Origin of the sequence: Luteimonas sp. TWI596 (assembly GCF_039674105.1) — a bacterium.
Lineage (GTDB): Bacteria > Pseudomonadota > Gammaproteobacteria > Xanthomonadales > Xanthomonadaceae > Luteimonas.
In genome coordinates this window covers 1-104,496 of record NZ_JBDJMU010000016.1, presented here as the reverse complement: position 1 = coordinate 104,496, position 104,496 = coordinate 1, and the positions used below count along the sequence as shown (strand labels likewise).

Here is a 104,496-nt window from a genome sequence, read left to right as displayed (position 1 = left end):
TGATGAACGGGCGACCGCGCAAGACGCTCGGCTGGGCAACACCAGCCCAGGTGATGGAGAGGGAAATCATCGACTTCAAATCACGTGTTGCACTTGATTCTTGAGACCGCCCTTGGGATTCCCCGGGCAGTACTACGATGCGGAGACCGGCTTCTGGTACAACGGCTTCCGCGACTACGACGGGCGTGCCGGGACATACTTGCAGAGCGATCCGATTGGCTTAAAGGGGGGGTTGAATACGTACACTTATGTCAGTGGGAACCCGCTATCGCTGATTGATCCTGATGGGTTGAAGCAGTCATTCGCAGACTGCGTCGGCGAGAACAAATGGGACTGGGGGAAGCTTGGCCCTGCGGGTAAAGAAGGCACTTCTACGTTGGGAGATGTTGCTTCTGGTGCTCAGGTAGCTAATGCCGCCGGGAATGCAGTAGTTGGATATACCGGGTCAGGAATGAGCACGGCATCGCATGCAACATCTTGGCAGCACTCAGTGGGCTCGAAAATTGGCCAAGCAGGGCAGCGTGCTTTCAATGGACGGAACTTCGGTCCCCAGGTTCAGGTTCCTGTGAGCAATGTGGGTAGGCTCCTTGGTCGCGCCGCTGTAGTGACAACAGTTTGGGAGGGATTTTACGACGTTGGCACTATGGCCTACTGCGGTTGTTCGGCTTTGGTAGGAGAGTAGCTGTGTCAGATATGGTTAATGCGCGGGAAGAGTTGTCGCCAGATGATTTTTTTAATATCTACTACAAAGAGAGTGGATTGGAAAAAGTTTTAGTGATTGAGCTTTTGGAGCACGCTGCCCATGAGCTCGGCTTGCCAGCTGGAAAATTGAGGCCTCAGGATCGTTTTTCGGTTGAGCTAGCGGCTCGCCGCGGAAATGAGTGGGATTCTGGTTACGGAATCATATTGTATGAGCTCGGCCATCTTGCAAGGAAAAGAGGGAAAACTATTAAAGGAAAAATCGATTCAATTGACGACTATTTTAAGGCGATGTCTCTGGTCTATTATGATTGACCGGAGGGGCGGATAGGTTGGGCTATTTAACTGCTGTTTGATTCGGTGTGGTGGTTTTGCTATTGCTGTTATTGGAAATGCTATCGATTCGACAATCATTTCTTAATTTGGATTTTGATCTCAATTGCTTTTTCTGCTTATTATTGCGTGTTAATTAATTGTTGTAAAGCTGCATAGAATAAAATCTGTTTTATTTTCAATTAGTTTAGTGGCAAGGGTTTTCAATTTCTATCTGGGCATTGATCGTTCCCCGGTCCTCGTCCTTTTGCTGATGCGGGCTCTTGGCACGTGGCCTTACGGCTCTAGCACCCAATCGTTATGCCCCGGGTGATAGGTCGGGTGCTCCTTCATGTAGGCCTTGACCTCGTCCATGGCGTCGGCTTCGCGCTTGAAGTCCGCCTTGCGCTTGTCAGGGTCGAGGAACGTGACGTAAGTGGGCGCGCCACGGTTCTTCTCCCACTCCTGCTTGAAGTGCGCGAACTCGTCGCGGTGGAAGTCGAAGATGCTTCGGTCTTCCGGCGCCTGGCGGCCGCCCCAGTCAGAGCTCTTGAGTGCCCGGGCGTTCTTGACGTGGTCGTTGTGCAGGTTGTCGAACTCGCCCAGCGTGGTGCGTGCGTAGTCGTATTTGACGTTCCAGTCGGACTGTATGACGCCGTCGTCGGCCAGTGCGTTGAACCAGTCGTGCTGTTCGTTGGCGGTCTTCTTGGCCTTGGCGTTGCCTGTGAACACCGAGATCAGCTCGGAGACGGCGGTGAGCACGAAGCCCACCGGGCCTGCACCGCGTGCGATGGCGCCGGCGATCCGCTGGCCGGCCACCGCGGCGCCTTCGCCGCCGGCGGCGGCCAGGAACCGGTTCACGCCCGGACGCAGTTGGCCGTCCTTGGTCAGTTCGCCGACGATGCCGGTGAGCGCATCGGTCGAGCCGGAAATGACGCCGAGTACGCCGGCGGCCCGGTCGGCATCGGAGTCGGCATCGCCCAGGCCCATGCCGCCGGTGACGACACCGAGCATGCCGGTCGCGTGGCCGTTCAGCTTGGAGGCCACCTTCATCGTCGCGTCCACGCGCCGGTCGAACTTGCTGTCGCTGGCATCGCCCAGTCGGTCCTTGAGGCCGTCAGCGATCTTGTCCTGGTCCGGGACGGCGAGCTTGCCGGGGCCGTGGGGCGCGTCGGCGACTGCGTTGCGATAGGTGCGGGTAGCGTGATTGGTGTGGACGCTCTCCAGCCCCAGGCGCTTGGTGTCCTCGTTGCGCATGCCCAGTAGATCGGTCGCCGAGCCGTCGAGGGTCGATGCCACGTTCTTGAGCAGGGTGGGCCCGCTTTCGAGCGATGCGGCCATGCCCAGCACGCCACCCACGGTGCCGAGGATTTCCTCGGGCGTTTCGCCCAGGCCGTCGCGCACCAGCGAGCGGATCGTCTGGGTCATGCCGATCGCACCGGTGACGGCCGGCAGCAGGCCGTTCGAGGACAGGTCGCTGACCAGGCTGCGCATGTCGGACTGGGCGCGCTTGTCGCTGGCGAACATGGTGTCGGAGAAGACCTGGTCGATGTCGTCGTGCCCACCGTTGCGCATGCCGTCGAGCAGCTTGGAGAAGTCCTGTTTGACGGTGTCGTCGGCCTTCAGCACGCTGTCGAGCTTGCCTGCCATGTCAAAGGGCAGTTCCGCCTTGCCGATGCCGTTCTTGATCGCACCCAGGCCCGCGTCCACCGCATCCACGCGCGCCTCCGAGCTCACGAGCTCGGGATCGGCGAAGACCGTGTCGATCTCGCCGGCCAGCGCATTGAGCGCGAAGGTCTGGCCGGCCTCGCCGGCGCGTTCGGGGTCGATCAGCGCCAGTTGCGAGAGTGCGTCCTCGACGTCGGCTTTCGCCAGTGGGCGTTCGCTTGCGTCGAGCTGGTTGGCTTCCTTCACGTAGTCGGCGCTGCCGACGACCTTTTCCAGGCGATCGGCCAGCTTGTTGCGCTCGTCTTCCGGCACCTTGCCGACGGCCTCGGTGAGCTTGGATTGGTAGAGTTCGGCGACCTGTTCGTTGCGCATCGCCGAATCGAGTTCGCGATTGACCGCGCGCTCGTCGAAGATCTCCTGCATGTCCGCTTGCTCGAGTCGGACAAGGTTCTCGGTGCGAGTCCGGGTGCTCTTGAACGCACCGCTGATGCGGTCCTCGTAGACCGGATGGATCGGGCGTCCGTTGGTGACCGCGCTGCGGGCCTCGACCAGGCGCAGGAATTGGGCTTGGGCGCTGCCGTCGTAGAGGTCGCTGCGCCCTTTGATCTCGTCGATCGTCAGCTTCATCGCGGCCTCGCCGACGCTGAGCTTCTCGCCGTCCTGTTCGACGTCGGTCTTCAGGGCGAACAGGTCGGTGTCCTTGCTCGCGGGCAGGCGCGCGTTCTCGCGGGTCTGGTCGACAGTGCCTTGGCCGTCATCGAGATACTTGCGCTCGGCCAGCGCGTGCAGGTCCGGGGCGTCCGAGGGGCTGACCGCCAGCTTGTCCCCTCCCTTGGTGTCCACGCGCAGCCAGCCGTCGTCGAACTCGCCGGGGTAGGACACTTGCTTGATGTCGTCGTAGACCACGTCCTCCTTGGCCCCGGCCACCTTGTAGCCGTCCTCGGTCACAGACTTCGGGGCGGCCTTGTCTTTGTCCTTGTCGTCGCCGGAGGCCGGCTTGCGTGCGCGTTCGTCGGCCTTGTCGGTATCGATGAACTCCGATGCGCGGCTCTCGTCGATGTGGCCATCGGCATAGCCGCGCTCGACACTGTCGACGACGCGCTTGCGATCGCTGTCGTCGATGCGGCCCTGGTCGACCAGCTTGTCGAGGCGGTCGCTCTGCAGCCAGGAGCCGAGCGCGCCCTTGTCGCGTTCGAACACCACGCCCATGAACCGGCCGCGATCGTTGTCGTCCAGGCCACTGAGGAACCGGTCGTCGGTGGCCAGGGCCGCAAGCCGCTTGTCGTAGTCGTCCTTGCGCGCGCGGCGTTCGCCGACGTCGTGCAGCGACTTGTGCAGGTCGACGAGGTCGTCCTTGCTCGGTGCGTCCGATGGCCGGTCGCTCGCCTTGTCCACCTTGGCGGTGTCGATGAACTCCGACGCCTTGTCCGGCTCCACATGCTGGTCGGCGTAGCCGCGCTCGACGGCATCGACCACCCGCTGCCGGTCGTTCTCGCCGAGCCGGCCGTCGTCGACCAGCTTGTCGAGACGATCGCTCTGCAGCCAGGATTTCAGCGCGCCCTTGTCGCGGTCCAGGATCGCGCCCAGGAAGCGCCCGCGGTCCTCCTGGCTCAGCGTGGGCAGGAATTCGGAGGCCAGCGCCTGCAGGCGGCGGTCGTAGTCGTCCTTCTTGCCGCTGCGCTCGCCGACATCGTGCAGCGCTTTTGCCAGTTCGGTGAGTTCGGCACGGCTGGGTGAGGTGTAGTCGGCCGGTACGCTGGAGGTGTCGGAGACGCGGGCTGCGTTGATACCATCGATCGCCATCGGTTTGCTCCCTGGCAGGAATGGGCAACGCGCCCATCAGGGCGCGTCCTCCATTGTCCAGAGACATGTGGGGCGCGCGAGCTAGGGACACCCCCTAACCCAGACGTCGTAGTTCGCCAAACGCGTCACATTCAGTCTCCGGAACGCGGGCGCAAGTCGGAGGTCCGTCGCAGCAGTGCGAGCCCGGCGAGGCTTGCCGTCGACATGGCCAGGGCATACGCCACGAGCGGCCAGGGGGTCGCGCCATTGAACGTCAGCACCGACAAGGTCCCCAATCCGCTGACGATCAGGCTCTGGATGGCGTAGTACAGGGCGACGGCGGTGCCGGCCGCATCCGCGAAATCGCCGAGGGCGCCATTTGCGGTCACGGACACGACCAGCACGATGCCCACGCACATCACCCACATCGGCATGACGAAGCTGACGAAGCCGGGCTCGATCGATGCCGCACACGCGGCCAGGACGATCGCGCCGAAGGCGATGGTGCAACTTCCTCGTACAAAGCAGCCCTGGATGCCCCAGCGTCGCACGCATGCCGGGATGGCGCGCGTGGTGAGGATCATCGCCAGCGCTGCCGTGGAGAAGGCCAGGCTGAATTTGATCTGGCTCCAACCCGCGCCGGCCATCAGGACCCGGGGCGCGATGGAGAAGAACACGAAGAAGCTGCCCATGGCGGTGCCGAATCCGAGCGTATAGACCCAGAAGGCCCGGTTGCGCAGGATCGATGCAAGGCGCGGGCCTTGGGTCGACGTGGTCACGGGCCGGGTTTCGTGCCAGCGCGGCCAGGCGCGCACCAGTGCGAGGACCGCCATTGCACCGAGCAGGACGAAGATCGCCCGCCAGCCCAAGGCCAGCGCCACCACGGCGCCCAGAATCGGGCCCAACGCGGGCACGAACGCCAGGATCGCGCTGAACACGCCGTAGAGGGTCGTGCTTTCGGGCTTGTCGGCATACACGTCGCGCACCGTGGCGAACGTGCCCACGAGGGCGGCGGATGCGCCCAGGGCCTGGATCACACGCAGCAGCAGGAATTGGCTCCCGCTACTGGCTACGGCCAGCAACAAGGACGCGAGCGCATAGGCAACGGCCCCGCCGAGCACGACGGGGCGGCGCCCGATCCGGTCCGAGAGTGGGCCGAAGAGGAGTTGGCCCACGCCCAGAATCAGGATGTAGGCGCTGAGCGTGAGTTGGATGATCCCAGGCGATGTGGCCAGCGCGGCGGGCATCTGCGGCACCACCGGCAGGTAGACATCCATCGCCAGCGAGGCGAGCAGATCGAACGGGACCATCAACAGCAACGTCGATGGCACGGAGTAGGCCCAGGTGGGCGAGTTGTTGTCGGACATGGCAAAGCCCCCGCGCAGAGTGGAATCTGGCGGCGATCTGCCTGCTCGTGAATGCGAGATCGAGGAAAGACCGCCGCAACGACTGGTCGAACACGTCGCTGCGGCTTAGCGCTCTGTGGAAGGGCCTGCTGCCATGCCGGGGATGCCTGAAGGCGCGATTGAACTGCAGACTCTAGTCAACATCGGTTGCGAACTCCAGGCAGGTGCAAGCTGGGTCCTCAGCCGCATGTGAAAGATGGCGGCGGAGCAGCGGCTATCGCGGACCATCGTGGTCGGCGTGAGGCTATTCAAATACAGTGAGCGTCGGGTATCGCGCGACGCGGTGGAAAGAGTGAAGGCGACATATAGGTGGATTCCGCTGCTGCCAGTGTTACTACTGATGCAATCCTGCTCGGAGGTCGCGCTTGAAGACGTCAGTGACGAACCTGCGTACAGCGTTCTGGTCGGCAGGCGGTACGAAATCGTGGGCGCCATCGATGCCTACGGGATCAGGGCGCACTCCGGCGCTGCTACGAGTTACGTCGCTCTGATTCCCCCGCCCGGCGTCGGCGGGTCGGAGGTGGCGTATCGGCGGCGGCTGACGCTTGGCTCGCAGATCCAAGTTGAAAAGGTCTTCGAGACGAATCGCTGGTTCGATTGCGGAGTTGCTCTGCGTGTGCGTCTCGAGGATGGGTCAGAATTTAGCGAATTGGTCAGGGTTGAGTTGAACCGGGGCAATGAAAGCGAATCGTGCCGAGACCTCAATCCTGCGATCTACAGAGCGCTGGGTTGACGCAACCTAGTTGCGAGTGGCCCATTAGTCAGCAGATCTCGATCCACGTCTGGCGGCAGACAAGCGGCACCGGCGCCGTGTCCCGCGCGAGATCGAACAGGCGACTGGCACCGTCGGCTGGCCCCAACGCGCATGCTGCTGATGCAGCATGCGACATTGGAGGATGCATGCGTCGAGTAGTGCCAGCTCGCCATCCCTGAGCCAGGCAGCGATCTTCGTTAGCCGGACTTCAGTGGGTTGCGTCTCGCCAGCTGATGTCCGGCCATGTCTGCGACGGGCATTGCGCTTGGACATCGTTCACGCCCTTGTATCGGCAGGCCGGCGCTCGCGCCGATGCGCCCAGCGGTACAGCACGGGCAGCACCAGCAGGGTCAGCAGGGTCGAGGACACGATGCCGCCGATGACGACGGTGGCCAGCGGGCGTTGCACTTCCGCGCCGGCGCCGACGTTGAAGGCCATCGGCACGAAGCCGAGCGAGGCGACGAGGGCGGTCATCAGCACCGGGCGCAGGCGGGTCAGGGCGCCGTCGCGGATCGCCGTCGCGAGCGGCAGGCCGTCGGCGCGCAGGCGGCGGATGAAGCCCACCAGCACCAGGCCGTTGAGGACGGCCACGCCCGACAGCGCGATGAAGCCCACGCCGGCAGAAATCGACAGCGGGATGCCGCGCGCCGCGAGCGCCAGCACGCCGCCGGTCAGTGCCAGCGGCACGCCGCTGAACACCACCAGTGCATCGCGCAGCGATCCGAACGCCAGGAACAGCAGGACCAGGATCGCAGCCAGCGTCGCCGGCACCACCAGGCGCAGGCGCTGGCCGGCCGAGACCAGTTGCTCGAAGGTGCCGCCGTAGTCGATCCAGGTGCCGGTCGGCAATGGCACGCGCGCGCGTACCTGCGTCTGCAGGTCTTCGACGAAGCCGCCAAGGTCGCGGCCGCGCACGTTGGCGGTGACCACGATGCGGCGCTTGCCGTTTTCGCGAGTGATCTGGTTCGGGGCCAGCCGGGTTTCGATGTCGGCGACCTCGCGCAGCGGCACGGTGCGTGGTGCGCCCGAGGCCCAGGCCTCGTCGCGGCCGGCTTCGTCGGGCGACGGGGCGGTGCCCAGCGGGATCGGCAGATCGGCGAGCGCGGCCGGGTCCGTGCGTCGGCCCTCGGGCAGGCGCACGACGATGTCGAAGCGGCGGTCGCCTTCGAACAACTGGCCGGCGGTCTGGCCGCCGATGGCGGCGGCGACCACGCGCTGGACGTCGCCGGGATTGAGGCCGTAGCGGGCCATTGCGCGCGGGTCGGGAGCGATCTCCAGCAGTGGCAGGCCGTCGACGGCTTCGGTGCGTACGTCGGCGGCGCCGTCGATGCTGCGCAGCACGGTTTCGACCTGGCCGGCCAGGCGTTGCAGCACTTCGAGATCGTCGCCCTGGATGCGCACCGCCACGTCGCTGCGCACGCCGGAGATCAACTCGTTGAAGCGCATCTGGATCGGCTGGGTGAACTCGTAGTTGCTGCCGGGCATCGCCTGCGCCAGCGCTTCGATCTCGGCCACCAGCGTGGCGCGTGACTTGCGCGGCTGTGACCAGTCGCTACGCGGATGCAGGATGACGAAGGTGTCGGCGACCGACGGCGGCATCGGATCGTTGGCGACCTCGGCGGTGCCGATGCGCGAGAACACGTGCGCGACCTCGGGTGCTTGCAACAGGCGCCGTTCGAGCGCGCGCTGCATCGCCACCGATTGCTCGATGCCGGTGCCGGGAATGCGCATCGCATGCAGGGCGATGTCGCCTTCGTCCAGGCTCGGCACGAACTCGCTGCCCAGGCGTGTGGCCAGCCAGCCGCACCCCAGCACCAGCACTGCGGCGCCGGCGACCAGCCAGCGGCCATGGCGGAGCGCACCGTCGAGCAGCGGCGCATAGCCGCGTCGGGCGGCACGCATCGCGCGGTTCTCGTGCTCGGCCACGCGGCCGCGCAGCAGCAGGGCGATCGACGCCGGCACGAAGGTCAGCGACAGCAGCATCGCGCCGGTCAGCGCCAGCACCACGGTGATCGCCATCGGGTGGAACATCTTGCCTTCGACGCCGTCGAGTGCGAACACCGGCACGTAGACCGCGGCGATGATGCCCAGGCCGAACAGACTGGGGCGGATGACCTCGGCGGTGGCGCTGGCTGCCAGCGCATGGCGCTCGTCGGTGTCGAGCAGCCGGCCCAGCCGTTGTTGTGCCTGGCCGAAGCGGCGCAGGCAGTTTTCGACGATGATCACCGCGCCGTCGACGATCAGTCCGAAGTCCAGTGCGCCCAGGCTCATCAGGTTGCCCGAGACGCCGCCCTGGCGCATGCCGATGATGGTGAACAGCATCGTCAGCGGGATCACCAGCGCGGTGAGCAGCGCGGCGCGCGCGTTGCCCAGCAGCAGGAACAGCACCACGACCACCAGCAGCGCGCCTTCGATCAGGTTGCGGGCCACGGTGCGGACGGTGCGGTCGACCAGGGCCGTGCGGTCGTACACCGCGGTCGCGTGTACGCCGGCCGGCAGGCTGGCATTGGCGGCCTCCAGCCGCGCGGCCGCGGCGCGTGCGACGGTGCGGCTGTTCTCGCCGACCAGCATGAACACCGTGCCCAGCACGACCTCGCCGCCGTCCTTGGTCGCGGCCCCGGTGCGCAGTTCGCGGCCTTCGCCGACGTCCGCGACATCGCGCACGCGCAGCGGCACGCCGTCGCGCCGGACCAGCACGATGTTGCCGATCGCCGCGATGTCGGCGACCTGCCCAGGCACGCGTACCAGCAGTTGCTGGCCGTTGCGCTCGATGTAGCCGGCGCCGACGTTGCGGGTATTGGCCTCGATCGCGGCGACGATGTCGTCGAAGCGCACGTCGAGCGCGACCAGCCGCGCCGGGTCGGGCGTGACGTGGATCTGCCGTGCGAAGCCGCCCACGGTGTCGACTTCGGTGATGCCCGGCACGGTGCGCAGCTGCGGGCGGATCACCCAGTCCTGCAGCGTGCGCAGGTCGGTCGCGGTGTAGGCGCTGCCATCGGGCTTGCGCGCGCCCGCTTCGGCCTCGACGGTGTACATGAAGATCTCGCCCAGGCCCGTGGCCGCGGGGCCGAGCGTGGGCTCGATCCCGTCGGGCACCTGGCCGCGGACCTGCTGCAGCCGTTCGGCCACCTGCTGGCGTGCGAAGTACAGGTCGGTGCCGTCCTCGAAGACCACGGTCACCTGCGACAGGCCGTAGGCCGACAGCGACCGGGTGTGGTCGAGGCGCGGCAGGCCGGCGAGTGCGGTTTCGATCGGGAAGGTGATGCGTTGCTCGGTCTCCAGCGGGGCGTAGCCGGGGGCGGCGGTGGTGACCTGCACCTGCACATTGGTGATGTCGGGCGTGGCGTCGATCGGCAATCGCAGGAAGCTCCAGACGCCGGCGGCGATCAGCGCAAGCGTGGCCAGCAGGACCAGCCAGCGATGGCGAATGGCCAGGTGGATCATCGACTCAAGCATCCGGGCGCGCTCCGTGCAGGGCCGATGCGGCGGCGGGCGCGGTCGCTCGCTGCGCGTGTCCGCGAGTGCGGCGCAGCGTGGGATGCATCGTGTCAGTGCGCATGGGTCGCCCCCGCTTTTTCGAGGTCGGCCTTGAGCGTGTAGCTCTGCGCGACCACCACATCGTCACCTGCGGCGATGCCGTCGAGAATCTCGACCTGCTGTGCATCGCGGCGGCCCAGCGACACCGGTCGCGCTTCGTAGCGCTCGCCTTCGCGCACGAACACCACATCGCGCGCGTCCATGCGTTGCAGTGCGCTCAGTGGGACCACGAGCGCGGCCTGCTGCAGGGAGACGGTGACCTGCGCGCGGACCGCGGCGCCTGGGCGCCATTGGCCGTCGGCGTTGTCCAGGCGCGCGCGCGACACCGTGCTCTGGCTGGCGGTCGCGGTGGCGGGCAGGACGCGCTCGATGCGGGTCTGCGCGGTCGCACCGTCGCCGAGCCGGGTGATCGTGACCGGCGAGCCGGGCGCGAGGTGTTCTGCATCGCGGCCGTAGACGTGCAGGTCCACCCACAGCGTCGACAGGTCGGCGATCTGGTAGAGCACCGCGCCTTCGCTGGCGACCTGTCCGACCGCGGCGTCGCGCGCGAGCACGGTGCCTCCGATCGGCGCGGTCACGGTGTAGGACGACAGGCTGAGGTTGCTGTCGATGGTCGCCAGCGGCTGGCCGGCACGCACGACATCGCCCAGTTCGGCATGCAGGCGGCGGATCGGCCCGGGAAAGCGGGCGGTGACGCGGGCATTGCCGGTCTCGAGCGTGGTCAGCAGGCCCTGCACTTCGTGCTGGTCGGCGATCGTGCCGGGCCCGGCGGGTGCGGTGCGCAGGCCGATGTCGCGTGCGATCGCGTCGGGCACGACGAGGGCGGTGTCGTGGCCGTGCGCGTCTTCGTCGGCTCCAGCGTGCGGGTCGTCGTGGTCGGCAGCGCTCGCGGTGGGGGCGCTGTCGGGCGCGCCGCAACCGGCCAGCGCCATCAACAGCAGCAGGGCCAGTGCGCGGGCGGGCAATCGGGTCGTCATCGAGTGTCTCCGGTGGTGGCAGGCCGCGCGAGCGGCTCGCCGGTCAGGCGCTGGAGTTCGATCAGCGCACGTTGGGCGGCTTCGGCGGCGTCGAGTTGTTGGCGCAGCGCGTCGCGGCGGGCGTCGAGCAGCTGCGCCCATTCGAGGTAGGTGGCAGCGCCCGCGGCCCAGGCGCGTTCGGTCTGGGCCAGGGCGCGCGCCAGCTGCGGCAGCACGTCGGCCTGCAGCCGTTGCACCTGCGTACGCTCGACGAGGTAACGGCCGTGCGCCTCGGCCAGCGTGGCCTGCAGTGCGCGATCGCCGGCCTCGCGTTCGACCGAGAGCAGCGCCAGTTCGGCTTGGGCGGCGCGGATCTCCGGCTGCGCGCGTGCGCCGCTGCCCAGCGGCACCGTGAGGCTGCCCAGCAGCGAGACGTCGCGGGTGTCCTGGCTGCGGCGCACGCCCAACTGCCAGCCGACATCGGGCGTGCGCGCGCTGCGCGCCAGTTGCAGCCGGGCCTCTGCGATGCGGCGTTGGTCGCCGAATCGGCGCAGTTCGGGCGTGCGCTCGAGCAGGGCGCGCAGGTCGGCGAACGTGGCGATCTCCGGCAGCGCCAGGGGATCGGTGTCGGTCACGGCGAAATCCGCCTCGGGCGTGCCCCAGAGCATCGCCAGGCTGCGGCGTGCGGCGTCGCCTTCGGCTTGCGCGCGCGCGCGGCGCAGCTCGGCCTGGGCTTGCATCGCCTGCGCGGCGAGCGCGACCGCCTCGGGGGCGGCGCCGGCTTCGAAGCGACGGCGTGCGGCCGCGACCACGCGGGCCTGCTCGGCGATCTCGTCGTCGGCCAGGCGGCGTTGTCGCGCCGCGACCACGGCGGTCAGATAGCGGCGCGCGGTCTCGGCGAGCAGGTCCACCCGCGCCGCTTCGCGCTGGAGCGCGAGCGCATCGATCCGGGTTTGCGCCAACGCGCGGCGCGCGTCCGGCTTGCCGCCGCGCTCGAACACGCCAGCCAGCGTCAAGGTCGCTTCCAGGGTGCTTGTGGGCGCGTCGGGCACCAGGTTCTCGATCTCGATGCCCGCTTCCAGCGGTGGACGCTGCGCGGCGAGATCGCGCTCGGCGGCGAGCACCGCGCCGCGGCCATCGACCAGGCGCAGGTCGGGATGGGCCTCGGCGACGCGCACGAACGCCGCGTCCAGGGTCAGGACCTGCACCGCCGCGGGGGCGGGCGTCATCGGGACAGCGAGTGCAGCAGAAGGCGCCGCCTGCGCCGGCACAAGGCACGGCGCGACGGCGAGGGCGGCGCAGGCCGCCAGTCGCAACAGCATGGGACACACTCCGATCGTGAGCGCCGGCCGTGATGGACCGACGGCAACGTAGGGGGCGGGCAGGCCACATAGACGCGCCTGCCCGGGCCTCAGGACCGCTGGCAGGGACCTCGGGCGAGGTGTCGAGGCAGGGGCGGGTGCGGACGTGCGCTCAGGTCGGCGCCGCACTCGTGTGCGCGGCGGCCTGCGGTGGCGCGTCTTGGCGGGAGACGTGACGTGGCCTGTCGGCCCGCGTCACGGCGCCGGACGGCGACGTGCGTCGGGCACCCGATACCGCCCGGCACGTAATGCGCGCGGACGCCAGCGGGCTCAGGCGGCGATCGGGGGACGCAGCAGGCGTTCGTGGCGGCGGGTCGGGGCGTCGCCGGGGTGCGGATAGGCAGGTCGGACCACGACCAGCGGGGCCAGGGCGGGCAGTACCGGCGGCAGCGCCGGGGTATGCGCGCCGCAACCGGCGCAGTGGGCGACCGCATGCAGCAGGTCGCCATCGTCGGCGTGGGCGTGTGCGGTCGCGTCGTGCTCGGTGGCGGTCTCGCCGCGGACGAGCTCGTAGGTGTTGCCCATCGCCACCATCACCGGCGCGATCGCCAGGCCCAGCACCAGCAGCGCCAGCAGCAGCCGGCGCGACCAGGACAGGCGGTTTCGGGACAGGGGCATCCGCGCAGCCTAGAGGCAAGGCGCGGCGTTACACAATTCCAGGCTCAGTCGCGCGGACCGCGCAGTCGTTCGAGCACGCCGTCGAGCGCTTCGAGGTTGCCGTAGTGGATCACCAGCCGGCCCTTGTTGCCGCGGCCGTTGGCGATCGAGACCCGCGTGCCCAGGGTCTCCGACAGTTCGTTCTCCAGCGAGACGATGTCGGCCTGCGGGCGGGCCTTGCTGCGTGCGGCGCTGCGGCCGTTGCCGCCCGGCACCCGGCCGGCGGCGAACTGCTGCGCGCGGTGCTCGACCTCGCGCACCGACCAGCCGTGCTCGACCGCCTCGCTGGCGAGCTTGCTGGCCAGCTCCGGCGAGAGCGTGAGCAGTGCGCGCGCATGCCCCATCTCCAACTGCTTGGACTCGACCAGGATGCGGATCGCCGGCGGCAGTTCGAGCAGGCGCAGCAGGTTGGACACCGCCGCGCGCGAGCGACCGACGGCCTCGGCGGCCTGGGCGTGGGTGAGGTCGAACTCGTCGATCAGTCGCTGCAGCGCCTGGGCTTCCTCCAGTGGGTTGAGGTCCTCGCGCTGGATGTTCTCGATCAGCGCCATCGCCACGACCGTGCGGTCTTCGACGTTGCGCACGACCACCGGCACGTCGGCCAGGCCGGCCTGCTTGGAGGCGCGCCAGCGGCGTTCGCCGGCGATGATCTCGTAGGTGCGGTCGGGCAGCTCGCGCACGACGATGGGCTGGATCACGCCCTGGGCGCGGATCGATTCGGCCAGTTCGGTGAGCTTGTCCGGGTCCCAGTGCTTGCGCGGCTGGTAGCGGCCTGCGGTCAGCGCATCGATCGGCAGCGTGCGCAGGGTGTCGGTCTCGGTGGCCTCCAGGCTCGGCGCCTCGGCGGCGGCCTTGGGACCGAGCAGCGCTTCGAGGCCGCGTCCCAGGCCGCGCTTCTTGGCGGGCGTCTTGGCGGTACTCATGCCGGCGTATCCATGGCGGTGGATTCCTTGTGCGTCTGGGTCCGCTCGCGTTCGCGGCGGAGGATCTCGCCGGCCAGGCCGAGGTAGGCGATGGCGCCGCGCGATGACCGGTCGTAGCCGACGATACTCTGGCCGTGGCTCGGCGCCTCGGCAACGCGCACGTTGCGCGGCACGATGGTCCGGAACACCTGATCGCCGAAATGCCCGGTCAGCTCGGCGGAGACCGCATTGGCCAGGTTGTTGCGCACGTCGAACATTGTGCGCAGCACGCCTTCGATCTCGAGCGAGGGGTTGAGGTTCTGCTTGAGGGCGTCGATCGTCTGCAGCAGCGCCGACAGGCCCTCGAGCGCGTAGTACTCGCACTGCATCGGCACCAGCACCGAATCGGCTGCGGTCAGCGCATTGAGCGTGAGCAGCGACAGTGCTGGCGGGCAGTCGATGATGATGAAGTCGTAGCGCGGGCGCAGCGGCGCCAGCGCGCGCTTGAGGCGCTGCTCGCGGTCCCCGGCGTCCATCAGCTCGACCTCGGCCGCGGTCAGGTCGGTGTTGCCGGGAATCAGGTCGACCTCTTCCTCGGTCTGCACGATCGCGTCCATCGCCTCGACCTCGCCCAGCAGCACGTCGCAGGTGGAGACCGGCACGATCGACTTGTCGATGCCGCAGCCCATCGTTGCGTTGCCCTGCGAGTCGAGGTCGACCAGCAGCACGCGCTTGGGCGTGCGGGCCAGCGCTGCGGCCAGGTTGACCGCCGTGGTCGTCTTTCCGACGCCGCCTTTCTGGTTGGCGATGGCGATGATGCGGGCCATGGGCTCCGGGCGCGGTTGAGGACGGGAGCCGGGCGCCGCGGGCGGCGTCCGGAGGGGGATTATGCCCTAAGGCGGGCAGGGGGTCGGGCGCGCCGGCCGGCGCGGACGCGGTTCAGGCGGCAGCGGCGCCGGGTGCGCGGGCGACCACGACAAGGTGCCGGTCGGCGTCCAGGCCGGGCACCCGCAACGGGTGCACCGCCTCGAGTTGCCAGCCGGCGGGCAGTGCGGCGATCTCGTCGTCGGGCCGTTGGCCCTTCATCGCCAGCAGCCGGCCGGCGTCGGCCAGCAGGTGGCCGCCGGCGGCGAGGATGTCGGGCAGTGTGGCGAGCGCGCGTGCGGTGATCGCGGCGAATGCGCCAGGCCGGTCGACCGCCTCGATCCGGGACTCGGCCACCTCGGCGTTGCCCAGCCCGAGTTGGCGCACCGCCTCGCGCAGGAAGCGCGCCTTCTTGCCATTGGATTCGACCAGGGTCACCCGCAGCGCGGGCAGCGCGATCGCCAGCGGGATGCCGGGCAGGCCGGGACCGGTGCCCAGGTCGGCGAGCGTCGGCAGCTCGGCCGCGTAGGGCGTCATCGCCAGCGAGTCGAGCAGGTGGCGCACGACCATCTCGCGTGGCTCGCGGATCGCCGTGAGGTTGTAGGTGCGGTTCCAGCGCGCGAGCAGCGCGAGGTAGTCGAGCAGCGGCCCGGCCAGGGTCGGGTCCAGGGCGAGGGCGCGCAGGCCGGCGTCGAGTTCGGCGCGCAGCGCGGGGTCGTGGGCGGTGGTCATGGCCGGCATTGTAGAAGCCGCGGCCGCCAGGCCAGCGTCGCCAGGTAGCCGGGCAGCGGCGAGAACGCCTGGAGGCGCCAGTCGCCCGGACGGCCGAGTGCGGGATCGCAGGCCACCAACGACCAGTACCCCTCGACGGCCGCGAACGTCAGCCGGTCCAGGCCGAACGACAGCCCGTGGCCGTGGGCCTTGAGCACGGCTTCCTTCGCGCACCACAGGCGCACGAAGGCGGTTTCGGCGTCGTCAGGCGGCAGACGGGCGAGTGCGTCGGCCTCTTCGCGGGCGAAGAACCGCCGCGCCAGCGCCATCGCCTGTGGCCGCGGACGCAGCCATTCGATATCGATGCCGACATCGACGCCATCGCCGAGCGCGACCGCGAGCGCCTCCCCGCTGTGGCTCCAATTGATGTCGAATCGGGTCGGGGGGTCGCCAGACGCGTCGGTGGCGACCCGCAGCTGCGGCCGGCCGCGGGCGTCGCGGCTCAGGTCGATCCGGGCAGCGTCGATCGCCAGCTCGGTGGCCAGCCACGGGCGGAGCAGAGTTTCGGCCGATTGGCCGCGGCGGTAGTCGCGCCAGGCGCAGCGGACGGGGCCTGTACGCAGGCTGCTATATGGGCTGAACATCCGCACTTGGCATGCCGCGGGGCGTCCAGCGTAAGCTAAAACGTCGGATACGCGATGCCGCCGGGGCGCGCGGGCCAGGTCACGAGGAGCGCAGCGCGGATGTCGGCAGTCGTTTGGGAACAGGGGGGCGTGGGGGAGGCGCAGGATGCCGGGCAGCTGCCGCTGGCCCTCGGCGAGGGCGCGCGCGCGGTCGCGTTCGGCGGACAAGGCCCGGTGCCGCTGGCGACGTTCCTGGCGCACGTGCGCGGCGTGGCCGCGATGCTGCCCGACGCGCCATGCGCGCTGAACCTGTGCGAGGACCGCTACCGCTTCCTGGTCGCATTCTGCGCGGTCGCACTGCGCGGGCAGACGACGCTGCTGCCGCCTTCGCGCACGCGCGGGGCGATCGACGACGTGCGGGCACGTCATCCCGACAGCTACTGCGTCGGCGATCGCGGCGACTGCGGCTGCGAGGCCGACGGCGCCACCTCGGGCGCGATGCCGCCGCATTACCTGCGCCTGCCCGAGGTCCTGCCCCTGGCGTTCGCCGACGACATGCCCACACTCGTTGCCGATGCGGTGGTCGCGATCGGTTTCACCTCCGGCAGCACCGGCGTGCCGACCGCCAATGCCAAGACCTGGGGCAGCTTTTACGCCAGCACCACGCAGAACCTGGCGGCGCTGGCCGACCTGCACGACACCACGCTCCCCGTTGTCGCGACGGTGCCGCCGCAGCACATGTACGGCATGGAGATGTCGGTGCTGCTCCCGTTGCTGGGCGACGTGGCGGTGCATGGCGCGCGGCCGTTCTTCCCCGAGGACATCGCCGCGGCGCTGCGCGATGCGCCGGCGCCGGCGCTGCTGGTGACCACACCGGTCCACCTGCGCACGCTGGTCGACTCGGGCGTGGCGCTACCGCCGCTGGCCGCGATCGCCACTGCGACCGCGCCGCTGCCGCAGGCGCTGGCCGCGCAGGCCGAGGCGCGCTTCGGCTGCGAGGTGCGCGAACTGTTCGGCTCGACCGAGACCTGCATCTTCGCCCGCCGCCGGACCGCCTGCGAGACCGCCTGGACGCCGTTCGCCGGCGTGCGCCTGCAGCCGGTGCCCGACGGCACGCTGGTGACCGCGCCGCACCTGCCCGAGCCGCGGATGCTGGCCGACATCGTCGAGCTCGACGCGCAGGGGCGGTTCGTGTTGCGCGGGCGTCAGGCCGACATGATCGAAATCGCCGGTAAGCGCGCGTCGCTGGCCGACCTCACCCGCCGGCTGCTGGCGATCGAGGGCGTGCGCGATGGCGTGATCTGCCAGGCGACGACCGCCGATGCCTATGGGGTGCGGCGGATCGCGGCGGTCGTGGTCGCCGATCCTGGGCTCGACGACGCGACGCTGCTGGCCGCGCTGCGCGAGAGCACCGATCCGGTGTTCCTGCCGCGGCGCTTGCGCCGGGTGGATGCGCTGCCGCGCAACGAGACCGGCAAGCTGCCGCGCGCCGCGCTGGACGCTCTGCTCGGCGACGCAGTGGCCTAAGCGCGTCGTCTGTGTGCTGACGGCCGCCGGCGAGCCCGGCGGTTCCCTTTCGCAGTTGGAGGTTGGCTGGCATGGAACCGACGTCGTTCTGGTCCTGGGTGTTCTATCTGTTCGTCGGCGGCATCGCCGGCTGGCTGGCGAGCCTGCTGATGCGCAGCCGCGGTCAGGGCATCGTGCTCAATGTGGTCGTCGGCATCGTCGGCGGCTTCATCGGCGGCTGGCTGTTGCCCAGGATCGGGCTGAACGTCGGCGGCGGCTGGCTCGGCTTCCTGGTCACCGCCTTCCTCGGCGCGGTGATTTTGCTGGCGATCGTCAACCTGTTCCGCCGCTGACCCCACAACCAGGGTCAGAGTCAATTTTTAAAACCGGGGTCAGAGTGCAATTCTGCGAGGCGAAATTGCACTCTGACCCCGGTTTTGGAGCCGGGTCGGTGCGGCGCGTGTTGTCTGCGTCTTCGCGCGGCTACGGATCCAGCCGCAGCTCGACCCAGGCCGGTGCGTGATCGCTGGGCCGGTCCCAGGTGCGCGGCTCGCGGTCGATCCCGGAGGCCAGCGCGCGGTCGCGCAGGGCGTCGGAGACCAGGGTCAGGTCGATGCGCAGGCCGAGGTCGCGGCGGAACGCGGCCTGGCGGTAGTCCCACCAGCTGAAGATCCCGCCCTGCGCGTGGTGCAGCCGGAACGCGTCGTGCAGGCCCAGTGCCTGCAGCCGGCCCAGGGCCTCGCGCTCGGCGCTCGAGGTGAGGATGTGGCTGTCGTTCCAGACCTCGGGGTCGTGCACGTCGCGCGCATCGGGCGCGATGTTGAAGTCGCCCAGCACCACCAGCTGCGGATGGGCTGTCAGTTCGCGCGCGACCCAGTCGTGCACCGCCTCGAGCCAGCGCAGCTTGTAGGCGTATTTTTCGGTGCCCACGTCCTGGCCGTTGACGACATAGAGGTCGATCACGCGCACGCCGTCGATCGTCGCCGCGATCGCACGCTTCTGGTCGTCCTCGAAGCCAGGGATGCCGATCTGGACGTCGACGATCGCGCGCTCGCGCGCCAGCAGCGCGACGCCGTTGTAGGTCTTCTGGCCGGAAAACACGCTGCGGTAGCCGAGCGCGGCAAGCGCCGAGTCGGGGAACTTCGCATCCTCGAGCTTGGTTTCCTGCAACCCGACGATGTCCGGCTGCGCGTCCCGCAACCATTGCTCGAGGTGCGGCAGGCGGACATTGAGCGAATTGACGTTCCAGCTGGCGATCTTCATTCAGTGGGTCACTTGTTGATGTCTTGGAGAGGCCGGGGGCCTGGTGCGACAACGCGAGCGCGACATCCTATGCGCCAAGCACCATAAAGCATAATTATCGGGATTGGCTAATAATTTCTAAATATGCGCTGATTCCGATATTGCCAAGTTATCGCGATTGGCGCATAGTCTTGAGCCAAGGAGACCGCGATGCACGACCTGGCCCGTACCCCCAAGCAGATCGGCGCCACCATCCGCCGTCACCGCAAGCGCCTTGCCATGAGCCAGCGCGCGCTGGGTGAGCGCGTCGGCCTGCGACAGGAGACGATCTCGTTGATCGAGACCGGCAATCCGGCGACCCGGCTCGACACGGTGCTCGCCGTGCTGGCGGCACTCGATCTGGAACTGCGGATCGCCGCCCGCAGCCGTGGGGCCAACCCCCTGGACCTGGTCTGAGCATGGCCCGGGCACGCCGACATCCGCCGCTACGCGTCTACCAGAACGACCGGCTGGTCGGACATCTGCAAAAAGAGCCCAGCGGCGCGATCGAGTTCCGTTACGACCGCGCGTGGCTGGACCGCGGCAGCAAGGCCTTCCCGGTCTCGCTGTCGCTACCTTTGCGCGAGGACCCCTGGCGGGGTGAGCCGGTCGTCGCGGTGTTCGAGAACCTGTTGCCGGACTCGGACGAGCTACGAAAGCGCGTGGCCGAGAAGGTCGGTGCTGCCGGCATCGATGCCTACAGCCTGCTGGCCGAGATCGGCCGGGACTGCATCGGCGCCCTGCAGTTCATCGCCGGTGATGCGGCGCCGATCGATACGTCGCGGCTTTCGGGCGAAGCGGTCGACGAGGCGGCCATCGAACAACTGCTCAAATCGCTGGCGCAGGCCCCGTTGGGGCTGCGCCGGGATGACGACTTCCGGATCTCGGTTGCCGGCGCGCAGGAGAAGACCGCGCTGCTGCAGTTGGACGGACAATGGCTGAAGCCGCATGGCACCACGCCGACCACGCATCTGATCAAGCCGCAGATCGGCCAATTGCCCAATGGCATCGATCTGTCCAACAGCGTCGAGAACGAGTTCTACTGCCTCCGCTTGCTCGGCCACCTCGGTTTGCCGGTCGCCCATGCGGAGATCGTGACGTTCGGTCAGACCAAGGCATTGGTCGTCCAGCGTTTCGACCGCGTCTGGAGCCAAGGCCGCCTGGTTCGTCTGCCGCAGGAGGATTGTTGCCAGGCGTTGTCCGTTCCGCCGGCGCGCAAGTATCAGAGTCACGGCGGTCCTGGCTTCGTGGCAATCGCGGACCTATTGAAGGGCGCCGACGCGCCCGCCGACGATCACCGCACATTGCTCCAGGCGCAATTGATCTTCTGGCTGATGGGTGCAACCGACGGCCACGCCAAGAACTTCAGCATCTTCCTGCACCCGGGCGGCGGCTATGCGTTGACCCCGATGTACGACGTGCTCACGGCGCAGCTCAGCCTCGATGCGAGGCAGATCGAACGCAAGCAGATGAAGCTCGCCATGTCGGTCGGCCACCACAATCATTACCGCATCGACGAGATCCAAACCCGGCATTTCTTCCAGACGGGCGACGCGGCGGGACTGGCGCCCTCGCTGGTGCGCCATGCGATCGAAGACATCGCCGCCCGAGTGGATGCTGCGCTGGCGTCGCTCGAACGCGCACTGCCCGCGGACTTTCCGGCGGCGCTGCACGCGTCCGTCAGCGGAGGCGTCGGGCGCCGGATGCGTGTGCTACTGGCGGGTCTGAACAGCTAGGACACGCGTAGGGGCGTGGCACTGCCGCATCAGGCCGTGCCGTGGCGCCGTGCATCGCCCACCGCTGGTTCGCACCGTGCGGTTCAGCGGACCGTCCGAATGCCGCTCAACGCGCGCTGTCGGACGCGTGCATGCGCAGCGTTGCGGTGGTGCCACCGCCCGGCGCCGAGTCGATCTCCAGCGCCCAGCCCAGGTGTTCGCAGACCCGGGCGATCAGTTCCAGGCCGATGCCGTCGCCCACGGGGGCCGCGCTGCGCGCCATGCGCGAGTAGATCGTGCTGATCTGCTCGGGCGACATGCCGTGGCCCGGGTCGCGGATGACGACGGTCGCATCGGCATGCAGGACGATTTCGATGCGGCCGTCGTCGCTGTGTTCGATCGCGTTGCGCAGCAGGTTGCCTACCGTCGCGCGAACCACGCCGGGCGGGGCGAGGATCGTGCACGGTTGCGGCACGTGCACGACGATCTCCAGGGCCTTGTCGCGGGTGAGGTGGCGGTGGTCGTCGACGATCGCCGGCAGCAAGGCCGACAGCTCGATCGGTTGCCCGGCCTGCAGCAGGCGCGCCGGATCCTTCGCCAAGGCCAGCAGCAGTGCGATCAGGCGGTCCATGTCGTGGGCCGTGTGCCGGATGCGCCGCAGTTGGTGCGCAGTCGTGGCGGGCACGTCGGGGACATCGAGTGCCAGTTCGGCGGCCCCCGACATCACCGCCACCGGCGTGCGCAACTCGTGGCTGGCGGTACGGATGAACGCCCGCTCGCGCTCGACGAAGCGCTCGTTGCGCTGCAGGTAGTCGTTGAGCGCGGCGGCGATGACCTCCAGTTCCGAGCTGGCCTGCGGCCCGGGCACGACGCGTTGTCCGGCGCGGTCGGGCGATAGTTCGGCGATGTCGCGCGCCAGCGTCGTCAGCGGGCGCAGAGCGCGTCCCAGTCCGACGGCCGTCACTGCGCCCATCACCAACACCATGAGCACCGATGAGCCGAGGATCAACAACGTCAGCCGGTCCTCTTCGCGTTCCATCTCGGTGATGTCCAGCGTCAGCACATGGCGCACGCCATCGACATGCTCCACCAGTGCCAGCATTTCGGCGCCGTCCGCGAACTTGATCTCGTGGATCCCATCGGGCAGCCCACGTGTTTCTGGCAGCGCGTCGGCCTCGTCCACGTACAGCCGCAGGCTGTCGGAGTCGCTCCACCGATAGTCCGGGTCGCTGCTGCGTCGCTTCAGGTGCTGGGTGAACTCGGTGCGCAGCATCGAATCCCAGAGCAGGCTCTCGGCGTACTCGTTGACCAGCAGGCCGTGCAGCGACACGGCGGCGGCCAGCAGCAGCGCATAGGCCGCCAGCCAGTAGAGGATGCGGGTGCGCAGGCTGCGGGTCCGGCTCATCCGGGCACGCACGCATCCGTCGGTGCGACGAGCCGGTAGCCGTAGCGCGGGAGCGTGCGGATCAGCTTGACTGCGAATGGGCCGTCGACGCTGCGGCGCAGGTCGTAGACGTGCGAACGGAGCATGTCGCCATCGGGCGGTGCGTCCCCCCACAGCGCGTGCTCCAGGAGCCGGCGCTCGACCGCCGCGGGGCTGGCCTGCATCAGCATCTCGAGCAGTTTGCGCCCGGCCGGGTACAGGTGCAGGACCTGGCCGGCACGTGTGGCCTCCAGGGTATCCAGGTCCAGGCGCAGGTCGTGGATCTGCAGCGCACGCGGACTGCGCCGGCCGCCTGCGCGCGCGAGCACGGCATCGAGCCGGACCTCGAGCTCGGGCAGCGCGAAGGGCTTGGTCAGGTAGTCGTCGGCGCCAGCGCGAAAGCCGACGAGCTTGTCGTGCAGGTCGTCGCGCGCGGTGAGCATGATCACCGGCGTGTCGATCGCATGCTCGCGCAGCCGCTGCAGCAGCGTGCAGCCATCCAGTCGCGGCAGCATCCAGTCCAGGATGATCGCGTCGTAGCGCTGGGTCACCGCCAGATGCAGGCCGACGATGCCGTCCGGCGCGGCGTCCATCTCATGGCCGCGCGGCTCGAAATACTCGAACAGATTGCCGACGAGGTTGCGGTTGTCCTCGACCACGAGCAGTCGCATCGGTTATTCCTAAGGCAGCGAGTCCGGCATCCGCGTCCGATGATACGATCGGCGGCTGACGGGTTACGACATATTTCCGACATCTTTCCCATGCGCTTCCGACAAGTAGGTGGCGATCCTAGATCGACCGCCTCTCCCTTTGGCGGATGGAGTCGTTATGACAAGGCTGCGCGGGACGCTGACCCGGCTCCGCCCCGTGCTGGGGATCTGCGCGCTCGGCATGCTGGTGTTGAGCGTATCGCGCCTCGGCCTGGCGGGCTGGCACCACGCCAGGGTCTCCGATGTCGACGGTTGGGGGCCCGTGCTGCTGCAGGGCGTGCGCGTGGACATCGCCAGCATCTGCCTGCTGTTCGGCCCGCTCGCCGCGCTGCTGGTGCTGCTGCCCGCGCGCGTCCTTGCCTGGCGCGCGCTGCGCTGGGCGGCGATCGCTTGGCTGGTCGCAGGGGCCACGCTGCTGGCCGGTCTGGAGTTGGCGACACCGGGCTTCATGCAGGAGTACGGGCTGCGTCCCAACCGATTGTTCGTCGAGTACCTGGTGTATCCGCGCGAAGTATTGTCGATGCTGGTCGGCGGCCGCCTGATGGAATCCATCGCGGTGCTGGTGCTGACCGGCCTGGCGGCCTGGGGCAGTACCCGCCTCGCGCGCCGTTGGTGGCTGCGGGACGAAGTGCCGTCGGCCGGTCTGCCGGCACGTGCGCTGCTGGCGCTGCTGGTGCTCGTGCTCGCGGCTTTGGGGGTGCGCTCGACGCTGGGCCATCGGCCGATGAATCCGTCGATGCTGGCCTTCAGCAGCGATCCCACGGTCAACACATTGCCTCTGAACTCGTTCTACTCGCTGGGCGACGCCGTGCGCGGGTGGCTGCGCCACGAGGACAGCGCACAGGCGCTGTATGGCGACCTGCCCGATGCGGAGGTGCTCGCAGCCGTGCGCCGCGGCACCGGCCTGCCGGCGGACGCGTTCACCGATCCGGCGATTCCCACGCTCGCCGCGCGCACGCCCAGCTGGCAGGGCCGCCCGAAGAACCTCGTCATCGTGCTCGAGGAGAGCCTCGGCGCGCAGTTCATCGGCAGCCTGGGCGGGCGTCCTCTGTCGCCCCACTACGACCGGCTCAGCGGGCAGGGCTGGGCCTTCACCCGACTCTACGCCACCGGTACCCGCTCAGTGCGCGGCATCGAGGCGGTTGTCGCCGGGTTCCCGCCAACCCCGGCGCAGGCCGTGGTCAAGCGTCAACGCAGCCAGCATGGCTTCTTCACCCTGGCCGATGTGCTGCGCCGGCACGGCTACGACACCACGTTCTACTACGGCGGCGAGAGCCACTTCGACAACATGCGCGGGTTCTTCCTGGGCAATGGCTTCGGTCGGGTGATCGAGCAGCGCGACTACCGCGCGCCGACCTTCGTCGGCGCCTGGGGCGTCTCCGACGAAGACCTGTTCGCGCGCGCCGACAGCGAGTTCGCCCGTCTGCATGCCCAGGGCTCGCCATTCTTCGGCTTGGTGTTCACCTCGAGCAATCACGACCCCTTCGAGTTTCCGGAAGGACGCATCACGCCGTACTCCCAACCGGTGCACTCCCGCGACAACGCGGCCAAGTATGCCGACCATGCACTGGGCGGCTTCTTCGCGCGGGCAATGGCGAGCGACTACTGGCAGGACACGGTGTTCCTGGTGGTGGCCGACCACGACTCGCGCGTATTCGGGCGCGACCTGGTGCCGATCGACAACTTCCACATCCCCGGCCTGATCCTGGGCCAAGGCATCGCGCCGCGCCGCGACGACCGCATCGCCAGCCAGATCGACCTGGGGCCGACGCTGCTGTCGCTGATCGGGATCGGCGATGCCACACCGATGACCGGCCGCGACCTTTCCGATCCCGACATGACCCTGCCTGGACGGGCGCTGATGCAGTACGACCGCAACTTCGCCTGGCTGCAGGGCGAGGATGTGGTCGTGTTCCAGCCGGACAAGCCGCCGAGCCAGTACCACTACAAGCCCGGTGCGGGCGTGCTGCGTCCGGCCGCGCTGTCGCCGACGCTGGCCCGCGAGGCGAAAGCGCAGGCGCTATGGGGCTCGCTCGCCTACGATCGCGGCTGGTACCGGCTGCCGCCGGCGCGCTGAGCCCTCGCGCGCGCGGCCCCGGGATCGGGTCGCGATGAGCGTATCGCCGCGTCGGGGCTCTGGCGCGATGGGGCAAAGCCGCGGCCGGGCAGGCATACTCGCGCGATGAACCTGCGCCCTTATCGCACCATCGCGCCGCAGCTCGGCGCCCGCGTCTATGTCGATCCGGCCGCGACCGTGATCGGCGACGTGCACCTGGGCGACGACGTCTCGGTCTGGCCCGGCACGGTGATCCGCGGCGACGTCAACCATGTGCGCATCGGCGCGCGTACCAGCGTGCAGGACGGCACGGTGATCCACGTCAGCCACGCCGGCCCGCATGCCAAGCTCGGCGGCTTTGCGACGATCGTCGGCAGCGACGTCACCGTCGGCCACAAGGCGATCCTGCATGCCTGCACGATCGGCGATGCGGTCCTGGTGGGCATGGGGGCGATCGTGCTCGACGGCGTCGTCGTCGGCCGCCACGCGATGATCGGCGCCGGCGCGGTGGTGCCGCCGGGGCGGAAGATCGGCGAGGGCGAGCTGTGGGTCGGCAACCCGGCGCGCTGCGTGCGTCGGCTGACCGAGGCGCAGATCGAAGGGCTGCGCTACAGCGCGGCGCACTACGTCCGCCTCAAGGACGAGTATCTGGCCGCGATGGCGGCCTGAGCGGGACGACGTACGCGGCATGGCCGGCACGGAGCAGGGGCGCACGGAGGCAGCGGCAGCAGCGCGCGCGCAGGCGCCCGTGGCCCTGCTCGACACCGTGCGCGAGGTGCACACCCCCGAAGGGGTGGCGCTGCAACTGCCGGCCGCCGGCCCGGTGCCGCGTGCAGTCGCCTGGCTGATCGATCTGGGCATCCGCGGCGTCCTGCTGCTGGCCGCAGCGATCGTGCTCGGGCTGCTGGGCCGGGTCGGCTCCGGCGTCTACATGGTGACGCTGTTCATGATCTTCTGGGGCTACCCGGTGCTGTTCGAGGCCCTCGCCGGCGGCCGGACGCCTGGCAAGCGCGCGTTGTCGCTGCGCGTGGTCTCGGCCGACGGCGCGCCGATCGGCTGGATGGCCAGCTTCGTGCGCAATCTGATGCGCACCGTCGACATGCTGCCGATGGGCTACGGCGCCGGGCTGGTGGCCTGTCTGGCCGATCCCTGGAGCCGACGGCTGGGCGACATGGTGGCCGGCACGCTGGTGATCCATGCGCCGCGCGAGCGCACCCTGCCGACTGCGCTGGAACTGCAGCCGCAGGCCCCGGCCGTGCCGCTGCAGGCGCACGAGCAGATCGCGGTGATCGCGTTCGCCGAGCGCGCGCGCGCGCTCACGCCCGGGCGCCAGCAGGAGTTGGCCGACGTGGTCGTGCCGGTGACCGGTGCGCGCGGCGAGGTGGGCGTGCTGCGCCTGCTGGGCATCGCGAATTGGCTGCTGGGGCGCCGCGCATGAGGCAGGACAGCTTCGTGGCCCGGCATGCGGCCGAGTGGGACGCCTTCGAGCGCTGGCTCGATGCCCGCGCGGCCAGCCCCTGGCGCGCGCGTCGCCACCGCAGCGGCTGGGACGGCCTGAGCGATGAGGAGATCCCCTCGCGCTACCGCCGGCTGTGCCAGCAACAGGCGCTTGCGCGCCGGCGCGGCTACAGCCCGCAGCTCACCGCCCGGCTCCAGGCGCTGATGCAGCGCGGCCATGCGGTGATGTACCGACCGCCGCCGCCGCCGTGGCGGCGCGCGCTGCTGTTCCTGCTGGCCGAGTTCCCGCGCCTGGTGCGCGCCCAGCGTGGCTGCCTGTGGGCGTCGTTGGCGCTGTTCGCCTTGCCGATGGGGCTGCTGTTCGGGCTGGTGCTGCAGTGGCCGGAGCTGGCCTATACGGTGCTTTCGCCCGGGCAACTGGCGCAGATGGAATCGATGTACGACCCGGCGGGGGCGGACATGGCCTTCCAGCGCTCGGGGCAGACCGACGTGCAGATGTTCGGTTACTACATCTGGAACAACGTCAGCATCGGGTTCCGCACCTTCGCCAGCGGGCTGCTGGCGGGCGTGGGCACGATCTTCGTGCTGCTGTTCAACGGCGTGTTCTTCGGCGTCGTGGCCGGCCACTTGCAGGCGATCGGGCATGGCGGCCCGTTCTGGCGCTTCGTGGTCGGCCATTCGGCGCCCGAGCTCACCGCGATCGTGATCGCCGGTGCCGGTGGCCTGCGGCTTGGCCTGGCGCTCGTCGCGCCTGGACAGCTGCGGCGCGTCGACGCGCTGGTGCAGGCCGGGCGCGATGGCGGGAAGCTGTGCATCGGCATCCTGGTGATGCTGGTGTTCGCCGCGTTCGTCGAGGCGTTCTGGTCGTCGACCGGGACGATTCCCGACCCGGTGCGGTTCGGGGTCGGTGGCGGGCTGTGGCTGCTGGTGCTGCTGTGGCTGTGGCGCGGTGGGCGCGGGGGCGTGGATGCACGTTGAGTCCGTCCAGGTCGAGTTGCGGCCTCGCACCGCCTGGGAAGCGATGGAACTGGGCAATGCGCTGGTGCGTCGGCACGCGGCCGCGATCTGGGGGCCGTGGCTGGCGTGCGCGCTGCCGCTGTTTCTCGCGGTCAATGCCGCGGCCTGGGCCCTCGATCGGCTGTGGCTGGCGGCGCTGGCGCTGTGGTGGCTGGCGCCGCTGCTCGACCGGATCCCGTTGTTCGTGCTCTCGCGCGCGGTGTTCGGCGCCGCGCCGCGGATGCAGCAGACGCTCGCCGCGCAGCTGCGCTGGGGCTGGCGCCCGATGCTCGGCGTCCTGACCTGGCGTCGGTTCAGTCCGTGGCGGGCGGTGGCGCTGCCGGTCGCGTTGCTGGAAGGCCTGACCGGGCCGGCGCTGGCGCAGCGCCGGCGGCTGTTGGTCGACGGCGTCGGTGGGCATGCGCTGTTGCTGGCCCTCGTCGGCCTGATGTTCGTCGGCGTGCTGGTGTTGTCGCTGGTCTCGCTGGTGCTGCTGTTCGTGCCGGCCGAGCTGCTGTCGGAGTCGGCGCGCGCGATGTGGGCGCTGATCACCCAGCACCCCCCGCGCTGGGCGCAGGTGCTGGGCAACCTGGCGCTGTGGCTGGCGATCGGTCTGGTTGCGCCATTCCAGGTGGGCGCCGGGTTCGGGCTGTACCTCAACCGGCGTACGCAGCTCGAGGCCTGGGACCTGGAGATCGCGTTCCGGCGGCTGCGCGCGCGGATCGTGCCGGCGGCCTCGACCTTCGCGGTCGCGCTGTTGGCGGGCCTGCTGCTGGCCGCCGGGCCGTCGCAGGCGCAACAGGCTCCGGCCGACGACCCGCTGGCGCCGACCAAGACCTGGACGCCCGAGGACCGGGACCGCAAAACGGACGCGGCGGCGGTCTCGTTGCAGGACGTGTTCGACGACCAGCTCGCGCCGGAGGGGGACTTCGGCGAAGCGCTCGAGCGCGCCTATGCCGATCCCTTGCTCGACCACCGGCGGATCGAGCGTCGCTGGAAGCCCAAGGCGCGCGACGAGGCGGCGCGCGACCGCAGCGCGCTCGACCCCGGCGCATTCGCGGCGATTGCGCAGGCGATCGCGCTGATCGCCGAGTACGGGCTGTGGATCGTGTTCGGCCTGATCGTGCTGGCCTTGGCACTGACCGCACGCCGCTGGTGGCCGTGGATGCGCGACGGGCTCGCCGCGCCGGACGAGGCCAGCGAGATCGTCGTCGATGCGGCGCCGCCGCTGCCCGAAGCCTTGCCCGACGATCTGGTGACGACCGCACGGACGTTGTGGCGCGCGGGCCAGCGGCGGCGCGCGCTCGCGCTGCTCTACCGGGGCAGCGTCGAGGCGATGGCCGAACGGGCCGGCGTGACCCTGGTGCCGGGCGCGACCGAGGCGCAGTGCCTGCGGGCGTCGCGCCGGCTGCCCGACGTTGGCGACCGTGATGCGTTCGCCGGCATGGTGCGGGTCTGGCAGCGCGCCGCGTACGGCGGGCGGCTGCCCGACGACGCCGGCTTCGAGGCGCTGGTCGCCGAGTTGGCGCCGCGCTTCGGGTGGGCGTGCTGATGGGCTGGCCGGCGCGCATCGGTCTGGGGTTGCTGGCGGCGCTCGCGCTGGCGCTGGGCGTGGCGTGGTTTCTGCACACCCACGAGCGCGTGGACGAGGAGCGGACGCTGCCGCCGCGCGGCGAGGCGGCCTACAACCCGCTGTACGCGTTGCGCCAGGCGCTGCACGAGGCCGGGGTGCCGGCGCAGTCGCGCCAGCGCCTGCGCCTGGACACGATCGCGCTGGGGCCGCGTGACACGTTGCTGGTCTACGGCGATCCGGGGGCGATGACCCCAGCGGAGATCGAGACCGTGGTCGGCTGGGTCGACGGTGGCGGTCACCTGGTGGTGCGCACGCCGCCACCGCGGCTGCGCGACGGCGCGACCCGGCCGCGGACCTTGCTCGGCGCGTTGGGCGTACGGCTGATCGACGGCCCCGGGGTCTGCGAGCACCTGCGGATCGAAGGCCAGCCGCCACATACCGAGTTCTGCGGGGGGCGCCGCTTCGAGCTCGACGCGGCCGAGCCGTGGCTGGCCTGGGGCGACCCGGACGGCCATCTCGCCTATGCCCGCTTCGCCGTCGGCGAGGGGTGGGTGGATGTGCTTGCCGACATGGATTTTCTCGCCAATGGCGCGTTGCGCGAGGGCCCGCACTGGATGCTCGCGCGCCAGGTGCTGGTGCCGAACTGGGGCGAAGGGGCCGTGCACCTGATCTACGCGGCCAGCGTGCCGCCGCTGTGGTACCTGCTGCTGACGCGTGGCTGGATGGCCTGGGGCCCGCTGTTGCTGGCGCTGGCGGCCTGGCTGTGGATGCGCACCCAGCGGCTGGGGCCCTTGCGGCCATCGCCGCCTGCGGCGCGTCGTGCGCTGCTCGAGCACGTGCGCGCCAGCGGCGAGCACCTGGTGCGCTACGGCCGTGCGCCGCTGCTCTACGAGGCGGTTCGCGAGGCGTTCCTGGCGCGCCTGCGACGACGCGATCCGCTCGCTGCCTCGCTCGAGGGCGAGGCCCGCGACGAGGCGATCGCCGCGCGTACCGGCCTGTCCCCGCGCGAGGTCCGCCAGGCCCTGCTCGCGCCCCGTCCCGACGATGCCAAGGCGCTGCGCCAGCGCATCGCCCGCCTGATCCAGATGCGATCGAACCTCACGAGACCCCGACCATGAGCGAACTGCCCGTGTCCCCGCCCGCGCCGATCACCGGCGATGCCCTCGCCGAACGCGTCGCTGCCGTCCGCGACGAGGTCGCCAAGGCCTTCATCGGCCAACCGGAGGTGCTCGACCAGATCCTGGTCGCTCTGCTGGCCGGCGGCCACGTGCTGCTCGAAGGTGTGCCCGGCCTGGGTAAAACCTTGCTGGTGCGTGCGCTGGCGGCCGCACTGGGCTGCAACTTCGCGCGCGTGCAGTTCACCCCCGACCTGATGCCCAGCGATGTCAGCGGCCATGCGGTCTGGGACACCAAGAGCGAGACCTTCGTCGTGCGCCGCGGCCCGATCTTCACCAACCTGCTGTTGGCCGACGAGATCAACCGTGCGCCGGCCAAGACCCAGTCCGCGCTGCTGGAGGCGATGCAGGAGCAGCAGGTCACGATCGAGGGCCACAGCTTCGAGCTGCCGCCGCCGTTCATGACCCTCGCTACGCAGAACCCGGTGGAGCAGGAGGGCACTTATCCGCTGCCCGAGGCACAGCTCGACCGGTTCCTGCTCAAGGTGCTGATCGACTACCCCGAGCACGAGGACGAGGTCGCGATGGTGACCGCGATCAGCGGCGGCAAGGTCGCCGCCGATTTCGACCTTTCGCAACTGGCGACGGTACTGGCACCAGGCGAAATCGTCGCGCTGCAGCAGGGCACGGCGGCGACCGTCGTCGATGCCGCGGTCGTCGATTATGCGGTGCGCATCGCCGGCGCGACCCGGCGCTGGCCGGGCATCGCGCTGGGCGCCGGTCCCCGCGGCAGCCTGGCGCTGATCCGCGCCGGGCGCGCGCAGGCGGTATTGGCCGGGCGCGATTTCGTCACGCCCGACGACATCCGCGAGATCGCCACGCCCGCGCTGCGCCACCGCATCGCGCTTGCGCCGGAGCTGCAGATCGAAGGCCAGGATGCCGACCAGGTCCTGCAGGCGGTGCTGGCCAAGGTCGACGCGCCGCGCCGATGACGTCCGGCGTTCGCCCACGCGGAGTGCGGCCATGAGGCCGACGCCGGTCCTGATCGGGCTGCTGGTGGTCTGGGGGCTGGCCGGTGTGGCGGCCTCGCTCTGGCCGCCGGCGGTGCTGCCGTGGCAGGCGATCGGTGCGCTGGCGTTGGCGTTGTCGATCGGCGACCTGGCGATGCTGGCGCGCCGGCCCACGCCCGATGTCGTGCGCACGGTGCCCGAGGCCTGGCCGATCGGCGTCGCCCGCCCGGCGGTGCTGCAGATCGAGGGCGGCGCGCGCGCGCAGTACCTGGACGTGCACGACCTGCATCCGCCGGACTGGGAGGCGACAGGCCTGCCACGGCGGCTGCGGCTCGCGCCGGGCACGGTCGCCCGGGTCGAATACCGGTTGCGTCCGACCCGGCGCGGCGAGGCCGCATTCGACGGTGTACAGCTGCGCCTGCGCTCGCCGCTGGCGCTGTGGCGGCAGCGGCGCAGCGCCGGCGCGCGGCAACGCGTGCGGGTGTTCCCGAATTTCGCACCGCTGACCCGGCTCGCGCTGCTCAGTGCCGATCAGGCCTCGCGGCTGGTCGGTGCGCATATCAAGCGCCGGCGCGGCGAGGGCACCGATTTCCATCAGATGCGCGAGTACCGCGTCGGCGACAGCCTGCGCCAGATCGACTGGAAGGCCAGTTCGCGCGCGCGCAAGCTGATCTCGCGCGAGTACCAGGACGAGAAGAACCAGCAGTTGATCGTCGTGCTCGACACCGGGCGGCGGATGCTCGCCCAGGATGGGGCGCTGTCGCACTTCGACCATGCCCTCGATGCGGCGCTCGTGGTGTCCTATCTCGCGTTGCGCCAGGGCGATGCAGTCGGATTGCTGGCGACCGGCGGCGATGCGCGCTGGATGGCGCCGCAGCGCGGCATGGGGGCGGTCGACACGCTGCTGCGCGTGAGCTACGACCTGCAACCGCAGGCGGTGGCGACCGATTACCTCGCCGCGGCGACCGAACTGTCGCTGCGCCAGCGCCGGCGCGGTCTGCTGATGCTGGTGACCAACCTGCGCGACGAGGACATCGAGGACGTGCTGGCTGCAGTGCGCATGCTGCAGAAGCGGCACTTGGTCGTCGTCGCCTCGCTGCGCGAGCGCGCGCTCGACGAGGTACTCGATGCGCAGGTGCGCGATCACGACGACGCCGTGCGCGCTGGTGCCACCGCGCGCTATCTGGCTCAGCGCAAGGCCGCGCACGATGCGCTGCGCAACCACCGCGTGACCGTGCTCGACGTCACCGGCGAGCAGCTGCCGTCCGCGCTCGTCGAACGCTACCTGGCGGTCAAGCGCGACGGGATGCTGTGAGGCGGGCGCCAGTTCACGCGATGCGCATGCGATCGCGCTACGCTGCCCGCGCGCGCCAGGACGCCGCGCAGGGGGAGGGTCCGGCCGCGATGCCCGCCATCGGAGGAATCGCCATGCTGACCGTTTGTCCCCAAATCCCATCCGCGGTCGCTCGCCGCCCGCGTGCGCTGCGTCTTGTCGCGGCCACTGCGCTGCTCGCCCTGTTGTCGGCCTGTGCGGCCACGGTGCAGCGGCCGGCCGGCGTGCCAGAGGAACCGGTCGTGTTCGGGGGCGACGTGCGCCAGGTCGTGCTGGTGGTCGAGGGCAGCGATACCGCGCGCGCGTCGGACGACTGGTCGCGGTTCCGCGCGCTGTGGGACGAGGCGATTCGCAACGCGACGTCGGCCGCCGGGATGCAGGGCAGCGTGCGCGACAGCCAGCCGGCCACGCTCGATCCGCCTGGGGTCGTGGTGGTACTGCGGGTGGACAGCTACCGCTATGTGTCGACCGGCGCCCGCATCGGCCTGGGCGTGATGACCGGCAACGCGTATATCAAGGCCAGCGCGCAGTTCGTCAAGCAACCCGGGGGCCGGGTCGTTGCCACGCGCAGCTACGACACGACGTCGAGCGCCTGGCAGGGTGTCTTCGCGCCGATGACCCCCAAGCAGGTGCAGGCGATCGCTGACCGCATCGTGGCCGAGGTCCGCGCCGGCAGTTGATCCGCCGGTGCGGTGCCCAGTCGGGTCAGGCGTCGAGGTGGAAGTAGGGCTCGACCGCGCCCTTGAGCTTGACCGTCAGCGGCTGGCCGCGGCGGTCAAGCGCACGGCCGGCGGCGACCCGGATCCAGCCTTCGCTGACGCAGTATTCCTCGACGTCGCGGCGCTCGTTGCCGTTGAACCGGATGCCGATACCGCGGTTCATCGCGTCCGCATCGTAGTGCGGGCTGCGCGGGTCGTTGGACAGGCGGTCGGGCGGTGTATCGGTCATGGCGGTCGAAAATCGCGATCGGAAAGGGCCAAAGGATACCGCCGGCGAACGTCGGCTTCATCTGCGGTGCCGCGCTCAGGGCGCCAGGCCGCGTCCCTGGCGCCGCGCGTTGTCGATGACCGCGCGCACCAATGCGCGGTCGTGGTGACGGGAGATCGGCGTTGCCCCCAACGCGATCGCGCGATCGCGCAACGCGGCGGTGACGTCGTAATGGGCGCCGCTGGTGCGGTTCTGAAACGCGCGGCGCGGGATGCCGAGCTGCGCGGCGAAGGCGTGCAGCTCGTCGAGCGTGTCCGCCAGCAGGTGCGCCCAGCGTTCGCCGCGCCACAGGTGCACCGCATCGTCGACGTAGACGGTCATGGCAGGCCTGCACATCGGCGTCATTGCCGGTTGTTCATGATAGCGCCCGGATGCGGCCGCGCGCTTGTGCGGTCTGCATTTTTCCAGCAGCGGAATCGATCGCAACGCGCACGCGTTGCATATCGTTTCGTGCGGCGAAACCCCTCGTTTTTCCCGGCATTTGTGCGCAGTCGCGACATGCAGGATTTGGGGTCGCGCCCGCGAATCGTTAAAATGGCCGATTCGTGTCGATTAAACGAGTGATTCGAGGAGGGCAGACCCGTTGTGATGATGCGTGGTTCCAGATGGTTGTTATGTGGTGTCCTGGCAGGTGCGGTACCTGCGGTGTCGGCCGATGACGGGGCCGACCAGGGGCGCAGTCTCGATCTTGGCGGCGCGGTCCGCTTCAACTACGGATGGCTCGATTACGGGCCGACCAGCGGCCTGCAGACCGAACTGGTCCGGGTCGACGCCAAGGGCCATGCCGGCCCGGCGTTCTTCTCCCTGCAATACCGCTGGTACGACGGCTTCGATGCCGTGCATCACGCCTATGCGGGCTGGCGCCTGGAGGATGGACACGACGGCGGGGCCGTCTCCGACATTCGCGCCGGTGTCCAGCAGGTGCCGTTCGGCCTGCTGCCGACCGCCTCGCACAGTTTCTGGTTCGGCTCCGGGTATTACCTGGGCATCGAGGACGATTACGACCTGGGTGTGGTCTGGCAGCGCCAGCACGGCGCGCACCAGTGGCATGCGGGTGTGCTCTCGGGCGACGAGTACGGCACCGGCGCCAATTTCGACCGCTATTCCTTCGATGTCGCGACGACCGAGGACCTGCCTTATCGCGAGCGCGAGCGCGCGATCGTGCGCTACGAGCGCAGCGGCACGAGCGGCGGCTGGGAGACGGCCTATGGCGCGTCGGCATTCGCCGGCCGCATCGAGAATCGCGTCGACGGCCGCAAGCACGATCACACCGGTGCGGCGCTGCACGGACAGTGGCGCCGCGGTCCGTTGACGCTGCAGGCGCAGTGGGCGCGCTACCGCTACGACAACCCCGAGTCGCGGATCGCGATGTCGGCCTTCATGTTCCCGTTCGAGATCGCCTCGCAGGCCGACGTGCCGACGTTCAATGTCGCCTGGGACGTGCAGCGTACGGGCTGGTTCGACAGCATCACCTGCTACAACAATGCCAGCGCGACGCTGCCGGTGGGCGGCGATCCGGGCCTGCGCGACTCGATTCAGAACGTCACCGGCTGCAGCTTCGGCAAGGGCGTGATGCTGACCTACGTCGACTGGATCGCCGGCAAGAACATGTGGTTCGCTGGCGGCCCGGGCATCGGCGTGCGCGACCCGGCCAACGACGGCTGGCATTCCCGGCTCAACATCAACGTCGGCTTCTACTTCTGACATCTGGCCCGGACGCTTGGTCCGGGCCGATCCGTCGTACCGCCGGGTCCGCCCGGCGCTTTCACCCGGCCGCTACGGTCCGTGGCGCAGTCCTGTCACGTTCCGCCGTCGCGTCCAGCTATGAGGACTCAATATGAACGATCCCACCGTGCGCCCGGAGACCGATCCGGCCGCACCGCCGGAATACTGGCACTCGCGCATTCTCGGTCCCGTTTTTTTCCCGTCTGCACTGATCGTGCTGGGGTTGGTGGCGATGTCGTTCATCGCGCCCGAGGCATCGGAGACCATTTTCAGTCGTGCCAAGAGCTGGGTCGCCGAGGACGCCGGTTGGTTTACGATCCTCGCTGTTGCCGGTTTTCTCGTCTTCATCGTCGGTATCGCGGTCAGCCAGTTCGGCAAGCTGCGCTTGGGCCCCGACCATAGTCGCCCCGACTACAACTATGCGACCTGGTTCGCGATGCTGTTCGCTGCGGGCATGGGCATCGGCCTGATGTTCTTCGGCGTCGCCGAGCCGATCATGCATTATGCCGATCCGCCGGTTGGTGACGCGCAGACCGTCGCCGCCGCCCGTCAGGCGATGCGGATCACCTTTTTCCACTGGGGCGTGCACGCCTGGGCGATCTACGCCGTGGTCGCGCTGTCGCTGGCGTACTTCGCTTACCGACACGGTCTGCCGCTGCGGATCCGCTCGTCGCTGTATCCGATCATCGGCGAGCGCATCCACGGCCCGATCGGGCATGCCGTCGATACGTTCGCGGTCCTGGGGACGATCTTCGGCCTGGCGACCTCGCTGGGTCTGGGCGTGATCCAGATCAATTCCGGCCTGAACTATCTGTTCGATGTGAATGTGAGCACGACTGTGCAGGTGGTGCTGATCATCGTGATCACGCTGATCGCGACGGGCTCGGTGTTCAGCGGCCTCGATCGTGGCGTGCGCAGGCTGTCTGAGCTCAACATGATCCTGGCCGTCGCACTGCTCGCGTTCGTTCTGGTGATGGGGCCAACCGTCTATCTGCTGCAGGCCTTCGTGCAGAACACGGGCATGTACATCTCCAACGTGTTCTCGATGACGTTCAACCTCTATGCCTACGACCAGCGTCCGACCTGGCTCGGTGGCTGGACACTGTTCTATTGGGGCTGGTGGATCGCCTGGTCGCCCTTCGTGGGGATGTTCATCGCGCGTATCTCGCGCGGCCGCACGATCCGGGAGTTCGTCGTCGGCGTCCTGCTCGTGCCGCTGGGGTTCACCTTCCTGTGGATGACGATCTACGGCAACGCCGCGCTGTACCAGGTCATGGTCGAGGGCAGCCAGACCCTGGTCGATGCGGTCGCCGCCGACAGTTCTGTGGCGATCTTCCAGTTCCTCGAGGATTACCCGCTGTCGACGATCACCTCGGCGGTGGCGACGCTGCTGGTCGTGATTTTCTTCGTGACTTCGGCCGACTCCGGCGCGCTGGTGATCGACATGCTGTCGTCGAAGGGTGAGGAGGAGTCTCCGGTCTGGCAGCGCATCTTCTGGGCGCTGCTGGTCGGTGTGATCGCCATTGCGCTGCTGATTGCCGGTGGCCTGTCCGCGTTGCAGGCGGGCACGATCGCAAGCGCGCTGCCATTCACCATCGTCATGATCGTGATGTGCTGGGGCATGGTGAAGGCCATGCGGTTGGAGGTCGTGAAGCGCACGAGCATCCGCGACGCGCGCATTGCGCCGGTCGCGGCAGGCGGCGGCGACTGGAAGGTGCGACTGCGCGCATTGGCCCACCACCCGCTGCAGAAGGAGGTGATCTCGTTCCTGCATGCGCAGGTCAAGCCGGCGTTCGAGGACGTGGCGACGGAGCTGCGCAGGCAGGGCCTGGAGGTATCGGTGGAAGAGGGCGAGGACGGCCGCGTGTGGCTGCAGGTCGGCCATGGCGAGGAGATGGACTTCTACTACTCGGTGCGGCCGGTGTCGTACGAGCCGCCGAGCTTCATGCTCGACGACCCGCGCCGACGCAAGAAGGACTCCGATCGCTACTACCGCGCCGAGGTGCACCTGCGCGAGGGCGGGCAGGACTACGATGTGATGGGTTGGCGTCGCGACGAGCTGATCCATGACGTGCTCGACCAGTACCAGCGTCACATCCACTTCCTCAACGTGGTGCGCTAGCACTCCGCAGGAACGCAACGCAGAAGGCCGCGCAGATGCGCGGCCTTCTGCTGTCTGGGCTCAGGCCGGTCGGGGGCCGGCCATTGTGCTCAGCGCTGCACGAGCGCCGGGCGCAGCTCGCGTCGCAGCCAGTCGTCGACGAGTTGCTTTTCGTAGCGCAAGGCGTCGCTGCTCATGGTGCTGCCGGCGCGCTGCAAGAAACCCATGTCGCGCAACTCGCGTGGCCCTTCGGCGACGATCGTGCCCGATGCGTCGCGCAGCACGAAGTCCAGATCGATCCGCGGCGGGTAGTGATCCTTGACGATGCGCACATGGTCGAGCTGCGGACCGTGCCAGGGTTCGTACATGCCGGCGCGGCGGATGTCGTGGATCGTGACCTCCAGCGTGCTGCCCGGAGGTAACTCACGCTCGGCGCGGCGGCGGATGTGCTCGGCGATCTGCACGACCCAGTTGCCGCGGCGCGCCTCCCAGCGATTGCCGCTCTGGCGGATATCGGAGAATGCATCCGGATCGGTCCATTGCACCGACACCGGGCTGTCCCCGGGCAGCGACCTCGGGATCTGGGGGTCGGTCACGTCGCTGCGTGCCAGCACCGGCGCGGCGATCGCGGTCAGGGCGGCGGCAAGCAGCAGGGGCAGGGAACGGCGGTTCATGGCGGTGACTCCCTCGCGTGCGGGGTCCGCACGGCGCATCGGACTGGAATCGGAGCATGCGCCGGGCGGGCTTAACCCGCAATCAAGGTGCCGGGCTCAGTCGAGCAAGAAGGCGTGCGACCGCGCCTGCGGGCGCTGCAGCACCGGTCGCGCGGGGGCCAGGCAGGCGAGCGTCAGGCCAAAGAGCGTGCCGTTCCGCGCGAGGGCGTGCGCTATCACCGGCAAGCCGAGCATCCGCATCCGGACGTCCTCCTCACTGCGTTGGGTCTTGAGCGGGTCGAGCCGCCATGGCCGGCGGCACGTGGCATCGGTTCATCCGCGGGCGCGGCGCTCGCGGCACGGCCGGCACGAAGAAAGGCCGCCCTCGCGGGCGGCCTCACCTGACGTCGCGGCCGTGGCCGCTCAGCCCTTCACGCACACCACCTGACGCAGGGTGTGCACGATCTCCACCAGATCCGTCTGCGCCGCCATGACCGCTTCGATGTCCTTGTAGGCGGCCGGACTTTCGTCGATGACCGCCGCTTCCTTGCGGCATTCGACGTGCGCGGTCGCCTCGCGGTGCTGCGCCAGCGTGATCTGCTGCCGGGCGGCCGTGCGGCTCATCACACGTCCGGCGCCGTGGCTGCAGCTGTGGAAGCTGTCGCCGTTGCCCAGCCCACGCACGATGAAGCTCTTCGCGCCCATGCTGCCCGGGATGATCCCGAGTTCGCCGGTCCGCGCGCTCACCGCGCCCTTGCGGGTCACGTACACCGCTTGCCCGGCGTGCGATTCCTTCTGCACGTAGTTGTGGTGGCAGTTCACCGCCAGCGTCTCGAGCTGGAACTTCGGCAGCCGGTGGCGCAGCTCGGCCAGGACCCGCGCCATCATCGCCTCGCGGTTTTCGCGGGCGTAGTCCTGCGCCCACGACACCGCCTCCACGTAGTCCTCGAACAGCGGCTCGCCCTCCATGAAAAACGCGAGGTCGCGGTCGGGCAGATGGAAGCCCAGCACGCGGTGCTCGAGCTTCTTGCGCGCCTGCTCGATGAAGTAGGTGCCGATCAGGTTGCCGGTCCCGCGCGAGCCCGAATGCAGCATGACCCATACGGCATCGGATTCGTCGAGGCACAGCTCGATGAAGTGATTGCCGCCGCCGAGCGTGCCGATCTGGCAGTCCAGCTTGTCGGTACGGATCCGTCGGTGCTTCTGCTTGATCACGTCCAGGCGCTCAATCAATCCGGATTGCGCGATGCGCGTGCCAATGCTGTCGGGCAGCTTCCGGTGTTCGCCGCCGCGGCCGTTGCCGACCGGCACCGCGCGCTCGATGCCCGAGCGGATCTGGGCCAGGCTGTCGGGCAGGTCTTTCGCGCGCAGCGTGGTGCGCACCGCGGCCATGCCGCAGCCGATGTCCACGCCGACCGCGGCCGGAATGATCGCGCCGCGCGTGGGGATCACCGAACCCACGGTCGCACCCTTGCCCAGGTGCACGTCCGGCATCACCGCCACCCATGGCCCGACGAACGGGATCGCGGCGATGTTGCACAGCTGCGCGTGGGCCTGGTCATCCAGCGGCACGCCGCGCACCCAGCCTTTGATCGGCGTGGCGCTGCCTTCGGCATGCAGGAGTTCGAATTGCGATTGGGAACTCATATCTCTTTCCTTCGATGGTCCCGCGCGCTGCATCCGTGCACCGCGCGGGGGAATGACTACTTCATCGTCACCAACTGCTTCAGCACGCCGTCCAGGCCGCCGAACACGGTGAGCGTGTCGATCTTCTCGGTCACCTTCTCCAGCGCCTCCAGTTCCTTGAGGCGCATCAGTACCGGGGAGTCCTCGATCAGCTTCGCGGTGTTGAGCAGCGAACGCGTGGCGTTGGCTTCCTCGCGCCTGCGGATCACGTTGGCCTGGGCCGCCTTCTCCGCCTGCACCACCTCGTTGAGGATCGTCTTCATCTCCCCCGGCAGGATCACGTCCTTGACGCCGACGCCCAGCACCTCGACGCCCAGACCGGCTACCTGGCCGCGCACGTACGCGAAGATGTCCGCGTCCAGCGAGGCCTTGTCGCCCAGCAGTTCGTCGAGGGTGCGCGCGGCGACGACCTTGCGCAGGCCGTACTGCAGCTCGCGGTACAGGTGATCGCCGGACTTCGCGACCTTGGTACGCGCGGCGACCGGGTCGGTCACGCGTACGCTGGCCGCGAGGTTCACGCGCAGCGACACGCGGTCGCGGGTCAGCAACTCCTGGCCCGACACCTCGACCGGCTGCACGCGCAGGTCGACGACTTCGGCGACCACGTTCTTGTGGAAGTTCCAGAACGCGTAGGCGCCGGGACCGAGCGTTCCCAGCAGCGAGCCGTCGATGAAGACCAGGCCGGCCGCTTCCGCCGGCACGTCGACGACCACGGCGACCTTCGACAGCAGGCCGAGCTGACGCAGGCGCCGCAGCACGTCCGGGCGCACGGCGAGGCTGTCGGCGAACGATACGCGCTCGACGGCGATATCGACCAGTCCGCGCCAGTACAGCCTGCGCGCGCCGGGCGCCAGCACGTCCTCGAGCTTGCCGTGCCGGAACACGAGGCCGACTTCGTCGGCACCAATGTCGGCGTGCACGAACACCGCGTCCAGCTGTCCGCCGAGGCGCGCGATCAGTGCGTCGGCATCGTGGCCAGCATAGACCGGCGCGGAAATGTCGTAGGTGCGCACCTCGACCCGGTGGAACGGGTCGAACATGCGATGCACGCCGGGCGCGAGGACGCGCTCGAACTGACGGTTGCGATACACCAGGCCGCGCTCGCCGTCACCGATCACGACCCGCCTGGTCCGGAACATGCTGTGGACATGCACGGCACTCTCTCCTTGGTTGTTGGCACTGGTGGTCCGATCCGGATGTCGATGCCGCCGCGATGGATCGGTTAGCGCGGCGGCAGTACGTCGCATCGCGGTGGTGTGCGATGCGGTGCGGGCGGACCCGCGAGGAAGATGGACGCGGCCCTGGCATCGCCGTCGCGGAGCGTGGCGTGCGCGCGGCGCGGAGACGGCGCCCGGGCATGGACGTCGCGATGGATCGCGGCGGTGCGCAGGCGGTCCGCGCGCCTCGGGGACGCTGGCCCGGTGACGGATCCGCTGCGACGGTTCGCGGCATCGACAGGCCGGGGCCTGTCGCGCGCGACACGCCGCGCGGGCCGTGTCCTGGTGTGGAACTTGCGTTCCGGTGTCATGACGTGACAGGTCATGCTTGGAGCGGGAGTCGAACCCGCGACAGTCGGATTAACAGTCCGATGCTCTACCCATCTGAGCTATCCAAAGGTGGACGAACCGGACTCGAACCGGTGGCCGGAGGTGGTTCCGCTGCTCTGCCTCTGAGCTATCGTCCGCTCATCGCACCATCGCCTCGCACGCGCCGGCATACGCCACGGCAGTGCCGCGCGCACCGGACGGGATCGCAACCCGCACCGCAAGCCCGTGTTCGTCGATGGTCCGATCGGCACCTTCCAGCGCCGATCCATTCTGCAGGCTGCACCCGCCCGTCGCCCGTGCCCGGCATCAGGGCACAGCGTTGCCGCCACGAAATGGCGAACGCCTCGCGACATAATCGCCCGATAATCAGGAAACCGGTTTTCCCGGATGCCTCGGGTCGAATGCGAAACCTGCGAATCTATTGCATACGCGTACTCGAACGCACAAACAAAACGCCCCCGGATGTGGCATCCGAGGGCGTTCGCGTGCCTCGGAGATCGGGGTGCCGATCTCCTTGGAATCGAGGAGATCAGTCGAAGATGTGGCCGGACAGCTCGCGCCGCGCTGCCTGCTGCGCGCATGGCGCCGCTTCGCGCTGGACGCGCGGCAGGCGAGGCATGTCGACAGGGGAGAAGGCGGTTTTCATGGCGTCGCGAATGTCGTGGAAACGTCGGGTGGGCCGGATGGGCGCGAACATTACATGGACTTAATCATCCGTGCAAGCGGGTCGGTCGTTTTTTTTCGGCCAATCTGCGGTCGATTATCCCGGGAAGTGGAGGCGAACGCCGCGATCACGAGGGGCGTCACGTCGAGCGCATATGCTGGTCCCATGCGCAAATCGATCTCATGGATGTGCTGCATCATCGGACTGCTGGCCGGCGGCCTTGTCCATGGCGACGATCGCGTCGACAGGCTGGCCGCGTTGGCGCCCGGACTCAATCGCGGGGTGCTCGCCTCCGCCCTGCAGGCACGTGATTGCGCCGCGCGCACGCGCGATGTCGGCCAGCGGCTGGCGGTGATCGATTACTCGCGGCCCTCGACCGAGGTCCGCCTGTGGGTGTTCGATCTGGCGCAGGCGCGGTTGCTGCATGCAGAGCATGTCGCCCATGGACGCGGCAGCGGCGGCAACCGGCCGACCGTGTTCTCCGATGTCGAGGGCAGCTACCAGTCCAGCCTGGGGCTGTTCGCGACGGCCGAGACCTACACTGGCCAGAACGGTTACTCGCTGCGCCTGGACGGCCTGGAGCCGGGCATCAACGGCCGCGCCCGCGAGCGATTGATCGTCATGCACGGTGCCGACTACGTCGACCCCGAACAGGGCCGGCGCCAGGGGCGACTGGGACGCAGCTGGGGCTGCCCGGCGGTGCGCACCGCGGTGGCGCGCGCGGTGATCGACGATCTCAAGGACGGCCAGCTGCTGTTCGCCTATGCCGACGATCCTGGCTGGCGACAGGACTCAGTCTTGCTCCACTGCCCGGCCCGCTGAACGCGCGGCACCGGCTTCACGTGACCGGCGCAGCGGACGCGGAACCATGCCGGCATCCCACGCTGCAGGAGCGCCCCGATGACGCCATCCCGATCCCACCTTGTGCGCTGGATGACCGGCTGCCTGGGGCTGCTGTTGGCCTGCGCGCCGGCGATTGCCCAGGACCGACCACAGGCGGATGTCGAGGCCGCGCTGACACCCGAGGCGGTCAATGCGGCGACGGCCGACGCCGGCGATGCGACGATGCTGCGCGCGCAGGTGCTGCTCGACCGTGCGCATTTCTCCCCCGGCGAGATCGATGCGCAGGGCGGGACCAACACCACGCGCGCAATCGCCGCCTTCCAGCGCTTCCACGGTCTGGAAGCGAGCGGGACGCTGGATGCGCCCACTTGGCAGGCGCTCACCGCCGACGCGGCGCCTGCGCTGAAGGCGCACACGCTGACCGCTGATGAGGTCGCCGGTCCCTTCGTCGCGCTGCCCGAGGACATGATGGAAAAGGCCAAGCGCGAGGCGCTGGGCTTCGAAAGCCTCGCCGAAGCGCTGGGCGAGCGGTTCCATGCCGCGCCCGCGCTGCTGCGGCGGCTCAATCCCAGTGCCCGATTCGAGGCGGGCACGCGCATCGTGGTCCCGAACACGGCCGATGCCCCGGCGTTGGCGAAGCCCGAGCGGGTGGTGGTCAGCAAATCCGATTCGGTGGTGCGGCTGGTCGACGGCGCCGGCAAGGTCTACGCGCAGTTCCCGGCCTCGACTGGCAGCGAGCACGATCCGCTGCCCATCGGCGAGTGGAAGGTCGAGGGCGTGGCCGAGGACCCGACCTTCCATTACAACCCGGATCTGTTTTGGGATGCCGACCCCGGTCACGCCAAGGCCACGTTGCCACCCGGCCCCAATAACCCGGTCGGGACGGTCTGGATCGACCTGTCCAAGCCGCATTACGGCATCCACGGCACGCCGGAGCCGGCGAACATCGGCAAGACCCAGTCGCACGGTTGCATCCGGATGACCAACTGGAGCGCGCGCCGGGTGGCGGGTGTCGTCGGGCCGGGCACCGTCGTAATGCTGGAGGAATAGACCATGACCCGTGCCGGCCTGTGGATCGCGCTCGCAGCGGTGCTCGCGCTGGCGAACGCGGCCGTGTTCCTGTGGCGTGGTGGATCCGCGCATGATGTCGCGTCGCCCGTGGTCGCCGAGGCCGCGCCTTCGCCGGCGCCAGATCCGGGGCCGTCCGACAATGTGGCGGCACCCCCTGCGTCGGTACCCGCCGCCCATGTCCCCGGCGCCGAGCCTCCGGCGGCACCCGATGCGACGCCTGCGCCGGACCCGCGCGTCGACGCGCATGCGTCGCCTCGGCTGCTGTTGCCAGTACAGGGCATCCCGTTCGCCGACGTGCGCGACACGTTCGACGATGCGCGTGGCAGCGAGCGCCGGCACGAGGCGCTCGACATCATGGCCCCTGCCGGCACGCCGGTGCTGGCGGCCGCCGACGGCACGATCGAAAAGCTGTTCACCAGCGATCGCGGTGGCCTGACGATCTACCAGTTCGAGCCTACCGGCACTTGGTCGTACTACTACGCGCACCTGCAGGCCTATGCGCCCGGCATCGCGGAGGGCACGCAGGTGCGGCGCGGCGATGTCATCGGCCGGGTCGGCAGCACCGGCAACGCCGATCCGGCTGCTCCGCATCTGCATTTCGCAGTGTTCCGGCTGACGCCCGAACGCCAGTGGTGGACCGGTGCGCCGGTCAACCCGTATCCGCTGCTCGAACGGCCCTGACTAAGGCGCGAGCAGCGGACGCAGAGCCGGCCAGACGTGATCGAGGATCTTCGTCTGCGCCTCGGCGGTGGGATGCAGGTTGTCGTCCTGGAAGTTGCCGCGGTCGTCGGCGACCGGCTCGAGCAGGAACGGCAGCAGTGCGACGTCGAACGTGTCGGCGAGCAGCCGGTAGTTGGCCTCGAAGCCGCGCGTGTAGTCCGGGCCGAGGTTGGGTGGCATGCGCATGCCCACCAGCAGCACGCGCGCGCCGACGTGCTGCGAGGCGCCGATCATCCGCGCCAGGTTGCGCCGGGCCTCGGCCAGCGGCAGCCCGCGTAGCCCGTCGTTGGCCCCCAGCGCGATGATGACCACCTGCGGGCGCTCGCGCACGACTGCCTGCACGATCCGAGACGCGCCGCCGGCGGTGGTCTCGCCCGAGATGCTCGCATTGACCACTCGCCAGTCCGGTGCCTCGCGCTGCAGCCGTTGTGCGAGCAGGCCGACCCAGCCTTGCGCGGCAGACATGCCGTAGCCCGCCGACAGTGAATCACCCATGACCAGGAGCGTCTTGGCCTGCGGATCGGCGGCAGGGCGGGCCGTCGCGGCCTGGGCCTGTGCTAGAACGGGCAGGGCCAGCAGACACGCCAGCATCCAGCGCGCCACGCGCGCTTGCATCGGGCGGCGCATGGCCGCAGTTCCCAGTGTCATCTCCCATGTCTCCGGTTGGTCGGCGATGCCGCATCGCGACGGTGCGCCGGACTGGCGCGAACAGCGAAGGATATCTATGCACGACGGTTCCCCCCTGCAAGATGAAGCCGTGCGCGCGGCAGGCCATGCGCTCGATGTCGATGGGCTGGGCAAGCGGGTCGCGCTGCCGTCCGGGGAGCTGACGATCCTGCAGGACGTCGGCTTCCGTATCGGGCATGGCGACACGGTGGCGATCGTCGGGGCCTCGGGCTCGGGCAAGAGCACGCTGCTGTCGCTGCTGGCCGGGCTCGACACACCCAGCGCGGGTCGCGTGCTGCTCGACGGCGCGCCGATCTCCACACTCGACGAGGACGGCCGGGCACGCGTGCGCGGCGAGAAGGTCGGCTTCGTGTTCCAGAGTTTCCAGCTGCTGCCATCGCTGACCGCGCTGGAGAACGTCATGCTGCCGCTGGAGTTGCGCGGCGACCGGGATGTCGAGGCACTGGCGCGCGAGGTGCTGCAGCGTGTCGGTCTGGGCGAGCGCCTGGGCCACTATCCACGCCAGCTCTCGGGCGGCGAGCAGCAGCGCGTGGCGCTGGCGCGCGCGTTCGTGACCCGGCCCTCGCTGCTGTTCGCCGACGAGCCGACCGGCAACCTGGACACCGCCACCGGCCAGGCGATCGTCGACCTGCTGTTCGCGCTCAATGCCGATGCCGGCACCACGCTGGTGCTGGTCACCCACGACGATCGCCTGGCGGCGCGCTGCGCCCGGCGCCTGCGCATCGACAGCGGCCGGCTCGTCGCCGACGAGGCGCTGGCCGCATGAGGACCGCAGGCCTCGCCTGGCGGCAGCTGCGCCGCGACTTCAAGGCCGGCGACATCCGCATCCTGTTCGCGGCGCTGGTGCTCGCGGTCGTCGCGGTGACTGCGGTGGGCTTCGTCACCGATCGCGCCGAGCGCGCATTGGCGATCGAGGCCAACCGCCTGCTCGGCGGCGATGCGGTGGTGCGCGGCGATGCGCCGATCGACGGTGCGATCCGCGCCGCCGCCGATGCGCCTGGCCTGCGCGCGGTCGAGACTGTCGAGCTCGACAGCATGATCCGCGTCGGCGAGGGCGATGCGGCCAATCTGCGCCTGGGCGACGTGCGCGCGCTCGGTGACGGCTTTCCGCTGCGCGGCAGCTTCCGGATCGATCGCGGCGATGGCGTCGAACGCGATGCGCAGGCGGTGCCCGAACCCGGGACCGCATGGATGAGCCGGGCCGGGGCGGACACGCTTGGCGCGGCGGTCGGCGACACCGTGCACTTGGGCGAACGCAGCTTCCGTCTCGCCGCGCTGGTGCTGCAGGAGCCCGATGCGTCGATCGACTATTTCAATGTCGCGCCGAAGGTGTTCCTGCACCTGTCCGATCTGGGGGGCACCGGGCTGATCCAGCCGGGCAGCCGCATCGGCTATCGCCTCGTCGTCGCCGGCGACGCCAACGCGGTCGACGGCTTCACCCGCCTGGCACGTGCGCAGCTGGGCCGCGGCCAGCGCGTGGAGACGATCGGCGACGCGCGCCCCGAAGTGCGCTCCTCGCTCGATCGCGCCGGCCGCTTCTTGGGGCTGGCGGCACTCGTGTCGGTGATCCTGGCGGCAGTCGCGGTGGCAATGGCCGCGCGCCAGCATTCGGCCCGGCATCTGTCGTCGGTGGCGGTGATGCGCTGCATGGGCGCGCAGCAGCGCACGCTGGTCGGCATCCACGTCGGCGAACTGCTGCTGCTCGGGGTGGTCGCTTGCACCTTGGGCGTCGCGATCGCGTTCGGGCTGCAGTGGGCGGTCGGCCGCTGGCTTGCGTCGCTGCTGGGCTTGTCGATCCCGGCCGCCGGCGTGTTGCCCGCGCTGCAGGGCTACGGCGTCGGTCTGGTCGTGCTGCTGGCCTTCGGCGCGCCGCCGGTGCTGGCGCTGCGGCGGGTGCCGGCGCTGCGCGTGCTGCGTCGCGACCTCGGCGGCTTCGAGCCCAGCGCATGGCTGGTCGGGCTGACCGGTTTCGCCGGGCTGGCCGCGCTGTTGTGGTGGAAGGCCGGGTCGGCGGCGCTTGGCGGCGCGATGCTGGCCGGTATCGCGGCCACGTTCGCGGTGCTGGCGCTGCTCGCGTGGGCGCTGATCGCGCTGGTGCGTGCACTGCGTTCGAAGCTGCGAGGCAGCCTGCGCTACGGCCTGGCCAACGTGAGCCGGCGCGCGGGCACCAGCGTTGCGCAGATCAGCGCACTCGGCCTGGGCCTGATGGCGCTGCTGCTGCTGACGTTCGTACGCACGGACCTGCTCGATCGCTGGCAGCTGGCGATCGGCCAGGACGCGCCCAACCGCTTCATCATCAACGTGCAGCCCGACCAGCTCGACCCCGTGCGCGGTTTCATCGCCGAACAGGCGGTCGAGCCGCCGGTGCTGTTCCCGATGGTGCGCGCGCGCCTGCTCGCGCGCAATGGCGAGGCGGTACGCGGCGAGGATTACCTGGGACGCAGCGGCGACGAGGCCCAGGACCGCCAGGCCCAGCGCCGGGCCGAGCGCGAGTTCAACCTGTCGATGCAGGGCGCGCTGCGCGATGACAACCAGATCACCGCCGGCAGGTACTGGGGCGATACGGTGCCCGCGTCGCCGGAATTGTCGGTCGAGGAGGGCTTTGCCAAGGACCTGGGCTGGCAGATCGGCGACCGCATCGCGTTCGACATTGCCGGCCAGCGGTTCGAGGCGCCGATCACCAGCCTGCGCAGCATCGAGTGGGAGAGCTTCCGGCCGAACTTCTTCGTCGTCGCCTCGCCCGGCGCACTCGACGGCTACCCGGCCAGCCACATCACCGCGGTGCGCGTGCCCCCCGAGCGGCCGCGCTTTACCGCCGATCTGGTGCAGCGCTTCCCGAACCTGTCGGTCGTCGACATCGACGCGGTGCTGACCCAGGTGCGCAGCACCGCCGACCAGGTCTCGACCGTGGTGCAGGTGGTGTTCTGGTTCTCGCTCGCCGCCGGCGTGCTGGTGTTGCTGGCGGCGGTCAGCGCCAGCCAGGACGAACGCCTGCTCGAAGGCGGCGTGATGCGCGTGCTCGGCGGCCGACGCGCACAGCTGCGGCTGGCGCAGGCCTCGGAGTTCGCGGCGATCGGCTTGCTGTCGGGCGTGGTCGCCGCGTTGGCCGCATCGGTGTTGGCCGGTGTCGTCGCGGTGCAGGTGTTCGACCTGCCGTGGCGGCCGAACTGGGCGCTGGCCGCGGCGGGCGGCGGCATCGGTGTCGGCGTGACGCTCGCGGCCGGCCTGTGGGCGACCCGCCGCGTGCTCGACGCACCGCCTTCGGTGACGCTGCGTGAGTTGCAGGAATGAGATGGCCGGGCGGCGCATGGACACTGCCCGGCCCGAGGCTCACTCGATCACATCCTCGGCCGCATCGAAGCGACGGGCGTACTCGCGTTCCGTGCTGACCCGAAGCACTTCCTCGCCCGCCAGTTCGGGTGCGCCGTAGACGGCGTAGGCGACGCGGTCCTGCTTGCGACCGACCAGATGCAGGCGGTAACGCGACTGGCCGCTGCCGGTCTCGGGCGGGTAGTGCTTCGGCGGTTCCGTGCCGTCGAGGTCGAGTTCGTTGTTGTCGATGACGCCGCCGACGAACAGTGCACGGATGGGCATCGCGGTCTCCTGTGGGGGGAAGGCCCGGCCATCGTGCCGACGCGGATGTTCGCGATGCATCAACGTGGCGTTGGGATCGCGATGACGCGGTGCCTTGGTGCGGCATGCGCATGGGGGCCCTGCCGGCTGCTGGCGGCGTTCCGGTCGAGCGGTCCCGGTAGAATCGCCGGCTGTTTCCCAGGACCTCCCGCGATGGCCGACCCCGCACTCGATGCGCTGTTCCTCCCGTTCGAGCAGCGGCTGCTGTCGTGGCCGCCGGCCGGTGCGCTGTTCCTGCGCGCGCGTCCGGGTGTGGCAACGACCGGCGGGCGGTGGCCTGGCCTGCTGTGCGAGCAGACCCTGGCGCCCTTGCACGCGGCGCTGCAGCGCGCCGGCCTGGAGGCGCTGCCGCAGGACGATGGCGATGATCCGGCGCTGCCGGAACGACCGTTGGTATTGGCACTGCCGCCGCGCCAGCGTGACGAGGCGCGGGCGTTGCTGGCACGCGCGCTGGCGGCGGTCGCACCCGGCGGCTGGGTCGTGGCCAGCGTTGCCAACGATGAGGGCGCGAAGTCCGCGCAGGCCGACCTGGCCGCGCTCGCCGGCAACATTGGCGCGCTGTCCAAGCACAAGTGCCGGGTGTTCTGGGCGCAGCGCGATGCGCGCGGCGACGAGGCGTTGCGCGCGCGCTGGGCCGCACTGGACGCGCCGCGCCCGATCCTCGGTGGCCGGTTCGTCAGCCGCCCCGGCGTGTTCGCCTGGGATCGGATCGATCCGGCGTCGGCGCTGCTGGCCGCGCACTTGCCCACGACGCTGGCCGGGCATGGCGCCGATCTCGGCGCGGGCTACGGCTTTCTGGCGGCTGACGTGCTGCAGCGCTGCCCGGGCCTGCGCGCGCTCGACGTGATCGAGGCCGAGGGCCGCGCGCTGGCGCTGGCCCGTCGCAATCTGACCGGGCTACGCGACGATGTGGCGCTGGACTTCCAGTGGCGCGACGTCACTGCGGGCCTGCCGCGGCGTTACGACTTCATCGTCAGCAATCCGCCATTCCATGCCCACGGGCGCGAGGAGCGGCCCGAGCTGGGGCGTGCGTTCATCGCCGCGGCCGCCGACGCCTTGGCGCCGGGCGGCAGCCTGTGGCTGGTCGCCAACCGGCATCTGCCCTACGAGGACGTGCTCGCCGCACGCTTTGGCCAGGTGCGCGAAGTCGCCGCGCAGGGTGGCTTCAAGATCGTGCACGCGGAGCAGGCGCGATGAAGCTGGTCAAGCTGCTCGCCAACCTCGGCTACGGCAGCCGCAAGCAGGTGGCGTGGATGTTCCGCGAGGGGCGCATCACCGATGCCGACGGCGAGGTGCTCTATGCCGACGACCGGGTGGCGCATGCGGCCATTCGCGTCGACGGCGAACCGCTCGATCCGCCGCAGGGCCTGACGCTGCTGCTGCACAAGCCGACCGGCTACACCTGCTCGACCAAGGACACTGGCCGGTTGGTCTACGACCTGTTGCCACCGCGCTTCCGGCTGCGCGCGCCCGCGCTGTCGACGGTCGGGCGCCTGGATCGCGAGACCAGCGGCCTGCTGCTGTTCACCGACGACGGCCAACTGCTGCATCGGATCATCTCGCCGAAGGCGGCGCTACCCAAGGTCTACGACGCGACCTTGGCGCAGCCGCTGCGCGGGGACGAGGCCGCGCTGTTCGCCAGCGGCACGCTGATGCTCGAGTCCGAGACCACGCCGCTGCTGCCCGCCGCGCTCGAGGTCGTCGACCCCACGCATGCGCGGCTGACCATCGTCGAAGGTCGCTACCACCAGGTCCGACGCATGTTCGCGGCCGTCGGCAACCACGTCGTCGCCCTCCACCGCAGCCGCATCGGCGGCCTGTCGCTGGGCGACCTGCCCGAAGGGCAATGGCGCCCCCTCGACGCCGCCGACCTGACCACGCTCTTCGGCTAGCCCGAAACCGGGGTTCGAAACCGGGGTCAGAGTCGAATTTCCACCAGGGATGTCCCACGCCTGCTGGTTCTCGGGGGAAATTCGACTCTGACCCCGGTTTCGGTTTCGCTGACCCGGTTTCGGGCCCTGGTTTTGTCAGGCGTCCCAGCGGCGCAGGGCGAGGCTGGCGTTGGTGCCGCCGAAGCCGAAGCTGTTCGACAGCACAGTGCGCAGCTGTGCGGGGCGGCTTTCGCGGACCAGTGGCAGGCCTTCGGCTTCGGGGTCGAGGGTGTCGACATTGATCGAGCCGGCGATGAAGCCGCGCTCGAGCATCAGCAGGCAGAAGATCGCTTCGTGCACGCTTGTCGCGCCGAGCGAGTGGCCGGTCAGTGACTTGGTCGACGAGAAAGGCGGCATTGCATCGCCGAATACCGTGCGCATCGCACGCAATTCGCTGACGTCGCCGACCGGGGTCGAGGTGCCGTGGGTGTTGATGTAGTCGATGTCGCCGTCGAGGCCCTCGATCGCCATGCGCATGCAGGCGATCGCGCCGTCGCCGGAGGGCGCGACCATGTCGACGCCGTCGGAGCTGGCGCCAAAGCCGACCAGTTCGCCGAGGATCGTCGCGCCGCGTGCCTGCGCGTGCTCCAGGCTCTCGAGCACCAGCGCGCCACCGCCGCCAGCGATCACAAAGCCGTCGCGGTCGGCGTCGTACGGCCGAGAGGCGCGCGTCGGGGTGTCGTTGTAGCGGCTCGACAGCGCGCCCATGCCGTCGAACAGCATCGCCATGCCCCAGTGCGCTTCTTCGCCGCCGCCGGCGAACACCACGTCCTGCAGGCCGGCCTGGATCTGCTGTGCGGCCACGCCGATGCAGTGCGCCGACGTCGCACAGGCCGAGGAAATCGAGTAGTTGAGCCCCTTGATGCCGAATGCGGTGGCCAGGCACGCCGAGACCGTCGAGTTCATCGTGCGCGTGACCTGGTACGGGCCGATCCGGCGCACGCCCTTGTCGCGCAGCACGTCGGCCGAGCCGATCAGGTTCTCCGGCGAGCCGCCGCCCGATCCCATGATCAGGCCGGTCCGCGGGCCGGAGATCATGGCGTCGGTCAAACCGGCGTGCGCAATCGCATCGCGCAGCGCCAGGTAAGCGTAGCCCGCGGCATCGCCCATGAAACGGCGCAGCTTGCGGTCGATCAGCGCATCGAGGTCGACATCGGGCATGCCCGAGATCTGGCTGCGCAGGCCCTTGTCGGCATGGCCGGCGTCGAAGGCGATGCCCGAGCGGCCCTCGCGCAGCGACGCGGCGACGGTGTCGAGATCGTTGCCGATGCACGACACGATGCCCGCGCCGGTGATCACGACGCGGCGTGCGGTCGGATTCAGGCTCATGCGGCCTCGTCACGCATGAACAGCCCCACGCGCAGGTCGCTGGCGGTGTAGATCTCGCGTCCGTCGACGAGCATGCGCGCATCGCCGATGCCCAGGATCAGGCGGCGCTTGATCACGCGCTTGATGTCGATCTCGTAGCGCACGAGCTTTGCGTCGGGGCCGACCTCGCCAGTGAACTTGACCTCGCCTACACCGAGCGCGCGACCGCGACCGGGCAGTTGCTGCCACGTCAGGTAGAAGCCGACCAACTGCCACATCGCATCCAGGCCCAGGCAGCCCGGCATCACCGGGTCGCCCTGGAAGTGGCATTGGAAGAACCACAGGTCCGGGCGCACGTCGAGCTCGGCGTGGATCTGGCCCAGCCCATGCGCACCCCCGTCGTCGTCGATGTGGGTGATGCGGTCGAACATCAGCATCGGCGGCAGCGGCAGGCGGCCGCTGCCCGGCGCGAACAGCCGGCCCTCGCCCGAGGCGATCAGTTGTTCGTAGCTGAAAGAATCCTTCATCGACGCATGGACCGGGGAAGTGAGGCAGACGGCGATTATTGCGGAATGCGTGCGGCATTGCCCGTACGCACGGGTACGCTGAATGGGCCTTCGGGGCGATGCGGGGTAGAATCGATCGCGTGTCCACGCCCTCGATGTCCGCCGCCGTTCCGCCGTCTCCGCAGGGGCTCGCCCTGTCGTCGCTGCCTGCCGGGGTGGTGTTCGACATGGACGGCCTGATGCTCGAAAGCGAGCGCGAAATCCTCGATTGCATGCGTCTGGCGGCCGCCGAGCAGGCGCAGGACATCGAGCCGGCGTACTGGCGCGCGATGATCGGCCACAGCGACCGCATCTGCCGCGAACGCCTGGTCGAGCGCATCGGCGAGCCCGCCGCCGATGCGCTGTTTGGTCGCAGTCAGGCGTTGTATCTGGCGCGTGCCGAAGCCGGCATCGCGCACCGTCCGGGCATCGTCGCGTTGCTGGACCTGCTGGCCGAATGCGGCATCCCGCGCGCGGTCGCGACCTCCACGCGGGCGCCGCTGGCGCAGCGCAAGCTTGCCGCCGCCGGTCTTCTGCGGCATTTCGACGCGGTGTGCACCAGCAGCGATGTCGCCCATCCCAAGCCGGCGCCGGATGTCTACCTGCTTGCGGCCGAGCGGCTGGGCGTGCCGGCGGCGCGGTGCCTGGCGCTGGAAGACTCGCCGACCGGCGTGCGCGCCGCGCTCGCGGCCGGCATGACCACGATCCAGGTGCCCGACCTGCTGCTGCCCGATGATGCGGTGCGTGCGCTCGGTCACCGGATCGTCGATTCGCTCGACGATGTCCGGCAGCTGATCCAGACCGTACGCGCCCAGGGCTGAGTCCGCCCGAGCATCCGCCTCGGGCAATCGCATGGCGCCGACGCTGCGCGCATGGGGCGCCCGAGCAGGCCATGTCCGTGCGCGTTCCCCCGCTAGCGTTGCGGTGCCTCGTCGTCCGGTTCGTCGGCGTGGGCGAGCATGTCGACCAGCATATCGCGCACGTGCGCATCGGCGGTCGCGTAGAACACCTGGCGCTGGCGCCGTTCGCCGCGCACCAGCCGCGCGCCGCGCAGCAGGCGCAAGTGATGGCTGACCAACGGCTGCGAGGCGCCGGTGCGGCGCGCGATCTCGCCGACCGGCACCGGCCCATCCAGGCAGGTCAGCAGCACCCGCAAGCGGGTCGGGTCGCCGAGCAGGCGGAAGGTGCCGGCAAGGATCTCGACCTGCTCCGGATCGGGGACGGTCTCGACGTCAGGCGCAGATGCGCTCAATTGGGACCTCCTGGCTTCGCCGCGCCCGGCACGCGATCGGCGGCATCCGCGTGGTCGTGTTCGTGCGGATGCCTGTGCGCGTGCTCATGGCGATGCGACGCGCGACTGCCGTGCTCCAGCGCGCAGGCATCATGCGGTGCATGCACGACCTCGACCGTCGTGTGGCCGATCGAGAACCGGTCGGCGAGTGCGCGTTTGACCGCCGGCACCACACGCCAGGCCGGTGCGTCCTCGTCGAGCGTGAGTTCGAGCGTCGCCAGCACCCGGCCCGAGGTGATCGACCACACATGCACGTGGTCGACGCCCGCCACGCCCGGAACCTGCTCGCGCAGGTGCGTGCGCAGGGCCTCGATGTCGATGTCCGGCGGCGTGGCCTCCATCAGGATGTCGAAGGCGCCGCGCAGCAGCGCCCAGGCACTGCGCAGGATCAGCAGGCACACCAGCACCGAAAGGATCGGGTCGATCGGCATCCAGCCGGTGAAGTGGATCACCAGCGCGGCCACGATCGCGGCGACCGAACCGAGCAGATCGCCGAGCACGTGCAGCGTCGCGCCCTTGATGTTGACGTGCGATTGGTCGCCGCGATGCAGGATCCAGAACACCAGGCAGTTGACCAGCAGGCCGACGACCGCGACCGCCAGCATCGGTCCGGCGAGCACCTCGCCCGGATGCCGCAGGCGCTGCACCGCCTCCCAGGCGATCCACAGCACCAGCGCGAACAGCGTGATCGCATTGATCAGCCCGGCCAGCACCTCGATGCGCATGTAGCCGAATGTGCGCCTGGCGTCCGAGGCCCGGCGGCCGATGCGGAAGCCCAGCCAGGCGAGCAGCAGCGCCGCGGCATCGGTGAGCATGTGTCCGGCGTCGGCAATCAGCGCCAGCGAGCCGGACAGGACCCCGCCGACCATCTCCACGACCATGAAGCTGGCGGTCAGCGTGAAGCCGATCAGGACGGCGCGTTCGTTCGCGGCCGAGACCGACGGGGCATGCGCGTGATCGTGGTCGTGCGCTTTGTGCGCGGGGTGATCGTGGGGGTGCGGCATCGGAGGAAGAGGGCAGCGTCTAAAAGTGTCGACATATAAGCATGTATTTATTTCAATTGGAAGTGCGGGCGCGCATTCGCCGCCGAGCAGCGAGAATGGCCGGATGACAGATGCCCACGCCCCTCACGACACGCCGCTACCCGAATCACCGGTCGTGGGCATCGTCGGCAGCGCCGGCGCCTACGGCCGCTGGCTGCGCGGGTTCTTCGCTTCGCGCATGGGCCTGCGGGTGCTCGGCCACGACCCGGCGGACCCGGCCAGCGATGCGCCTGAGGCGTTGCTCGCGGCGGCGGACGTGCTGTTGTTCGCCGCGCCGATCCGCGCGACCGCGGCCGTCGTCGCCGACTGGACCGCGCGCTCGGCCGGGCGCGAGCGCGGGCGGTTGTGGCTCGACGTGACCTCGCTCAAGCAGGTGCCGGTCGCGGCGATGCTGCGGTCGCAGGCCGAGGTCGTCGGCCTGCACCCGATGACCGCACCGCCCAAGTCGCCCACGCTGCGGGGCCGCGTGCTCGTGGTCTGCGAAGCACGCCTGGCGCGCTGGCGGCCATGGGTGGCGCGGCTGTTGGCGGCGCTCGAGGGCCAGGTGGTGCAGACCGATGCGGAGCGCCACGATCGAATCATGGCGCTGGTACAGGCGCTGGTGCATGCGGGCCATCTCGCCCAGGCCGGCGTGCTGCTCGACCAGGCGCCCGAAGGCGGCGGGTTGGTGGACCTGCTGCCGTTCCGCTCGGCCTCGTTCGAGCTCGATGCCGCGATGATCGCGCGGATCCTGTCGATGAACCCGGCGATCTACGAGGACATCCAGTTCGACAATCCCCACGTGGTCGGTGTGCTCGCCGACCTGGCGGCACGCACGGCGCACCTGCACGCCCTGGTGGCGCGCGGCGACGATGCCGCACGCGCGCAGTTCCGCGCGCTGCTCGATGCGCAGCGCCAGGCGCTGGGCGCAGCAGCGCTCGAGCAGGGCAACTACGCCTTCGAACGCGTCGGTTACCTGCTGGCCGATCTTGCCGGCGACCGCTGCGTCAGCGTGCACCTGCCGCTGGACCGGCCCGGTTCGTTGCGCGCGCTGTTGCACGTGTTCGAGCGCCACGGGGTGAACCTGGGGTCGATCCATTCCTCGCGCACGCCCGGCGGTGAACTGCATTTCCGCATCGGGTTGATGGCCGGTTGCGATGGCGATGCGCTCGCAGCCGCGACCCGGGAGATCGACGCCAGCGGGATCGGCCGGGTGATCGAGCGCGACTAGGTCGACACGGCTAGTGGCGAGCGCGCAGCAGCGCGTCCCAGCCCGCGTGGCCCAGTCGTTGGAGCGTGTCGATGTTGCGTTCGACGATCGCGTCGGGGTCGGGGTAGATCGCCACCGCGCGCTCGACGCTGTCCTCGCGCAGCAGATGCAGGGTGGGATAGGGCGAGCGGTTGGTGCAGTTGCCGATGTCGTCGTCGGGCACGCCGGCGAAGCGGTAGTCGGGGTGGAAGCTGGCGACCTGCAGCACGCCGTCGAGGTCGAGCGACTCGACCAGGGCATCGGCCGCGTCCAGGAAGTCGTTGTAATCGAGGAAGTCCTGCAACACGTGCGGGTGCACCAGCAGCGTGGTGTCGGTGGTCTGCACCGAGGTGTCGCGCAGGTGGCGCAGTTCCTCGCCCAAGCGTTCGAGCAGGGCTTGGGGCGTGGTCGCCTCGCACAGTACAAACCGCACCTGATCCTTGACGTACACCGCCTTGGCGAACGGGCACAGGTTCAGCCCGATCACGGCGCGCTCGACCCAGTGCCGGGTGGCGGTCAGCGGATCGTCGGGGGCGGGCGCGTCAGGGAGCTGTGCGGTCACGGGAACGGCGCTGCGGACGGTGGCGCAGTCTAGACCAGCCGACGGGCGTTGATCGATATGTTATAAAATAACTGTTTCAGCTGTTGCGATTCGCCATGCCTGTTGCCGCCCCATCGCCTCGCCCGCGTCTGGTCCAGATCGATCTGCTGCGCGGTCTGGTCATGCTGTTGATGCTGCTCGACCACGTGCGCGAGACGTTCTTCCTGCACATGCAGTTGTCCGATCCGGTCGACGTCGACGACGTGTCGCCGCTGTTGTTCGGCTTCCGTCTGCTCGCGCATCTGTGCGCCCCGGTGTTCGTGTTCCTGACCGGGCTGTCGGCCTGGCTGTACGGTCAGCGCCAGCCGGACCCGCGCGCGGCGACTGCGGCCTTCCTGTTCAAGCGCGGGCTGTTTCTGGTGGTGCTGGAGGTGACCCTGGTCAACTTCGCCTGGACGCTGCAGTTTCCGCCGCAGACGCTGTACCTGCAGGTGATCTGGGCGATCGGCCTGTCGATGCTGGTGCTCTCTGCGCTGCTGTGGCTGCCGCGTCCGGCGCTGGTCGCGCTCGGTCTGGCGCTGGTGGCCGGCCACAACCTGCTCGATGGGGTGCGCGTGGAGGGGGGCTGGTCCGGGGTGTGGGCGGTCCTGCACCAGCGCGCCTGGTTCGAGCCGATCGACGGCATGCGAGTGCGCACCTCGTATCCGGTGTTGCCGTGGATCGGCGTGATCGCACTTGGACATGCGGCCGGTCCCTGGTTCGCGGCCGGCTTCGACCCCGCGCGTCGCCGTCAGCGATTGCTGACTTGGGGATTGGGTGCGCTGGCGGCGTTTGCCGGACTGCGGTTGGTCAACGGTTACGGCGAAGCGCCCTGGCACGTCGGCGAGGATGCGCTGCGCACCGCGATGGCATTGTTCAACGTCACCAAGTATCCCCCGTCGCTGCTGTTCCTGTGCCTGACCCTGGGCACGGGACTGTTGTTGCTGCGCCTGTTCGAGCGCCCCTCGCTGGCGCGGAGGCTCGAACCGGTCGCCGTCTACGGATCGGCGCCGATGTTCTTCTATCTGCTGCACCTGTGCGCGCTGAGACTGCTGTACCTGGCTGCGGTGGCCGTGTGGGGCCACACTCAGGGCACGCTCTTCGGCTTCGACGACCCGGCCTGGCTGCTGCCGGTCGCCGTGGCGCTGGCGGTGGCGCTGTATCCGGCCGTGCGCTGGTTCGCCGCGCTCAAGGCGCGGCGTCGGGACTTGCGCTGGTTGCGTTACTTCTAGCGCGGGCGAAGGCAGCGCTCAGTCGCGGAAGTTGTCGAACTGCAACGGCAGTTCGAACTCGGTGCCGCGTAGCAGCGCGATCGCCGCCTGCAGGTCGTCGCGCTTCTTGCCGGTCACGCGCAGCTTGTCGCCGTTGATCTGGCTGTCGACCTTGAGCTTGGCGGTCTTGAGTGTGGTCTGGATCTTCTTGGCCAGGTCGCGTTCGATGCCCTGCTTGACGGTGACCTTCTGCCGGGCGCCGGCGAGGTTGGTGTCGATGTCGCCGAACTCCAGGCAGCGCACGTCGATCTTCCGCGCCGCCAGGCGCTGACGCAGGATCTCGGTCATCTGCTGGAGCTGGAACTCGCTCGGGGCCGACTGGGTGATCACCGCGTCCTCGCGCTCGAACGCGGCCTCGACGCCCTTGAAGTCGAAGCGGGTGGTCAGTTCGCGGTTGGCCTGGTCGACCGCGTTGGTCAGTTCGTGGGTGTCGACTTCGGAGACGACGTCGAAAGACGGCATGGGGCACCTGGCAGTGGGGAAACGGCCCGCAGGGTAACGCAGGCGGCGTGGAACGTTGCATCGTGCGTTCGCCACATCCCGTGCGCGGCCGACGCACCACAATGGCGTCTCCCCCGCTGTCGCAGATCGCCGTCATGTTCGAGACCCCTGCCTACGCCGCCGCGGACGCCACCGCGCCGCTCGCGCCCACCACGATCCAGCGCCGCCCGCCCGGCCCGTCCGAGGTGCTGATCGACATCCTCTATTGCGGCGTCTGCCACTCCGACCTGCACCAAGTGCGTGACGAGTGGGGCGGGTCGATCTTTCCGATGGTGCCCGGCCACGAGATCGTCGGCCGCATCGCCCAGGTCGGCAGCGCGGTGACCGCGTTCGCGGTCGGCGATGCCGTGGGTGTCGGCTGCTTCGTCGACTCGTGCCGGACCTGCACGCAATGCCGCGCCGGCGAGGAGCAGTTCTGCGAGGACGGCATGACTGCCACCTACAACGCGATGGCGCGCGACGGCAGTGGGCCGACCTACGGTGGCTACTCGACCCGGATCACGGTCGATGCGGCCTATGTGCTGCGGATCCCCGATGCGCTGCCGCTCGATGCCGCCGCACCGCTGCTGTGCGCGGGCATCACCACGTATTCGCCGCTGCGCCATTTCGGCGTCGCGCCCGGCGATGAGGTCGCGGTCGTCGGCCTGGGCGGGCTCGGGCACATGGCGGTCAAGTTCGCGGTCGCGATGGGCGCGCGGGTGACGGTACTGAGCAGTTCGGAATCCAAGCGTGCCGACGCACTGGCGCTCGGTGCGCACGCGTTCGCGGCCACGCGCGACCGGGCGACGTTCAAGGCGCTGGCCAAGTCCTTCGATTTCATCGTCGACAGCGTGTCGGCCGAACACGACTACAACGCGTATCTGTCGCTGCTGCGTGTCGACGGCACCATGATCCTGCTCGGCATTCCCGAGGCGCCGGCGCCGGTCGCGGCCGGCGCGCTGATCATGCAGCGCCGGCGGCTGGCCGGTTCGCTGATCGGCGGCATCGCCGAGACCCAGGAGATGCTCGACTTCTGCGCCGAACACGGCATCGTGTCCGACATCGAGCGCATCGGCATCGCCGACGTCGAGACCGCCTACGCGCGCATGCGCAAGGGCGACGTGCGCTACCGCTTCGTCATCGACATCGAGACGCTGCGGCGCTGAGGGCCGGTGCGCGCCGGATGCCCGGCGCGCGCTTCCGTGCGAGGATGACAGCCCCCTGTTCATCCTTCGCGATCATGTCCCGTGCCGCTCCGCCGACCGATGCCCGCGCCGCCGTATGGTGGATGCTGTTGGCGGTGCTCGCGTTCGCCGGCATGGACGCGGGCATGAAGTGGATCGCCGAGGGCTATTCGGCGTTCCAGGTCGCGACGTTCCGCAGCCTGACTACGCTGCCGCTGATCGCGGCGTGGATCGTATTGCGCGGCCGCGGCGGTACGTTGTGGCGGATCCATTGGCCGTTGCACCTGCTGCGCGGCGTGCTCGGCGTGGGCATGATCGCCGGCTTCGTGTACGGGCTGGCGCGCATGCCGCTGTCGACTGCGTACGCGATCGTATTCGTCTCGCCGCTGCTGGTCACCGCACTGGCGGTGCCGCTGCTGGGCGAGCGGGTGGGCCCGCGCCGCTGGACGGCGATCGCGGTGGGCATCGTCGGCGTGCTGGTGGTGCTGCGCCCGACCGGCGAGGGCGTCGCCACGCTGGCCGGCCTGGCGGTGGTGCTCGGTGCGCTGTGCTACGCGGTCGCCTCGATCACCGTGCGGATCCTGGCGCAGCGCGACAGTCCCGAATCGCTGGTGTTCTGGTTCCTGGTGCTGATGGCGGTGTTCGCCGGCCTGCTGGCCTGGCGCGATTGGCGGCCGCTGCAGACCGAGCACCTGGGCGTGCTGGCGCTGATCGGCAGCGCGGGCGCGCTGGGGCAGGTGGCGATGACGCATGCTTTCCGCCTCGGCGAGGCCAGCCAGGTCGCGCCGCTGGAGTACACCGCGCTGCTGTGGGTGATCGTGCTCGATCTCACGCTCTGGGGCGTGCTGCCCGATGCGCCGACCTGGCTGGGGGCGGCGATCATCGTCGCCAGCGGCCTGTACATGTTCCGCCGCGAGCAGGTGGTCGCCGACCCGCCGGTGCGCCATCCGGATGCGACGCCGCCGCCCTAGGGGGCCGACCGGCGCCGCCGACGTCGCAGCCACGCTGCGTGCCGCACACTGCCGCCATGCCTATCGTCCTGTTGCTCGTCCTCGTCCTGGCGCTGTGCGCGGCGATGCTGCTGTTGTGGCCGCTGGCGCTGTGGAACCGCTATCGCGTCGGGACGTCGCGCCGGCGCCCGCCGCGCTGGCTGACCCGGCTCAATGCGTGGCTGCTGCCGGGCTCGGCGTTGCTGTTTCTCGGCGTAATGGGCGTGACCAACCTGTTCGTTGCGCATGCGTTCGTCTATGCCGGATTGGGGCTGCTCGCCGGCCTGGCGACGGGCGGGGTGGGCTGGGCGTTGACGCGGGTCGAGCATCGGCCCGGCGCGGTCTGGTACACGCCCAACCGCTGGCTGGTGCTGGCGTTGACCCTGGTCGTGGTCGCGCGGGTGATCGCGGGTATCTGGCAGGCCTGGGAGCGCTGGCGCGGCAACGTCGAGCTTCTGGCGGCCTGGGGCCCGCTCGGCGAGCCGGCCGGGTTGTTCGCGGTCGCCGGGCTGGTGCTCGGCTACCACGCCGCCTACGCGGTGCTGCTGCAATGGCGTCTGGGGCGCTGGCTCTGAGGCCTGTGGCGTTCGATCGGCTCACCGCCCGGGGGTTGCGTAGGCGCAAAAAAACGGCCCCGCACAAGGCGGGGCCGCTGGGCACGCTCTGGGAGAGAGAGGATCAGAAGCGTGCGCCGATACCCACACCCACGGTCCACGGGTCGAGCTTGAGGTCGCGCTGCACCGTCTGGCCGGCCTGCTTGACGTCCGCACGGCTGCGCAGGTAGCGCGCATCGGCACGGGCAAACCAGGTGGAGTTGATGTTCATATCGACACCGACCGTGCCGATCGCGCCCTTGGGCGTGGTCAGGCTGACATGGTCGCCACCGCCGCCGAGGTCTTCCTTGCTGATGTTGGACTGGTGGTAGCCCAGACCAACGAACGGACGGAAGGTGTTGTCGACGTCACCAAAGTGGTACTGGCCGCTCAGCGCGATGGGCTGCTGCTCGACGGTGCCGATCTTGCCGCTGTCCTGCTTGACGCGATGATCGAACGAATCGAGTGCGCCCCACAGCTCGGCGCTGATGTTGTCGGTGAAGTTGTACGACACCGAGGCGGTCGGCGCCGGGCCGCCATCGACCTTCAGCCCGTTGTTCCGCTCGCTGTCGTTGGTCGGCTGCAGCAGCGTGACGCCGCCGACGACCGAGAAACGCTTGCCGGCCGCGGTGTCGGTGTCCTGGGCGAAGGCCGCGGACGAGACCGCGAGCGAGGCCAGGGTGGCGAGGATGAGGCTGCGCTTGTTGAGGATGGACGCGTTCGGCTTCATGGGGGAGTTCTCCTTATGCTTGTTGCCTTTGGCGCCGGCAGCGCGAACGCGCCGGCGGGATTCTCGCGGTCGGGACCGGAAGTCCTGTCGCGACCCTCCTCTTTGGGAAGGCGCGGCCATGCTGTCTGGGTCATCCTGAATCGGCGATTTGCGCTATCTGAAGCGTTCCTGACGCTTCACGCCGGCTTCGGAAATCTGCGCAGCGCGTTCATCGCAAGGCCCGTTGCCAAGCGGGTTCGTCGGGCGCGGGCCACAACCACCGTGGCTGTACCCCAGACGAACGCCATGCACGCGACGCAATGTTCCGCGATCGACTTGGGTGCCCGATGCGGCATCGCGGCAGTTGGCGCCGGACCTGCGGGGCGCCACAATAGTGGGTCACGAGATGCCCGGAGGGCCGCATGGCCGACCTGAAAGAAGCGCGCGTTCCCGACATTGGCGGGTATGACGATGTCCCGGTGATCGAGGTGCTGGTCGCCGTCGGCGATACGGTGTCGGTCGACCAGGGCCTGGTCACGCTGGAATCGGACAAGGCCACGATGGAAGTGCCCTCGACCGTCGCCGGTGTGGTCCGGGAACTGAAGGTCAAGGTCGGCGACAGCCTGTCGGAAGGTAGCGTGGTCGCGCTCATCGAGGCCCAGGGTGATGCGGCCGATGCATCTCCCCCGCAAGCGGAGGAGGTCGACGCGCGCAGCGCGTCGGGTGGGGGCACGGCGCAGGACAAAGGCGGCACGGCACCCGCCCCAGCCTCCGCTGCCAGCGGGACCGCGCGTGAAGAAGCGCCCCAGGCGCCGGCCGGCGGCGGTGGCACGCAGGAATCGAAGGTGCCCGACATCGGTGGCTACGACGACGTGCCGGTGATCGAGGTGCTGGTGGCCGTCGGCGACACCGTGGCCAAGGACCAGGGCCTGGTCACGCTGGAATCGGACAAGGCCACGATGGAAGTGCCGGCCGCGGTCGCCGGCGTGATCAAGGAGTTGAAGGTCAAGGTCGGCGATACCCTGTCGGAAGGCAGCGTGGTCGCGGTCATCGAGGCCCAGGGTGATACGGCGCAGGAGCGCGCGGCTGATTCACCTTCCCCGCGAGCGGGGGAGGACGACGCGCAGAGCGCGTCGGGTGGGGGCGGGGCCGCCGCGCCCGCCAAGTCCAAGGACGACAGCGCGGTCGAGCCGGTCGCGCCGCAGGCCAAGGCCGATCCGATCGCGCAGGCCTCGATGGACCACCGGCCGGCCGGCAGCGGCCAGCCGCCGGTCCGTTTCGATGCCGAGGCGATCCTGCCGGGCAACGTGCCCTACGCCAGCCCCGCGGTGCGGCTGTTCGCACGCGAGCTCGGCGTCGATCTGGCCCAGGTGCGCGGGACTGCACGCGCCGGGCGCATCACGCGCGAGGACGTGCAGCAGTTCGTCAAGGGCGTGCTGGCCGGCGGTGGCGCCTCGAAGGCCGGTGCACCGGCCGCGGCCGGCGGCGGCCTGAACCTGCTGCCGTGGCCGAAGGTCGACTTCGCCAAGTTCGGCGAGGTCGAGGTCCAGGAACTGGGCCGCATCCAGAAGATCTCGGCCGCCAACCTCGCGCGCAACTGGGCGATGATCCCGCACGTCACGCAGCACGACGATGCCGACATCACCGATCTCGAAGCGCTGCGCGTGCAGCTCAACAAGGAGAATGAGAAGGCCGGCATCAAGCTGACCATGCTCGCGTTCCTGATCAAGGCTTCGGTCGCGGTGCTCAAGCAGTACCCGCGCTTCAACAGCTCGCTCGACGCGGCCGGCGAGACGCTGACGCTCAAGAAGTACTTCCACATCGGTTTCGCCGCCGACACGCCCAACGGGCTGGTCGTGCCGGTGATCCGCGACGCCGACAAGAAGGGCGTGCTGGAGATCTCCCAGGAGATGTCGGCGCTGGCCAAGAAGGCGCGCGACGGCAAGCTCGGCCCGGCGGACATGCAGGGCGGGTGTTTTTCGATCAGTTCGCTGGGCGGCATCGGCGGCACCAGCTTCACCCCGATCGTCAACGCGCCGGAAGTGGCGATCCTGGGCGTGTCGAAGTCGGCGATCAAGCCGGTCTGGGACGGCAAGCAGTTCCAGCCGCGCCTGATCCTGCCGCTGTCGCTGTCCTACGATCACCGGGTCATCGACGGCGCCGCGGCCGCGCGCTTCACCGCGACGCTGGCGCAGTTGCTCGGCGATATGCGCCGGGTGCTGCTGTAAGAACCCGCTCAATGTCCTGCTGCGCTTGCCATCCGACGCGCGTGCGGTGCTCGGCATGCTCACGTACCCCACGTACGCTGCGCTTCCTGCCCGCCGCCACGCGCCACTTGGCGGCGCTCGCGACGGACCTTGACCGGGTGCAACGCAAGCACTGGTTGCCGGCATGAGCGATCCGTCCACGCGCGAGCGGGCGCGATTGACGTTGCGCCATGCCGGCATCGCCGATATTCCGGCGATCGTCGCACTGAGCGAGCGCGTCTACGGACGCGACAACGGCTACACGGCCGAGATGCTCAACGGCCAGATCGCACAGTTTCCGCAGGGCGTGTTCGTGGCGTTCTACGACGGCGTTGCGGTCGGCTACTGCGGCACGTTCCGCATCGACGAGCGCACCGCGATGGCGCCGCACCGCTGGCTGGAGATTTCCGGCGGCGGCTATGCCTCGCGGCATCTGTCGACCGGCGACTGGCTCTACGGCATGGAGGTTTGCGTCGACCCCGACCATCGCGGGTTGCGCATCGGCCGCCGGCTCTACGAGCTGCGCAAGCGGCTGTGCCAGGAGCTGCGGCTCAAAGGCATCGTGTTCGGCGGACGGCTGCCGGGCTTTTCGCGCCGCGCCCGCACCTATCGTGGCGACGTGCGCGCGTATGTCGCCGACGTGTGCGCCGGGCGCATCCGCGACCGCGCGCTGAGCTTCCAGCTGCGCAACGGCTTCGAGCTGATCGGCGTGTTGCCCGGCTACCTGCCGCAGGACACCGAATCGGCCGGCTACGCCGCGCACCTGGTCTGGCGCAATCCCAAGATCGACCCGGACGCCGACCCGCGCGGCACCGCGCGCCCGTTGCCCGATTCGGTCCGCGTGGCGACCGTGCAGTACCAGCAGCGCCGCGTGGCATCGTTCGAAGAGTTCGCCACCCAGGTCGAGTATTTCGTCGACATCGCGGCCGACTACCGCGCCGACTTCGTGGTCTTCCCCGAACTGTTCACGCTGCAACTGCTGTCGGTGGAAAACAAGCTGCTGTCGCCGGTCGATTCGCTGCTGGCGCTGACCGGGTACACCGAGCGTTTCGCCCAACTGCTGTGCGAGTTGGCGGTTCGCCACAACATCAACATCATCGGCGGCTCGCATCCGACCCGGACCAGCGACGACGACGACGGCAAGGTGCGCAACATCTGCTACGTCGCGCTGCGCGACGGCTCGCTGCATACCCGCGACAAGCTGCACCCCACGCCCAACGAGCGCACTTGGTGGGGGATCGGCGGCGGCGACAGCGCCCAGGCGATCATGACCGACTGTGGCCCGATCGGGGTGATGATCTGCTACGACAGCGAATTCCCCGAGCTTGGCCGGCACCTGGTCGACCAGGGCGCGATGATCCTGTTCGTGCCGTTCTGCACCGACACCCGCGAAGGCTACCTGCGGGTGCGCTACTGCTCGCAGGCGCGCGCGGTGGAGAACCAGTGCTACGTGGTGCTGTCGGGCAACGTCGGCAACCTGCCGGGCGTGAACAACTTCGACATCCAATACGCGCAGAGCTGCATCCTCACACCGTGCGATTTCCCGTTCGCGCGCGACGGCGTCGCCGCCGACACCACGCCCAATGTCGAGCAGGTGGCGTTCGCCGACCTGCGCCTCAACGATCTGACGGTTGCGCGCAACGACGGCACCGTGCAGAACCTCAACGACCGCCGCCATGACCTGTATACGCTGAGCTGGGCCCGGCGCCCGGCATCGCGCGTGGCGGTGCCAGAACAGACGCAACCCCCGGAGAACGCGTGATGGCCAAGACCCTCGAAGTGACAGTCCCCGACATCGGCGGCTACGACGACGTGCCGGTGATCGAGGTGCTGGTCGCCGTCGGCGACACCGTCGCCAAGGACCAGGGCCTGGTCACGCTGGAATCGGACAAGGCGACGATGGAAGTGCCGTCCTCGCACGCGGGCGTGATCAAGGCGCTGAAGGTCAAGGTCGGCGACACGTTGTCGGAAGGCAGCGTGGTTGCGGTGATTGAAGCCGAGGGCGACACCGACGGCGACGCCAAGCCGGCTGCGGGATCTGCCAGCAAGGCGCCGCCACCCCAGCCCGCCCCCGCGAACGGGGGCGGCAGCAAGCGCGAGGCACCGGGCAGCCATCCGCCGGTCGCGCGCTCGCATCGCGCGCCGGCCGAGCCTGACGCGGTGAAGGCCGCCCCGTCGTCGGGCCGCAAGGCTGACGTGGAGTGCCGCATCGTCGTGCTCGGCTCCGGCCCCGGCGGCTATACCGCCGCGTTCCGCGCCGCCGATCTCGACCTGGACACTGTGCTGATCGAGCGTTACGACACGCTCGGCGGTGTCTGCCTCAACGTCGGCTGCATCCCCTCGAAGGCCCTGCTGCACGCGGCCGACGTCATCGACCAGGCACAGCACGCCAGCGACTACGGCGTGGCGTTCGGTGCCCCGGAGATCTCGCTCGACAAGCTGCGCAGCTACAAGGACAAGGTCGTCGGCCAGCTGACCAAGGGCCTGGCCGGGATGGCCAAGCAGCGCAAGGTACGGGTGGTCGCCGGCACCGGCACCTTCGTGTCGCCGAACGAAATCGAGGTGGTCGCCCAGGACGGCAAGACCACGCTGGTGCGATTCGAGCAGTGCATCATCGCCGCCGGCTCGCAGGCGCTCAAACTCCCGGGCTTTCCCTGGGACGACCCGCGCGTGATGGATTCGACCGATGCGCTGGAGCTGGCCGAGGTGCCCAAGCAGTTGCTAGTCGTGGGCGGCGGCATCATCGGTCTTGAGATGGCCACCGTGTACCGCGCGCTCGGCGCGCAGGTCACCGTGGTCGAACTCGCCGACCAGCTGATGCCCGGCGCCGACAAGGATCTGGTCAAGCCGTTGGCCGACCGGCTCAAGAAGCAGGGCGTATCGGTGCACTTGAAGACCAAGGTTGTCGAGGCCAAGCCGGAGAAAACCGGCATCGTCGTCGCGTTCGATGGCGAGAGCATTCCCGACACGACGCTGTACGACCGCGTGCTGGTCGCCGTCGGCCGCTCGCCCAACGGCGCCAAGATCGGCGCCGACAAGGCCGGCGTGCGGGTGGGCGAACGCGGCTTCATCCAGGTCGACGCGCAGATGCGCACCAACGTGCCGCACATCTTCGCGATCGGCGATCTGGTCGGCCAGCCGATGCTCGCCCACAAGGCCACGCACGAGGGCAAGCTCGCGGCCGAGGTCGCGGCGGGCGAAAAGAAGGAATGGGTCGCGCGGGTGATTCCGTCGGTGGCCTACACCGACCCGGAGATCGCCTGGGTCGGCATCACCGAGACCGAAGCCAAGGCCAAGGGGCTCAAGGTGGGCGTGGGCAAGTTCCCGTGGGCGGCCAGCGGCCGTGCGATCGGCCTGGGTCGCACCGAGGGTTTCACCAAGCTGGTGTTCGACGAGGCCACGCATCGGATCGTCGGTGCCGGCATCGTCGGCGTGCATGCCGGCGATCTGATCGCCGAAGCTGCGCTGGCGATCGAAATGGGGGCCGAAGTCGCCGACATCGGCCACACGATCCATCCCCATCCCACGCTCAGCGAATCGGTGGCGATGGCCGCCGAGGTCTACGACGGCACGATTACCGATCTCTACCTGCCCAAGCGCAAGTAGTCGTCCAGCGCGGCGGATGCCGCGCATGCCGGTGCGTGCGTGCCGATGAACCGGGCAAGCCGCCGGCGCCATCGATCGACGGTGCCGCGCGGCCGGAGCGGGGCCTGTGTACGGCGTGCACGGGCCAGTGGCGGCGTCGACGCGATGCGTGCGGACAGCGCGCAGATCCGGCTTGCGGGCAAGTGCCCGACAGGCCGTGGAAGCGCGGAACCGAAAGACGCCTGTCAGGACACGAGTGCCGGCCGGGATGTTTGAATTGCTGTGCGATCGGCGCCGGCATCTCCAGGCCCGGTCGCGACAGGAACAAGCTCGCAGCCGCGCTTGCATGCCCGCAACTGTTCCGGTCGCGCGCGGCCAACGGGCGATACGCGACGGCGCCGTTTTGTTGCAGTGCATGGTGACAACGCCGGCCGTCCGCTATACACCTGCGTCCGAATGGTAGCGCTATCAGTCGGCTGCCTTTCGTGACACGTGGGTGAGCTGGGGGGCAGTGCGCCAGGCAGGGGGCCTGGATGCGGTGCGGGGTGACGAAGGCCGTTTCGCCAGGATCGTTTGCACGACACAGCAAACGGGTGCTGCCGTGTTGGGGCGCCCGTTGCGGTGGGAAACGGACGCTTCGTCGAGCCCGAGCGCGCACGCGAGGTACAGAGGTCGGTAGTGCCGGATCCGCTGCCTGCGGAGACGGATCGTGACGTACGCCGGGAGCCGCCAGCTCGCGGTTGTTCCCATTCCGATGCTGAGGACCCGTCAATGAGCAAGAAGTTCAGGCGTTTGAAGTCGACGGCAATGTTCACCTTCGTGGGGGGGGTGCTGATCATCAACCCCGCGTTCGCACAACAACCGCCGACGCCGCCCAATCCGAGTGCGGACACACGTGCCGCCGCCGAGCCGCAGGACGCCACGACGCTCGATGCGGTCGTGGTCAGTGGCATCCGCAACAGCCTCAGCCAGGCGATGGACACCAAGCGCGACGCGGCGGGCGTGATCGATGTGATCAGTGCCGAGGACATCGGCAAGTTCCCCGACACCAATCTCGCCGAGTCGCTGCAGCGCATCACCGGCATCTCGATCGAGCGCCGTGACGGCGAAGGCGCGCAGGTCACGGCCCGCGGCTTCGGGCCGCAGTTCAACATGGTCACCCTCAACGGTCGCCAGGTGCCCGGCGCGGACGCCTTCGGCGCCGCCGGTCAGGTGGCGATCGGTGGCGTGGACGGCGGGACGCGCGCCTTCAACTTCGCGCAGTTGGCGGCCGAATCGATCAGCGGCATCGAGGTGTACAAGACCAGCCAGGCGCACGTGCCGAGCGGCGGCATGGGCGCGACCATCAACATCCTCACCGACAGGCCCTTCAACCACACGGGCATCGTCGCCAGCGCAGGCGCCAAGGCGGTATCGGATCGCAGCCAACTGTTCGACGACGACTTGACCCCCGAACTGTCGGGGATCTTCAGCTACACCAACGCCGACCGGACCTTCGGCGTGGGCTTGAGCGGCAGTTACCAGAAGCGCAAGGGCGGCTCGGTGCAGGCCACCGAGAACTATTGGAACGTCCAGCCGTGGACGGGCACGATGCCGGGCAATCCGCAGGTGACCAACGCGCCGGGCGTCGGCGACCTCTACGCGCGCCCCAACGACTTGCGCTACGCGTTTTCCGAGTTCGACCGCGAGCGCATCAACGGTCAGGCGGTGCTGCAGTTCGCGCCTACCGACAGCCTGACCCTGACCCTCGACTACACCTACTCCACCAACGAGATCACCGAAAATCGCGGCGAGCAGGGCATGTGGCTGCAGAACAGCGACTACACCCATGTCGAGTTCGACACCTCCGGTGCGGTGGCCACGCCGATCTACATCCGCGAGATCGCCGGCACCAAGGATTTCGGCCTCGAGCAACAGCGCAGCATGCAGAAGTATCGGCTGGGCTCGCTGGGCTTCAACGCGGTCTGGGACGTCAACAGCGATTTCCGGCTGAGCTTCGACGCGCACAACTCCAAGACCGAGAGCCTGCCCAACGATCCGCTCACCGGTGGCGGCTCGATCTTCATGAGCGTGGCGGGCACCAACAACTGCACCACCGGGCCCCATTGCGGCGGCTCGTGGGTGCAGGAGCTGGTCTTCAACAACGGCCTGCCGGTGGGCACCCAGACGTGGTACCCCACCACCGCCGATGCGATGGCCGGGACCAACGGGGTCGTCAATCCCGGCTTCGTCGCCGGCGAGATCGGCTCCCAGGTGCTGCGCGTCAATGCGCAGACCCAGGTCAGCGAAATCGAGCAGGCCCGGCTCGACGGCGAATGGGTGTTCGATCAGGGCCGCTTCCAGTTCGGCGTGGATTCGAGCACCGCGAAGACCCATCGCCTGCAGGCGGCGGAGGCGTATTCGACGCTGGGCGACTGGGGCGTGGCCAACGTCGATGGGGATGTGGCAGGCGGCTTGATGGATCTGCTGCAGCCGCTCGACCTGGTGGGCCTGTTCCACGGGCGCAGCATCAGCAGTTGGCCAGCCTGGCGGGGCGATGCCGGTGCGCTGGCCCAATGGGCACGGGGGCAGTACGGCGTCGGCCTGGGCGTGAGCCCGCAGAATGCGGCGGACAACCGGGTGGAGGAGAAGACCCGCTCGGCCTACATGCAGGTCTCGCTGGACGGCGAATTGGGCGGCTTCACCACCAATACCCGCATCGGTGTGCGCTACGAGACCACCGATGTCGTCTCCACGTCGGTCATCGCCACCCCCGAGGCGATCGAGTGGCAATCCAACAACGATTTCCGCATCGTGCTGTCCGATCAACTCGAACCCTTCAGCGAGTCGAGCAGTTACAGCTACATCCTGCCGAACCTGGATTTCAGCATCGACTTCACCGACCAGCTCAAGGGTCGGGCCTCGTTCGGCAAGAGCATCGCGCGCGCGCCCTACGGCAATCTCTATGCAGGCCCCGGCGCGCAGCAGCCCTTCGGCTCGGTCCTGCTGGACCCGTCCAGCCGGGCCAGCGGCAACGCGCAGAATCCGTCGCTCAAGCCGCTGGAGTCGGACAACCTCGACTTCGCGCTGGAATGGTACTTCGCCGAATCGAGCTACGTCTCGCTGACCTACTGGAACAAGTCTGTCAGCAACTTCGTCGGCAATACGGTGAGCCAGGAGTCCCTTTACGGCTTGACCGACCCGACCTCCGGGCCCGACGCCCAGGCCGCGCTGGCGTTCTTGCAGAGCGCGCAGTGCCGCGAGCAGGTGGGGCCGGCCAACGCGGCGGCGTGCTCGGGCAATGATACCTCGCTGTTCACCGCGCTGGCGCTGCTGCGCAACGATCCAGCGGGTCTGGGCGCGTTCAACGGCACCGGTGCCCAGGCGCTGGCGACCGAGGCCGCCTACGACCTGTACGGCACGCCGGACGATCCGCTGTACCTGTTCAACGTCAACCGGCCGATCAACCAGAACCAGTCCAAGCTGCACGGATGGGAGCTTGGAGGCCAGTACTTCTTCGGCGACAGCGGGTTCGGGATCCTGGCCAACTACACCATCGTGCAGGGCGATGTCGGCTACGACGATGGCGGCGATCCGGGCATCGACCAGTTCTCGCTGACCGGGCTGAGCGATACCGCCAACGTCATGTTCATGTACGAGAAGTACGGCTGGTCGGTCCGCCTGGCCTGGAACTGGCGCGACGAGTACCTGATCCTCGCCAACCAGGGCGCCAGCCGGAATCCCTATTACGTGGAGGCCTACCAGCAGTGGGATCTGAGCGTGAACTACGCGCTCGATGCGCACTGGTCGTTCGGGCTGGAAGCGATCAACCTGACCAGTGAGGAGGTGCGTTGGCACGCGCGTACCGATCAGCAGATCATGAAGCTGGCCGATCAGCGTCCGCGCTACATGCTGGGAGTGCGCTACAAGTTCTAGAGAGGGGGGCGCGCGGGCCGCCGGCCCCGTCGCTGGACTCGGCGTCGGTCGTAGACCGGCCGATCCGGCGGCGGGGGCCGCTGTGGATGGCCGGCGTCACAGGTGGGAAACCGGCACGACGGAGAGGTGATGGCGCGTTACGAACTGCTCAACAACGTGGCGCACAAGGACTTGCGCGTCGCGACCGGCTTCGGCGCGCAGTTCGGCGACGACGTGGGCATGGTGCCGGCGTTCCCCAGCGAGTACGCCGAACTGCAGCGCGAGTACCCGATCTTCTTCCGGAAGGACTCGGACGGGCAGTGGGGCTCGGTGGCGTTGCTGGGATTCGAACAACGGGAAAACCTGTACCTGCGCGACGGCCGCTGGAATGCCGCCTACCTGCCCGGTGCCGCGGCGAAGGGGCCGTTCCTCATCGGCTTCCAGGAGCAGCGCATCGATGGCGAGCTCCGCCGCGAGCCGGTGATCCATGTCGATCTCGATCACCCGCGGGTCCGCACGGACGAGGGCGAGCCGGTGTTTCTGCCGCAGGGCGGCAACAGCCCGTACCTCGATCATGTCGCCAGCGTGCTGCGCGGTATCCGCGACGGCGTCGAGTTCGGCGCAGCCATGCTCGCGGCCTTCGATGCCCTGGGGCTGATCCAGCCGGTCACGCTGGCGGTGGACCTGGACGATCGCCATCGGGTGGATGTCGGGGGGCTGCACAGCATCGACCGCGAGGCCTTGGCAGCGCTGGACGGACCGGCGCTGGCGCGGTTGAACCGGGCGGGTTACCTGGAAGGGGCGTACCTGGTGCTGGCCTCGCTGCACAACGTGCGTCGGCTGATGGCCGAGAAGCAGCGCCGCCTGCGCGAGCAGGACGCGGCGACGCCGCTCCCGGACGCCTGAGCGCCATGCCGGCGGTCATGCGCTCGATCGAGGTCCGCGACGCGGACGCACTGCCGCTCGATGCACTGGTGTCCGAGGGGCAGCCGGTGCTGCTCAAAGGCGTGGCGCGCGACTGGGGACTGGTACATGCGGGGCAAGTCTCCACCGCCTCGGCCATGGCGTATCTGCGCGGCTTCGACACCGGCCGGCCGGTCACCTATTCGTTTGGCGAACCCGCGATCCAGGGACGCCCGTTCTACAACGAGGATTTCACCGCTCTGAATGTCGAGGTCCGTCGCGGCGGGCTCGGCGAGGTCCTGGATGCGATCGCAGCCCATCTCGACGACGCCCAGCCGCCGACCTACTACGTCGCCTCGCTGTCGGTGGCGGGCGCCTTGCCGGGGTTCGGCCAGGAGAACGACTTGCGCCTGGCCGACCGTGGCGTCCCTGCGGCGCCGGGTATCTGGATCGGCAACCGGGTCGTGGCCTCCTGCCATTACGACGTGCCCGACAACCTGGCCGTCTGCGCGGTGGGGCAACGGGCGTTCATCGTGTTCCCGCCCGAGCAGATCGACAACCTCTACCCGGGGCCGCTCGATCCCACGCCTGGCGGGCAAGTCGTGAGCCTGGTCGACTTCGACCGGCCCGACCCTGCGCGCCATCCGCGCTTTCACAAGGCGCTGGCCCATGCGCAGACCGCGCTGCTGGCGCCGGGCGATGCCATCTTCATTCCCGGCATGTGGTGGCATCACGTGCGCAGCCTCGCGCCGTTCAACGTGCTGGTCAATTACTGGTGGCGCAACGCGCCGGCGTTCCTGCCATCGCCGGTGTCGGCGCTCCACCACGCGCTGTGGGCGATCCGCGACCTGCCCGAGCGGGACAAGGCGGCCTGGCGGCACGTCTTCGACTACTACGTGTTCGGGCCGAGCGCGCGCGCGGGCGAGCACATCCCCGAGCAGGCGCGCGATGTGCTTGGCACGATCGACGAGACCCGGGCGCGACGCATCCGCGCCCTGTTGCTGGGCCAATTGAACCGGTGAACGGACACGGAGGCGAGGCGATGGACGAGCACCAGGCAGCGCCTGGCCGGATACGCAAGGTGGTGATCGCCGGCGGCGGCACGGCGGGCTGGCTGGCCGCGTGCGCGCTCGCCCACCAGTTCCGCGATCGGCTGGACATCACGCTGGTGGAGTCGGAACAGATCGGTACGGTGGGCGTGGGGGAATCCACCGTGCCGCCGATCCGGACCTTCCACCGCTTCGTCCAGATCGACGAGCAGGCGTTTCTGCGCGCGGTGTCCGGTACATTCAAGCTCTCGATTTCGTTCGAGCACTGGCGGCGCCCCGGCGATCGCTACATCCACCCGTTCGGGGTCACCGGACAGGGGACGCGGGCGGCGGCCTTCCATCATTTCTGGCTCGACAGCCAACGACGCGGCATGCCGTCGGCGCTGGGCGACTTCTGCCTGGAGACGCTCGCCTCGCGCGCCGACCGGTTCTCGCTCGACACCGACCCGCAGGTCAACTACGCCTATCATCTCGACGCCGGCCTCTACGCGAAGTTCCTGCGCGCGCAGGCCGAGCGCCATGGCCTGGTGCGGGTCGAGGGCCGGATCGAAACGGTCGTGCGCCATGCGATCAGCGGCCATGTCGAGGCCCTGGTGCTGGATGGCGACCGGCGGATCGACGGCGACCTGTTCATCGATTGCACCGGCTTTCGCGGTCTGCTGATCGAGCAGACCCTGCAGACCGGGTACGAGGACTGGAGCCAGTGGCTGCCCTGCGACCGGGCGGTCGCGGTCCAGACCGAGCCGGTGGGTCCGCCAGTGCCGTACACGCGCGCGATCGCACACGAGGCGGGCTGGCGCTGGCACATCCCGCTGCAGCATCGGGTCGGCTGCGGCCTGGTGTTCTCCAGCCGGTATATGTCCGACGATCAGGCCCGGGCCAAATTGCTGCGCGATGTCGGCGCGCGGCCGCTGCGCGATCCCTGGGTGGTGCCGTTCCGCACTGGCCGCAGGCGCAAGGCGTGGAACGGCAACGTGGTCTCGCTGGGCCTGGCCAGCGGCTTCATCGAACCCCTGGAATCGACCAGCCTGCACTTGACCATCAGTGCCGTCATGCGGCTGATCCAGCTGTTCCCGTTCGAAGGCATCTCGCCGACGCTGGTGGATCTGTTCAACGCGGTCAGCCGCGCGGAGATGGAGCACGTGCGGGATTTCATCATCCTGCATTACCACGCCACCCAGCGCGACGAGCCGATGTGGGCGGCGTGCCGGGACATGGCGCTGCCGCCGTCGCTGGAGCTCCGCCTGCGGGCCTGGCGCGAGCGCGCCCATGCCTGGCAGGGCGCCGATGAACTTTTCCGGGTCGATTCGTGGACACATGTGCTGCTGGGGCAGGGCATCGTGCCCCGGCAGCATCACCCCCTGGCGCGCGCGCTGCGCGACGAGGATCTGGGTCATCTGCTGCGTGTGCTCCGCGAGCCGGTCGAACGCGCACTCGAGCAGATGCCCTCCCAGCAGGCCTTCATCGATCGCTACTGCAAGGCGGATGCCGCGATCTGGGGTGCGCGGTCCGCTGCGCAGTAGCCGGCTCGCCCGTAAAAAAGAGCGAAGCCGCGGCTCGGGCCGCGGCTTCGTCGTCCACTCGTTGCCGGCAGATCGGCTTAGAAGCGGAAGGTCACACCCGCCATCGGGCCGTGCACCTTCAGGTCGCCGGTCAGCTTGCCGCCGTAGGGGTAAGGGCCGGCGTCGATGCCCTCGGGCGCGCGCGCGGTGCCCTTGTAATCATCGGAGAGCTTGAGGCGGAACCAGTCGTAGCCGGCGTGGATGCCGAAGCGCTCGCTGACCATGTACTCGACGATCAGGCCACCGCGTTCGAAGTGACCCCGCTCGTCGAGGAAGTCGCCCCAGCGGGTGTCGAGGTACTGGGCTTCCAGGCCGACGGTCCAGCGTTCGGCGGGCGTCCAGGTCAGGCGGGTATGCAGGCCCGGCGAAAAACCGTCGCGCTTCCAGCGGACAGTTTCGAACTGCGGATCGACCAGGTCGGTGCCTTCGGAAGCGCCGTTGGCGAATGCCTCCAGTTCTGCATAGGTCACGCCCAGGCCCAGGCCCCACTGGAAGCTGTCGTTCTTCACCACGCTGTACTCGTAGTTGAGGCTGGCGAGGCTGAAGGACAGGCGGCCGTCGATGCGGGCAGCGGGGATGTCGATCGGCTCACCGCTGCCGCCGATCGTGCCGGTATCGAGCACGGTGCCGCCATAGTTCCAGGTCTCGTCGCGGCGGTAGTCGTAGTAATTGCCGACCAGGGCCTGGCGGTCGCTGATGCGGAAGCCGAACGCGCCGCGCGGACGCCACTCGCGGCCGGTGTCGAAGCTCTCGTTGAAACCGAACGTCGCCTCGTCAGTGCCGTCGGTGACGGTGCCGTTGCCCGAGAACCCCAACTCGGCCTCGGGATTGAAGGCGCTCAGGCGCAGGACGAAGCGATCGTCGCGGCTCTGCGCGTGGGCCGGCATCGCGAGCGTGGCCAGGACCACGGCGACCGGGAGGGCGGCCAGGGCGAGGGAGCGGAAGGGGGTCGAGGACATCGGCGTGCCAGAGTCGTGGGAGAGGAGGCGATGGTCGGTAAGTGAAGGTCTTGCTCGCGTGAAGTGATGGCGCGGATAACGAATGGCCTGCTCGCTGATGTCCCGGCCGGGCGGGGGATCTGGCGGTGGACGGGCGATCGGCGCGCCGTGCCGGACCGGACCGATTCGTGCATCGGAAGCGGGCAAGCGCCCCAGTCGAGGCGGGGTGAGCCTGGATGGCCTGCGCGGCGGTGGCGCGCATCCACGCGAGCCTCGCGTGCTTCGCGTGGCCGGACGGCGTCGCGGCCTAGCCGAGGGAAGAGCGACGACCGGGCGGCAGGCCGCTGCCCCTTCGGGGCAAAGGCAGAGCCAAAAAAGAGCCCCGGCGGCGGGCCAGGGCTCGGGTGACGATCTGCGGACACGACCGACGAGGAAAGTACGGCAGATCGGGCACGGTAGATCGGACCCTGCCGATGGGCACAAGTTCCGCATTGCACCGAAGAAAATTATGAATGGGGCGCGCGTTTTGCTCGCACCGGTGCCCGGCGCGGTAACGGGACCTTCGCCGGTTGTGGGTCAAATGGCTCCGCTGCTATACTTTTGCGGCTCGACGGGGCCGTTTCGACGCGTTCCGTGTCCCTCAGATGCCCAGGATCCTGATGTGTTGACATCCGTCGCTGTCGGTCGGCGGCTGGCACAGCGCGCACTCGTCTGGCAGGCGGTGGCGATCGCGGTGACGGCCCTGGCCTTCCTTGCAAAGGATGGCGCCTGGGCGCTGGCGGCCGTACTCGGCGGCGCGGCGATCGCGATCGGCGGCTGGCTGTCGAGCGCGATTGCGCTGGGGGGCGGGGTCAATCCTTCGGCAGGCGCGCTTGCGCGGCTGCTGGCGGGAATGGCGCTGAAGTGGGTCGTGGTGGTGGCCGTGTTGCTGCTGGGCACAGGGATGGCGGGCTTACCGCCGGTTCCGATGCTCGCCGGGGTCATCGTCGCGCTCTTCGCGCAGTTGCTTGCGATGGCCAGGCCTCCGGCCGGCTCCTGACACTTCGGCACTGAATTTCAAACACAGGCAGGTCTTCGATCTTATGGCGGCTGATTCGGAACTGACCCCAACCAGCTACATCCAGCATCACCTGCAGAACCTCACGGTTTCGACCGGTGAGGGCGGTTTCTGGACGTTGCACCTGGACACGCTGATCACCGCGCTGCTGATGGGCGGGCTGATGGTGCTGATGTTCTGGATGGCGACGCGCAAGGCCACGTCCGGTGTGCCGGGCAAGTGGCAGGCGTTCGTCGAGATCTGCCTGGAGTTCGTCGACAAGCAGGCGCGCGATACGTATCACGGCACCAGCAAGCTGGTGACGCCGATCGCGATCACGCTGTTCTTCTGGATCCTGCTGATGAACCTGCTGAAGATGATTCCGGCAGACTTCATCGCCAAGCCGCTCGAACTGGCCGGCGTGCATTATTGGAAGCCGGTGCCGACCGCCGACGTCAATGCGACGCTGGGCCTGTCGATCAGCGTGTTCTTCCTGACGGTCTTCTTTGCGCTGCGGTCCAAGGGCCTGGGCGGGTTGACCAAGGAATTTCTGACCGCGCCGTTCGGCAAGTGGATGGTGCCGTTCAACCTGATCCTCAACATCGTCGAGTGGCTGAGCAAGCCGATCTCGCTGGCGATGCGACTGTTCGGCAACATGTTCGGCGGCGAAATCGTGTTCCTGCTGATCTGGGTGCTGGGCGGTGCCGGCCTGCTGGGCATGCTCGGCGGCGGCGTGCTGGGCCTGGGCTGGATGCTGTTCCACCTGCTGGTCATCCCGCTGCAGGCCTTCATCTTCATGATGCTGTCGATCGTCTACCTCAGTCTCGCCGAGGACAGCCACTGATCGGCGGGCGGCACCCGGTTTCGTTCCACCTTTTGTCTCAATCCCAGTTCCACCCTTAACAAGCAATCCGTTCCGGAGAAAACAATGGAAATCGCACTGACCTCGTTCGCCCAGATCCAGGCTTCGACCGTTCTGGCCGTCGGCATCATGATCGGCCTGGCCGCGCTGGGCGCAGGTCTGGGCCTGGCCATCATGGCCGGCAAGTTCCTCGAGTCGGCCGCGCGTCAGCCTGAGCTGATCCCGGTGCTGCAGGTCCGCATGTTCATCACCGCCGGCCTGATCGACGCCGCGTTCATCATCTCGGTCGCCGTCGGCCTGCTGTTCGCGTTCGCTTCGCCGTTCGTCGGCCCGATCGCCGCCCAGATCGCCGGCTGATCCAGACGAGCGCAGGCGCTTCCGATGCGGCCGGCCTACGGCCGCATCGGCGGTGACAGCGGGCATGTACACATGCCCGGCCCTTCACGACAGGCAGCCACAAGCCCATGAATATCGGTCTGACCCTAATTGCACAGGCGATTGCGTTCGCCGCCCTGATCTGGCTCATCGCGACCAAGATCTGGCCGCCGTTGCTCAATGCCATCGAAGAGCGCCAGAAGAAGATCGCCGAAGGCCTGGCCGCCGCCGACAACAGCCAGCGCGCGCTCGCGCAGGCGCAGGAAACCGCCAACGAGGAACTCAAGGCCGCGCGTGCGAAGGCCAATGAGATCATCGAGCAGGCGCACCAGCGCGCCAACCAGATCGTCGATGCCGCCAAGACGGAGGCGGTGACCGAGGGCCTGCGCCAGAAGGCGCTGTTCGACGCCGAACTCCAGGCGTCGGCCACGCGGGCCCGCGAGGATCTGCGTCGCCAGGTCTCGCTGCTGGCGGTGACCGGCGCCGAGCGTCTGCTCAAGCGCGAGATCGACGCCGACGCCCACAAGGCGCTGCTCGACGAACTCGCTGCCGAGATCTGAGGCCGACACGATGACGCTGACGATCGCCCGTCCCTATGCCCGCGCCGCGTTCGCGATTGCGCGCGATGCCGGCCGGTTCGCGCCGTGGTCGGACGCGCTGGCGTTCTCGGCGCGCGTCGCCGCCGATCCGCAGGCCGCCCCGGTGCTGGGGCATCCGGCGCTGGCGCATGCCGATGCCGTCGCGCTGCTCGCTCCCGAGGGCGCGGACGAGGCGTTTGCCTCGTTCCTGGCGTTGCTGGCCCAGAACGGCCGGCTGCCGCAGCTGCCCGAGATCGCCGGACTCTACGAGCAGCTGCGCGCCGAGGCCGAACACGTGGTGCTGGCCAAGATCACCTCGGCCACCGCGTTGCCCGACACCGAGGTCGAGCAGATCCGGGCTGCGCTCAAGCGCCGTTTCGGTCGCGAGGTCCAGGTGGAGACCGCGGTCGACGACACACTGATCGGCGGCGCGGTGATCGCGGCGGGCGACGTGGTGATCGACGGCTCGCTGAAGGGCAAGCTGGCGCGCCTGCAGTCCGCGCTGGCGCATTGAAGCGGTGATGCATGATGGGGCGTTCGTGATTCGAAACAGCAGGCGCTGAGCCGCTCTTCCAATCGCCCATCACGAATCACCCGTCACGAACATACAGAAATCCGAATGCCGCACGTCGCGGCATGCGACCAGGAAACCAGACATGGCTACCACGCACCTCAATCCCTCCGAGATCAGCGAGCTGATCAAGTCCCGCATCGAGAAGGTCAAGCTGTCCGCCGAGTCGCGCAACGAAGGCACGGTCACCAGCGTGTCCGACGGCATCGTGCGTCTGCACGGCCTGGCCGACGTGATGCAGGGCGAGATGATCGAACTGCCCAACGACACCTTCGCGCTGGCGCTCAACCTCGAGCGTGATTCGGTCGGTGCGGTGGTGCTGGGCGACTACGAGCATCTGCGCGAAGGCGACGTGGCCAAGACCACCGGTCGCATCCTCGAAGTGCCGGTCGGTCCGGAGCTGCTGGGTCGCGTGGTCAACGCGCTCGGCGAGCCGATCGACGGCAAGGGCCCGATCGACGCCAAGCTCAGCGCGCCGGTCGAGCGCGTGGCGCCGGGCGTGATCTGGCGCAAGTCGGTCGACCAGCCGGTGCAGACCGGCTACAAGTCGGTCGACGCGATGATTCCGATCGGCCGCGGCCAGCGCGAGTTGGTCATCGGCGACCGCCAGACCGGCAAGACCGCGATGGCGATCGACGCGGTGATCAATCAGAAGAACACCGGCATCAAGTGCGTGTACGTGGCGATCGGCCAGAAGGCCTCGACCGTCGCCAACATCGTGCGTCGCCTCGAAGAGAACGGCGCGCTGGCGCACACGATCGTCGTCGCCGCGACCGCGTCCGAGTCGGCCGCAATGCAGTACATCAGCGCCTACTCGGGCTGCACGATGGGCGAATACTTCATGGACCGCGGCCAGGACGCGCTGATCGTCTATGACGATCTGTCCAAGCAGGCGGTGGCCTACCGCCAGATCTCGCTGCTGCTCAAGCGTCCGCCGGGCCGCGAAGCGTATCCGGGCGACGTGTTCTACCTGCATTCGCGTCTGCTCGAGCGCGCCGCGCGCGTGTCCGAGGAGTACGTCGAGAAGTTCACCAATGGCGAGGTCAAGGGCCAGACCGGCTCGCTGACCGCGCTGCCGATCATCGAGACCCAGGCCGGCGACGTGTCCGCATTCGTGCCGACCAACGTGATCTCGATCACCGACGGCCAGATCTTCCTGGAGACCGACCTGTTCAACGCCGGCATTCGCCCGGCGGTCAACGCCGGTATCTCGGTCTCGCGCGTCGGCGGCTCGGCGCAGACCAAGATCATCAAGAAGCTCTCGGGCGGTATCCGCATCTCGCTGGCGCAGTACCGTGAGTTGGCTGCGTTCGCGCAGTTCGCCTCCGACCTCGACGAGGCGACCCGCAAGCAGCTCGAGCGCGGCCAGCGCGTGACCGAGCTGATGAAGCAGAAGCAGTACAAGCCGATGTCGATCGCCCATCAGGCGCTGTCGATCTATGCAGTCAACGAGGGCTACCTCGACGATGTGCCGGTCTCCAAGATCCTGGCGTTCGAAGAAGGCCTGCATGCCCACTTCGACAACACCGACGGCGCGCTGATCGAGAAGATCAACGCCTCTGGTGGCTGGAACGACGAGATCGAGGCGGCGTTCAAGAAGGGCATCAGCGAGTTCAAGGCCACCGGCTCCTTCTGAGCCGGCGGTGGTGATGCGTGATGGGTGAGGCGTAACAGCAACAACAGGTGCGTGACGGCGCGCGATTCGCTTCTACGAATCGCGACGCCCCGATCACGAATCGCCGCAAGCGGAGCGAGCTAAATGGCTGGTGGACGGGAAATCAAGACCAAGATCAAGAGCGTGCAGAACACCCGCAAGGTGACGCGCGCGCTGGAGATGGTCTCCGCATCGAAGATCCGCAAGGCACAGGACCGGATGCGGTCCTCGCGCCCGTACGCCAACGCCATGCGGCAGCTGATCGGACACCTGGCGCAGGCCAGCTCCGAGTTCCAGCATCCCTACCTGGTCGAGCGTGAGATCAAGCGGGTCGGCTACATCGTCGTCTCCTCGGACCGCGGCCTGGCCGGCGGCCTGAACAACAACCTGTTCCGCAAGCTGCTCGGCGAGATCCGCCAGTGGCAGGACAAGGGCGTGCAGGTCGACGTGGTGACGATCGGGCAGAAGGCGACAGTGTTCTTCCGCCGGCTGAAGGTCGACATGCTCGCCAGCGTGACCCACATCGGCGATACCCCGGAAGTCGAACAGCTGGTCGGCATCATCAAGGTCATGCTGGACGGCTACACCGACGGCCGCCTGGATCGGGTGTTCCTGGCCTACAACCACTTCGTCAACACGATGACCCAGAAGGCCAGCTTCGATCAGCTGCTGCCGCTGCCGGCCTCGGAGACGAAGGTCGTCAAGCACGACTGGGACTACATCTACGAGCCGGACGCCGAGTCGGTGCTCGGTCACGTGCTCACCCGTTACATCGAATCGCTGGTCTACCAGGCGGTGATGGAGAACGTGGCCTCCGAGCACGCGGCGCGCATGGTGGCGATGAAGGCCGCCAGCGACAACGCGACCAAACTGATCGATACGCTGAACCTGGTCTACAACAAGGCCCGGCAGGCGGCGATCACGCAGGAAATCTCCGAGATCGTCGGCGGTGCGGCGGCGGTGTAACGCGAGTCCCTTCGCAACAGCCCGCACATCGTTGTGCGAACTTTCCAAACAAGCAGCGACGCGTTCGCTCAGAAAATTTCAGAGCTAGAGGTTCTCACCATGAGTCAGGGCAAGATCGTTCAGATCATCGGCGCCGTCGTCGACGTCGAGTTCGCGCGCAACGAGGTACCGAAGGTCTACGACGCACTGAAGGTCGACGGGACGCAGATCACGCTGGAAGTGCAGCAGCAGCTCGGCGACGGCATCGTGCGCGCGATCGCGCTCGGCTCCACCGACGGCCTGAAGCGCAACCTGGTCGCCGTCAACACCGGGCGCGGCATTTCGGTGCCGGTCGGCACCGGCACGCTGGGCCGGATCATGGACGTGCTGGGTCGCCCGATCGACGAAGCCGGCGACGTGCAGGCGTCCGACCATTGGGAAATCCACCGTGCGGCGCCGTCGTACGAGGACCAGGCCTCGACCACCGAGCTGCTCGAGACCGGCATCAAGGTCATCGACCTGATGTGCCCGTTCGCCAAGGGCGGCAAGGTCGGCCTGTTCGGCGGCGCCGGCGTGGGCAAGACCGTCAACATGATGGAACTGATCAACAACATCGCCAAGGCGCACGAAGGCCTGTCGGTGTTCGCCGGCGTCGGCGAGCGGACTCGTGAGGGCAACGACTTCTACCACGAGATGAAGGACTCCAACGTCCTCGACAAGGTGGCGATGGTCTACGGCCAGATGAACGAGCCGCCGGGCAACCGCCTGCGCGTCGCACTGACCGGCCTGACGATGGCCGAGTACTTCCGCGACGAAAAGGACGAGAGCGGCAAGGGCAAGGACGTGCTGCTGTTCGTCGACAACATCTACCGCTACACGCTGGCCGGTACCGAAGTGTCGGCGCTGCTGGGCCGCATGCCGTCGGCCGTGGGCTACCAGCCCACGCTCGCCGAGGAAATGGGCGTGCTGCAGGAGCGCATCACCTCGACCAAGTCCGGTTCGATCACCTCGATCCAGGCCGTCTACGTGCCTGCGGACGACCTGACCGACCCGTCGCCGGCGACGACGTTCGCCCACCTCGATTCGACGGTGACGCTGAGCCGCAACATCGCATCGCTGGGCATCTACCCGGCGGTCGATCCGCTGGACTCGACCAGCCGCCAGATGGACCCCAACGTCATCGGCAACGAGCACTACGAGACCGCGCAGCGCGTGCAGTCCACGCTGCAGAAGTACAAGGAGCTCAAGGACATCATCGCGATCCTGGGCATGGACGAACTGTCGGAAGAAGACAAGCAGGCCGTGTCGCGCGCGCGCAAGATCGAGCGCTTCTTCTCGCAGCCGTTCCACGTGGCCGAAGTGTTCACCGGTTCGCCGGGCAAGTACGTGCCGCTCAAGGAGACGATCCGCGGCTTCAAGGGCATCGTCGACGGCGAGTACGACCACCTGCCCGAGCAGGCGTTCTATATGGTCGGCAGCATCGACGAGGCGGTCGAGAAGGCGAAGAAGATCGCCGCCTAAGCGGCGATCCTCGGTGAATCGTGGTGCGTGCTAGGCGAGCGACGTCCGTCTTCACCGATCACGCACCACGAATGTAAGTTGAGCGAGCAAAGCGAGCCAAGTCCATGAGCACCATCCGTTGCGACATCGTCAGTGCAGAGGCTGAGATCTTCCACGGCGAGGCGACCCTGGTCGTCGCGACCGGCGAACTGGGCGAGCTCGGCATCGCGCCGCGCCACGCGCCGCTGATCACCCGCCTCAAGCCCGGCAAGGTCGTGGTCACCCAGCCCAACGGCGAGGTGCTCGACTTCGCGATCGGCGGCGGCATCCTCGAGGTGCAGCCCCAGGTCGTGACGATCCTGGCCGATACGGCGATCCGCGCCGACGACATCGACGAGGCTGCGGTCAAGGCGGCCAAGGACGAGGCCGAGCGGGTGCTCGCCGGCCGCGGTGAGGCGATGGACGTGGCCGAGGCGCAGCAGAAGCTCGCCGAAGCGGTCGTCCAGTTGCAGGCGCTCGAGCGCCTGCGCAAGACGCTCAAGCACTGAGCCGCTTCGCAGTTCGTTCGTTCGAAGACGCCGGCCTCGTGCCGGCGTTCTTGTTGGAGGGCATTGGCGCCGCAGCACGCAGCTAGCGCCTGTACACCCACTGCCGCGAGATCACGAAGCCGAGCGCGCCCAGCGCGACCTCGACCAGTGGCTTGGCCAGCCATGCCCAGTGCCGGCCGAGGTAGTCGTCGATGTGGCCGATCGCCCAGGTGCTGAGCACCGTCATCATTCCCCACATCACCACGAAGCGCAGCAACTGGCTCCGATTCGGCCCTTGGCCATCGGCACCGAAGGTGAAACGCCCGTTCAACCAGAAGCCCATCAAGGCGCCGCAGACCCGGCCGACCACGTTGGCCTGGCGGACCGGCAGGCCAGCGTGGCTGAGGGCGACCATCACCGCCCAGTCGAGCAGCCACTGCAAGCCACCGATCAGCAGGTAGCTGCCGCCTTGTCGCTTCAATCCCATCGCGCGCTCACTCCTGCCCGCGCCGCCACAGCGCGATGCCGTTGAGGCTGCGGACATGGACCGCGTCGCTCGCCTTCAAGCCGGCGCGCAATGCCGGGGATGCCTCGGCCTCGGTGATCAGAATCCAGCGCGCATCGGTGTCGGCGAGCACCCGGCGCCACGCGTCGCCGGACGGATCGGCGTCGGCAGCCAGCCGCGCGGCAGAGAGTGTCGGCGCGTGGAGCGACATCAGTCGTCCGCGACCGCCGAGTTCGGCGATGTGTCCGCGCTTGGGATCGGTGGCCAGCACGATGCCGCCATCGTCCGGAAGCCCGGCGATCAGTGTCCGCTCGGCGACGTAATGGGGCAGCACTACCGAGGCGTCGCCCGTTGCGCGCAGCGTGCGCTTGAGCGCGGCGCTGTGATGGGTCCAGCCCGCGTTCGCCTGAAACGCAAGGTTCAGCGCACACAACGCCACGATGCCCCAGCGCCAGGCCCGATCGCCGACCTGCGCACGACTGCCGGGCAGGCAGGCGACGATCAGCAGCGCAATCCCCGGATAGGCATAGCGCGCATACTGCATCGGCAGCAATGGCAGCAGGGCGACGCCGGTGGCCGCGAGCGCGAACCCGCGTGTGGCACCCCGTCCAAGCGCGAGCAGCCAGGCACCGGCCAATCCGATCAGCACAAAGCCGGTGCCGCCGTCCCAGGCCTCGACATAGCGACTGCTTGCGAAGGTGAGTTGCCAGGGCAGGTCGAGCCCCAGTCCCGCGTGCCAGCGTCCGTCGCTCATGTTCTCCGGCGGATGGAACGGGGATTGAAACACCGCATTGAACAGCGGCAGGACTGGATTGCCGGTGTACCACCAGGCATTGGCGTAACTCGAGCCGGCGATCAGCAGGCCGGCCGCGAGCGCCGCCAGTCCGTGGCGCGTGCCCGGCCACTGCAGGCCGCGTGCGCCGGCCCACGCCAGCAACGGCAGTGCCGAGAGTGCATGGACCGGCTTGAGCGCGGCGAGGGCCGCCAGCAGCAGCGTGGCGGCCATCAGCCGCGGGCCATCGCCGTCGCGATAGGCCAGTACCGAGCACAGCGCGAACAGCACCGCCATGGCCGGCAGCTCGGTCTGCATGCCGGCGGTCAGCCAGACCAAGGGCGGGAAGCTCGCGAACAGCGCGATCGCCGCGTTGCGCTCCAATGGCGTCGCCCCCAGTGCCCGCGCGCAACTGCCCAGGGCGCAGGCCGCGCCGATGAGCCAAAACGCGTTGAGCGCGCCGCGCGCTTCCTGGCCGGCGATCAGCCATGCGATTCCCTGGCCGATATCGCCCAACCACGGTGCGAACGCCCAGATGCCATGTTGGGGGGCGGCCTCGTAGTGCGCGTGCAGCGCCAGCTGTGCGGGCAGGTTGAGATGGTAGGTGAGGTCGTCCATCTGCATCGTCGGTAACCACGCCCCGGTCGATGCCAGGCCCAGCAGCATCACGCCCCACGCCAGGGCGCGTGGGTGCTCGGCGGCGGCCACGCGCCACGCGCCTGCGGATGCGCGCAGTTCGGCGACGAGCGCCTTGCGGCCGATCGCGACAAGCGCGGCCAGCGCAATCAGCCACATCGGCGCGTGGTGGATCGGCAGCCGGAGCAGCCAGCCGGTGACGCCGGCGATCGCTGCATAGCCGACAATGGCCGCGATCGCCGCACGCCCCGGAAGCCCCGCTGGCACCCAGCGCAGCCCGGTCGCCATCGCCGCGATCGCCAGCAGCGCCACTGCCAACACCGGCCGCGGTCCGGCGAACAGCAGCAACGCACCGCTCCAGACCGCGACCAGTGCCGATGCCCAGCGCCAGTGAAGCCAGCGCACGGCCGGCCAGGCCAGGGCGGCGGATGTGAGCACCAGTCCCAGCGCGAGTGCGACGCGTTCCCAGGGCGCCTGCGCCCACAGCCCGTGGGTCGTGATGCCGATCACGACGAGGGCAGGGCCGGCCGCCCAGATCAGCGCCGGCCAACGTTGCGGCGCTTCGGCAATCGCGAGCGCTCGTGAACGGAACATCGCAGGTCCTGAGAGCACGGGCGTCGATTATCATCGAACCTCCGCCAAGTTTCGAACGCCATGAGCCCTCCGTTGCACGTCGTCATCCTCGCCGCTGGCGAGGGCAAGCGCATGAAGTCCTCGCTGCCCAAGGTGCTGCAGAAGATCGCGGGCCGGCCGATGCTCTGGCACGTGGTCGCGGCGGCGCGCGAGCTTGCGCCGGCGGGCATCCACGTCGTGTACGGCCATCGCGGCGAGCAGGTGCGGGCGGCATTCGCCGACCAGACCGACCTGCAGTGGGCCGAGCAGCGCGAGCAACTGGGGACCGGGCATGCGGTCGGCCAGGCGATGGATGCCGTGCCCGACGGCGCCCAGGTTCTCGTGCTCTATGGCGACGTGCCGCTGCTGCGCGCGCAGACCCTGCGCCGGCTGGTGGCGATCGACGGCCGGCTGGCGGTGCTGGCCGCCGAACTGGAGGATCCGACCGGCTACGGCCGCATCGTGCGCGATCCCGAAGGCCATGTCGGTGCGATCGTCGAGCACAAGGACGCCGATGAGGCGCAGCGCCGGATTGGCCTGGTCAACACCGGCATCCTCGCCGCCGAGGCGACCGCACTCAAGTCCTGGCTGGCGCGCCTGTCGTCGGACAACGCGCAGGGCGAGTACTACCTCACCGATGTGTTCGCGATGGCCGCCGACGAGTACAGCGCCGCGCAGATCGTCATGGTCGACGATCCGCTCGAAGCCGAGGGCGCCAACGACCCGTGGCAGCTGGCCCAGCTCGAGCGCGCCTGGCAGCTGCGCGCGGTGCGGGCGTTGTGCCTGCAGGGCGCGCGGTTCGCCGACCCTGCGCGCGTGGATATCCGCGGTGAGGTGATCGTCGCGCCCGACGTCGAGATCGATGTCGATGTGGTGTTCGAGGGCCGCGTCGAGCTGGGCGAAGGCGTGCGCATCGGCCCGTTCTGCCGGCTGCGCGATGTGGACCTGGGCGAAGGCACCGAGGTCCGCGCACATTGCGACCTGGACGGCGTGCGCGCCGAGGGCGCGGTGACGATCGGCCCGTTCGCAAGGCTTCGCCCGGGCACCGTGCTGGCTGACGGCGTGCATGTGGGCAACTTCGTGGAGACCAAGAACACGACCCTCGGCGTCGGCAGCAAGGCCAACCATCTGACCTATCTGGGCGATGCCGAGGTCGGCGCCGGCAGCAACATCGGCGCCGGCACGATCACCTGCAATTACGACGGCGTGAACAAGTCCAGGACCGTCATCGGCGACCGCGCCTTCATCGGCTCCAACGCCGCGCTGGTCGCGCCGGTGCGCATCGGCCACGACGCCACGACGGCCGCCGGCTCGGTGATCACCGCCGACGTGCCCGACGGCAAACTCGCCGTTGCGCGGGCGCGGCAGAGTCTGGTCGAAGGCTGGACGCGGCCGGTCAAGCGCCCACGCTAAGCTGACGGTTGCCGGGCGCGTCCGCACCTGCCGCTTCCGGCCCGGCGAGTCGTGACGCCGGCACGGCCGCCGCGCGTCAGGCCGGCAATTGCAAGCTCACCCGCAGCCCGCCCCCGTCGCGGTTCTGCAGGGCGATCCGCCCGCCGTGGGCTTCGGCGATCTCGCGTGCCAGCGCCAGCCCAAGGCCGGTGCCGTTGCGCTTGGTCGAGTAGAACGGCAGCAGCGCGTTGGCGAGCACGGCCTCGTTCATGCCGTCGCCGCGATCGAGGACATCGATGCGCCAGCCATCGGGCAGTCGGCGCAGCCGCAGCCGCACCTGGTCGGCAGGAGACCCGGATTCGTGCGCGTTGCGCAGCAGGTTGATCAGGCATTGCGCCATCTGCGCGGCGTCGATCCGCACCTGGCCGCCGTCGTCGCCTTCGAGCGTGAAGGGCACCTGCTCGCGCAGACGCGCGAGGAATGTGTGCCAGGGCACCGACTCGGTCCGCGGCGCAGGCAACTTCGCGAAGCGCGCGTAGTCGCGGATGAACCCCTCGAGATGGCGCGCGCGCTCCTCGATGGTCGCCAAGGCGTCGGGCAAACGCGCAAGCTGGCCGCGCCGCAGCAACTCGGCGCCCGAATGCGCGAGCGAGGCGATCGGCGCCAGCGAATTGTTGAGCTCGTGGCTGATGACGCGGATCACCTTCTTCCACGTCTGCACTTCCTGTCGGCGCAGTTCGGTCGTCAGCCGGCGCAACAGCACCAGTTCGTGGCGCCGGCCGTTGAGCCGGAATGAACGCCGCGACAGGTGGTAGATGTCCTCCTGGTCTTCCTCGCCGACGCTCAACAGACCGTCGCCGCCGCGCAGCAATGCCTCGCGCAGCGCCGCAGGCGCCTGCGCCGCCAGCGCGTCGAAGCCCTGGCCCTCCAGGCGTCGTCCCTCGCCGAGCAACTGGCGCGCGGCGACGTTGCCGAGCACCACCCGCTGCTGCGGATCGAACAGCACCATCGCCACCGGCGTGTTCTGCACCATCGTGTCGAGCAGCAGTTCGCGCTGGACCAGCGCATGGCGCTGCTCGCGCAGCACGTCGCCCAGCCGGTTGTGTGCGTCCACCAGTTCGCCAAGTTCGCCGCCGCCGTCCCAGCGGATGCCGAAGCCATAGTCGCCGTCCCGGTAGGACGTCACCGCCCCGGCCAGCGCACGAAACAGCGCGCGGACCGGGCCGAGGGTGCGTTGCGCCGCCCACAGCAGACCCGGCAGGCACAGCGCGGCCGCAGTCAGCACCGCCGACCAGGCCGGCAGCCAGCGTGTGAGCCAGGCGGCCAGCAGCGCGACGGCGATCGCGAACAGCGAGGCCAGGGCGCCCAGACGGAGCGTGAGCGGCAGCTGGCGCGCAGGCATCAGTCGCGCCGCAGACCCAGGCGGTCCATGCGCCGATACAGCGCCTGGCGCGAGAGGCCGAGCTCGGTGGCCGCCTGGGCCAGCACGCCGCCGGCCCGCGCCAACGCGGCCTCGATCGCCGCGCGGTCCGGCTCGGACGCACCGGATGCCGGCATGGCGGCTTGCGGCAGGCCGAGCGCGTCGGCGCCGATCGCCGCCTCCGGCGACAACAGGGCGGCGCGCTGGACTGCATTGCGCAGCTCGCGCACGTTGCCTGGCCAGCGGTGCGCCAGCAGGGCGCGCTCGGCGGTGCGCGACAGCGATCGGCCGGCAGGCAGGAAGTGCCGTGCCAGCGGCAGGATGTCGTCCGGGCGATCGGTCAGCGCCGGCACTTTGAGTTCGATCGCGTTGAGCCGGTAGTAGAGATCCTCGCGGAAGCGGCCGTCGGCGATCGCGGCAGGCAGATCGGCGTTTGTCGCGCTGACCACGCGCACGCGCACCTGACGCTCGCGATTGGAACCCAGCCGCTCGAAGCGTCCGGTCTCGAGCACGCGCAGCAGCTTCATCTGCCCGGCCAACGGCAGGTTGCCGATTTCGTCGAGGAACAGCGTGCCGCCATCGGCGGCCTCGAACTTGCCCTCGCGCGCCCGGTTGGCGCCGGTGTAGGCGCCGGCATCGGCGCCGAACAACTCGGCCTCGATCAGGTCGGCCGGCAGCGCACCGCAGTTGAGCGCGACGAACGGACCGTCGCGGACCGCGGAGTTGGCGTGGATGATCTCGGCGATCTTCTCCTTGCCTGCGCCGTTGGGCCCGGTGACCAGCACCGGCAGCTCGGAGCGGGCGACCTGGACCGCCAGGTTGAGCACGCGCTCGCTCGCGGCGTCGTCGAAAACCGTACCGCGCAGATCGTAGGCGTCTTCGAGCGCGTGACGGTCACGCTGCTCGCGGCTGCGCCGGCGCTCGAGTTCGCGCCGGCTGGCCGAGAGCTCCAGCAGGTTGGCGACCGTCGCCATCAGTTTGTGATCGTCCCAGGGCTTGGCCAGATAGTCGGCCGCGCCGGCCTTCACCAGCCCGACTGCCGACTCGAGATGCGTCCACGCGGTCAGCAGCACCACCGGCAGGTCGGGGTGGCGCGCGTGGATCGCCTCGAACAGCGCCGCGCCCTCATCGCCGGACGTGGTGTCGGCGCGGAAGTTCATGTCCTGGATCACCAGGTCCACCGGTTCGCGCGCGAGCGCGTCCAGGCCCGCCTCGGGCGACTCGGCGTACACCGTGTCGATGTCGTGCAGCGAGAACAGCACGTCGAGCGCGGTGGCGACCGCGGGATTGTCGTCGATGATCAGGACGGTGGGCATGGAGGAGCGTTGGGGCCTGTTCGCGAGGGACGCGTCCGGGGGGCCATTCTGGCACCGCCCGGCGCGGTGTAGGTCGGTTCGGGTGCGTCCGCCTCAGGCACTGCGGGTGGCGACTGCCGGCGGCACCGCCGCTGCGCGTCGCGCCGGACCGAGCACGGCGAGCTGGCCCAGCAGCCACAGCAGCGCCGCGCCGATCGGTAGGTAGGCCAGCGGCAGACGTGCCATCGCGTAATGCTGCATCAGCCACTGATTGATCGCGTATGCGGCGAGCAGGCCCGGGACCAGGCCCGCCGCGACGATGAGTGCGTTCTCGGCCAGAAAGTGCCGCAGCACATCGCCGCGGGTCGCGCCAAGTGCGCGGCGAATGCCGATCTGGCGGATCCGCTGCTCGATCCAGTAGCCGGTCAGGCTGGCGATGCCGATCAACGTGATCAGCGTGACGACCAGGCAGACGGTGCCCAGCAGCCACACTGCCGCGCGCCGGGTCTTGAACGCCTCCAGGCGCTGGGACTCGTAGTCGACGACGATCGGCGCGATGCCGGCCATCAGCTGCGGGCCATCCTTGCGTGCGAGCACTGCCTGGATCTCGGCGCGTACCGCCTCGCGCGCGTCCGGCTCGGTGCGGACCGCGAATGCCAGGATCGGCAGGTCCTCGAACACCCGGTTGGGGATCAGCATCGAGTATTCGGCCCGGCCATCGTCGAGCTCGGAGAGCTGATAGCGCAGCAGGCGGCGCACGGTGCCGACCACGACATAGCGCGGGCTGCCGGCATCGCTGAGCACGCTGCCGATCACCTCGCCGTCCGGGAACAACGTGCGTGCCAGCGCCTCGGTCAGGATCACTGGCACGATGCCACGGTGCGCGTCGTCACCGAACAGGGGGCCGTTGCTGGCGTAGTAGCCGTCCTCGAAGTCGCGGCCGCGCACCACGTCCAGCCCGAGCGCCGGTACCAGGCCTTCGCCGGCGAAGCCGGTCGCGGTGACGCTGACACCCGACGGGCTGTCGAGGGTGATGGTGAAGGTCATTGTCTGGCGCATCGGGATGCCCAGGGTCGGTGCCACCGCACGCACGCCCGGAATCGCCTGCAGCGCCCGTTGCAGCGACTGGACCTCCGCGGTGCTCCAGCGCCCCTGCGCCTGGATCAACTGATCGACCAGCAGCAGCTGTCCACGCGCGATGCCGTCGGGAATCAGCATCGGGGCCAGCTGGCGCTGCAGCAGGAACAGCGCATTGGTCAGGATCGCGCAGGCCAGGGCGATCTGCGCGATGACCAGCAGCGGCATCAGCCGTTGGCGGTGCAGCACGGAGAGAATCGGCCGCAAGGGCGGCAGCGTTGCCGATCGGATCATCGAAGGCTCCATCAAAGGCTCTTGACCTGCAGCGCGGGTTCGATCCGCGCCGCGCGCCAGGCGGGCAGCAGCCCGACCAGCAGGCCGACTGCGACGGCGAGGCTGAGCAGCACGACGAACAGCCCCGGGTGCAGCACGGCCTGTTCGGTGTAGCCACGGTCCTGCAGCCGCACCACCCATAGCCCGAACAGCGTCAGCGGCAGCGCCAGCAGGCCACCGGCCAGGCCCGCCGCACCGGCCTCGACCAGACACTGGACGACGACCGTCCGGCGGCTTGCCCCCAGCACCCGGCGCACGCCCAGTTCGCCGCCGCGACGCAGGAAGCGTGCGGCCAGCAGCCCGGCGACGTTGACCATGCACAGGCTGAGCAGCCCCAGCGACAGCCAGAGGTTCAGGCGCACGCTGTCGGGCACCACGCGGTTGGCCGTCAACCACGCCCGCACGCTGTACACCTGCGCCTGCGGTGGGCGCTCGAACGCGCCGGTGTCGTGGCGCTGCCGGGCATACCGATCGAGCGCGGCGCGGAATCCATCGACCGCCTGCGATGTCGGCAACTCGGCCCAGAGCTGCAGGAAGCGGCAGGCGCCGAGGTCGAGCTCGTTGAAGCGGAAGCCCCCGGTCCCGCCGCGATCGCAGTCCTGCGCGCTGATCGGGGTCACGCCGAGCGCGAGCGCGCTGTCCAGCGGCAGGAACGCGCGGACCGTCAGCGCCTCGCCCCAACCCGAATCCGATTCCTGCAGCGCGTAGAAGCCCGGCTGCGGGTTCCATTCGGCGCTGACGCCCACGACCCGCACCTGTCCGTGGCCGACGCGGAACAGTTGGCCGGTGCCATCGGCGCGGCCGAACAGCCGCAGGCTGGTGCGTGCGTCGATGATCGCGACCGGCGCGCGATCGCGCGCTTCCTGCTCGGTCCAACTGCGCCCGTGCAGCAGCGGCACGCCGAACATCGAGGGCAGAGGGCCGGTCGCGAGCAACGCACGCACCGATTCGCGTCGCGCCTCCTCGCCTTCCAGGGTCAGCGAGGTCGGCACCAGCGCGGTCTGCCGGACGCCGGGCTGGGCATCGGCGATGGCCTGGACGTCGGCCAGCTTCAACAGCCGGGGCGGGGCGCCGACGTCGTCGGTCGCACGTGCCCCCGCGGCCGGAGCCTGGCGCGAATCGACCCAACCCAGGTAGAGGTGCTGACTCAGGCCGGGCAAGGGATCGGCCGACAGCATCGACAGCAAGGTCAGCATCGTCATCGTCGCCGCCAGCCCCATCGCCAGCGTCGCGATGGCCAATCCCATCGTGCGCGGATGCCGCAGCAGGCCACGCAGTCCCAGCTCGAACGCATACCGCATTCCCATCCTCCTCGAGCGCGTCAGGTGCTGCGCGTGGCGACCGCCGGCGGCACCGAAGCGGCGCGCCGTGCCGGCCAGTACACGGCGATCTGCCCGAGTGCCCACAACACCAGGGCGCCGGCCGGTAGATACATCAGCGGCAGCCGGCCCAGCTCGTAGCGCGCCATCAGCAACTGGTTCAGGCCGTAGGCCAGCAGCATCCCCAGCGCGATGCCCATCGTTGCCAGCAGGAAGTTTTCTACCTGGAAATAGCGCAGGATCTGGCCGCGGGTCGCACCGAGCGCGCGACGGATACCGATCTGCTTGGCGCGCTGCTGCACCCAGAAGCTGGCCAGGCCGATGATGCCCAGCGCGGTGACCACCAGCAGGGCGATGCACACCACGACCAGCAGCGCCGCCATCGCCCGGTCCTGCCGGTAGTACTTGTCTCGCAGTTCGCTGATGAGGTGCTTGTTGACCGTCACCCGGTTGGGATCGATCCGCTTGAGCGCGGCCTCGGCCGCCTCCAGTACCTCGCGGCGCTGCGCGGGATCGGTCCGGATCAGGTAGTTGAGATTGGGCGAGGCCACGCGGACTGGCAGCAGCATCGTCGCATCGCCGGGACCGCTGTTGTCGTTCGGACGCGCCAGCGTCTCGACCACCCCTACGATCGGCATCGGCGCGCTGCCCCAGCTGTAGATGTGCTTGCCGACCGCGTCTTCGCCCGGAAACAGCGCCTGCGCCATCGCACGGTTGACGATGACCGCGGGCACCTTCGCGTCCTCGCCGCCGGCATCGATGCGCGCCATGTCCACGTAGTCCTCGGCATTGAAGCCGCGGCCGGCGATCAGGCGCAGCCCGAGCGTATCGAGCAGGTCCTCGCTGCCCAGGTACGGCGAGGCGATCAGCGTGTTGTTCACCTGGTCGTCGCTGAGCCGCACGCCGCTGCTCGAGCTGCTGTTGCCGTACGGGATCTGGGTGGCGGCCGCCACGTGCCGGACCCCCGGCACTGCGCGCAGCGCAGCGAGGTCGCGCGCGACGTAGGCATTGAGATCGAGTGTGTCGTCGCGACTCACGCGCGGCATCTGCAATTGGACCAGCTCGTTCTCCACCGCCCCGCTGGGGCGCGCCATGCGGTCGATGCGACGGTCGATCAGGTAGATGGCGTTACAGATGATCGCGCAGGCGAGCGCGATCTCCATCACGATCAGGGCGGCCGCGGTCTTGTGGCGGCGCAGGGTGGAGAAAATGGGGCGGATGTCCATGCGGGGTGTCCGTCGGGTGGCCGGGGTCAGTTGGATTTGAGCTGGATCGCGGGCATGACCTGGGTCGCCCGCCACGCGGGCAGCAGGCCGGCCAGCAGGGTCGCGACGATCGACAGCACGAACGTGGTCAGCAGCATGGTCGGGTCGAGCCGGGCGAGCTCGGCGTAGGTGCTTGGCGCCTGACGCACGGCCCACAGGCCGCAGAGCGCGACCGCGAGCCCGGCGATGCCGCCGGCCACCCCGATCGTGCCGGCCTCGACCAGGAACTGCGCGAAGATCGCCTTGCGCGAGGCGCCCAGCGAGCGTCGCACCCCGATCTCCGACGCGCGGCGCAGGCTCTTGGCCAGCAGCAGGCCCACCGTGTTGACCAGGCACACCAGCAGGAAGCCGAACGCCAGCCAGACCTGCAGGCGCACGTCGCCGGGCACGATCTGGGCGTAGTCGAGATGCGCGCGCACATCGCGCAGGCGTACGTTCGCAGGCCGCACGAAGCGCCCGGCCTGGCGTTGCTGTTCGGAGTACGCGAGCAGGTAGTCGCGATACGCCGCGGCATCGCCGGGCGTATCGAGCTCCACCCAGTACTGCAGCCAGGCGCACGGCGCGTTGCGGGCGTTGGAATCGATGCCGCTCGAATCGCCCCAGCAGCTCATGCTGCCCATGCGCGAGAGCTTGGCGTCCATCGCGGCCGAGAACGGTACGAACACCGATTCCAAGGGCTCGAACCCGTCGAGATTGAGGTCCCAGAACCGCGGCGTCGGCCGCCAGGGTGCCAGCACGCCGATGACCTGGAACGCGTTGCCGTCGATGCGCAGCGTCTTGCCGGTGCTGTCGCCGCCGCCGAACACCTTCTGGTTGGTCTCGGCCGAGATCACCGCCACGCGCGCAGCGTCCGCATCGTCCTGTGCGCTCCAGCCACGCCCGAACGCCATCGGCGCATCGAACATCGGGAAGAACTCGCCGGTGGTGTAGCGCGCGTCGGTGAAGTAGGGCGACGCGCCTTCGGGCTCCAGCGCCACGAACCCGCCGGTCATGAAGGCCTGGCGCTTGCCCCGGGCTTCGTGCAGCAGCGTCTCGGAGTCGAAACGGGTCATATTCCGCGCCGGTTCGCCGCCGGCCATGTAGCCGGTCATCGGTTCGGGATCGAGCTGGACATGGAACAGCCGGTCGCTCTTGTCCGGGATCGGGTCGCCCGACAGCACGTGGAACACGGTCAGCGTGGTCATGCTGGCGCCGATGCCCAGCGCGATCGCCAGCACCATCAGCGCGGTCAGCATGCGATTGCGCCGGAAGCTGCGCACCGCGAGATTGCAGTAGTAACCCAACATGGCGGAAGTCCTCAGGCGGCGCGGGTGGCGATGGCGGGAGAGATGGCGGCGGCACGCAGCGCTGGCCACAGCACGGCGGCCTGTCCGAGCGCCCACAGCAGCAGCGCGCTGATCGGCAGATAGGTCAGCGGCAGCCGCGGCAATTCGTAGCGCCCCATCATCAGCTGGTTGAGCGCATAGGCCAGGGCCATGCCCAGGGCGATGCCGGCGCTGGTGAGCAGGAAGTTCTCGGTCTGGAAATGGCGCAGGATCTGCGCACGCGTCGCCCCCAATGCGCGGCGCACGCCGATCTGGCGCGTGCGCTGCTGCACCCAAAAGCTCGCCAGACCGACGATGCCGAAGGCGGTGACCACCAGCAGCGCGATCAAGACGGTCGACAGCAGGCCGATCATCTCGCGGTCGTTGCGGAAGTAGTCTGCGCGGATGGCTTCGTAGGTGCGGTGGGTGAGGATCAGCCGATTGGGATCGACCGCTTCGAGCGCATCGGTCGCGGCCGCGAGCACCGCGTCGCGGCGCGCCGGATCGGTCACGCGGACGAGATACGAGCCGCCGTTGTTGTAGTGCATGCGGATCGGCACGAGGAACGAGAAGGTACCCTCGCCGTCGCTCGGCGAAGGCCGGGCCAGGGATTCGGCGACGCCGACGATGCGCAGGGGCATCGGCCCGAGGTAGATCGTGCGTCCGACCGCCTGCGCGCCAGGAAACATCCGCTCGGCCATCGAGGCGGTGACGATGGTCGCACCGCGCAGGCCTTCGCTGCCGTCGAGCGCTTCCACCTCGGCGACGTCCATGTACTCGTCGGGCAGGAAGTCGCGACCCGCGACCAGGCGGATGCCCAGCGTCGCGACAGTGGTCTCGTCGGCGGAGTAGCGCGCCGCGTGCAACGTGGGCTGCGCCTGGTCGGCGCTCAGCGATACCCCGGAGTTGCTGGACGAGAACCGGTAGAACGGCAACTGGTTGGTGACCGTGACGCCGGCGACGCCGGGGACTGCGCGCAGCGCCGCCAGGTCTTCGCGCGTCCTGGCGCCGGCATCGGTCTGCGCTCCGATGCCGCTGAGCCGGATCTGCAGCAGTTCGCGTTCTGCGATGCCGCTGGGCCGCCGCACCGCGTCGATGCGTTCGCCGATCAGGAACAAGGCGTTGCAGACGATCGCGCAGGTGAGCGCGATCTCCAGCACGATCAGCAGCGCGGCGGTCCGGTCGCGGCGCATTGACGAGACGATGGGGTGGACGTGCATGTTGGAGGCCTGTGGAAAGCGCGATAAGGGAGCAGGGCGAGCGCGTGTCATTGGGACTTGAGCTGGAGGGCCGGTGCGATCTGCATCGATCGCCAGGCCGGCAGCAGGCCGGCGGCGATGCTGGCGCCGAGCGCGAGCACGAAGGTGAGCAGCAGCATCGCGCCGTCGAGATGGGCGAGCGCGGCGTAGTCGGTCGGGCGCTGGCGCACCGCCCACAGGCCGGCCTGCGCGAGCCCCAGCCCGAGCACGCCGCCGGCGACCCCGACCGTGCCACTTTCGACGAGGGCCTGTACGAACACGTCGCGGCGCGAGGCGCCGAGCGCGCGACGCACGCCGATCTCGCCGCCGCGACGCAGGAACTTGGCCAGCAGCAGGCCCACGGTGTTGACCAGACAGACCAGCAGAAAGCCCAGCGCCAGCCACAACTGCAGGCGCACGTCGCCGGGCACGACCTTGCGGTGGTCGAGCCAGTCCATCACGCTGCGCAGCCGCACGTTGGCCGGCCGCTCGAACCGCCCTGCCGCCTTCTGCTGCGCGGAATAGTTGGCCAGGTACGCCCGGAAGCCATCGGCCTGCGCCGGGTCCTCGAGTTCCACCCAGTATTGGATCCAGGTGCAGGGCGCGTTGATCGCCCGGCTGTCGTTGGTCGATGCGTTACCGAAACAGTTGCTGCTGCCCGAGGTGCCCATCCCGAGTTCGACCGCCGTCGAGAACGGCAGGAACAGATGCTCCTGGCCATCGAAGCGGCCGGTGTTGAGGTCGTAGAACTTGGGCCGCGGCAACCAGTCGTCGATCACGCCGACGATCCGCAGCGCATTGCCGTCGACGCGGATCTGCCGACCGACGCTGTCGGCGCCGCCGAACAGCTTGTCGTTGAGCGCGCGGCCGATCACCGCGACGCGGCCGCGTCCGGCGTCGTCCTGCGCGCTCCAGCCCTGGCCGTAGAGGAAGGGCACATCGAACATCGCGAAGAAGTCGGCCGAGGTGTAGCGCATGGACGCGAGAAACGGACGTACCGCGCTTTCTTCGGCCTCGATGATGCCGCCACCCCCGGTCATCATCGCCTGCCGCGTGGCGTGCTTGTCGGCCAGCAAGGCCTCGGCATCGAAGCGGGTCAACTGGCGATCGGGTTCGGCGCCCGGCACGTAGGTCGCCAGCGGCTCGGGATCGAGCTGGACGTGGAACAGCCGCGCGCTCTTGCCCGGAATCGGGTCGCCCGACAGCACGTGGAACACCGTCAACGTGGTCATGCAGGCACCGATGCCCAGTGCGAGCGTGATCACCATCAGCGCGGTCAGCACGCGGTTGCGGCGGAAGCTGCGCAGAGCGAGGTTGAGGTAGTAGCCGAGCATGAGGGGTTCCGGTAATGGATCAGGCGCTGCGGGTGGCGATGGCGGGGGAAATGGCGGCGGCGCGCAGGGCCGGGCCGAGCACGGCCAGCTGACCGAGCAGCCACAGCAGCGCCGCGCCCAGCGGCAGGTACGACAGCGGCAGGCGCGCAAGTTCGAAATGGCGCATCAGCAGCAGGTTGCCGCCGTAAGCCAGGGCCATGCCCAATGCGATGCCCAGGCCGGCGAGCAGGAAGTTCTCGAGTTGGAAGTAGCGCAGGATGTCGCCGCGGGTCGCCCCGAGCGCGCGGCGAATGCCGATCTGCCGGGTGCGTTGCTGGACCCAGAAGCTGGCGAGTCCGACGATCCCCAAGGCCGTCACCAGCAGCATCGCGGCGATCACGCCAAGCAGCAGCCAGGCCATCGCACGGTCGCGTTCGAAGTAGCGCGCGCGCAGGTCCGACAGCGGGCGGCTCTGGTCCAGGTCGATCACCGCCTCGGGCACGGCTGCGGCCACCGCGTCGCGCGCGGCGATCGCCAGGCGCGGCAGGTCGAGCGGATCGGCGCGCAGGGCGTAGACGCCCGACTGGGCCTCGTCGCGCACCGGCACGATCACCGACCATTGCGCGCCGGCGACGCCGTTCTCGCTGCGTCCCGGATTGGGGCGGGCGAAGTGCGGCAGCAGACCGGCGACGCGGAAGTGGTAGTCGCCCATCCAGAACTCGCGGCCGACCGCCGGTTCGCCGGGCCACAGGTGGGCGGCGAAGGCCTCGGTGATCCAGACCTCGGCGTCGGTCGGCAGGAAGTTCTCGATGGGCTGGAAGTCCGCCGCCTCGAAGCCACGCCCCTGCGATGGCCGCAGGCCGAGCGTCTGGATTGCGTCGGGACCGAAGGTATAGAAATGCGGCACGCCGCCGAAATGCCGGCCCTCGGCGTCCAGCGTCACCCCGGCGTCGGCGTCGCGGATGCCGAACGGCGTGGCATTGAGCACGCCGGCCGCCTGTACGCCCGGCAGGCCGCGAATGGCCGCCAGCACCCGGGCGTTGATGTCGGCGTTGACGCAGCCGTCGCAGCCGCGCAGCGCCACGACCGCCAGCGACGGCGCATCGAGGCCGCTGTCGATGCGCATCAGCGCCAGGCGGCCGGCGATCAGGAAGCAGGCATTGCACAGCACCGCGCAGGCGAGCGCGATCTCGAGCACGATCAGGCTCGTGGCGACGCGGTGCCGGCTCAGCGCGGCGACGATCGGTCGGATGTCCATCACCAGCGTCCTCACAGCGATTTGAGTTGCAGGGCCGGTGCGATCCGACTGGCGCGCAGGGCAGGGAACAGGCCGGCGAGCAGGCTGGCAGCGAGTGCCAGCGCAAAGGTCGCCGCGAACATCGACAGGTCCAGGCGCGCCAGATCGGCGTACTCGACCGGCTGGCGGCGGATCGCCCACAGTCCCAGCAGCGTCAGTCCCCAGCCCAGAACGCCACCGGCCAGCCCGACCATGCCCGCTTCGACCAGGCACTGCACGAAGATCGCCCGGCGCGAGGCGCCGAGTGCGCGGCGCACACCGATCTCGCCGCCGCGGCGCAGGAACTTGGCCAGCAACAACCCGACCGTGTTGAACAGGCAGATCGCCAGGAATGCTAGCGCCAGCCAGGTCTGCAGCCGGACATCGCGCGGAACCACATGGTTGTAGTCCAGCCAGTCCATTAGCCCGAGCACGCGCGCGTTGTCCGCGTGCTGGATCCGGCCCTGCGCCTGCTGTTGCCGTGCGTACGTGGCGACGAAGTCGCGATAGCGGGCGACCTTGTCCGGGGTGTCGAGCTGCACCCACAACTGCAGCCACACGCAGTCGCTGCCTTGCAGATGGCCCGGGACCTTGGGCAACTGCCAGCAGGTGAACTGCTGGAAATGACCGTCGTTGAGCTCAAGGCCCGTGGGAAACGGCACGAAGACGTCCTGCGGCGCGGCGTAGAAGCTCGCGGTATCGCCCTGCGCGAAGTTGCCGCCGGCCAGGCGGTAGTACAGCGGCGAGGGCCGCCAGGGCGCGAGCACGCCGACGATGCGCACATCGGCGTCGCGGATGCGCAGCGTCCGGCCGACGCTGTCGCCGCCGCCGAACAGCGTGCGGTTGAGGTCGGAGGAGATCACCGCCACGCGGGCGTGGCCGGTGTCGTCGGCGGCGCTCCAGCCGGCGCCGTAGGCGAACGGCACATCGAACATCGGAAAGAAGTCGGCATGCGTGGACAGCATCTGGGTCATCAGCGGCGGGCGCCCGGTCTCGGGCGCCTGCAGCCGGATCTCGCTCTCGACCACCAGCGCCTGCCGGTCCGCACGGCCGGCGCGCCACAGATCCATCGCCGTGGTGTAATCGAGCATGTCCGGGGGGGTGGGGCGCATGCGTTCGCCTGGCCTCGGGTCGACCTGCGGGTAGAAGAGCGTGCCGCTGCGGCCGGGCAGCGGATCGCCCGACAGCAGGTGCATCACGGTCAGCGTGGTCATCGCCGCGCCGATGCCGACCGCGACCGACAGCACCATCAAGGCCGTCAGGACCTGGTTGCGGCCGAAGCTGCGCAGCGCGAGCCGGGCGTAGTAGGCGAACATCGCGGGGTGCATTCCTGAGGTCAGGCCGCGGCGGTCGCGGATTCGCGGCGCAGATCGGTCGCCAGGCCGTCGACGATGTGCACATTGCGCTGGGCGCGCGCGGCGAGCTCGGGATCGTGGGTGACCATGACGATCGTCGTGCCCTGCGCGTGGATCTCCTCGAGCAGTTCCAGCACGCTGCGCGCCATCTGCGAGTCGAGGTTGCCGGTCGGTTCGTCGGCCAGCAGCAGGCGCGGACTGCCGGCCAGCGCACGGGCGATCGCCACGCGCTGTTGCTGGCCGCCCGACAGCTCGGCCGGGTAATGCTTCATGCGCGAGGCCAGGCCGACCAGGCCCAGCGCTTCCTCGATCCGCAGACGGCGTTCGGAGGCCGGCATGCCGCGATAGCGCAACGGCACGTCGACGTTGTCGAACAGGTTGAGGTCGGGGATCAGGTTGAAGCCCTGGAAGATGAAGCCGATCTTCTCGTTGCGCAGGCGCGAGCGCTGGTTGTCGTTGAGCCCCTGCACATCGACGCCGTCGAGCTTGTAGGTCCCGCTGGTGAAGGTTTCCAGCAGGCCTGCAATGTTGAGGAACGTCGTCTTGCCCGAACCCGACGGACCGGTGACGGCGACGAACTCGCCTTCGCGGACATGCAAGTCGAGCGCGCGCAGCGCATGGGTTTCGACGAGCTCGGTGCGGTAGACCTTGCCGACCTGGTTCATCTGCAACATGGGGCGATCCTTATCTTGGACATGGAAGGAGCGGACCCGCGTGGGTCCGGGGGAAATCTCAACGGCTGATGCGCACCCGTTCGGCCTCGCCGAACAGGTCGCTGCCCGACACGACGATGCGCTCGCCGGCCTGCAGGCCCGACACGATCTCGACCGCGCCCAGGCTGCTGGCGCCGGCCTGGATCGGACGGCGCACCGCGCTGTTGCCATCGACGACATAGGCGTAGCGGCCACCGGACTGCTCGACGAATGGGCCGCGCTCGACCATCAGCACATCGCGCCGGGTGTCGAGCAGGATCCGCGCCGACAAGCGCTGGTTCTGGCGCAGGCCGGCCGGCTGGCGCTGCGAGAAGCGCACACGCGCGGCGACTTCGCCGGCGACGACTTCGGGCGAGACCGCCGACACCTCGGCCGGGAACACTTCGTTGGCGCTGCGGATCTCGGCCGGCATCCCGATCGCCAGGTCGCGCGCGAAGCTTTCGGGCACCTTGATCTCGACCTCGAACACCGACAGATCGACCACGCCCAGCACCGGTGCGTTGGCAGCGACGTTGGTGAACTGGGCCACCTGCACCTGGCCGACCTGGCCATCGAAGGGCGCGCGCAAGGTCAGCGCCTGGACCTGGCGGCGGGCCTCGGCGACGACGGCGCCCTGGCGGTCGGCGAGCAACTGCTTGTTGCGCGCGTCCAGGCCGGCGCCCTGGCCCTGCAGATTCGCATCCTCGCGCGCAGAGGCCAGACCGATGTCGGTCTTCTTCAGCGCATCCTCGGACTTGGCCAAGTCGACCTGGGCGACGACACCGGCTTCGAACGCGCGCTGGTAGCGCTGCAGATCGCGCTCGGCCGCGGTACGTTCGATCTGCGCCTGGTCGAGCAGCTTGCGCGCCTCGGCGCGGGCGATCCGTGCATCGAGCGTCGCGCGTTCGGCCTCGGCCTGGAGGCTTGCGAAGGTGGACTCCTCCTGGACCAGCTTGCTACGCAGCTCCGGACTGTCGATCTCGGCCAGCACCTGGCCCTTCTCGACGCGGTCGCCAGCGACCACTTTCAATGTCACCGTGCCCGGCGCGATCGCGTACAGCGTGGGGCTGTTGGCCGAGATCACGCGCCCCTCGGCGGCGATGTCGCGCACCAGGTCGCCCCGGGTGACCTCGGCGATCCGCAGCCGGGCCGCGTCGATCGACGTGGCGCCCGACGCCCAGCCGGCGACCAGCCAGGCGAGCGCTGCGATCACCGCGATCGCGGCCGCGGCGATCGCCAGCCAGCGACGCCGGCGCACTGGGCGCGCAGTATGGACCGTGTCCTGCGCAGAGGTGTCGCGGATACCGCGGCGGACAGGAGGCAACGAGGTGGGTGCGGACATGGGACGGGCACGTTCGGGATCTGTCAGTCACAAAGCAGGGATCGTGCCAAAATCAAGCCATTGATTGTATTGAGAATTTCCGGGGTTTTCGGGTGTCCGCGGCGGCGTCCGGACGTCCGCGGCGCGGACAACCGCGCGCCATATCCTCCCGAGGATGTGAGAAAATGCGAATCATTCGCATCATGGAGTCGCCAGCGTCATGCCGACGTGCCTGGGACCGGCCGCAGCCGGAACGGCCCGATCCCGACCGTTGCGCTGTACGGACCGTGCCGCACGCATCCAGCGCGCATGCGCCGCACTGGGCGCCATCGCGGTGCACGCCGCGGTCGTGCTGCTGGTGTTGGGGCCGGGCGAGGACCCGCACTCGCCGCCGAGAGCTGATGCGGTGATCGAGGTGAGTTTCCTGCCCGCCGCCGCGCCGCCGGTCCCGGTCGAGTCGAGGGACGCGCCCGCACCGGTGCCCGAGACGCGTCGGAGGCCAGCGCCGCGAACGCCGCAGCCACAGCCGCACACGGCGCCGTCCGACCCGCTGCCGGTGCTGGCAGACATTGCGCGTCCGGAGCACGCCGCTGCCTCGACCGCCACGGAGGTGTCTATGGACCCACCGGCGCCGCACGACCAACAGGCCGCGGCCCCGCCGAGTCCACCCGCACCGTCCACCGATGCCCTGGCCGGTCGCCGCGACGATCGCTGGGAAGCGCGGGTGATGGCGCGACTGGCCCGGTATCGACATTACCCGAGCGCGGCGCGGACACGCGGCGAGGAAGGGGTGGCGATCGTGCGCCTGCGCATGGACCGGGCCGGTCGTGTGCTCTCGGCGGCGCTCGCGCGCTCGTCGGGATCGACCCGGCTCGATGCCGCCGCGATCGAGACGTTTCATCGCGCCGCGCCGCTGCCGGCGATTCCGGCCGATCTGCCGGCCCCGATCGAGATCGCGGTGCCGGTCGAGTTCTTCATGCACTGAACGGTGGCGTGTGGCGCCACGGCGCCCGGCCCCGGCCGGCCGCTAGAATGGCGCATTGACTGGCAGGAGCGGGCGGCATGTGCGGAATCGTCGGTGCGATCGCGGATCGCGATGTGGTCCCGGTCCTGGTCGAGGGCCTCAAGCGGCTGGAGTATCGCGGCTACGATTCGGCCGGCATCGCGGTGCTCGACGGCGACACGGTGCGGCGCGTGCGCCGGACCGGCCGCGTCGCCGAGATGGCCGCGGCCGCGCAGGCCGAGGCGCTGCAGGCGCGTCTGGGCATC

At 69.1% G+C, this 104,496-nt stretch carries 92 protein-coding genes, 2 tRNA genes and 2 pseudogenes; 50 read left to right on the top strand and 46 right to left on the bottom strand.

The window, feature by feature from the left end; all coding sequences use genetic code 11:
* Nucleotides 1-112: 112 nt before the first annotated feature.
* Nucleotides 113-292: pseudogene (locus tag ABE487_RS13160) on the top strand (RHS repeat-associated core domain-containing protein); the annotation flags it as partial.
* 392 nt (nucleotides 293-684) lie between these two features.
* On the top strand, nucleotides 685-1,014 hold the full coding sequence (locus ABE487_RS13155; RefSeq protein ID WP_346451966.1) for a hypothetical protein: 330 nt from the start codon (nucleotides 685-687) through the stop codon (nucleotides 1,012-1,014).
* 294 nt (nucleotides 1,015-1,308) lie between these two features.
* On the opposite strand, the gene ABE487_RS13150 is transcribed toward ABE487_RS13155, so the two are convergent.
* Entirely contained in the window at nucleotides 1,309-4,482 is a 3,174-nt protein-coding gene (locus ABE487_RS13150) for a hypothetical protein (protein WP_346451965.1), read from the bottom strand.
* 131 nt (nucleotides 4,483-4,613) lie between these two features.
* Nucleotides 4,614-5,828, bottom strand: a complete 1,215-nt coding sequence (cml, locus tag ABE487_RS13145) for a CmlA/FloR family chloramphenicol efflux MFS transporter (RefSeq protein WP_346445118.1) — start codon at nucleotides 5,826-5,828, stop codon at nucleotides 4,614-4,616.
* 235 nt (nucleotides 5,829-6,063) lie between these two features.
* Here cml and ABE487_RS13140 point away from each other — a divergent pair, with 235 nt between their 5' ends.
* A complete protein-coding gene (locus ABE487_RS13140) occupies nucleotides 6,064-6,600 on the top strand; it encodes a hypothetical protein (protein WP_346451964.1) in 537 nt (178 codons plus the stop codon).
* 297 nt (nucleotides 6,601-6,897) lie between these two features.
* Here ABE487_RS13140 and ABE487_RS13135 read toward each other — a convergent pair whose 3' ends face one another.
* The 8 genes from ABE487_RS13135 to ABE487_RS13100 all read right to left on the bottom strand — a co-directional run bounded on the left by ABE487_RS13135 (nucleotide 6,898) and on the right by ABE487_RS13100 (nucleotide 16,253).
* Complete coding sequence (locus ABE487_RS13135) at nucleotides 6,898-10,077, bottom strand: CusA/CzcA family heavy metal efflux RND transporter (RefSeq protein ID WP_346451963.1); 3,180 nt, start codon at nucleotides 10,075-10,077, stop codon at nucleotides 6,898-6,900.
* 92 nt (nucleotides 10,078-10,169) lie between these two features.
* Nucleotides 10,170-11,135, bottom strand: a complete 966-nt coding sequence (locus ABE487_RS13130; protein ID WP_346445121.1) for an efflux RND transporter periplasmic adaptor subunit — start codon at nucleotides 11,133-11,135, stop codon at nucleotides 10,170-10,172.
* A complete protein-coding gene (locus ABE487_RS13125; RefSeq protein WP_346445122.1) occupies nucleotides 11,132-12,436 on the bottom strand; it encodes a TolC family protein in 1,305 nt (434 codons plus the stop codon). The genes ABE487_RS13130 and ABE487_RS13125 overlap by 4 nt, the downstream gene beginning before the upstream one ends.
* A gap of 309 nt (nucleotides 12,437-12,745) precedes the next feature.
* Nucleotides 12,746-13,093: a DUF2946 family protein gene (locus ABE487_RS13120; protein ID WP_346445123.1), complete on the bottom strand. Its 348-nt coding sequence runs from the start codon at nucleotides 13,091-13,093 to the stop codon at nucleotides 12,746-12,748.
* 44 nt (nucleotides 13,094-13,137) lie between these two features.
* Entirely contained in the window at nucleotides 13,138-14,055 is a 918-nt protein-coding gene (locus ABE487_RS13115; protein ID WP_346445124.1) for a ParB/RepB/Spo0J family partition protein, read from the bottom strand.
* The gene (locus ABE487_RS13110) at nucleotides 14,052-14,861 is read right to left on the bottom strand and encodes an AAA family ATPase (RefSeq protein ID WP_346449054.1); all 810 of its coding nucleotides are present in this window, start codon (nucleotides 14,859-14,861) and stop codon (nucleotides 14,052-14,054) included. Before ABE487_RS13110 ends, ABE487_RS13115 begins: the two co-directional genes overlap by 4 nt.
* A 112-nt stretch (nucleotides 14,862-14,973) precedes the next feature.
* A complete protein-coding gene (gene rsmG / locus ABE487_RS13105) occupies nucleotides 14,974-15,630 on the bottom strand; it encodes a 16S rRNA (guanine(527)-N(7))-methyltransferase RsmG (protein ID WP_346445126.1) in 657 nt (218 codons plus the stop codon).
* Entirely contained in the window at nucleotides 15,627-16,253 is a 627-nt protein-coding gene (locus tag ABE487_RS13100) for a 4'-phosphopantetheinyl transferase superfamily protein (RefSeq protein ID WP_346445127.1), read from the bottom strand. Before ABE487_RS13100 ends, rsmG begins: the two co-directional genes overlap by 4 nt.
* A 99-nt stretch (nucleotides 16,254-16,352) precedes the next feature.
* Between ABE487_RS13100 and ABE487_RS13095 the strand changes: the two genes are divergently transcribed.
* The gene (locus tag ABE487_RS13095; RefSeq protein ID WP_346451962.1) at nucleotides 16,353-17,759 is read left to right on the top strand and encodes an AMP-binding protein; all 1,407 of its coding nucleotides are present in this window, start codon (nucleotides 16,353-16,355) and stop codon (nucleotides 17,757-17,759) included.
* A 71-nt stretch (nucleotides 17,760-17,830) separates the two neighbouring features.
* Nucleotides 17,831-18,091 carry a GlsB/YeaQ/YmgE family stress response membrane protein gene (locus tag ABE487_RS13090; protein WP_337244653.1) on the top strand — a complete coding sequence of 87 codons (261 nt, stop codon included), beginning with the start codon at nucleotides 17,831-17,833 and terminating at the stop codon, nucleotides 18,089-18,091.
* 130 nt (nucleotides 18,092-18,221) lie between these two features.
* Here ABE487_RS13090 and xth read toward each other — a convergent pair whose 3' ends face one another.
* Nucleotides 18,222-19,001, bottom strand: coding sequence for an exodeoxyribonuclease III (gene xth, locus ABE487_RS13085; RefSeq protein ID WP_346451961.1), 780 nt, complete (start codon nucleotides 18,999-19,001; stop codon nucleotides 18,222-18,224).
* 189 nt (nucleotides 19,002-19,190) lie between these two features.
* Between xth and ABE487_RS13080 the strand changes: the two genes are divergently transcribed.
* Nucleotides 19,191-19,436 carry a helix-turn-helix domain-containing protein gene (locus ABE487_RS13080; protein ID WP_346445131.1) on the top strand — a complete coding sequence of 82 codons (246 nt, stop codon included), beginning with the start codon at nucleotides 19,191-19,193 and terminating at the stop codon, nucleotides 19,434-19,436.
* 2 nt (nucleotides 19,437-19,438) lie between these two features.
* Complete coding sequence (locus ABE487_RS13075) at nucleotides 19,439-20,755, top strand: type II toxin-antitoxin system HipA family toxin (RefSeq protein ID WP_346451960.1); 1,317 nt, start codon at nucleotides 19,439-19,441, stop codon at nucleotides 20,753-20,755.
* 106 nt (nucleotides 20,756-20,861) lie between these two features.
* On the opposite strand, the gene ABE487_RS13070 is transcribed toward ABE487_RS13075, so the two are convergent.
* Entirely contained in the window at nucleotides 20,862-22,139 is a 1,278-nt protein-coding gene (locus ABE487_RS13070) for a HAMP domain-containing sensor histidine kinase (RefSeq protein ID WP_346445133.1), read from the bottom strand.
* Nucleotides 22,136-22,828: a response regulator transcription factor gene (locus ABE487_RS13065; protein WP_346449061.1), complete on the bottom strand. Its 693-nt coding sequence runs from the start codon at nucleotides 22,826-22,828 to the stop codon at nucleotides 22,136-22,138. Before ABE487_RS13065 ends, ABE487_RS13070 begins: the two co-directional genes overlap by 4 nt.
* Before the next feature lie 157 nt (nucleotides 22,829-22,985).
* On the opposite strand from ABE487_RS13065, the gene ABE487_RS13060 reads away from it, so the two are divergent.
* From ABE487_RS13060 to ABE487_RS13020, 9 genes are all read left to right on the top strand, one after another.
* Nucleotides 22,986-24,944 carry an LTA synthase family protein gene (locus ABE487_RS13060; RefSeq protein WP_346451959.1) on the top strand — a complete coding sequence of 653 codons (1,959 nt, stop codon included), beginning with the start codon at nucleotides 22,986-22,988 and terminating at the stop codon, nucleotides 24,942-24,944.
* Between the two features lie 105 nt (nucleotides 24,945-25,049).
* Entirely contained in the window at nucleotides 25,050-25,592 is a 543-nt protein-coding gene (locus ABE487_RS13055) for a gamma carbonic anhydrase family protein (protein WP_346451958.1), read from the top strand.
* A gap of 85 nt (nucleotides 25,593-25,677) precedes the next feature.
* Nucleotides 25,678-26,361 carry an RDD family protein gene (locus tag ABE487_RS13050; RefSeq protein ID WP_346451969.1) on the top strand — a complete coding sequence of 228 codons (684 nt, stop codon included), beginning with the start codon at nucleotides 25,678-25,680 and terminating at the stop codon, nucleotides 26,359-26,361.
* Entirely contained in the window at nucleotides 26,358-27,359 is a 1,002-nt protein-coding gene (locus tag ABE487_RS13045) for a stage II sporulation protein M (protein WP_346445138.1), read from the top strand. Before ABE487_RS13050 ends, ABE487_RS13045 begins: the two co-directional genes overlap by 4 nt.
* On the top strand, nucleotides 27,349-28,929 hold the full coding sequence (locus ABE487_RS13040; RefSeq protein WP_346445139.1) for a DUF4129 domain-containing protein: 1,581 nt from the start codon (nucleotides 27,349-27,351) through the stop codon (nucleotides 28,927-28,929). The genes ABE487_RS13045 and ABE487_RS13040 overlap by 11 nt, the downstream gene beginning before the upstream one ends.
* On the top strand, nucleotides 28,929-30,068 hold the full coding sequence (locus ABE487_RS13035) for a DUF4350 domain-containing protein (RefSeq protein ID WP_346445140.1): 1,140 nt from the start codon (nucleotides 28,929-28,931) through the stop codon (nucleotides 30,066-30,068). Before ABE487_RS13040 ends, ABE487_RS13035 begins: the two co-directional genes overlap by 1 nt.
* Nucleotides 30,065-31,057, top strand: coding sequence for a MoxR family ATPase (locus tag ABE487_RS13030; protein ID WP_346451957.1), 993 nt, complete (start codon nucleotides 30,065-30,067; stop codon nucleotides 31,055-31,057). Before ABE487_RS13035 ends, ABE487_RS13030 begins: the two co-directional genes overlap by 4 nt.
* A 31-nt stretch (nucleotides 31,058-31,088) precedes the next feature.
* Nucleotides 31,089-32,390 (top strand): DUF58 domain-containing protein, encoded by a 1,302-nt coding sequence (locus ABE487_RS13025; protein WP_346451956.1) that lies wholly within the window; start codon nucleotides 31,089-31,091, stop codon nucleotides 32,388-32,390.
* A 113-nt stretch (nucleotides 32,391-32,503) separates the two neighbouring features.
* Nucleotides 32,504-33,088 carry a hypothetical protein gene (locus tag ABE487_RS13020; protein ID WP_346451955.1) on the top strand — a complete coding sequence of 195 codons (585 nt, stop codon included), beginning with the start codon at nucleotides 32,504-32,506 and terminating at the stop codon, nucleotides 33,086-33,088.
* 25 nt (nucleotides 33,089-33,113) lie between these two features.
* Here the strand turns inward: ABE487_RS13020 and ABE487_RS13015 are convergent, their stop codons facing one another.
* Together ABE487_RS13015 and ABE487_RS13010 are read right to left on the bottom strand one after the other, a co-directional pair.
* Nucleotides 33,114-33,356 carry a DUF3297 family protein gene (locus ABE487_RS13015; RefSeq protein WP_346451954.1) on the bottom strand — a complete coding sequence of 81 codons (243 nt, stop codon included), beginning with the start codon at nucleotides 33,354-33,356 and terminating at the stop codon, nucleotides 33,114-33,116.
* A gap of 75 nt (nucleotides 33,357-33,431) precedes the next feature.
* Nucleotides 33,432-33,716: a DUF4031 domain-containing protein gene (locus tag ABE487_RS13010; RefSeq protein WP_346445144.1), complete on the bottom strand. Its 285-nt coding sequence runs from the start codon at nucleotides 33,714-33,716 to the stop codon at nucleotides 33,432-33,434.
* A 324-nt stretch (nucleotides 33,717-34,040) separates the two neighbouring features.
* Here ABE487_RS13010 and ABE487_RS13005 point away from each other — a divergent pair, with 324 nt between their 5' ends.
* Both ABE487_RS13005 and betT read left to right on the top strand, forming a co-directional pair.
* Nucleotides 34,041-35,099: a hypothetical protein gene (locus ABE487_RS13005; protein WP_346451953.1), complete on the top strand. Its 1,059-nt coding sequence runs from the start codon at nucleotides 34,041-34,043 to the stop codon at nucleotides 35,097-35,099.
* A gap of 133 nt (nucleotides 35,100-35,232) precedes the next feature.
* Nucleotides 35,233-37,242 (top strand): choline BCCT transporter BetT, encoded by a 2,010-nt coding sequence (gene betT / locus ABE487_RS13000; protein WP_346451952.1) that lies wholly within the window; start codon nucleotides 35,233-35,235, stop codon nucleotides 37,240-37,242.
* Between the two features lie 89 nt (nucleotides 37,243-37,331).
* On the opposite strand, the gene ABE487_RS12995 is transcribed toward betT, so the two are convergent.
* The 7 genes from ABE487_RS12995 to ABE487_RS12965 form a co-directional block, all read right to left on the bottom strand.
* The gene (locus ABE487_RS12995; protein WP_346445147.1) at nucleotides 37,332-37,895 is read right to left on the bottom strand and encodes a DUF3016 domain-containing protein; all 564 of its coding nucleotides are present in this window, start codon (nucleotides 37,893-37,895) and stop codon (nucleotides 37,332-37,334) included.
* 96 nt (nucleotides 37,896-37,991) lie between these two features.
* Nucleotides 37,992-38,135: a hypothetical protein gene (locus tag ABE487_RS12990; RefSeq protein WP_346445148.1), complete on the bottom strand. Its 144-nt coding sequence runs from the start codon at nucleotides 38,133-38,135 to the stop codon at nucleotides 37,992-37,994.
* A gap of 162 nt (nucleotides 38,136-38,297) precedes the next feature.
* Nucleotides 38,298-39,521 carry an RtcB family protein gene (locus ABE487_RS12985; protein ID WP_346451951.1) on the bottom strand — a complete coding sequence of 408 codons (1,224 nt, stop codon included), beginning with the start codon at nucleotides 39,519-39,521 and terminating at the stop codon, nucleotides 38,298-38,300.
* A 56-nt stretch (nucleotides 39,522-39,577) separates the two neighbouring features.
* Nucleotides 39,578-40,699: a slipin family protein gene (locus ABE487_RS12980; protein WP_346445168.1), complete on the bottom strand. Its 1,122-nt coding sequence runs from the start codon at nucleotides 40,697-40,699 to the stop codon at nucleotides 39,578-39,580.
* 403 nt (nucleotides 40,700-41,102) lie between these two features.
* A tRNA-Asn gene (locus ABE487_RS12975) sits at nucleotides 41,103-41,174 on the bottom strand.
* A gap of 2 nt (nucleotides 41,175-41,176) precedes the next feature.
* A tRNA-OTHER gene (locus tag ABE487_RS12970) sits at nucleotides 41,177-41,244 on the bottom strand.
* 392 nt (nucleotides 41,245-41,636) lie between these two features.
* A complete protein-coding gene (locus tag ABE487_RS12965) occupies nucleotides 41,637-41,804 on the bottom strand; it encodes a hypothetical protein (RefSeq protein WP_346451950.1) in 168 nt (55 codons plus the stop codon).
* Between the two features lie 153 nt (nucleotides 41,805-41,957).
* Between ABE487_RS12965 and ABE487_RS12960 the strand changes: the two genes are divergently transcribed.
* From ABE487_RS12960 to ABE487_RS12950, 3 genes are all read left to right on the top strand, one after another.
* Nucleotides 41,958-42,593, top strand: a complete 636-nt coding sequence (locus ABE487_RS12960) for a murein L,D-transpeptidase catalytic domain family protein (protein ID WP_346451968.1) — start codon at nucleotides 41,958-41,960, stop codon at nucleotides 42,591-42,593.
* 78 nt (nucleotides 42,594-42,671) lie between these two features.
* Nucleotides 42,672-43,664 carry a L,D-transpeptidase gene (locus ABE487_RS12955; RefSeq protein ID WP_346451949.1) on the top strand — a complete coding sequence of 331 codons (993 nt, stop codon included), beginning with the start codon at nucleotides 42,672-42,674 and terminating at the stop codon, nucleotides 43,662-43,664.
* 3 nt (nucleotides 43,665-43,667) lie between these two features.
* Nucleotides 43,668-44,366, top strand: coding sequence for a M23 family metallopeptidase (locus tag ABE487_RS12950; protein ID WP_346451948.1), 699 nt, complete (start codon nucleotides 43,668-43,670; stop codon nucleotides 44,364-44,366).
* Here ABE487_RS12950 and ABE487_RS12945 read toward each other — a convergent pair whose 3' ends face one another.
* Complete coding sequence (locus ABE487_RS12945) at nucleotides 44,367-45,032, bottom strand: arylesterase (protein ID WP_346451947.1); 666 nt, start codon at nucleotides 45,030-45,032, stop codon at nucleotides 44,367-44,369.
* A 97-nt stretch (nucleotides 45,033-45,129) separates the two neighbouring features.
* Between ABE487_RS12945 and ABE487_RS12940 the strand changes: the two genes are divergently transcribed.
* Together ABE487_RS12940 and ABE487_RS12935 are read left to right on the top strand one after the other, a co-directional pair.
* Nucleotides 45,130-45,858, top strand: coding sequence for an ABC transporter ATP-binding protein (locus tag ABE487_RS12940; protein ID WP_346452904.1), 729 nt, complete (start codon nucleotides 45,130-45,132; stop codon nucleotides 45,856-45,858).
* Nucleotides 45,855-48,383, top strand: a complete 2,529-nt coding sequence (locus ABE487_RS12935; protein WP_346451945.1) for an FtsX-like permease family protein — start codon at nucleotides 45,855-45,857, stop codon at nucleotides 48,381-48,383. Before ABE487_RS12940 ends, ABE487_RS12935 begins: the two co-directional genes overlap by 4 nt.
* A gap of 39 nt (nucleotides 48,384-48,422) precedes the next feature.
* Here the strand turns inward: ABE487_RS12935 and ABE487_RS12930 are convergent, their stop codons facing one another.
* Complete coding sequence (locus ABE487_RS12930; RefSeq protein ID WP_346445169.1) at nucleotides 48,423-48,680, bottom strand: hypothetical protein; 258 nt, start codon at nucleotides 48,678-48,680, stop codon at nucleotides 48,423-48,425.
* Between the two features lie 198 nt (nucleotides 48,681-48,878).
* Between ABE487_RS12930 and ABE487_RS12925 the strand changes: the two genes are divergently transcribed.
* On the top strand, nucleotides 48,879-49,922 hold the full coding sequence (locus ABE487_RS12925; RefSeq protein ID WP_346451944.1) for a methyltransferase: 1,044 nt from the start codon (nucleotides 48,879-48,881) through the stop codon (nucleotides 49,920-49,922).
* The gene (locus ABE487_RS12920; protein ID WP_346449077.1) at nucleotides 49,919-50,617 is read left to right on the top strand and encodes a pseudouridine synthase; all 699 of its coding nucleotides are present in this window, start codon (nucleotides 49,919-49,921) and stop codon (nucleotides 50,615-50,617) included. The genes ABE487_RS12925 and ABE487_RS12920 overlap by 4 nt, the downstream gene beginning before the upstream one ends.
* Before the next feature lie 135 nt (nucleotides 50,618-50,752).
* Here the strand turns inward: ABE487_RS12920 and fabB are convergent, their stop codons facing one another.
* Together fabB and fabA are read right to left on the bottom strand one after the other, a co-directional pair.
* Complete coding sequence (gene fabB / locus ABE487_RS12915; protein ID WP_346449078.1) at nucleotides 50,753-51,985, bottom strand: beta-ketoacyl-ACP synthase I; 1,233 nt, start codon at nucleotides 51,983-51,985, stop codon at nucleotides 50,753-50,755.
* Nucleotides 51,982-52,491, bottom strand: coding sequence for a 3-hydroxyacyl-[acyl-carrier-protein] dehydratase FabA (fabA, locus tag ABE487_RS12910; protein WP_183427137.1), 510 nt, complete (start codon nucleotides 52,489-52,491; stop codon nucleotides 51,982-51,984). Before fabA ends, fabB begins: the two co-directional genes overlap by 4 nt.
* Nucleotides 52,492-52,625: 134 nt before the next feature.
* Here fabA and ABE487_RS12905 point away from each other — a divergent pair, with 134 nt between their 5' ends.
* Nucleotides 52,626-53,330, top strand: a complete 705-nt coding sequence (locus ABE487_RS12905; RefSeq protein WP_346449079.1) for an HAD family phosphatase — start codon at nucleotides 52,626-52,628, stop codon at nucleotides 53,328-53,330.
* Between the two features lie 92 nt (nucleotides 53,331-53,422).
* Here the strand turns inward: ABE487_RS12905 and ABE487_RS12900 are convergent, their stop codons facing one another.
* Together ABE487_RS12900 and ABE487_RS12895 are read right to left on the bottom strand one after the other, a co-directional pair.
* Nucleotides 53,423-53,761 carry a metalloregulator ArsR/SmtB family transcription factor gene (locus ABE487_RS12900; RefSeq protein WP_346445160.1) on the bottom strand — a complete coding sequence of 113 codons (339 nt, stop codon included), beginning with the start codon at nucleotides 53,759-53,761 and terminating at the stop codon, nucleotides 53,423-53,425.
* Complete coding sequence (locus tag ABE487_RS12895; RefSeq protein ID WP_346445161.1) at nucleotides 53,758-54,804, bottom strand: cation diffusion facilitator family transporter; 1,047 nt, start codon at nucleotides 54,802-54,804, stop codon at nucleotides 53,758-53,760. Before ABE487_RS12895 ends, ABE487_RS12900 begins: the two co-directional genes overlap by 4 nt.
* A gap of 103 nt (nucleotides 54,805-54,907) precedes the next feature.
* Here ABE487_RS12895 and ABE487_RS12890 point away from each other — a divergent pair, with 103 nt between their 5' ends.
* Nucleotides 54,908-56,053: a prephenate dehydrogenase gene (locus tag ABE487_RS12890; protein WP_346451943.1), complete on the top strand. Its 1,146-nt coding sequence runs from the start codon at nucleotides 54,908-54,910 to the stop codon at nucleotides 56,051-56,053.
* A 10-nt stretch (nucleotides 56,054-56,063) separates the two neighbouring features.
* Here the strand turns inward: ABE487_RS12890 and ABE487_RS12885 are convergent, their stop codons facing one another.
* Nucleotides 56,064-56,633 (bottom strand): DUF1415 domain-containing protein, encoded by a 570-nt coding sequence (locus ABE487_RS12885; protein WP_346445163.1) that lies wholly within the window; start codon nucleotides 56,631-56,633, stop codon nucleotides 56,064-56,066.
* A gap of 95 nt (nucleotides 56,634-56,728) precedes the next feature.
* Here ABE487_RS12885 and ABE487_RS12880 point away from each other — a divergent pair, with 95 nt between their 5' ends.
* Entirely contained in the window at nucleotides 56,729-57,883 is a 1,155-nt protein-coding gene (locus tag ABE487_RS12880) for a heparan-alpha-glucosaminide N-acetyltransferase domain-containing protein (protein WP_346451942.1), read from the top strand.
* Between the two features lie 18 nt (nucleotides 57,884-57,901).
* On the opposite strand, the gene ABE487_RS12875 is transcribed toward ABE487_RS12880, so the two are convergent.
* Entirely contained in the window at nucleotides 57,902-58,384 is a 483-nt protein-coding gene (locus ABE487_RS12875; protein ID WP_346445165.1) for a YajQ family cyclic di-GMP-binding protein, read from the bottom strand.
* 134 nt (nucleotides 58,385-58,518) lie between these two features.
* Between ABE487_RS12875 and ABE487_RS12870 the strand changes: the two genes are divergently transcribed.
* The 3 genes from ABE487_RS12870 to ABE487_RS12860 all read left to right on the top strand — a co-directional run bounded on the left by ABE487_RS12870 (nucleotide 58,519) and on the right by ABE487_RS12860 (nucleotide 61,150).
* Nucleotides 58,519-59,568 carry an NAD(P)-dependent alcohol dehydrogenase gene (locus ABE487_RS12870; RefSeq protein ID WP_346451967.1) on the top strand — a complete coding sequence of 350 codons (1,050 nt, stop codon included), beginning with the start codon at nucleotides 58,519-58,521 and terminating at the stop codon, nucleotides 59,566-59,568.
* 74 nt (nucleotides 59,569-59,642) lie between these two features.
* Entirely contained in the window at nucleotides 59,643-60,557 is a 915-nt protein-coding gene (locus ABE487_RS12865; protein ID WP_346451941.1) for a DMT family transporter, read from the top strand.
* Nucleotides 60,558-60,613: 56 nt separating this feature from the next.
* Complete coding sequence (locus tag ABE487_RS12860) at nucleotides 60,614-61,150, top strand: DUF1453 domain-containing protein (protein ID WP_346451940.1); 537 nt, start codon at nucleotides 60,614-60,616, stop codon at nucleotides 61,148-61,150.
* A gap of 103 nt (nucleotides 61,151-61,253) precedes the next feature.
* Here the strand turns inward: ABE487_RS12860 and ABE487_RS12855 are convergent, their stop codons facing one another.
* Entirely contained in the window at nucleotides 61,254-61,898 is a 645-nt protein-coding gene (locus tag ABE487_RS12855) for an OmpW family outer membrane protein (protein WP_346451939.1), read from the bottom strand.
* Between the two features lie 401 nt (nucleotides 61,899-62,299).
* Here ABE487_RS12855 and ABE487_RS12850 point away from each other — a divergent pair, with 401 nt between their 5' ends.
* The 7 genes from ABE487_RS12850 to ABE487_RS12820 all read left to right on the top strand — a co-directional run bounded on the left by ABE487_RS12850 (nucleotide 62,300) and on the right by ABE487_RS12820 (nucleotide 75,077).
* Nucleotides 62,300-64,105, top strand: coding sequence for a dihydrolipoyllysine-residue acetyltransferase (locus ABE487_RS12850; protein ID WP_346451938.1), 1,806 nt, complete (start codon nucleotides 62,300-62,302; stop codon nucleotides 64,103-64,105).
* Between the two features lie 163 nt (nucleotides 64,106-64,268).
* Nucleotides 64,269-65,885 (top strand): GNAT family N-acetyltransferase, encoded by a 1,617-nt coding sequence (locus ABE487_RS12845; RefSeq protein WP_346451936.1) that lies wholly within the window; start codon nucleotides 64,269-64,271, stop codon nucleotides 65,883-65,885.
* Nucleotides 65,885-67,729, top strand: a complete 1,845-nt coding sequence (lpdA, locus tag ABE487_RS12840; RefSeq protein WP_346445387.1) for a dihydrolipoyl dehydrogenase — start codon at nucleotides 65,885-65,887, stop codon at nucleotides 67,727-67,729. The genes ABE487_RS12845 and lpdA overlap by 1 nt, the downstream gene beginning before the upstream one ends.
* Nucleotides 67,730-68,479: 750 nt before the next feature.
* The gene (locus tag ABE487_RS12835; protein WP_346451934.1) at nucleotides 68,480-71,623 is read left to right on the top strand and encodes a TonB-dependent receptor; all 3,144 of its coding nucleotides are present in this window, start codon (nucleotides 68,480-68,482) and stop codon (nucleotides 71,621-71,623) included.
* A 129-nt stretch (nucleotides 71,624-71,752) separates the two neighbouring features.
* Nucleotides 71,753-72,508: a SapC family protein gene (locus tag ABE487_RS12830; protein ID WP_346451933.1), complete on the top strand. Its 756-nt coding sequence runs from the start codon at nucleotides 71,753-71,755 to the stop codon at nucleotides 72,506-72,508.
* Between the two features lie 5 nt (nucleotides 72,509-72,513).
* A complete protein-coding gene (locus ABE487_RS12825) occupies nucleotides 72,514-73,527 on the top strand; it encodes a cupin-like domain-containing protein (RefSeq protein WP_346451931.1) in 1,014 nt (337 codons plus the stop codon).
* A 20-nt stretch (nucleotides 73,528-73,547) separates the two neighbouring features.
* A complete protein-coding gene (locus ABE487_RS12820; protein ID WP_346451929.1) occupies nucleotides 73,548-75,077 on the top strand; it encodes a tryptophan halogenase family protein in 1,530 nt (509 codons plus the stop codon).
* Nucleotides 75,078-75,154: 77 nt separating this feature from the next.
* On the opposite strand, the gene ABE487_RS12815 is transcribed toward ABE487_RS12820, so the two are convergent.
* Nucleotides 75,155-76,075 (bottom strand): hypothetical protein, encoded by a 921-nt coding sequence (locus ABE487_RS12815; RefSeq protein ID WP_346451927.1) that lies wholly within the window; start codon nucleotides 76,073-76,075, stop codon nucleotides 75,155-75,157.
* 640 nt (nucleotides 76,076-76,715) lie between these two features.
* On the opposite strand from ABE487_RS12815, the gene ABE487_RS12810 reads away from it, so the two are divergent.
* The 9 genes from ABE487_RS12810 (at nucleotide 76,716) to ABE487_RS12770 (ending at nucleotide 84,123) form a co-directional block, all read left to right on the top strand.
* On the top strand, nucleotides 76,716-77,093 hold the full coding sequence (locus ABE487_RS12810) for a hypothetical protein (RefSeq protein WP_346445393.1): 378 nt from the start codon (nucleotides 76,716-76,718) through the stop codon (nucleotides 77,091-77,093).
* Between the two features lie 43 nt (nucleotides 77,094-77,136).
* A complete protein-coding gene (atpB, locus tag ABE487_RS12805; RefSeq protein WP_183427995.1) occupies nucleotides 77,137-77,934 on the top strand; it encodes a F0F1 ATP synthase subunit A in 798 nt (265 codons plus the stop codon).
* 84 nt (nucleotides 77,935-78,018) lie between these two features.
* Nucleotides 78,019-78,309, top strand: a complete 291-nt coding sequence (gene atpE / locus ABE487_RS12800) for a F0F1 ATP synthase subunit C (protein ID WP_183427994.1) — start codon at nucleotides 78,019-78,021, stop codon at nucleotides 78,307-78,309.
* Nucleotides 78,310-78,416: 107 nt separating this feature from the next.
* A complete protein-coding gene (locus ABE487_RS12795; RefSeq protein ID WP_346445394.1) occupies nucleotides 78,417-78,887 on the top strand; it encodes a F0F1 ATP synthase subunit B in 471 nt (156 codons plus the stop codon).
* 10 nt (nucleotides 78,888-78,897) lie between these two features.
* Nucleotides 78,898-79,419 carry a F0F1 ATP synthase subunit delta gene (locus ABE487_RS12790; protein ID WP_346447324.1) on the top strand — a complete coding sequence of 174 codons (522 nt, stop codon included), beginning with the start codon at nucleotides 78,898-78,900 and terminating at the stop codon, nucleotides 79,417-79,419.
* A gap of 142 nt (nucleotides 79,420-79,561) precedes the next feature.
* Nucleotides 79,562-81,112 (top strand): F0F1 ATP synthase subunit alpha, encoded by a 1,551-nt coding sequence (gene atpA / locus ABE487_RS12785; RefSeq protein WP_346445396.1) that lies wholly within the window; start codon nucleotides 79,562-79,564, stop codon nucleotides 81,110-81,112.
* Nucleotides 81,113-81,235: 123 nt separating this feature from the next.
* Entirely contained in the window at nucleotides 81,236-82,096 is an 861-nt protein-coding gene (gene atpG / locus ABE487_RS12780; RefSeq protein WP_183427990.1) for a F0F1 ATP synthase subunit gamma, read from the top strand.
* Nucleotides 82,097-82,195: 99 nt separating this feature from the next.
* Nucleotides 82,196-83,596: a F0F1 ATP synthase subunit beta gene (gene atpD, locus ABE487_RS12775; RefSeq protein ID WP_346445397.1), complete on the top strand. Its 1,401-nt coding sequence runs from the start codon at nucleotides 82,196-82,198 to the stop codon at nucleotides 83,594-83,596.
* 104 nt (nucleotides 83,597-83,700) lie between these two features.
* Entirely contained in the window at nucleotides 83,701-84,123 is a 423-nt protein-coding gene (locus ABE487_RS12770; RefSeq protein WP_047137719.1) for a F0F1 ATP synthase subunit epsilon, read from the top strand.
* Nucleotides 84,124-84,205: 82 nt separating this feature from the next.
* Here ABE487_RS12770 and ABE487_RS12765 read toward each other — a convergent pair whose 3' ends face one another.
* Both ABE487_RS12765 and ABE487_RS12760 read right to left on the bottom strand, forming a co-directional pair.
* On the bottom strand, nucleotides 84,206-84,589 hold the full coding sequence (locus ABE487_RS12765; RefSeq protein ID WP_346445398.1) for a GtrA family protein: 384 nt from the start codon (nucleotides 84,587-84,589) through the stop codon (nucleotides 84,206-84,208).
* Between the two features lie 7 nt (nucleotides 84,590-84,596).
* The gene (locus ABE487_RS12760) at nucleotides 84,597-86,609 is read right to left on the bottom strand and encodes a hypothetical protein (RefSeq protein ID WP_346451925.1); all 2,013 of its coding nucleotides are present in this window, start codon (nucleotides 86,607-86,609) and stop codon (nucleotides 84,597-84,599) included.
* Between the two features lie 60 nt (nucleotides 86,610-86,669).
* On the opposite strand from ABE487_RS12760, the gene glmU reads away from it, so the two are divergent.
* The gene (gene glmU / locus ABE487_RS12755) at nucleotides 86,670-88,040 is read left to right on the top strand and encodes a bifunctional UDP-N-acetylglucosamine diphosphorylase/glucosamine-1-phosphate N-acetyltransferase GlmU (protein ID WP_346451923.1); all 1,371 of its coding nucleotides are present in this window, start codon (nucleotides 86,670-86,672) and stop codon (nucleotides 88,038-88,040) included.
* A 76-nt stretch (nucleotides 88,041-88,116) separates the two neighbouring features.
* Here glmU and ABE487_RS12750 read toward each other — a convergent pair whose 3' ends face one another.
* The 12 genes from ABE487_RS12750 to ABE487_RS12695 all read right to left on the bottom strand — a co-directional run bounded on the left by ABE487_RS12750 (nucleotide 88,117) and on the right by ABE487_RS12695 (nucleotide 103,248).
* On the bottom strand, nucleotides 88,117-89,421 hold the full coding sequence (locus tag ABE487_RS12750) for a HAMP domain-containing sensor histidine kinase (RefSeq protein ID WP_346447327.1): 1,305 nt from the start codon (nucleotides 89,419-89,421) through the stop codon (nucleotides 88,117-88,119).
* Nucleotides 89,421-90,755 (bottom strand): sigma-54 dependent transcriptional regulator, encoded by a 1,335-nt coding sequence (locus ABE487_RS12745; protein WP_346451921.1) that lies wholly within the window; start codon nucleotides 90,753-90,755, stop codon nucleotides 89,421-89,423. Before ABE487_RS12745 ends, ABE487_RS12750 begins: the two co-directional genes overlap by 1 nt.
* Before the next feature lie 93 nt (nucleotides 90,756-90,848).
* Nucleotides 90,849-92,105: an FtsX-like permease family protein gene (locus tag ABE487_RS12740; RefSeq protein ID WP_346451919.1), complete on the bottom strand. Its 1,257-nt coding sequence runs from the start codon at nucleotides 92,103-92,105 to the stop codon at nucleotides 90,849-90,851.
* A gap of 11 nt (nucleotides 92,106-92,116) precedes the next feature.
* Nucleotides 92,117-93,445 (bottom strand): ABC transporter permease, encoded by a 1,329-nt coding sequence (locus ABE487_RS12735; RefSeq protein ID WP_346451917.1) that lies wholly within the window; start codon nucleotides 93,443-93,445, stop codon nucleotides 92,117-92,119.
* A 20-nt stretch (nucleotides 93,446-93,465) separates the two neighbouring features.
* The gene (locus ABE487_RS12730) at nucleotides 93,466-94,689 is read right to left on the bottom strand and encodes an FtsX-like permease family protein (RefSeq protein ID WP_346447331.1); all 1,224 of its coding nucleotides are present in this window, start codon (nucleotides 94,687-94,689) and stop codon (nucleotides 93,466-93,468) included.
* A gap of 26 nt (nucleotides 94,690-94,715) precedes the next feature.
* Nucleotides 94,716-96,014: an ABC transporter permease gene (locus ABE487_RS12725; RefSeq protein WP_346447332.1), complete on the bottom strand. Its 1,299-nt coding sequence runs from the start codon at nucleotides 96,012-96,014 to the stop codon at nucleotides 94,716-94,718.
* An 11-nt stretch (nucleotides 96,015-96,025) separates the two neighbouring features.
* The gene (locus ABE487_RS12720; RefSeq protein ID WP_346451915.1) at nucleotides 96,026-97,252 is read right to left on the bottom strand and encodes an FtsX-like permease family protein; all 1,227 of its coding nucleotides are present in this window, start codon (nucleotides 97,250-97,252) and stop codon (nucleotides 96,026-96,028) included.
* A 47-nt stretch (nucleotides 97,253-97,299) separates the two neighbouring features.
* Nucleotides 97,300-98,604 carry an ABC transporter permease gene (locus ABE487_RS12715; RefSeq protein ID WP_346451913.1) on the bottom strand — a complete coding sequence of 435 codons (1,305 nt, stop codon included), beginning with the start codon at nucleotides 98,602-98,604 and terminating at the stop codon, nucleotides 97,300-97,302.
* Nucleotides 98,605-98,623: 19 nt separating this feature from the next.
* Nucleotides 98,624-99,841 carry an FtsX-like permease family protein gene (locus ABE487_RS12710; RefSeq protein ID WP_346445409.1) on the bottom strand — a complete coding sequence of 406 codons (1,218 nt, stop codon included), beginning with the start codon at nucleotides 99,839-99,841 and terminating at the stop codon, nucleotides 98,624-98,626.
* Between the two features lie 11 nt (nucleotides 99,842-99,852).
* Nucleotides 99,853-101,175, bottom strand: coding sequence for an ABC transporter permease (locus tag ABE487_RS12705; protein WP_346451911.1), 1,323 nt, complete (start codon nucleotides 101,173-101,175; stop codon nucleotides 99,853-99,855).
* A 20-nt stretch (nucleotides 101,176-101,195) separates the two neighbouring features.
* Nucleotides 101,196-101,888 carry an ABC transporter ATP-binding protein gene (locus ABE487_RS12700; RefSeq protein WP_346445411.1) on the bottom strand — a complete coding sequence of 231 codons (693 nt, stop codon included), beginning with the start codon at nucleotides 101,886-101,888 and terminating at the stop codon, nucleotides 101,196-101,198.
* A 58-nt stretch (nucleotides 101,889-101,946) separates the two neighbouring features.
* Nucleotides 101,947-103,248: an efflux RND transporter periplasmic adaptor subunit gene (locus ABE487_RS12695; RefSeq protein ID WP_346451909.1), complete on the bottom strand. Its 1,302-nt coding sequence runs from the start codon at nucleotides 103,246-103,248 to the stop codon at nucleotides 101,947-101,949.
* 313 nt (nucleotides 103,249-103,561) lie between these two features.
* On the opposite strand from ABE487_RS12695, the gene ABE487_RS12690 reads away from it, so the two are divergent.
* Nucleotides 103,562-104,212 (top strand): TonB family protein, encoded by a 651-nt coding sequence (locus ABE487_RS12690; RefSeq protein WP_346451907.1) that lies wholly within the window; start codon nucleotides 103,562-103,564, stop codon nucleotides 104,210-104,212.
* A 77-nt stretch (nucleotides 104,213-104,289) separates the two neighbouring features.
* Nucleotides 104,290-104,496, top strand: a pseudogene (locus ABE487_RS12685) (glutamine--fructose-6-phosphate aminotransferase); the annotation flags it as partial.

Bases quoted from the DNA above. Each gene is read 5' to 3' on its own strand.
- ABE487_RS12695 (WP_346451909.1), bottom strand. From the start codon at position 103,248: ATGTCCGCACCCACCTCGTTGCCTCCTGTCCGCCGCGGTATCCGCGAC.
- ABE487_RS12955 (WP_346451949.1), top strand. From the start codon at position 42,672: ATGACGCCATCCCGATCCCACCTTGTGCGCTGGATGACCGGCTGCCTG.
- atpA (WP_346445396.1), top strand. From the start codon at position 79,562: ATGGCTACCACGCACCTCAATCCCTCCGAGATCAGCGAGCTGATCAAG.
- ABE487_RS13135 (WP_346451963.1), bottom strand. From the start codon at position 10,077: ATGCTTGAGTCGATGATCCACCTGGCCATTCGCCATCGCTGGCTGGTC.
- ABE487_RS12925 (WP_346451944.1), top strand. From the start codon at position 48,879: ATGGCCGACCCCGCACTCGATGCGCTGTTCCTCCCGTTCGAGCAGCGG.
- ABE487_RS12850 (WP_346451938.1), top strand. From the start codon at position 62,300: ATGGCCGACCTGAAAGAAGCGCGCGTTCCCGACATTGGCGGGTATGAC.
- ABE487_RS12740 (WP_346451919.1), bottom strand. From the start codon at position 92,105: ATGATCCGATCGGCAACGCTGCCGCCCTTGCGGCCGATTCTCTCCGTG.
- ABE487_RS12980 (WP_346445168.1), bottom strand. From the start codon at position 40,699: ATGTTCCGGACCAGGCGGGTCGTGATCGGTGACGGCGAGCGCGGCCTG.
- ABE487_RS12855 (WP_346451939.1), bottom strand. From the start codon at position 61,898: ATGAAGCCGAACGCGTCCATCCTCAACAAGCGCAGCCTCATCCTCGCC.
- atpB (WP_183427995.1), top strand. From the start codon at position 77,137: ATGGCGGCTGATTCGGAACTGACCCCAACCAGCTACATCCAGCATCAC.
- betT (WP_346451952.1), top strand. From the start codon at position 35,233: ATGAACGATCCCACCGTGCGCCCGGAGACCGATCCGGCCGCACCGCCG.
- ABE487_RS12960 (WP_346451968.1), top strand. From the start codon at position 41,958: ATGTGCTGCATCATCGGACTGCTGGCCGGCGGCCTTGTCCATGGCGAC.
- ABE487_RS13095 (WP_346451962.1), top strand. From the start codon at position 16,353: ATGTCGGCAGTCGTTTGGGAACAGGGGGGCGTGGGGGAGGCGCAGGAT.
- ABE487_RS12950 (WP_346451948.1), top strand. From the start codon at position 43,668: ATGACCCGTGCCGGCCTGTGGATCGCGCTCGCAGCGGTGCTCGCGCTG.
- ABE487_RS12905 (WP_346449079.1), top strand. From the start codon at position 52,626: ATGTCCGCCGCCGTTCCGCCGTCTCCGCAGGGGCTCGCCCTGTCGTCG.
- ABE487_RS13100 (WP_346445127.1), bottom strand. From the start codon at position 16,253: ATGTTCAGCCCATATAGCAGCCTGCGTACAGGCCCCGTCCGCTGCGCC.
- ABE487_RS12735 (WP_346451917.1), bottom strand. From the start codon at position 93,445: ATGCGGTATGCGTTCGAGCTGGGACTGCGTGGCCTGCTGCGGCATCCG.
- atpG (WP_183427990.1), top strand. From the start codon at position 81,236: ATGGCTGGTGGACGGGAAATCAAGACCAAGATCAAGAGCGTGCAGAAC.
- ABE487_RS13060 (WP_346451959.1), top strand. From the start codon at position 22,986: ATGACAAGGCTGCGCGGGACGCTGACCCGGCTCCGCCCCGTGCTGGGG.
- ABE487_RS12860 (WP_346451940.1), top strand. From the start codon at position 60,614: ATGCCTATCGTCCTGTTGCTCGTCCTCGTCCTGGCGCTGTGCGCGGCG.
- ABE487_RS12725 (WP_346447332.1), bottom strand. From the start codon at position 96,014: ATGTTGGGTTACTACTGCAATCTCGCGGTGCGCAGCTTCCGGCGCAAT.
- ABE487_RS13090 (WP_337244653.1), top strand. From the start codon at position 17,831: ATGGAACCGACGTCGTTCTGGTCCTGGGTGTTCTATCTGTTCGTCGGC.
- ABE487_RS13140 (WP_346451964.1), top strand. From the start codon at position 6,064: ATGGCGGCGGAGCAGCGGCTATCGCGGACCATCGTGGTCGGCGTGAGG.
- ABE487_RS12990 (WP_346445148.1), bottom strand. From the start codon at position 38,135: ATGCGGATGCTCGGCTTGCCGGTGATAGCGCACGCCCTCGCGCGGAAC.
- xth (WP_346451961.1), bottom strand. From the start codon at position 19,001: ATGAAGATCGCCAGCTGGAACGTCAATTCGCTCAATGTCCGCCTGCCG.
- ABE487_RS13010 (WP_346445144.1), bottom strand. From the start codon at position 33,716: ATGACCGTCTACGTCGACGATGCGGTGCACCTGTGGCGCGGCGAACGC.
- ABE487_RS13025 (WP_346451956.1), top strand. From the start codon at position 31,089: ATGAGGCCGACGCCGGTCCTGATCGGGCTGCTGGTGGTCTGGGGGCTG.
- ABE487_RS12760 (WP_346451925.1), bottom strand. From the start codon at position 86,609: ATGTTCCGTTCACGAGCGCTCGCGATTGCCGAAGCGCCGCAACGTTGG.
- ABE487_RS12865 (WP_346451941.1), top strand. From the start codon at position 59,643: ATGTCCCGTGCCGCTCCGCCGACCGATGCCCGCGCCGCCGTATGGTGG.
- ABE487_RS13120 (WP_346445123.1), bottom strand. From the start codon at position 13,093: ATGCCCCTGTCCCGAAACCGCCTGTCCTGGTCGCGCCGGCTGCTGCTG.
- ABE487_RS13065 (WP_346449061.1), bottom strand. From the start codon at position 22,828: ATGCGACTGCTCGTGGTCGAGGACAACCGCAACCTCGTCGGCAATCTG.
- ABE487_RS12730 (WP_346447331.1), bottom strand. From the start codon at position 94,689: ATGGACATCCGCCCCATTTTCTCCACCCTGCGCCGCCACAAGACCGCG.
- ABE487_RS12880 (WP_346451942.1), top strand. From the start codon at position 56,729: ATGCCTGTTGCCGCCCCATCGCCTCGCCCGCGTCTGGTCCAGATCGAT.
- ABE487_RS12835 (WP_346451934.1), top strand. From the start codon at position 68,480: ATGAGCAAGAAGTTCAGGCGTTTGAAGTCGACGGCAATGTTCACCTTC.
- ABE487_RS12920 (WP_346449077.1), top strand. From the start codon at position 49,919: ATGAAGCTGGTCAAGCTGCTCGCCAACCTCGGCTACGGCAGCCGCAAG.
- ABE487_RS12940 (WP_346452904.1), top strand. From the start codon at position 45,130: ATGCACGACGGTTCCCCCCTGCAAGATGAAGCCGTGCGCGCGGCAGGC.
- ABE487_RS13125 (WP_346445122.1), bottom strand. From the start codon at position 12,436: ATGCTGTTGCGACTGGCGGCCTGCGCCGCCCTCGCCGTCGCGCCGTGC.
- ABE487_RS13130 (WP_346445121.1), bottom strand. From the start codon at position 11,135: ATGACGACCCGATTGCCCGCCCGCGCACTGGCCCTGCTGCTGTTGATG.
- ABE487_RS12870 (WP_346451967.1), top strand. From the start codon at position 58,519: ATGTTCGAGACCCCTGCCTACGCCGCCGCGGACGCCACCGCGCCGCTC.
- ABE487_RS13150 (WP_346451965.1), bottom strand. From the start codon at position 4,482: ATGGCGATCGATGGTATCAACGCAGCCCGCGTCTCCGACACCTCCAGC.
- fabB (WP_346449078.1), bottom strand. From the start codon at position 51,985: ATGAGCCTGAATCCGACCGCACGCCGCGTCGTGATCACCGGCGCGGGC.
- ABE487_RS12935 (WP_346451945.1), top strand. From the start codon at position 45,855: ATGAGGACCGCAGGCCTCGCCTGGCGGCAGCTGCGCCGCGACTTCAAG.
- ABE487_RS12750 (WP_346447327.1), bottom strand. From the start codon at position 89,421: ATGCCTGCGCGCCAGCTGCCGCTCACGCTCCGTCTGGGCGCCCTGGCC.
- ABE487_RS12795 (WP_346445394.1), top strand. From the start codon at position 78,417: ATGAATATCGGTCTGACCCTAATTGCACAGGCGATTGCGTTCGCCGCC.
- ABE487_RS12700 (WP_346445411.1), bottom strand. From the start codon at position 101,888: ATGTTGCAGATGAACCAGGTCGGCAAGGTCTACCGCACCGAGCTCGTC.
- ABE487_RS13030 (WP_346451957.1), top strand. From the start codon at position 30,065: ATGAGCGAACTGCCCGTGTCCCCGCCCGCGCCGATCACCGGCGATGCC.
- ABE487_RS12705 (WP_346451911.1), bottom strand. From the start codon at position 101,175: ATGTTCGCCTACTACGCCCGGCTCGCGCTGCGCAGCTTCGGCCGCAAC.
- lpdA (WP_346445387.1), top strand. From the start codon at position 65,885: ATGGCCAAGACCCTCGAAGTGACAGTCCCCGACATCGGCGGCTACGAC.
- ABE487_RS12790 (WP_346447324.1), top strand. From the start codon at position 78,898: ATGACGCTGACGATCGCCCGTCCCTATGCCCGCGCCGCGTTCGCGATT.
- ABE487_RS13015 (WP_346451954.1), bottom strand. From the start codon at position 33,356: ATGACCGATACACCGCCCGACCGCCTGTCCAACGACCCGCGCAGCCCG.
- ABE487_RS12985 (WP_346451951.1), bottom strand. From the start codon at position 39,521: ATGAGTTCCCAATCGCAATTCGAACTCCTGCATGCCGAAGGCAGCGCC.
- ABE487_RS12710 (WP_346445409.1), bottom strand. From the start codon at position 99,841: ATGGACATCCGACCGATCGTCGCCGCGCTGAGCCGGCACCGCGTCGCC.
- ABE487_RS12945 (WP_346451947.1), bottom strand. From the start codon at position 45,032: ATGCGCCGCCCGATGCAAGCGCGCGTGGCGCGCTGGATGCTGGCGTGT.
- ABE487_RS13075 (WP_346451960.1), top strand. From the start codon at position 19,439: ATGGCCCGGGCACGCCGACATCCGCCGCTACGCGTCTACCAGAACGAC.
- ABE487_RS12770 (WP_047137719.1), top strand. From the start codon at position 83,701: ATGAGCACCATCCGTTGCGACATCGTCAGTGCAGAGGCTGAGATCTTC.
- ABE487_RS13040 (WP_346445139.1), top strand. From the start codon at position 27,349: ATGCACGTTGAGTCCGTCCAGGTCGAGTTGCGGCCTCGCACCGCCTGG.
- rsmG (WP_346445126.1), bottom strand. From the start codon at position 15,630: ATGACCACCGCCCACGACCCCGCGCTGCGCGCCGAACTCGACGCCGGC.
- ABE487_RS12815 (WP_346451927.1), bottom strand. From the start codon at position 76,075: ATGTCCTCGACCCCCTTCCGCTCCCTCGCCCTGGCCGCCCTCCCGGTC.
- ABE487_RS12995 (WP_346445147.1), bottom strand. From the start codon at position 37,895: ATGAACCGCCGTTCCCTGCCCCTGCTGCTTGCCGCCGCCCTGACCGCG.
- ABE487_RS12820 (WP_346451929.1), top strand. From the start codon at position 73,548: ATGGACGAGCACCAGGCAGCGCCTGGCCGGATACGCAAGGTGGTGATC.
- ABE487_RS12715 (WP_346451913.1), bottom strand. From the start codon at position 98,604: ATGCTCGGCTACTACCTCAACCTCGCTCTGCGCAGCTTCCGCCGCAAC.
- atpE (WP_183427994.1), top strand. From the start codon at position 78,019: ATGGAAATCGCACTGACCTCGTTCGCCCAGATCCAGGCTTCGACCGTT.
- ABE487_RS13035 (WP_346445140.1), top strand. From the start codon at position 28,929: ATGGGCTGGCCGGCGCGCATCGGTCTGGGGTTGCTGGCGGCGCTCGCG.
- ABE487_RS12825 (WP_346451931.1), top strand. From the start codon at position 72,514: ATGCCGGCGGTCATGCGCTCGATCGAGGTCCGCGACGCGGACGCACTG.
- ABE487_RS13115 (WP_346445124.1), bottom strand. From the start codon at position 14,055: ATGAGTACCGCCAAGACGCCCGCCAAGAAGCGCGGCCTGGGACGCGGC.
- ABE487_RS13020 (WP_346451955.1), top strand. From the start codon at position 32,504: ATGCTGACCGTTTGTCCCCAAATCCCATCCGCGGTCGCTCGCCGCCCG.
- ABE487_RS12845 (WP_346451936.1), top strand. From the start codon at position 64,269: ATGAGCGATCCGTCCACGCGCGAGCGGGCGCGATTGACGTTGCGCCAT.
- ABE487_RS13070 (WP_346445133.1), bottom strand. From the start codon at position 22,139: ATGAGCCGGACCCGCAGCCTGCGCACCCGCATCCTCTACTGGCTGGCG.
- ABE487_RS13110 (WP_346449054.1), bottom strand. From the start codon at position 14,861: ATGGCCCGCATCATCGCCATCGCCAACCAGAAAGGCGGCGTCGGAAAG.
- cml (WP_346445118.1), bottom strand. From the start codon at position 5,828: ATGTCCGACAACAACTCGCCCACCTGGGCCTACTCCGTGCCATCGACG.
- fabA (WP_183427137.1), bottom strand. From the start codon at position 52,491: ATGAAGGATTCTTTCAGCTACGAACAACTGATCGCCTCGGGCGAGGGC.
- atpD (WP_346445397.1), top strand. From the start codon at position 82,196: ATGAGTCAGGGCAAGATCGTTCAGATCATCGGCGCCGTCGTCGACGTC.
- ABE487_RS13080 (WP_346445131.1), top strand. From the start codon at position 19,191: ATGCACGACCTGGCCCGTACCCCCAAGCAGATCGGCGCCACCATCCGC.
- ABE487_RS13045 (WP_346445138.1), top strand. From the start codon at position 26,358: ATGAGGCAGGACAGCTTCGTGGCCCGGCATGCGGCCGAGTGGGACGCC.
- ABE487_RS13055 (WP_346451958.1), top strand. From the start codon at position 25,050: ATGAACCTGCGCCCTTATCGCACCATCGCGCCGCAGCTCGGCGCCCGC.
- glmU (WP_346451923.1), top strand. From the start codon at position 86,670: ATGAGCCCTCCGTTGCACGTCGTCATCCTCGCCGCTGGCGAGGGCAAG.
- ABE487_RS12720 (WP_346451915.1), bottom strand. From the start codon at position 97,252: ATGCACGTCCACCCCATCGTCTCGTCAATGCGCCGCGACCGGACCGCC.
- ABE487_RS12765 (WP_346445398.1), bottom strand. From the start codon at position 84,589: ATGGGATTGAAGCGACAAGGCGGCAGCTACCTGCTGATCGGTGGCTTG.
- ABE487_RS12890 (WP_346451943.1), top strand. From the start codon at position 54,908: ATGACAGATGCCCACGCCCCTCACGACACGCCGCTACCCGAATCACCG.
- ABE487_RS12895 (WP_346445161.1), bottom strand. From the start codon at position 54,804: ATGCCGCACCCCCACGATCACCCCGCGCACAAAGCGCACGACCACGAT.
- ABE487_RS12745 (WP_346451921.1), bottom strand. From the start codon at position 90,755: ATGCCCACCGTCCTGATCATCGACGACAATCCCGCGGTCGCCACCGCG.
- ABE487_RS12965 (WP_346451950.1), bottom strand. From the start codon at position 41,804: ATGTTCGCGCCCATCCGGCCCACCCGACGTTTCCACGACATTCGCGAC.
- ABE487_RS12875 (WP_346445165.1), bottom strand. From the start codon at position 58,384: ATGCCGTCTTTCGACGTCGTCTCCGAAGTCGACACCCACGAACTGACC.
- ABE487_RS12830 (WP_346451933.1), top strand. From the start codon at position 71,753: ATGGCGCGTTACGAACTGCTCAACAACGTGGCGCACAAGGACTTGCGC.